The 115,343-nt window shown below is 39.1% G+C and carries 91 protein-coding genes (2 of these 91 cut by a window edge); 57 read left to right on the top strand and 34 right to left on the bottom strand.

Features of this window, described 5'->3' with window-relative positions; genetic code table 11:
• The 3 genes in view from ACTHN6_RS12475 to ACTHN6_RS12465 are tightly spaced (at most 23 nt apart) and all read right to left on the bottom strand, a layout consistent with a single transcriptional unit that may run on beyond the window.
• A protein-coding gene (locus tag ACTHN6_RS12475) for a sulfotransferase (RefSeq protein WP_440436096.1) crosses the window boundary here: on the bottom strand, window positions 1–487 show its 5' portion. Its footprint begins 428 nt before the window's first position; the window shows 487 of its 915 coding nt (coding positions 1–487); the start codon lies at window positions 485–487; its stop codon lies off the left edge, out of view.
• Complete coding sequence (locus tag ACTHN6_RS12470; RefSeq protein WP_440436095.1) at window positions 484–1,464, bottom strand: hypothetical protein; 981 nt, start codon at window positions 1,462–1,464, stop codon at window positions 484–486. The genes ACTHN6_RS12475 and ACTHN6_RS12470 overlap by 4 nt, the downstream gene beginning before the upstream one ends.
• 23 nt (window positions 1,465–1,487) lie before the next feature.
• The gene (locus ACTHN6_RS12465; RefSeq protein WP_440436094.1) at window positions 1,488–2,813 is read right to left on the bottom strand and encodes an MBOAT family O-acyltransferase; all 1,326 of its coding nucleotides are present in this window, start codon (window positions 2,811–2,813) and stop codon (window positions 1,488–1,490) included.
• Between the two features lie 318 nt (window positions 2,814–3,131).
• On the opposite strand from ACTHN6_RS12465, the gene ACTHN6_RS12460 reads away from it, so the two are divergent.
• Window positions 3,132–3,860 carry a sugar transferase gene (locus tag ACTHN6_RS12460; RefSeq protein ID WP_440436093.1) on the top strand — a complete coding sequence of 243 codons (729 nt, stop codon included), beginning with the start codon at window positions 3,132–3,134 and terminating at the stop codon, window positions 3,858–3,860.
• Between the two features lie 53 nt (window positions 3,861–3,913).
• Window positions 3,914–5,032, top strand: coding sequence for a UDP-galactopyranose mutase (locus ACTHN6_RS12455; protein WP_440436092.1), 1,119 nt, complete (start codon window positions 3,914–3,916; stop codon window positions 5,030–5,032).
• A 92-nt stretch (window positions 5,033–5,124) separates the two neighbouring features.
• Here the strand turns inward: ACTHN6_RS12455 and ACTHN6_RS12450 are convergent, their stop codons facing one another.
• Both ACTHN6_RS12450 and ACTHN6_RS12445 read right to left on the bottom strand, forming a co-directional pair.
• Window positions 5,125–6,162, bottom strand: a complete 1,038-nt coding sequence (locus ACTHN6_RS12450; protein ID WP_440436091.1) for an alpha/beta hydrolase — start codon at window positions 6,160–6,162, stop codon at window positions 5,125–5,127.
• A 39-nt stretch (window positions 6,163–6,201) separates the two neighbouring features.
• Window positions 6,202–7,011, bottom strand: a complete 810-nt coding sequence (locus tag ACTHN6_RS12445) for a glutaminyl-peptide cyclotransferase (protein WP_440436090.1) — start codon at window positions 7,009–7,011, stop codon at window positions 6,202–6,204.
• A 118-nt stretch (window positions 7,012–7,129) separates the two neighbouring features.
• Between ACTHN6_RS12445 and ACTHN6_RS12440 the strand changes: the two genes are divergently transcribed.
• Window positions 7,130–7,843, top strand: coding sequence for a DUF4197 domain-containing protein (locus ACTHN6_RS12440; protein ID WP_440436089.1), 714 nt, complete (start codon window positions 7,130–7,132; stop codon window positions 7,841–7,843).
• 164 nt (window positions 7,844–8,007) lie between these two features.
• On the opposite strand, the gene ACTHN6_RS12435 is transcribed toward ACTHN6_RS12440, so the two are convergent.
• Window positions 8,008–8,781 carry an SDR family oxidoreductase gene (locus ACTHN6_RS12435; RefSeq protein WP_440436088.1) on the bottom strand — a complete coding sequence of 258 codons (774 nt, stop codon included), beginning with the start codon at window positions 8,779–8,781 and terminating at the stop codon, window positions 8,008–8,010.
• 113 nt (window positions 8,782–8,894) lie between these two features.
• Here ACTHN6_RS12435 and ACTHN6_RS12430 point away from each other — a divergent pair, with 113 nt between their 5' ends.
• The 7 genes from ACTHN6_RS12430 to ACTHN6_RS12400 all read left to right on the top strand — a co-directional run bounded on the left by ACTHN6_RS12430 (window position 8,895) and on the right by ACTHN6_RS12400 (window position 14,072).
• The gene (locus ACTHN6_RS12430) at window positions 8,895–9,221 is read left to right on the top strand and encodes a winged helix-turn-helix transcriptional regulator (protein WP_440436087.1); all 327 of its coding nucleotides are present in this window, start codon (window positions 8,895–8,897) and stop codon (window positions 9,219–9,221) included.
• Between the two features lie 165 nt (window positions 9,222–9,386).
• The gene (locus ACTHN6_RS12425) at window positions 9,387–10,307 is read left to right on the top strand and encodes a helix-turn-helix transcriptional regulator (RefSeq protein ID WP_440436086.1); all 921 of its coding nucleotides are present in this window, start codon (window positions 9,387–9,389) and stop codon (window positions 10,305–10,307) included.
• Window positions 10,308–10,377: 70 nt separating this feature from the next.
• The gene (locus ACTHN6_RS12420; RefSeq protein WP_440436085.1) at window positions 10,378–11,895 is read left to right on the top strand and encodes a M28 family peptidase; all 1,518 of its coding nucleotides are present in this window, start codon (window positions 10,378–10,380) and stop codon (window positions 11,893–11,895) included.
• Between the two features lie 44 nt (window positions 11,896–11,939).
• Window positions 11,940–12,518, top strand: coding sequence for an NAD(P)H-dependent oxidoreductase (locus ACTHN6_RS12415; protein ID WP_440436084.1), 579 nt, complete (start codon window positions 11,940–11,942; stop codon window positions 12,516–12,518).
• A 53-nt stretch (window positions 12,519–12,571) separates the two neighbouring features.
• Window positions 12,572–13,480, top strand: coding sequence for a helix-turn-helix domain-containing protein (locus ACTHN6_RS12410; RefSeq protein WP_440436083.1), 909 nt, complete (start codon window positions 12,572–12,574; stop codon window positions 13,478–13,480).
• Between the two features lie 78 nt (window positions 13,481–13,558).
• On the top strand, window positions 13,559–13,750 hold the full coding sequence (locus ACTHN6_RS12405; RefSeq protein WP_440436082.1) for a hypothetical protein: 192 nt from the start codon (window positions 13,559–13,561) through the stop codon (window positions 13,748–13,750).
• Between the two features lie 19 nt (window positions 13,751–13,769).
• Window positions 13,770–14,072: a putative quinol monooxygenase gene (locus ACTHN6_RS12400; RefSeq protein WP_440436081.1), complete on the top strand. Its 303-nt coding sequence runs from the start codon at window positions 13,770–13,772 to the stop codon at window positions 14,070–14,072.
• A gap of 142 nt (window positions 14,073–14,214) precedes the next feature.
• On the opposite strand, the gene ACTHN6_RS12395 is transcribed toward ACTHN6_RS12400, so the two are convergent.
• Window positions 14,215–14,589, bottom strand: a complete 375-nt coding sequence (locus ACTHN6_RS12395; protein ID WP_440436080.1) for a winged helix-turn-helix transcriptional regulator — start codon at window positions 14,587–14,589, stop codon at window positions 14,215–14,217.
• Between the two features lie 105 nt (window positions 14,590–14,694).
• Between ACTHN6_RS12395 and ACTHN6_RS12390 the strand changes: the two genes are divergently transcribed.
• The 6 genes from ACTHN6_RS12390 (at window position 14,695) to cydB (ending at window position 21,004) form a co-directional block, all read left to right on the top strand.
• Window positions 14,695–15,525 carry an MBL fold metallo-hydrolase gene (locus ACTHN6_RS12390; protein ID WP_440436079.1) on the top strand — a complete coding sequence of 277 codons (831 nt, stop codon included), beginning with the start codon at window positions 14,695–14,697 and terminating at the stop codon, window positions 15,523–15,525.
• 99 nt (window positions 15,526–15,624) lie between these two features.
• A complete protein-coding gene (locus ACTHN6_RS12385; protein ID WP_440436078.1) occupies window positions 15,625–16,209 on the top strand; it encodes a TMEM175 family protein in 585 nt (194 codons plus the stop codon).
• Between the two features lie 49 nt (window positions 16,210–16,258).
• Entirely contained in the window at window positions 16,259–16,807 is a 549-nt protein-coding gene (locus tag ACTHN6_RS12380) for a GNAT family N-acetyltransferase (RefSeq protein WP_440436077.1), read from the top strand.
• Window positions 16,808–16,910: 103 nt separating this feature from the next.
• Window positions 16,911–18,245 (top strand): glycoside hydrolase, encoded by a 1,335-nt coding sequence (locus ACTHN6_RS12375; protein WP_440436076.1) that lies wholly within the window; start codon window positions 16,911–16,913, stop codon window positions 18,243–18,245.
• Window positions 18,246–18,579: 334 nt separating this feature from the next.
• Window positions 18,580–19,974 carry a cytochrome ubiquinol oxidase subunit I gene (locus ACTHN6_RS12370; RefSeq protein WP_440436075.1) on the top strand — a complete coding sequence of 465 codons (1,395 nt, stop codon included), beginning with the start codon at window positions 18,580–18,582 and terminating at the stop codon, window positions 19,972–19,974.
• 1 nt (window position 19,975) lies between these two features.
• The gene (cydB, locus tag ACTHN6_RS12365) at window positions 19,976–21,004 is read left to right on the top strand and encodes a cytochrome d ubiquinol oxidase subunit II (protein ID WP_440436074.1); all 1,029 of its coding nucleotides are present in this window, start codon (window positions 19,976–19,978) and stop codon (window positions 21,002–21,004) included.
• 27 nt (window positions 21,005–21,031) lie between these two features.
• On the opposite strand, the gene ACTHN6_RS12360 is transcribed toward cydB, so the two are convergent.
• The 6 genes from ACTHN6_RS12360 to uvrB form a co-directional block, all read right to left on the bottom strand.
• The gene (locus ACTHN6_RS12360) at window positions 21,032–21,730 is read right to left on the bottom strand and encodes a LolA family protein (protein WP_440436073.1); all 699 of its coding nucleotides are present in this window, start codon (window positions 21,728–21,730) and stop codon (window positions 21,032–21,034) included.
• A 26-nt stretch (window positions 21,731–21,756) separates the two neighbouring features.
• Window positions 21,757–22,629 (bottom strand): ABC transporter permease, encoded by an 873-nt coding sequence (locus ACTHN6_RS12355; protein ID WP_440436072.1) that lies wholly within the window; start codon window positions 22,627–22,629, stop codon window positions 21,757–21,759.
• Window positions 22,607–23,542, bottom strand: a complete 936-nt coding sequence (locus ACTHN6_RS12350; protein WP_440436071.1) for an ABC transporter ATP-binding protein — start codon at window positions 23,540–23,542, stop codon at window positions 22,607–22,609. Before ACTHN6_RS12350 ends, ACTHN6_RS12355 begins: the two co-directional genes overlap by 23 nt.
• Window positions 23,543–23,769: 227 nt before the next feature.
• Window positions 23,770–24,117, bottom strand: coding sequence for an MmcQ/YjbR family DNA-binding protein (locus ACTHN6_RS12345; protein ID WP_440436070.1), 348 nt, complete (start codon window positions 24,115–24,117; stop codon window positions 23,770–23,772).
• Window positions 24,118–24,125: 8 nt separating this feature from the next.
• Window positions 24,126–25,808, bottom strand: coding sequence for an N-acyl-D-amino-acid deacylase family protein (locus tag ACTHN6_RS12340; RefSeq protein ID WP_440436069.1), 1,683 nt, complete (start codon window positions 25,806–25,808; stop codon window positions 24,126–24,128).
• A 49-nt stretch (window positions 25,809–25,857) separates the two neighbouring features.
• Window positions 25,858–27,897, bottom strand: a complete 2,040-nt coding sequence (uvrB, locus tag ACTHN6_RS12335) for an excinuclease ABC subunit UvrB (RefSeq protein ID WP_440436068.1) — start codon at window positions 27,895–27,897, stop codon at window positions 25,858–25,860.
• Window positions 27,898–28,144: 247 nt separating this feature from the next.
• On the opposite strand from uvrB, the gene ACTHN6_RS12330 reads away from it, so the two are divergent.
• Both ACTHN6_RS12330 and ACTHN6_RS12325 read left to right on the top strand, forming a co-directional pair.
• The gene (locus ACTHN6_RS12330) at window positions 28,145–28,330 is read left to right on the top strand and encodes a hypothetical protein (RefSeq protein WP_143075735.1); all 186 of its coding nucleotides are present in this window, start codon (window positions 28,145–28,147) and stop codon (window positions 28,328–28,330) included.
• 288 nt (window positions 28,331–28,618) lie between these two features.
• Window positions 28,619–28,801: a hypothetical protein gene (locus ACTHN6_RS12325; RefSeq protein WP_440436067.1), complete on the top strand. Its 183-nt coding sequence runs from the start codon at window positions 28,619–28,621 to the stop codon at window positions 28,799–28,801.
• Between the two features lie 223 nt (window positions 28,802–29,024).
• On the opposite strand, the gene ACTHN6_RS12320 is transcribed toward ACTHN6_RS12325, so the two are convergent.
• The 5 genes from ACTHN6_RS12320 to ACTHN6_RS12300 all read right to left on the bottom strand — a co-directional run bounded on the left by ACTHN6_RS12320 (window position 29,025) and on the right by ACTHN6_RS12300 (window position 37,914).
• Window positions 29,025–31,544, bottom strand: a complete 2,520-nt coding sequence (locus ACTHN6_RS12320; protein WP_440436066.1) for an FtsX-like permease family protein — start codon at window positions 31,542–31,544, stop codon at window positions 29,025–29,027.
• Between the two features lie 52 nt (window positions 31,545–31,596).
• Window positions 31,597–34,023, bottom strand: a complete 2,427-nt coding sequence (locus ACTHN6_RS12315; protein WP_440436065.1) for an FtsX-like permease family protein — start codon at window positions 34,021–34,023, stop codon at window positions 31,597–31,599.
• Between the two features lie 189 nt (window positions 34,024–34,212).
• On the bottom strand, window positions 34,213–35,157 hold the full coding sequence (locus ACTHN6_RS12310) for an energy transducer TonB (RefSeq protein WP_440436064.1): 945 nt from the start codon (window positions 35,155–35,157) through the stop codon (window positions 34,213–34,215).
• Window positions 35,158–35,253: 96 nt separating this feature from the next.
• The gene (gene hemE / locus ACTHN6_RS12305; protein ID WP_440436063.1) at window positions 35,254–36,282 is read right to left on the bottom strand and encodes a uroporphyrinogen decarboxylase; all 1,029 of its coding nucleotides are present in this window, start codon (window positions 36,280–36,282) and stop codon (window positions 35,254–35,256) included.
• 177 nt (window positions 36,283–36,459) lie between these two features.
• Window positions 36,460–37,914, bottom strand: a complete 1,455-nt coding sequence (locus tag ACTHN6_RS12300) for an NADP-dependent isocitrate dehydrogenase (protein ID WP_440436062.1) — start codon at window positions 37,912–37,914, stop codon at window positions 36,460–36,462.
• Window positions 37,915–38,047: 133 nt separating this feature from the next.
• Here ACTHN6_RS12300 and ACTHN6_RS12295 point away from each other — a divergent pair, with 133 nt between their 5' ends.
• The gene (locus ACTHN6_RS12295) at window positions 38,048–38,686 is read left to right on the top strand and encodes a DNA-3-methyladenine glycosylase family protein (protein WP_440436061.1); all 639 of its coding nucleotides are present in this window, start codon (window positions 38,048–38,050) and stop codon (window positions 38,684–38,686) included.
• Between the two features lies 1 nt (window position 38,687).
• On the opposite strand, the gene ACTHN6_RS12290 is transcribed toward ACTHN6_RS12295, so the two are convergent.
• On the bottom strand, window positions 38,688–39,458 hold the full coding sequence (locus tag ACTHN6_RS12290; RefSeq protein WP_440436060.1) for a DUF5995 family protein: 771 nt from the start codon (window positions 39,456–39,458) through the stop codon (window positions 38,688–38,690).
• A gap of 138 nt (window positions 39,459–39,596) precedes the next feature.
• On the opposite strand from ACTHN6_RS12290, the gene ACTHN6_RS12285 reads away from it, so the two are divergent.
• Window positions 39,597–39,977 carry a BlaI/MecI/CopY family transcriptional regulator gene (locus tag ACTHN6_RS12285; RefSeq protein ID WP_440436059.1) on the top strand — a complete coding sequence of 127 codons (381 nt, stop codon included), beginning with the start codon at window positions 39,597–39,599 and terminating at the stop codon, window positions 39,975–39,977.
• A gap of 5 nt (window positions 39,978–39,982) precedes the next feature.
• Complete coding sequence (locus ACTHN6_RS12280) at window positions 39,983–41,500, top strand: M56 family metallopeptidase (protein WP_440436058.1); 1,518 nt, start codon at window positions 39,983–39,985, stop codon at window positions 41,498–41,500.
• Window positions 41,501–41,583: 83 nt separating this feature from the next.
• Here the strand turns inward: ACTHN6_RS12280 and queA are convergent, their stop codons facing one another.
• Window positions 41,584–42,633 carry a tRNA preQ1(34) S-adenosylmethionine ribosyltransferase-isomerase QueA gene (gene queA / locus ACTHN6_RS12275; protein ID WP_440436057.1) on the bottom strand — a complete coding sequence of 350 codons (1,050 nt, stop codon included), beginning with the start codon at window positions 42,631–42,633 and terminating at the stop codon, window positions 41,584–41,586.
• Window positions 42,634–42,903: 270 nt separating this feature from the next.
• Between queA and ACTHN6_RS12270 the strand changes: the two genes are divergently transcribed.
• From ACTHN6_RS12270 to ACTHN6_RS12235, 8 genes are all read left to right on the top strand, one after another.
• A complete protein-coding gene (locus tag ACTHN6_RS12270; RefSeq protein WP_440436056.1) occupies window positions 42,904–44,196 on the top strand; it encodes a M28 family metallopeptidase in 1,293 nt (430 codons plus the stop codon).
• 218 nt (window positions 44,197–44,414) lie between these two features.
• The gene (locus tag ACTHN6_RS12265; RefSeq protein WP_440436055.1) at window positions 44,415–45,095 is read left to right on the top strand and encodes a YceI family protein; all 681 of its coding nucleotides are present in this window, start codon (window positions 44,415–44,417) and stop codon (window positions 45,093–45,095) included.
• 138 nt (window positions 45,096–45,233) lie between these two features.
• Complete coding sequence (locus tag ACTHN6_RS12260; protein ID WP_440436054.1) at window positions 45,234–45,629, top strand: hypothetical protein; 396 nt, start codon at window positions 45,234–45,236, stop codon at window positions 45,627–45,629.
• Between the two features lie 411 nt (window positions 45,630–46,040).
• Window positions 46,041–47,195: a patatin-like phospholipase family protein gene (locus ACTHN6_RS12255; protein WP_440436053.1), complete on the top strand. Its 1,155-nt coding sequence runs from the start codon at window positions 46,041–46,043 to the stop codon at window positions 47,193–47,195.
• Window positions 47,196–47,338: 143 nt separating this feature from the next.
• Window positions 47,339–47,893, top strand: coding sequence for a hypothetical protein (locus ACTHN6_RS12250; protein ID WP_440436052.1), 555 nt, complete (start codon window positions 47,339–47,341; stop codon window positions 47,891–47,893).
• Between the two features lie 221 nt (window positions 47,894–48,114).
• Window positions 48,115–49,485 carry a TRAFs-binding domain-containing protein gene (locus ACTHN6_RS12245; protein WP_440436051.1) on the top strand — a complete coding sequence of 457 codons (1,371 nt, stop codon included), beginning with the start codon at window positions 48,115–48,117 and terminating at the stop codon, window positions 49,483–49,485.
• Between the two features lie 24 nt (window positions 49,486–49,509).
• Complete coding sequence (locus tag ACTHN6_RS12240) at window positions 49,510–50,229, top strand: hypothetical protein (protein ID WP_440436050.1); 720 nt, start codon at window positions 49,510–49,512, stop codon at window positions 50,227–50,229.
• Window positions 50,230–50,289: 60 nt separating this feature from the next.
• Window positions 50,290–55,608, top strand: a complete 5,319-nt coding sequence (locus ACTHN6_RS12235; protein ID WP_440436049.1) for a CHAT domain-containing protein — start codon at window positions 50,290–50,292, stop codon at window positions 55,606–55,608.
• Window positions 55,609–55,613: 5 nt separating this feature from the next.
• On the opposite strand, the gene ACTHN6_RS12230 is transcribed toward ACTHN6_RS12235, so the two are convergent.
• The 4 genes from ACTHN6_RS12230 to ACTHN6_RS12215 form a co-directional block, all read right to left on the bottom strand.
• Complete coding sequence (locus ACTHN6_RS12230; protein WP_440436048.1) at window positions 55,614–56,105, bottom strand: cytidine deaminase; 492 nt, start codon at window positions 56,103–56,105, stop codon at window positions 55,614–55,616.
• Entirely contained in the window at window positions 56,105–56,350 is a 246-nt protein-coding gene (locus ACTHN6_RS12225; protein ID WP_440436047.1) for a DUF6429 family protein, read from the bottom strand. The genes ACTHN6_RS12230 and ACTHN6_RS12225 overlap by 1 nt, the downstream gene beginning before the upstream one ends.
• A gap of 131 nt (window positions 56,351–56,481) precedes the next feature.
• On the bottom strand, window positions 56,482–56,997 hold the full coding sequence (locus ACTHN6_RS12220; RefSeq protein ID WP_440436046.1) for a hypothetical protein: 516 nt from the start codon (window positions 56,995–56,997) through the stop codon (window positions 56,482–56,484).
• Between the two features lie 11 nt (window positions 56,998–57,008).
• Entirely contained in the window at window positions 57,009–57,443 is a 435-nt protein-coding gene (locus ACTHN6_RS12215; protein ID WP_440436045.1) for a hypothetical protein, read from the bottom strand.
• Between the two features lie 340 nt (window positions 57,444–57,783).
• On the opposite strand from ACTHN6_RS12215, the gene ACTHN6_RS12210 reads away from it, so the two are divergent.
• The 9 genes from ACTHN6_RS12210 (at window position 57,784) to ACTHN6_RS12170 (ending at window position 70,481) form a co-directional block, all read left to right on the top strand.
• Window positions 57,784–61,401 (top strand): histidine kinase, encoded by a 3,618-nt coding sequence (locus tag ACTHN6_RS12210; RefSeq protein WP_440436044.1) that lies wholly within the window; start codon window positions 57,784–57,786, stop codon window positions 61,399–61,401.
• A gap of 17 nt (window positions 61,402–61,418) precedes the next feature.
• Window positions 61,419–62,168 carry a LytR/AlgR family response regulator transcription factor gene (locus tag ACTHN6_RS12205; RefSeq protein WP_440436043.1) on the top strand — a complete coding sequence of 250 codons (750 nt, stop codon included), beginning with the start codon at window positions 61,419–61,421 and terminating at the stop codon, window positions 62,166–62,168.
• Between the two features lie 105 nt (window positions 62,169–62,273).
• Window positions 62,274–63,518, top strand: coding sequence for an MFS transporter (locus ACTHN6_RS12200; protein ID WP_440436042.1), 1,245 nt, complete (start codon window positions 62,274–62,276; stop codon window positions 63,516–63,518).
• A 47-nt stretch (window positions 63,519–63,565) separates the two neighbouring features.
• The gene (locus ACTHN6_RS12195) at window positions 63,566–64,414 is read left to right on the top strand and encodes an ROK family protein (RefSeq protein WP_440436041.1); all 849 of its coding nucleotides are present in this window, start codon (window positions 63,566–63,568) and stop codon (window positions 64,412–64,414) included.
• A gap of 74 nt (window positions 64,415–64,488) precedes the next feature.
• Window positions 64,489–67,131 carry a glycosyl hydrolase 2 galactose-binding domain-containing protein gene (locus tag ACTHN6_RS12190; RefSeq protein WP_440436040.1) on the top strand — a complete coding sequence of 881 codons (2,643 nt, stop codon included), beginning with the start codon at window positions 64,489–64,491 and terminating at the stop codon, window positions 67,129–67,131.
• 98 nt (window positions 67,132–67,229) lie between these two features.
• Entirely contained in the window at window positions 67,230–68,684 is a 1,455-nt protein-coding gene (locus ACTHN6_RS12185) for a rhomboid family intramembrane serine protease (RefSeq protein ID WP_440436039.1), read from the top strand.
• A 213-nt stretch (window positions 68,685–68,897) separates the two neighbouring features.
• Window positions 68,898–69,092, top strand: coding sequence for a hypothetical protein (locus ACTHN6_RS12180; protein ID WP_440436038.1), 195 nt, complete (start codon window positions 68,898–68,900; stop codon window positions 69,090–69,092).
• Window positions 69,093–69,331: 239 nt separating this feature from the next.
• Window positions 69,332–69,673, top strand: coding sequence for a hypothetical protein (locus ACTHN6_RS12175; protein ID WP_440436037.1), 342 nt, complete (start codon window positions 69,332–69,334; stop codon window positions 69,671–69,673).
• An 85-nt stretch (window positions 69,674–69,758) separates the two neighbouring features.
• On the top strand, window positions 69,759–70,481 hold the full coding sequence (locus ACTHN6_RS12170; protein ID WP_440436036.1) for a hypothetical protein: 723 nt from the start codon (window positions 69,759–69,761) through the stop codon (window positions 70,479–70,481).
• A 49-nt stretch (window positions 70,482–70,530) separates the two neighbouring features.
• Here the strand turns inward: ACTHN6_RS12170 and ACTHN6_RS12165 are convergent, their stop codons facing one another.
• The 4 genes from ACTHN6_RS12165 to ACTHN6_RS12150 form a co-directional block, all read right to left on the bottom strand.
• Window positions 70,531–71,253, bottom strand: a complete 723-nt coding sequence (locus ACTHN6_RS12165) for a glucosamine-6-phosphate deaminase (RefSeq protein ID WP_440436035.1) — start codon at window positions 71,251–71,253, stop codon at window positions 70,531–70,533.
• Window positions 71,254–71,295: 42 nt separating this feature from the next.
• A complete protein-coding gene (locus ACTHN6_RS12160; RefSeq protein ID WP_440436034.1) occupies window positions 71,296–72,816 on the bottom strand; it encodes a Gfo/Idh/MocA family protein in 1,521 nt (506 codons plus the stop codon).
• A gap of 45 nt (window positions 72,817–72,861) precedes the next feature.
• A complete protein-coding gene (locus ACTHN6_RS12155; protein WP_440436033.1) occupies window positions 72,862–73,593 on the bottom strand; it encodes a 3-keto-disaccharide hydrolase in 732 nt (243 codons plus the stop codon).
• Between the two features lie 194 nt (window positions 73,594–73,787).
• Window positions 73,788–75,755 carry a beta-N-acetylhexosaminidase gene (locus ACTHN6_RS12150; protein ID WP_440436032.1) on the bottom strand — a complete coding sequence of 656 codons (1,968 nt, stop codon included), beginning with the start codon at window positions 75,753–75,755 and terminating at the stop codon, window positions 73,788–73,790.
• 230 nt (window positions 75,756–75,985) lie between these two features.
• Between ACTHN6_RS12150 and gcvH the strand changes: the two genes are divergently transcribed.
• The 9 genes from gcvH (at window position 75,986) to ACTHN6_RS12105 (ending at window position 84,978) form a co-directional block, all read left to right on the top strand.
• Window positions 75,986–76,366: a glycine cleavage system protein GcvH gene (gcvH, locus tag ACTHN6_RS12145; RefSeq protein ID WP_090654308.1), complete on the top strand. Its 381-nt coding sequence runs from the start codon at window positions 75,986–75,988 to the stop codon at window positions 76,364–76,366.
• A 92-nt stretch (window positions 76,367–76,458) separates the two neighbouring features.
• Complete coding sequence (locus ACTHN6_RS12140) at window positions 76,459–76,854, top strand: VanZ family protein (RefSeq protein WP_440436031.1); 396 nt, start codon at window positions 76,459–76,461, stop codon at window positions 76,852–76,854.
• A gap of 212 nt (window positions 76,855–77,066) precedes the next feature.
• On the top strand, window positions 77,067–78,668 hold the full coding sequence (locus ACTHN6_RS12135; protein WP_440436029.1) for an NAD(P)/FAD-dependent oxidoreductase: 1,602 nt from the start codon (window positions 77,067–77,069) through the stop codon (window positions 78,666–78,668).
• A gap of 118 nt (window positions 78,669–78,786) precedes the next feature.
• Window positions 78,787–79,725: an ABC transporter ATP-binding protein gene (locus ACTHN6_RS12130; protein WP_440436028.1), complete on the top strand. Its 939-nt coding sequence runs from the start codon at window positions 78,787–78,789 to the stop codon at window positions 79,723–79,725.
• A 107-nt stretch (window positions 79,726–79,832) separates the two neighbouring features.
• On the top strand, window positions 79,833–81,146 hold the full coding sequence (locus ACTHN6_RS12125) for an ABC transporter permease (RefSeq protein ID WP_440436027.1): 1,314 nt from the start codon (window positions 79,833–79,835) through the stop codon (window positions 81,144–81,146).
• Between the two features lie 167 nt (window positions 81,147–81,313).
• Complete coding sequence (locus tag ACTHN6_RS12120) at window positions 81,314–81,961, top strand: hypothetical protein (protein ID WP_440436026.1); 648 nt, start codon at window positions 81,314–81,316, stop codon at window positions 81,959–81,961.
• Window positions 81,962–82,033: 72 nt separating this feature from the next.
• Entirely contained in the window at window positions 82,034–82,456 is a 423-nt protein-coding gene (locus ACTHN6_RS12115) for an acyl-CoA thioesterase (RefSeq protein ID WP_440436025.1), read from the top strand.
• A 109-nt stretch (window positions 82,457–82,565) separates the two neighbouring features.
• Window positions 82,566–83,639 (top strand): methyltransferase, encoded by a 1,074-nt coding sequence (locus ACTHN6_RS12110; RefSeq protein WP_440436024.1) that lies wholly within the window; start codon window positions 82,566–82,568, stop codon window positions 83,637–83,639.
• 91 nt (window positions 83,640–83,730) lie between these two features.
• On the top strand, window positions 83,731–84,978 hold the full coding sequence (locus tag ACTHN6_RS12105) for an NAD(P)/FAD-dependent oxidoreductase (RefSeq protein WP_440436023.1): 1,248 nt from the start codon (window positions 83,731–83,733) through the stop codon (window positions 84,976–84,978).
• Window positions 84,979–85,063: 85 nt separating this feature from the next.
• On the opposite strand, the gene ACTHN6_RS12100 is transcribed toward ACTHN6_RS12105, so the two are convergent.
• The 3 genes from ACTHN6_RS12100 to ACTHN6_RS12090 all read right to left on the bottom strand — a co-directional run bounded on the left by ACTHN6_RS12100 (window position 85,064) and on the right by ACTHN6_RS12090 (window position 87,862).
• Window positions 85,064–85,636, bottom strand: a complete 573-nt coding sequence (locus ACTHN6_RS12100; protein WP_440436022.1) for a hypothetical protein — start codon at window positions 85,634–85,636, stop codon at window positions 85,064–85,066.
• A gap of 214 nt (window positions 85,637–85,850) precedes the next feature.
• A complete protein-coding gene (locus ACTHN6_RS12095; RefSeq protein ID WP_440436021.1) occupies window positions 85,851–87,155 on the bottom strand; it encodes a PQQ-dependent sugar dehydrogenase in 1,305 nt (434 codons plus the stop codon).
• Window positions 87,156–87,256: 101 nt separating this feature from the next.
• The gene (locus ACTHN6_RS12090) at window positions 87,257–87,862 is read right to left on the bottom strand and encodes a YhcH/YjgK/YiaL family protein (protein WP_440436020.1); all 606 of its coding nucleotides are present in this window, start codon (window positions 87,860–87,862) and stop codon (window positions 87,257–87,259) included.
• Window positions 87,863–88,045: 183 nt separating this feature from the next.
• Between ACTHN6_RS12090 and ACTHN6_RS12085 the strand changes: the two genes are divergently transcribed.
• From ACTHN6_RS12085 to ACTHN6_RS12070, 4 genes are all read left to right on the top strand, one after another.
• Window positions 88,046–90,463 carry an ABC transporter permease gene (locus ACTHN6_RS12085; RefSeq protein WP_440436019.1) on the top strand — a complete coding sequence of 806 codons (2,418 nt, stop codon included), beginning with the start codon at window positions 88,046–88,048 and terminating at the stop codon, window positions 90,461–90,463.
• Window positions 90,464–90,809: 346 nt separating this feature from the next.
• On the top strand, window positions 90,810–93,188 hold the full coding sequence (locus ACTHN6_RS12080; RefSeq protein WP_440436018.1) for an ABC transporter permease: 2,379 nt from the start codon (window positions 90,810–90,812) through the stop codon (window positions 93,186–93,188).
• Window positions 93,189–93,235: 47 nt separating this feature from the next.
• A complete protein-coding gene (locus ACTHN6_RS12075) occupies window positions 93,236–95,650 on the top strand; it encodes an ABC transporter permease (RefSeq protein WP_440436017.1) in 2,415 nt (804 codons plus the stop codon).
• Window positions 95,651–95,708: 58 nt separating this feature from the next.
• On the top strand, window positions 95,709–96,350 hold the full coding sequence (locus ACTHN6_RS12070) for a hypothetical protein (RefSeq protein ID WP_440436016.1): 642 nt from the start codon (window positions 95,709–95,711) through the stop codon (window positions 96,348–96,350).
• 39 nt (window positions 96,351–96,389) lie between these two features.
• Here the strand turns inward: ACTHN6_RS12070 and ACTHN6_RS12065 are convergent, their stop codons facing one another.
• The 3 genes from ACTHN6_RS12065 to ACTHN6_RS12055 all read right to left on the bottom strand — a co-directional run bounded on the left by ACTHN6_RS12065 (window position 96,390) and on the right by ACTHN6_RS12055 (window position 103,011).
• Window positions 96,390–100,259, bottom strand: coding sequence for an nSTAND1 domain-containing NTPase (locus tag ACTHN6_RS12065; protein ID WP_440436015.1), 3,870 nt, complete (start codon window positions 100,257–100,259; stop codon window positions 96,390–96,392).
• Window position 100,260: 1 nt separating this feature from the next.
• Window positions 100,261–101,730, bottom strand: coding sequence for a toll/interleukin-1 receptor domain-containing protein (locus tag ACTHN6_RS12060; protein WP_440436013.1), 1,470 nt, complete (start codon window positions 101,728–101,730; stop codon window positions 100,261–100,263).
• Window positions 101,731–102,018: 288 nt separating this feature from the next.
• Entirely contained in the window at window positions 102,019–103,011 is a 993-nt protein-coding gene (locus ACTHN6_RS12055; RefSeq protein WP_440436012.1) for a GlxA family transcriptional regulator, read from the bottom strand.
• A gap of 201 nt (window positions 103,012–103,212) precedes the next feature.
• Here ACTHN6_RS12055 and ACTHN6_RS12050 point away from each other — a divergent pair, with 201 nt between their 5' ends.
• The 6 genes from ACTHN6_RS12050 to ACTHN6_RS12025 all read left to right on the top strand — a co-directional run.
• On the top strand, window positions 103,213–104,148 hold the full coding sequence (locus ACTHN6_RS12050; RefSeq protein WP_440436011.1) for an SRPBCC family protein: 936 nt from the start codon (window positions 103,213–103,215) through the stop codon (window positions 104,146–104,148).
• A 327-nt stretch (window positions 104,149–104,475) separates the two neighbouring features.
• A complete protein-coding gene (locus tag ACTHN6_RS12045; protein WP_440436010.1) occupies window positions 104,476–106,863 on the top strand; it encodes an ABC transporter permease in 2,388 nt (795 codons plus the stop codon).
• A gap of 29 nt (window positions 106,864–106,892) precedes the next feature.
• Complete coding sequence (locus tag ACTHN6_RS12040; protein ID WP_440436009.1) at window positions 106,893–109,286, top strand: FtsX-like permease family protein; 2,394 nt, start codon at window positions 106,893–106,895, stop codon at window positions 109,284–109,286.
• A gap of 98 nt (window positions 109,287–109,384) precedes the next feature.
• Window positions 109,385–111,745 carry an ABC transporter permease gene (locus ACTHN6_RS12035; protein ID WP_440436008.1) on the top strand — a complete coding sequence of 787 codons (2,361 nt, stop codon included), beginning with the start codon at window positions 109,385–109,387 and terminating at the stop codon, window positions 111,743–111,745.
• 70 nt (window positions 111,746–111,815) lie between these two features.
• Window positions 111,816–114,188 carry an ABC transporter permease gene (locus tag ACTHN6_RS12030; RefSeq protein WP_440436007.1) on the top strand — a complete coding sequence of 791 codons (2,373 nt, stop codon included), beginning with the start codon at window positions 111,816–111,818 and terminating at the stop codon, window positions 114,186–114,188.
• Between the two features lie 121 nt (window positions 114,189–114,309).
• A protein-coding gene (locus tag ACTHN6_RS12025; RefSeq protein ID WP_440436006.1) for an ABC transporter permease crosses the window boundary here: on the top strand, window positions 114,310–115,343 show its start. Its footprint extends 1,375 nt past the window's final position; the window shows 1,034 of its 2,409 coding nt (coding positions 1–1,034); the start codon lies at window positions 114,310–114,312; its stop codon lies beyond the right edge, outside the window.

Below are 115,343 nucleotides of genomic sequence, written 5' to 3'. Positions count from 1 at the left end.
TTATAAACTGTGCATCGGGAAAAATGCTCATTAAATATTCCATCCGCGCCGGGCCTGTAATTTTTATAGCCAGCCTTTTACGTTTCTGGTATTTTACTATCCGTGCAAAAAACGTTCTTATATGTTCCTGTTCTTCAGGTGTTGCCTTTTCATTCAGCAAAAAGCTGCGGGAAAAATCTATGCGTTTACCTGTAACTGCTTCCCAAAAATCGTAACGTTCAATCGGCCTGAATAAAACATAATTGCGGAACGATTTATTGTTTTGTGTATTCATACCAATTATCCGCCAGTATTTATTATCAAATAAACGCCGCAGGTAATTGATGGGTGCAAACTTTGGAAAAAGTTCCTGCCAGTTAGAATGCCAGGCTAAATCTTCATGCTGAAAAATAATCTCGGAAATCACAGTTGTGCCCGAACGGCCTGTACCAAAAACGATAACAGGTTTTTCAAGAAGATGACTGTTTTGCTTTAGGAAATCGTTCATTGCCTGGCCGTTTGTGATTTATTTAAAACTGCAGGATCATTTTTTTCGAAGTCTTTCTTTAAATCTGATGCCAGCCTTGCAGAAAAGGCATGAGCACCCTTATCATTTAAATGTACATTATCATAAAAATAATCTTTCCTGAAAAATTCAGGATCGAAGGAGTAATCGAGGTACTCAACATTATATTTTTTAATGATGGGCATTAATGCAGCTAATGAAGGAGAGGTTGTAAATTTTTGTACGTAATACGGCGATTGTATGATGACCAGCTTTACATTTTTTTCCTGCAGCATGGTTACAAAATGTTCAAAATAATCTTTTGCCGTGGTATCATAACTTTCGCCTTTGTCCTGGAAAGCGGGTATTTCGCCTTCAATTTTGGTACCGTGAATGGGAAGGTAGCCGTTTTCTTCAAAACGGTTTTTTTTGGTGCCAAGCAAGAGTGGCAATACCTGGGAGTTATACCGCTGCAACATAGATACCCTGGCTGCAAATACTTCTTTTGGAAAAAGCTCTTTACCTATGCGTAAAAAAGAAGTGTCTGTACTGATATGCGGAATCATAAGGTTGGCAAGAATAAGCTTGCTGGCTTCCATATTGTGCGCCACGGTTTCTTTGGCTGTTATGTCAAGAATAACAAGTTTGGGAGAATGTTTGCGCAGCATTTCGCTCATAACAACATCTGCGTATAAAATATTGGTTTGTTCCCTGCCAGCATTAAAACAGGTTAAGCCAAGCGTATCGGCAAAAACATTGCTTACATAACCATGTGCTGCCTTTGAGCTGCCAAATATATAAACATCTTCCAGGGGCGTGTTCATTACGTGATTGAAAGCCTTTATATCAGGCGGCGGATCTTTCTCATATAAATACTGAAGAAATAATCCAATGCCACGGTCGAATACAAAAAGCAAGGCTGCAAGAATGGATAACTTTTTTAAAAACCTTGCAACATGATTTATTTCTTCTCTTGTCATTAACCTAACCTGTTTGTGTTTTCTTAGAATTGGAAGTAAATAAACTGCCCGCCATTAAATACGCCAATCATTAATATTATCAGTATAGCTAAAACATAGCTCGTATATCTTATTACAACTGAATTATTGCCGATGAATTTTATTTTGGGATAATATTCCTGAACGTATTCAACCATAAAAAGCATGCCCATTGCAATGAGGCAGTAATAAAAATTGATAGGAGGTGTTCCCTTAAAGAAGTGCCCGCTTTTGAATGTAACGATGGAACTTAATATGTGCATTGCATCGGTAAGGGACGGCGCCCGGAAGAATACCAGCATAATACAACCTATCGGAAATGGTATTAAAGTACCCCAGAAAGTCATCCATCTTTTACTTATATATTTATGTGGCCGCACTTTATCTTTATAAATACGCTCAATTACAATACTCAGGCCTGCGGACATGCCCCATAAAATAAAGGTCCAGTTGGCGCCGTGCCAGAAGCCACTTAATGTAAAGATGAGCACAACATAGCTTAGCAGTTTAAACCGGTTGCGCCTTGCTCTTTTTGCAAGAGGCTGATATACATAATCTCTAAACCAGGTGTAAAGCGAAATATGCCAGCGGTACCACTTGTCGGCAAAGCTCCGGCCAAAAAGTGGCCTTTTGAAGTTTTCCATCAGGTTGTAACCCATTACCTTGGCGCTGCCAATGGCAATATCTGAATAACCGGAAAAATCACAATATATCTGCACGTAAAAAAACATGCTGGCTGTAAATAAGGTTAAGCCGCTGTGATGATAAGGATTGGCAAAGACCGTGTTTACATAAATACCAAGCCTGTCGGCCACCACCAGCTTTTTAAAAAACCCCCATAATATAATTTTCAGGCCGGCCACCACGCGTTCATATTCGAATTTTTTGAGTTCATAAAACTGGTGAATAATATTTTGCGGCCGCTCAATGGGCCCTGCCACTAACTGCGGGTAAAACATTACATACAAAGCATATATTCCGAAATTGCGCTCAGACTTCTGGTTGCCACGATAAACTTCTATCGTATAACTCATTGCCTGGAAGGTGTGAAACGATAAGCCAATAGGAAGAATAAAGCTTAGGTCCTGAACCGGGTTTGTAAAGTTGAAAAGCTTTAGAAGGATTGTTATGTTATCATTAATAAAATTAAAATATTTAAAGAAGCCGAGTATGCCTACATTGGTGATTATACTCAGCCATAAGAAAAGCTTTCTTTTCCGCCCTTCGCTTTTCTCAATAAAAATGCCGGCGAAATAATCAATTACAATCGTAAAGCCTAATACCAATATATATATAGGCAGAAACGACATGTAGAAATAACAGCTGCTCATTAACAATAGCAGCCATCTGTATTTATGGGGCAGCAGAAAAAAGAGTGATGTAACAATTATAAAAAAACCAACGAAGGCTAAGGAATTAAATAGCATTTAAACGCAGCTGTTTTTGGCAATGATAGTAATAATTCTGCAAATAATGAATTCTGGTATCATGCTTGCAGGGGGAGGGCGCATATTTGTTACCCCGATAGATACGTTAACCAAGAAAAATACGTTTTTTTCGGAATAATTGACTACGGTCGTTGATTTCCATATAATCTTTTCCGAAAACTTATATCTTTGTTAAGTATCCTATTTAAACAACAAGTAACTATGAAACTAAATTTTACCAGCAATACTGCTGAAGATACCGAGTTTGTTCATGTATATGCTAATGAACCAGAAGAACAGGGTTCTTTTTATACAATCAGCCGGTCAATTCAGAAAAAGTCATTTCAATTTTTCCTTAAACGTGCTTTTGATATTTGGGTAGCATCTATACTTATTATACTTTTTGCTCCTATATTAATAACTGTGGCACTTTTAATAAAATTAACTTCAAAGGGCCCCATCCTGTACAGTAACGACAGGGTAGGTTACGGCGGCATAAATTTTAAATGCCATAAATTCCGGTCGATGGTTACAGACCACAGCGTAAAACATAATGATCATAAACGCCATATTGAAAGTGCTGAAAAGGGTGTTTTGCATAAAGATAAAAATGATTCACGCATCACCTGGATTGGAAAAATTATCCGTAAAACCAGTATTGACGAACTGCCCCAGCTTTTTAATGTGTTATTCGGTGATATGAGCATAGTAGGCCCTAGGCCCCTCGTACCATTTATGCTTGTACCTTATCCTGAATTTAAAGAAGTTCGCTGTCTTGTGCGCCCGGGTATTACCGGCTTATGGCAAATAAGGGACAGAGAAAATAATACAAGTGCAGAATTTATGATAGAGCATGATACAGAATATATTGAAGACTATACCTTTTTACTTGACATGAAAATTCTCATGCAAACACCCGTTGTTGTGTTATCTGGCAAGGGAGCATATTAATATGCATATTGTAACATGCCAAATAATTTTATACTAAAACTTACATTTGCTTAATGACTGAAAAAGACTTCGTAATTGTTGGCGCAGGGCTGACTGGCAGTACTATTGCACGCATACTTACAGATCATAACCAGAACGTAATTATCCTCGACCGGAAAAACCACCTTGCAGGGAATGTTTTTGATTACAGGCACGAGAGTGGGGCAATGATCCATAAATACGGCCCTCATTATTTCAGGTGCGGCTCTGAAAAAATCTGGAATTTTTTAAACCGGTTTACAGAATTTTATAATTGGTCTGCAACCATACGGTCAAAAGTTAACGGTGAATATCTCAACTGGCCGGTGAACCAGGATTACATTGAAAAGATCGCCGGTAAAGACTGGGGGGAAGAAACTTTTAAAGGCGAGCCTTCCAATTTTGAAGAAGCATGCCTTGCAAAAATGCCCCGCCAGCTATATGAATTATTCATAAAAGGATATACCGAAAAACAATGGGGTGTAAAGGCAACTGAACTGGATAAGGAATTGGCGGTACGTATTACAATTAATAAATCAAACGTAAATACGCTAACGCCCAATCACCGATGGAATGCTTTACCCCGTAACGGTTACACCGAAATGGTGCGTAATATGATTGATGGCATTCCTTTGGAACTTGAAACAGATTACCTGCTGCATAAAGACAAGGTGACGGCTAAGAAAATGCTCATCTTCACCGGGCCTATTGATGAGTTTTTTGGCTATAAATATGGCAAATTAAAATACCGCGGCCAGGAGCGGCGCGTAGAACATATTGAAGAAACGCAACATCAGCCCTGCATACAGGTTAATTATCCAAATGTGGAAGACCCACGCATAAGAACCATTGAATGGAAGCATTTAATGCACCCGGATGAAAAAGATAAAGTGAAAGGAACAATGCTTACGCATGAAACACCTTTTACGCCGGAAAATTCAGCCAGCTTTGAATATCCTTTTCCTGATAAGGCCAATAAGCAATTGTATGAACAATACAGGGCTGAAAGCGAAAAACTGGAAAATGTACTTATATGCGGAAGGCTGGGTGAATACAGGTATTACGATATGGACCAGGCAATTGGCCGCGCCATGAAACTTGCTTCGGGGATACTCGAAAAATTTGAAATCCCTTCGGAGGAGTATGCTGCTTAATGAGAGCTTTGGTTTTGCAGTTTATAGGTTCAATTGTTCAAGAGCTTATATCCAAATGCCTGATTTAACCAATCAACTCATTCCTCACCAAACTAATTGCCGCAACTGTTTTGAACGCCGGTAAGATAAACCTGTTTTACCAGGCCTTGTCTTACATCATTCAAAAAACAAAGAATATTCTTTATTCTGAAATCTTCCGTAAAAACACCATGTCCACCCTGGGGATCAACATGTGCAATGGCTGTTACGCCTAAATTTTTCAGGCGGGTGTATAAAGGACGCGTTCCATAAATGGGCGTTGCCACAGCGCAGGGTGCAAAGGGCCTTGTATTAAACGGCACCACATTATCTCTCTCTCCCTGGAAAAATATGGTTGGCAATGCTGTTTTAGCCGTAATTAGCCCGGGGTCTAAAAATGCACCCCACATACTTATTACACCCCGAATGGTAAAACCGTTCTTGGCTGCATTAAATGTTCCTGATTGTTCTGCAGCACTGGAGAAAAATCTTTGTGTACGATCGTTTTGAAAGTAAGCAGTTGACAATGCCGTAATAGCGCCTGCGCTTTGCCCGCCAATAAAAATCCAGTTCTTATCTACATTATAATCATCTGCACGCTGAACAACATAATTAATGGCTTCGTATGCATCTTCAACAGAACGGTAAAGAGCCTGTTTTAAAAGATTACTGTCGGCGCAGTTGGAGCGGGCGCCATTCTTTCCAAAACCAAGCCTGTAATTAAGTGAAACAACCACGTAGCCATTAGCCGCCAGTTTGGAGGAGGTTGATGTAAGCGAATTTTTATCGCCATTCACAAAACCGCCGCCATGAATAAGAAAGATCGCAGGGAATTTTTTTTCGGCTGCGTCAGCAGGCTTATAAACATCCAGTGCAAGTTTCTGATTAATGCCATTGGCATTAGCGGCTGTGCTAAATACAATATTTTTTAACGTGGTAACATTTGCTGTGGTAGTGGCTGAAGGCGCATTATTATTTTTATTGCCGGCAGTTTTATTGGTATTGCGTTTATTGTTTTTAGCGTTGCCGGTGCCCGGCCTTAATATGCGGGCGCAGGAGGATGCAAGAATAATAATAGCTATGAATAGAGTAACGGTAGAAAGTTTCGTCATAAAAGATTTATTGCTTTATTGTGCAAAAACAATTCCAGATCAGTTGTTCAGTTTTATTTCAAAAAGTGCCGGCCACATTTTACCGGTTACGAAAAAGCTGTTTTTAGCAGAATCATAGGCAATGCCGTTTAAAACATATCCTGTTGTTGACGTATAATTTTGAATATTTACCGGCATACCGCTTTTAGCCAGGATGCCACTCAAATCCAGCTTGCCCAGCACGCTACCCGTTTCGGGATCGATCTTTACAATATAATCGGTTTGATAAATATTCGCATATATAACACTATCTACGTATTCCAGTTCATTTAAATTACTTACCGGGCCATAATTATCGGTAACGCTAAACTGGTTAAGGATTTTAAAGTTTTCAGGGTCAACAAAATAAAGCACGCTGCTGCCGGTGCTTATAATTAAATCTTTCCCGTTATTCGTCATGCCCCAACCTTCATAAGGCCATTCCATCTCTTTTATTTTTTTAAATGTAGCTGCATCGTAAACAAATACCTTATGTTCCCGGTAAGTGAGCTGGTAAATTTTATTGTTCAGAATAGTAATGCCTTCGCCAAAAAATTCTTTTGGCAACGGGAGCGATTGCAGGGTTTTGCCTTCCAATGTGGTTTGATAAATTTTGCTGCTTCCATAGTTACCACCACTTTCATACAAACTGTTATTTCTCCATTCCAGGCCTTCGGTATAGGAAGATGTATCGTGCGGATAAACTTTTACGATTGAATAGTTTATCATTGGAGGAGCAGGGTTATTATTACCTGTTATTTTATCCGGCTGGTTATTATTATTACAGGCTAAAAAAAGTACAATGCAGGGAAGGAGGTGTGATAATTTCATGAAAAAGCTGTGTTGTTAATTGCAGCAAAAATATATTCGCAAATATTAATAATTTGTAATAAAGCGCGGATTCACTTAAACTGGCATTATTTTAAGCTTTTTCAAACTAAACAGTAAAATGAAAAAAATAGCGTTTCTTTTTTTTACAACCATTTTTCTCTGCTCCTGTACCGAGCTGCAGCAGGTAGCCGGTTCACTGCCTTCATCTTCTAATAATAATTTATCACAGTCTCAAATAATTGCCGGTTTAAAACAGGCGCTTATCATTGGCACACAAAACAGCGCCAATCAGTTAAGCGCCGTAGATGGTTTTTTTGCAGATGCCGCCATAAAAATTTTAATGCCGCCCGAAGCTCAGAATGTTGAGAAAACTTTGCGCCAGTTCGGGCTGGGAAGCCTGGTTGATAAAGCCATTCTTTCTTTAAACCGTGCTGCTGAAGATGCCGCCAAATCGGCTACCCCTATTTTTACGAGTGCCATTAAACAAATGACGATTACAGATGCACTGGGTATTTTGCAAGGTGGTGATTTTGCGGCTACCAATTATTTTAAAGATAAGACCACTGCGCAGCTTACGAAAGCTTTCAGCCCGGTTATTGCGAACTCTTTGAATAAAGTAGATGCGACCAAATACTGGAGCGACCTCTTTACAGCGTATAATAAATTTGCCACTAAAAAAGTTCCCACCGATATCACGGCTTATGTAACCCAAAAAGCGATTGATGGTATTTTTTATGAAGTGGGCCTCGAAGAACAAAAGATCAGGAAAGACCCGGCTGCCCGTGTTACGGAATTATTAAAACAGGTTTTTGGTTCAAGCCAGGCAAAATAGAAGTGCAGCTAAGCGGTGGTTTCATAATATAAAAGGCAGGCATCAATGCCTGCCTTTTATATTACACTAACCATTTTTAGTGCTGAAAATGTGCTTACCCTTGCTAATCAGAATGTAAAGCTTGTTACTTTCCCTTAAGCCAACTATTACAACTGCGAACTGCTTTAAACGACAGGTAGCGCACCACCGTCAACCGAATAATTGATGCCTGTGATATAGCTTGCTTCCGAAGAAACAAGGAATGCTACAAGATTTGCAATTTCTTCCGGTTCTGCCATCCTGCCCAAGGGCACGCCTATTTTCTCCATCACTGCTTTAAAACTGTCGTCAAAACTGGTGTTCGAAGCTTTTACCATATTCTCTATAAACTCCAGCATCAGGGGTGTTTTAACTACACCCGGAGACACTACATTTACCCTTATACCTTTACCAGCTACTTCATTTGCCAGGGCTTTACTGTACACATTTAAAGCCGCTTTAGCTGACGAGTAAGACATAGTCATTTCCCAGATAGGCAGTTTTGCAGCACCGGTAGAAACATTAATGATTACACCGGTTTTTTGTTCGATCATAGTTGGTAACAAAGCTTTATTAATGCGAACGACAGACATAAAATTGAGTTGCCAGTCATTATTCCAATGTTCGTCCGAAAGCGTGCTGAAACCGCCGCCGGGGCTTAAATTGGCACCTGCATTATTGATAATAATATCTATCCTGCCGAATCTGTCCAACACTTCTTTTGCTATTATCCCGGCACTTTCGGGCACGGAGAGGTCAGCAGCTATAAAATGATGTGCATTAATATTTTCTCCGGGTGCAGCTCTGGCTGTTACTATAATCCGGGCGCCCCGCATACTTAAGCTATCGGCAATGGCTTTACCAATGCCTTTTGTTCCACCTGTTACCAGGGCAACCTGCCCTTTCAATGTATTTTCCATATTGTTTATTAAAAAATGAGTTGCAAAGTAAATACAATACTTTACTTTTGAAAGTGGTTACACTTTTGTACAGTAATAACACGAAGTAAAGCCTAACAGATAATCAGCCGGTTATGAGCCAAAGAAAAATTAAAAAAAGTGATGAACGATGCACCCTCCAGGAAATTTTAGGTGTTATAGGCGGGAAATGGTCTATGTCAATCATCTATGCATTATTCCCCGGTAAAAAGCGTTTCAGTGAATTAGAGCGCCTTATTCCAAACATTAATACCCGCATGTTGGTCAAGGAATTGAAGAATATGGAAGCCAATGGAATTGTTGTCAGAGAGGTTTTTGCAACCGTTCCGCCAACAGTTGAATACACTTTAACGATAAAAGGAGAAAAGTTAGAGCCGATTATCAACGAGCTCTATAAATGGGGTGTTGAATATGTTGGCTAACATACCCTTTCTCTAATTTAACCATTACTTGCATACTTAATTTTGGTTTTATACTTTTGGCTGAATGGCGCGCAATATTCAAACTTACCCGTCAACTGTTTAAGCTTTCTATTAGTATGAATAAATTTGCAACCAAATGTTTTACTCATAATTCTGCCTATTATAATGTACATTAATGCCCTTCCTGATCATTCAAAACCAGGCTTTGACGAAAAAGCACATTTTGAATTATTTCATACACATAATGTAATTGTTAACGCTGTAACGAGGAAGAGTTATTGCAAAGAACATGTGGGCTGCCTTTCATTTAAAACTGTACTATCGGGCACTGAAAAATACATTGTTAATGGTAATCAAATTACCGTAAGGCCCGGCCAGTTTCTAATCCTCAACGACGACCAGTCTTATTCAAGTGAAATTGAAACAGGCATGGATGTACAATCTGTAGCAATCTTTTTCAGGCAAAAATTTGCTGTATCCGTTTTTAACGATTTTCAACAACCGGATGTAAAGCTGCCGGACGATTGCAATGATCACGAAGGGCAAATGCCCGGATTTTTTCAAACCTTGTATCAACTTCAGCCCGGTTTAATGAATTTGGTATCCGCAATGTTACGTTCGATTAATAAATATGGGTATCATAAAAACAGCGCCGACGAATTTATGATAAGGTTGCTGCACCGCCTGTTGCTTGAACATAAGTTAGTGATGCAGCAAACAAAAAAAATTACTGCTGTAAAAGCGAGTACCAGGAAAGAAATTTATAAAAGATTATGTGTTGCTAAAGATATACTGCATTCAAGTTTTGATAATATTAACCTTGAGCTTTTAAGCCGGAATGCCATTATATCCGTGCCCCACCTGGTACGATATTTCAGGCAGGTTTTCGGTGTTTCCCCACATCAATATTTAACTGCTGTGCGCATGCGTTACGCAGCAGAACTTTTGCTTAAAGACAGTATTAATCTGCAGGAATTAACCCTGCAATGCGGCTTTGAAGACACCAGTTCTTTTTGCAGGCTGTTCAAAAAATATTATGGGCACTCACCTTTAGTATATCACAAAATTCATCATTCCTGCACATGATTTACGCATAGCCCTTTCTTATTTTGGCTGTTTATAATACAGTAATATGAAACGGTTATTTATTTTTTTAATGGCTTGCATAATTAGCACCGGGCTGGCTTCGCAAACAAATAACAATGCACTTCTTTACGCCAAATTCATAAACGTAAACAATATAAGAAGGCATATAGCAGTGCTATCTTCTGATAGTGTGGAAGGCCGGAGAACTGGTGAACCGGGTGCAAAAAAGGCCGCCGGTTATATTGCAGCAGCATATGGTTGTGCAGGTTTGAAAGCGCCGGTTAACGGTTCTTGGTTCATGAATGTTCCGATAGTAAAAACTGAATTTTATGTAACCGGTTTTTCAGTTAACAATCATCATTTCAAATTCAATAAAAGTTTTTTTGTTAATGACAGCTATGCTAGTGGTGCCATTCGTTCCCGCAATGTGATATTTGTTGGCTATGGCACTAACAGTGAGATTGAAAATATAGACCTTAACCAGAAAGTGCTGCTTTGGATAAATGAAGACAAACCAATGGCTGGTGATGCGGGTAATACGAGCGGCCGGTTTTCAGACAACCGTAAACTTATTCTCCATAAGTTAGAAAGTAAACGTCCGGCAATGATACTTGCTATTAATGCCGATGTGCCAGGCGTTTTAATTCGGTATCGTAAGAGTGTTACAGGCCCCAGGTTATCAATTTCAACTGAGCTTGCAGGGAAAGTTCCCATATTTCTTGCAGACACGGTAATTGCCGGCGCAATTTCAAAAACCGGTGGTAAATATTATGCTGATCTTAAACAGGAAGCTTCGCATGATAATTTCAGGGCTTATTCAATCGGCGCCCGTTTTGAAGCATCATATAATACAAATATCACAAACATTGATGCGGCAAATGTGCTGGGGTTAATACCCGGGAGCGATCTTAAAGACGAGCTGCTGGTTTTGTCTGCGCACTATGATCATCTTGGATTAAACGATACAGGCGTTGACAGGATCAATAATGGTGCAGATGATAATGCCTCGGGCATAGCGGCTATTTTAGAAATTGCAGCGGCTTTTTCCGAAGCCCAAAAACATGGGCATGGCCCGCGGCGGAGTGTTTTATTTCTGGCAACGGTTGCTGAAGAAGAACAGTTATTAGGGTCAGCCTATTATTGTGATCATCCCTTAAAACCATTAATTAATACCGTTGCCGACCTGAATGTTGATATGATTGGCCGGACTGGTTCAGAATATTTGGGAAAACCAGACTCGGCAAATTATGTATATAGTATAGGTTCAGCCAGGCACGGCACGGAGTTACGTGCTATTAACGAAAACGTAAATAATTTATATACGAAACTGAAGATTGATTATACATATGATGCGCCGGACGATAGCAACAGGTTCTATTACCGGTCAGATCAATACAGTTTTGCTTCAAAGGGTGTTCCGGTTATCTTTTATTTTAATGGGCTTCATGCCGATTACCATCAGCCTTCAGATGAAGTAGATAAGATTAATTGTAATTTGCTTGTGAAGCGCGCTGAACTAATATTTTATACTGCCTGGGAGTTGGCTAACCGCGAAAAACGACCAACCGTTGATGCGCAGTTTAATTGATGCTTGGCCGCCGCTTTTTAATAAAATTGATTAATCTGGAAAGTATGAAGGCACAGATAATTGTATGTCATCCTAATACCGGGAGTTTTAATCATGCCATAGCAAGCAGGGTAGAAAAGGTTTTAAGCTCAAACGGATATCAAATCATTTTTCATGATCTGTATAAAGAAAATTTTAATCCTGTATTACCTTATGAGGAAATTATTGACAAGTCTTTTGACCCCATGGTGGAAGAATATATCCGGGATCTGAACGAATCGGATATACTCATCATTATTCATCCAAATTGGTGGGGAAAACCGCCGGCTTTATTGTGTGGCTGGATAGACAGGATATTAAGGCTGCAGGTGGCTTACACATTTCCAAAGGGCGGTGAAGGAGGTAAGCCGGTTGGATTATTACAATTGAAACGCGTTTATATTTTCAATACGGCAAATACAAGTATTGAAAGAGAACGTGAAGTTTTTGGTGATCCATTGAACCTGATCTGGAAGAATTGTGTATTTGATTTTTGTGGTGTGCCAGACGTAGTAAGGATGGTTTTTACAGTTGTTGTAGATAGCACGTTAGAGCAAAGAAATGCCTGGTTAGATGAAGTAGAGCAGATTCTTATTAAAAGTTAACGATAGACTTAAGCCGGACATTTAGGTTTCGTTTGAAAATATAATTTTAATGTATGAAAGTTGTTGAAAATGTGCAGGCATTCTATAACCGTCTGCCTTCTCTTAATTATTCAGGCAAAATACAGAACAGCCCCGGTTTTGGACATTTTAATGTTTTTGAGCGTGATGAATGTTCTGTAAATACACCATACAGCCGCAGGGATTTTTATAAGATATCTTTTATTATCGGAACGGGCAAACTGCACTATGCCAACAAATGGATTTATATTGATAAACCTGCATTACTTTTTTCCAACCCGCTGATCCCATATTCCTGGGAGGCGGAATCGAAAAATCAAAGTGGCTGGTTTTGTATTTTTACAGAGACATTTATTTTACCGCAGGACAGGAATGGCGTTTTACAGGAATCGTGTTTATTTCGTGTAGGCGGCAACCCGGTATATTTTATGAATAAATTACAGCAGGCAGATATTGCAGATATGTACCGGAAAATGATGAGAGAATTGCATGCTGATTATAAGTATAAATATGAAGTGCTGCGCAACTACCTGCACCTGGTTATACATGAAGCCATGAAAATGGAGCCGGGTGACAATTTTCAAAAGCATAAAAATGCTTCATCCCGAATATATACACTTTTTTTAGAACTGCTGGAGCGGCAGTTTCCTATCGATAGTCCTCAAATGCACCTCAAATTGAAGACAGCTACAGATTATGCCCGCCACCTCTCTGTTCATGTTAATCATCTTAATCGTTCGGTAAAAAATATTACCGGCAAAACTACCACGCAACATATTGCTGAGAGAATTGTTCAGGAGGCGGGTGTACTGCTCCAACATACTGACTGGACTATTTCGGAAATTGCGTATTCCCTCGGGTTCGAATATCTACCATACTTCACCAATTTTTTCAGAAAGATTACCGGAGAAGCTCCCAGTAAACTCCGCACGTCAATTGTTTGAATTTTATAAGGTTCTGTTTGAATCGCTTAAACAGCCGCCCTTATTGCACTGGTAACTTTGCTCTAAAATTCAAAGTATATGCAATACAGAAAATTAGGCAATTCAACCGAGAAATTATCTGCTATCGGACTGGGTTGTATAGGTATGCGCTATGCGTACGGCCCGGCAGACGAAAAAGAAAGCATTACAACTTTACATTCGGCATTAGACCTGGGTATTAATTCAAATGTTGGAGCACGTTACAATCAATGGAGCAATGAAATTAATTAATAAATAAATAAATAATGCTATGAAAAAAAGAGTTATAGCCAGGTTGCTTTTGAACGAGGCATCCCTTGCATCATTCAAATTCTGTGCGGATAAAATACTGGAGAAAAGCAGAAAGGAGGACGGTAATGTATCGTACAACCTCTACCAGAATTTTTCAAGAAAATCAGAATTTCTTTTTGTTGAAATTTATAAAGACCAGGAAGCTTTGGATACTCATTTTAATTCTGAACATTTAAAATTGTTTCTTTCTGAAATAAAATCTTATTTGTTGAAAGAACCAGTGATTGAGATAGATGCTGTTAAAGAATACCTGCAGATTTGAAAGCCTTTGAAAGATTCCATATCATAAATGGATGTATTGTTCCGTCTGAAGTTATAAAAAATAAAAAGCGAAAGAATAAGCTGTTGCGGGTTTGTACAGGTTTAGTTTGTTAGTGTATGGGATTATCAGGAAAAACACTTCTTCATTTAATATTTACCAGTTCCCCATCCTTTTCTCCAAGATTTCTTCCCCATTTGGCAATGGCATTAAGGGCGTCTGTCAGCGACCGGCCAAACGGAGTGAGGGAGTATTCAACACGGACGGGGGGCTTGGTACCATAAACTTTTCGTTTAATTAATCCATCGGCTTCTAAAGCGCGAAGCTGGATACTAAGCATCTTTTCAGTTATGTCAGGAATCGCTTTTTTTAATTCTGTAAACCGGTGCGTACCATGTTTTAAATACCATAGGACAACACTTTTCCATTTGCCTCCAATATAATCCATCGTAATGTCCATGGCGCAATGATAGATTTTTCCATTAAGCCTGTAAGCAACGTTTTCACCTTTAATGATCATGATCTTAAAACTTTAGGCTGTCAAACCTGACAGTTATTGCTGGCCAAATGTACTGTATTTAGTTTTGTTACTGAAAAAAGTATAGTTTAATTAAAATCAAAAAAAATGCAAACAAAAATTCATTGTTATACCTCAAGCGAGCCTATGTTAAAAGTAAATGCCTTTATTGTTGAAGCAGCAAACGAACTTGTTATTATAGATACAACGCTGACAATGAGCGATAGCAAAGCGCTGAAACAAAAAGCTTTGGAATTAAAGAAACCAATCGCCGGCATTATTCTAACACACGGGCATCCTGATCACGTAGCAGGAACGTACAATCTTGCCCCGGAAAATAATATTCCTGTTTACGCACTGCCGTCTGTAAAAAAGCTAATGGAAGATACTGAAGAAGCAAAGCACAAACAATGGTCTGCCTTGTTTGGAGCAGAGTGGATACCCAAATGGATTTATCCCAATGAGCTGGTTAATGGCGGCGACACTGTAAAAATTGGTTCAATTAACTTTACGGTGATCGATATTGGCTCGGGCGGTGATTGTGATGCTAATTCAATCTGGCTCATGGAAGATGAAAATAAAGCTGCCTTCATTGGAGATCTGGTGTACAATAATAATCACACCTACATGAATGACGGAAGCATTCTTCGATGGCTTGCTAATCTGGAATCGCTTTCACCGGTATTGAACTCTTTCAAAACACTTTTTCCTGGGCATGGTGAGTCATCCGGTTTTTCTGCCATAGCTGCACAGCGGGAATACTTTCTAACCTATTGTTCCAACGTCTTAATTGCAACAAAAGGAAGCGGAGTATTTAATGATGATACGAGAAAAAATTTCGAGCAGTTAATGTTCTCTGCCTATCCCGGCTATGGCTGTCAATTCATGGTAGCGCTTTCGGCAGACAAGGTTGGAAAAGAATTGTTGAGTTTATCATAATAATAAAAAGGTAAACAAATAAATAATGTGATCATTGGCGTGTGGTTAAAATAAGATCACACCGTTATACCAATTTCAAAATACAAGATCATATTTCAAATGATAAAAGCAAGGATAGAAGCGTTTAGCGATGGCGTATTTGCCATCATTATTACCATTATGATACTGGAGATGAAAGCTCCTCATGAGGCCAGTTTTACTGCGCTTATTAACCTCTTTCCTGTTTTTATAAGTTATATGTTCAGCTTTATTTTTATTGGCACTTACTGGGCAAATCATCACCACTTGCTTCATACGGTTCAACTGGTAAACACTAAAATAATATGGGCAAATTTGGCGTTGTTGTTTTTTGTTTCATTCATTCCATTTTCTACAGGCTGGATAGGCCAAACGCATTTTGGTGCTTTGCCAATTGCAACTTATGCAACCAATTTGTTGCTATCTGCTATTGCTTTTTATGTGTTGCAAAATGTTATAACGTTAAACCAGCGCCACACTACAAAGTTTTCTGAAGCATTGGTTGCACAAAAGAAGAAGGGATTGGTTTCTCTGCTAATGTATATTATAGCTATTCCTTTTGCTTTTTTGTCTCCGATTATTTCAGAGTTGCTGCTCATTTTTGTTGCCGTGTTATGGCTCTTACCTGATAAAAATATTGAACGTGCATTAACAGAAGATGTATAAAGAATGATGCGTTATTTAATGAGGGATATATACTATAATAAATTAACTAATGATACAGCAGGAAACTGAATTTAGATTGATGTCAATAGACGATGTAGAATTGCTGCACAAAATCTGTTGTGATGCATATACTCAAAATTTTTATAACCACTGGGAGCCGGGTGGTTTAGAAAATTATCTCAACAATTCGTTTGGACAGGATGTGTTAGCAGCAGAGTTAAACAACAATAGAATTCAATATTATGTTGCTTTTATTAATAATAACCCGGTTGCGTTTATGAAAATCAATTTATCGCCTGATATCGATGGCCAAAATAATAGCCAGGATATTGAGCTTGAAAAGATTTATGTTCTGCCACTGTTTAAGGGAATGAACATTGGTAAGAAGCTACTTAACATAGCTTTTAATATTGCAGAAAAGAATTGTAAAAAAATATTTTGGCTCTCGGTTATTGACACAAACGAAGAAGCAATTGCTTTTTATAAAAAAAGAGGCTTCCGGTTTTATGATAAAACCATAATAGATTATCCACACTTTAAAGAAGAACTTAAAGGAATGTGGAGGATGTATTTAAGGCTAAATGCTAATGATATTTAGAATGAAATTTTGCTTAATTCGCTTTTACTGTTCTGTTTAAATCTTACCAGGTAAGGCAAATAGCTTACCCTTAGCCAATGTTACTAACCAAACTTAAAATTGTATGAACATTCATCAAAACGTAAAAAGTGCTTTTGTTATTTACCTGATGATGTTTATTTCATTGCTTTTGGCAGCAGGTGTAATTATATACCTTTCCCATTCTGTAACTACTGAACAGGCATTGCTCTCCGATAAAAATATTATAACGCTTAATGGTCCGTGGAAATTTGCAATTGGTGATAATATACAATATGCCCAGTGCAACTATGATGATTTGGGGTGGGAAACCATAGATCTTACAGCACCGCCCGGCGCACATGATGGAGATGTGGGACTTTCAGGCTACATACCTGGCTGGTCTGCCACAGGGCATCCAAACTATGCAGGTTATGCCTGGTACCGGCTGAAAGTTCGATTAGATAATTTGCCGGCCAGCAATAATTTAGCTTTAGCAGCGCCGCCTGCTGTAGATGATGCTTATCAACTATTTATTAATGGGTCACTTGTAGGTAGTTCTGGTAATTTCTTTGGTAAAGTTCCAACGGTTTACAGTATTCAGCCACGTATGTTTGTGTTGCCTGAAAGTGTAAAAAAGGAAAAAATTATTACAATTGCTTTCAGGGTATGGATGAGTTCAGGCCATCAGGCGCCCGATGTAGGCGGAATACACATTGCTCCGGCTCTTGGCGAGAAAACCTACGTTGAAAAAAAATACAGGTTTCAATGGAATCAAACTATAAAAGGCTATATAGTAGAAGTGGTTTTACCAATCATGTTTGTTTTGTTGGCAATAACCATGTTTTTACTAAACAATAGCAGAAAACAAAAACAAACATGTAAATGGTTTATTGTGGCTTTGATTTTATTAGGATTGATACGGCTTAACCAGGCTGTTTACTTCTGGTTTCAAATAGAGAGCGGATATCAATCCACTATTTTGGGTTCAGTTATCCTCAGGCCTTTACTGCTTGGCAGTTGGCTAATGGCGTGGCGGGAATGGTTTGAGCTGCGTCAACCAAAGCGGATGCCTGAAATTATTGCAATACTTACTGTAACGTACATGGCATTTCAACTCTTTGAACTTTTACCGGTTTCCAAAACTTTATTCCAAACGCATCTTGCAATTACAGATTATATAAGACCGTTGTTTTTAATATTGCTGGTATTTATTACTTATCAGGGAATGCGTAAAAAGGGTATTAAAGATTTATTGGTTTTAATAGCAATAATATTGGTTGCAATAGGTTTGTTTCCGAAAGAAGTATCTGCATTACATATTATACCAGGCATTTGGTTTCCATACGGGGTAGGCGTATCGCGTGGTCAATTTTTTTATGCTGCTTTTGTTTTTGTGATGTATGGAATATTAATCCAAAAAACAAAAGAGCTAAATTAGAATAGACAACTGTTATTCTTATGTATAAATGATGATTGCAAATCATATATGTTCTGATAATTATTGCGATCATCCATTCTCTAAATGTAAAACTCCTAAAAAAATTTTGCATAGGTGTCCAACAATTTAATTAACGGCGGTGAAATCAATTAATTGTTCGCTTATGATATCTTAAGAATCCGTAAGTTCTGTCCCATTTTATTTTCGGAAAAACTATCAATTAAGATAGCCGGCCATAATAGTACGTAAGCTTACAATTAATACGTATTAGTGAGCAGTAGTTAATACTTTTGCATCACCTTAGTGCATTCTAATCTAAAGCTTATTACACATCATGAGCACCGAAATTCTTGCACGCATACAATTCGCTTTCACCATTTCATTTCATTATATCTATCCGCCGCTTAGCATTGGTTTGGGATTAATACTGGTGATAATGGAAGGGCTTTATGTGAAAACAAAGCGCCAGGAATATAAAGACATGACGCGTTTCTGGATAAAGATATTCGCGCTCATATTCGGGCTGGGTGTTGCAACCGGTATCATTATGGAATTTGAGTTTGGTACCAACTGGGCAACCTATTCCAAATATGTGGGCGATGTTTTTGGAAGCGCCCTGGCAGCGGAAGGCATTTTTGCTTTTGCCATTGAAAGTGGTTTTTTGGGCATATTGATTTTTGGCTGGAACCGGGTTAGTTCAACTGTGCATTTTATTTCAACCATTATGGTTTTTTTGGGTTCATTGTTCAGCGCTGTATGGATTGTGGTAGCCAACAGCTGGCAGCAAACACCGGCAGGTTTTCACATTGTAGGTGAGGGGTTGAATGCACGCGCAGAGATTACCGATTTCTGGGCTATGGTGTTTAATCCTTCCAGCGTTGAAAGATTAACGCACGTATGGTTTGGTGCATTTCTAGCCGGCGCATTCCTCGTACTGAGTGTAAATGCTTATTATATTTTAAAACAAAAGCATCTTGCCATAGCAAAGCCTGCGTTTAAAATTGCGTTGGCTGTGGCAGCTTTTTTTTCAATAGCGCAATTAATTGCAGGCAGCATTAGTGCCGACGGTGTTGCCAAAAACCAGCCCGCAAAACTGGCTGCTATGGAAGGGCATTTTGATAGCAGTGCCGTGGCGCCCATGTATTTATTTGGATGGGTTAATAAAGAAAAGCAAACAACTTCCGGCATAAGTATTCCCGGTGGATTAAGTTTTTTGGTGCATAGAGATTTTTCCAAACCGGTTACCGGCCTTAATGCCATCAAGCCGGCGGAACGGCCAACCCAGGTAAATGCCATATTCCAGTTTTACCATATCATGATCATAATCGGTATGACATCTATTTTTCTTACCGTATATGCCTGCTGGCAGTGGAAGAAAGGAAAGCTGTTTGATAAACGCTGGCTGATGACAGTTTTTGCCTGGAGTGTTTTACTGCCGCAAATTGCCAACCAGGTTGGCTGGTTTACAGCCGAAATGGGCCGGCAGCCCTGGGTAGTATATGGCTTATTAAAAACTTCGGATGCTTTATCGGCAGCAGTAAAGGCAAATGAAATATTGATATCACTCATTATGTTTACGGTGGTATATGCAACCTTATTTGTATTGTTTTTATACCTGCTGAACAGGAAGATAAAAAAGGGTCCCGAACCGCATGAAACAGAAGGAGAGGAGGAAGATGATCATTTTGGCATTCGTGAAAATCCAATGGTAACCGCAACAAACCAATAACATGTTTTTAGGCATTGATTATAACAGCTGGTGGTTTCTTGTTTTTGGCGCAATTATTACAGGATATGCTATCCTGGATGGCTTTGACCTGGGTGCCGGTGCATTGCATCTTTTTCTTAAAAAGGAAACGAGCCGGCGCATTGCCATGAATGCCATAGGCCCGGTTTGGGATGGCAATGAAGTATGGCTGGTAATTGGCGGCGGCGCTTTATTTGCCGGTTTCCCGGTTGCCTACGCGGCCGTATTTTCTGCTTTTTATTTGCCGGCATTTATATTTTTAATAGGATTGATTTGGCGGGCTGTAGCTATTGAATTCAGAAGTAAAGAACCTGGTTTAAAATGGCGGTTTACCTGGGATTTTATTTATTCTTTTGCCTGTATTGTGGTAACACTTTCACTGGGATTAATGCTGGGCAATGTCGCTTTTGGACTGCCTCTGAACGAAAGGCAGGAGTTCACCGGCAGCATGCTTACCTTCTTTAACCCTTTTTCTATACTGGTTGCTGTAACCACGCTTGGTTTATTTATGATGCATGGGGCTATTTTTCTAGCTATGAAAACAGAGAACCGCCTGTACACCAAGCTTACCATACTGGCTAAAAACTTTGCAATATTTTTTATCATCGCCTTTGCATTAACTACGCTTTACACACTATTATATGTACCGCACATGAGCGACAGGATAAGAAGTAACCCGGCTTATTTTATTTTTCCGCTGATTATGTTTTTAGCTATTGCCAATATTCCGCGGCAATTAAAGAAAGCAAAATACCGGTATGCATTCATCAGCTCATCGGTAACCATTGCCTGTTTATTAATTGCTGTGGCCATAGAAGTTTTTCCCAACCTGTTATATGCGAGCAATAATCCCGCTTACAGTATTACCATTAACAATGCCGCCTCATCACCCAAAACAATGGGCATACTGTTACTGATAGCTTTAATAGGAACACCGCTGGTACTTATTTACACCGGCTTTGTTTTCTGGACTTTTAAAGGAAAAGTAAAACTTGATGAAACGAGTTATTGATAGTGCAGCTGCTTGCAGAACTCCAGTTTATTGCAAAAACACGGCATCGTTAATACCTTTATTAATTATGTAGGAAGCATACGATATTTCAATACTTCCTTTTTTGTTTTTTAGTTTTTCTTTTTCGGACGATGGATTTTCATTGAAATTAAGCGTTACTCCTTTTGGCAGTTTATATTCTTTGGTATTGAAACTGAAATCAATCTTATCAGGCAGCGAATAATCTGCATATTTTCCATACTTCATTGAAAGTTCGTAGGTACCGTTTTCACGCGTGGTGGTAATTGCTTTTACTATTAAAAGTTTTGCTTCATCAATATACAAGGTAGAAAGTACGATGTTGCTGTTATCATCACCGGGCAACAGCTTTACTACTTTTGTTTTTATTGAATTGATGATGGCTTCACCTGCATCTAACGCTGTAAAATTATCCGTGCCGATAATGGTGCCCATATTTACGCTAACACCGCCTTTAGGTAATATAGAGATGCCGCCTTTTTTGATAAGCCTGAAACGATTTGGTTTTTTAAAATAAACAATCACATTACTTACCGGTGCTTTTATAAAGGCAACATCCGTTTTTAATACACCTTTTGCTGTATAATCATTTACCTTATCAATCTTTGCTTTTACTTTATTTATAAGCGCTGTAGCATCCTGCGCAAAACCAAAAGAGCCATAGTGAACAGCCAATAACAGCAGCAATATCTTTAAACCTGATTTCATTTTTATTAATTATACATTTTATTTCGTCAACTGAGAATATCTTTTCGCTTCATTATAAAAACAGTGGCACTTAATAAGGCAACAATATAAACAGCCAATACAATTAACGCGTTTATTATAGTTGTTAAATCATTAATACTGCCTGCAATGGCTTCATTATTGGAAGTAACTTTTTCGTCAAAAAATTCTTTCCATATTACCATGCGTGTTGTAAATAAATACGGGTTAATGGTTTCAAATACAGGCAGGTTTAAGGTGCCCAATACTGTAAATAAAATAATAATGCTCATGGTTGTAATAATGGGGCCTATAGAATTTTCTGCAAAAGCAGAAAAGAAAAAGCCGAGCGCTGCTACCGTAAGCAGTGCTATATAGGCAAAACCAAAAGCACAGCAATAGCGCCAGAATACATCGTTTTGCTTTATTAAAACAATGTAATCGCTTCTCATTAAAAACAGATCGCCTGTGCCGAATATGAATATGCTTACGAATAATGCCAGTATGGCTACCCAAATTAATAGTAATAAAGTATAAACAGATGTTGCCAGAAATTTTGCCATGATAACCGAAGTGCGGCTATACGGTTTTGAAAACTGCAACCTTAATGTGCCGCTGTTGGCCTCGCCGGATATAACATCGGCGGCGATTAATGTAACCAGCAATGGCACATGTACCAGCAACAACTGTAAAATAATATAACCAACCATATAGCCATTCAGGAGCTTGCCTTCAATTTCAAAATTGCCAAGGCTTTGCAGCATAAAGTCGGCGTATTCCTGCCCGTCTACTTTAAAGCCAAACTGCAATAAAATAATTAATGCAGCAATAGCGCCAAAGGCAATGTAGGTTCTTGGCCGGTGAAAAATTTTATATAGCTCAATTTGTAAAAGCTGCCACATGTTGTTGTCCGCTTGTTATCTGTAAAAAGTAATCTTCCAGTGAGTGTCTCGGCTGTAATGAAATCAATTGTATGTTTTGCTGCACCAGCCACACATGAAAAGCCGGAATTTTATCACGGTGCATTTTTATTAAAATATGGTTGTTGCGGCGGGGTTGCAAAGCAGTTTGCCATACACTGTTTTCAATAAATGAGCGCGCCGATTCGTTATCCAGCGTTTGTAATTCAATTAAAGTTTGCGCAGGGTCGAATAAGTCGGCGGCAGCGCCTTCAACCAGTTTTTTCCCTTTATCAATAATTAATAATCTGGTGGCCACCTGTTCCATTTCGCTCAGCAGGTGAGAAGAAATCAAGAGGGTTTTATGCAATTCATGACTCAGGTGCAGAATTAAATTTCTTATATCGGCAATGCCCTGCGGATCAAGCCCGTTGGTAGGCTCATCTAATATGATTAACTGCGGATTATGTACCAGGGCAATGGCGATGCCCAGCCGTTGTTTCATGCCCTGGCTGTAAGTGTGTACTTTGTCGTTTGCCCTGTCTTTAAGCCCAACCCTGTCTAATTGCGTCATTAATTCTTTTTCTGCCGGATGGATGCCGCTCATACGGGCAAACAGTTTCAGGTTATTATATGCGGATAGATATTTATAAACATCTGGTTTTTCTATAACGGCGCCAACATTGCGTAATATTTTATTACGGTGATCCTTTAAATTCAGGCCAAACATGCGTATATCGCCGCAGGTTGGTTGTATTAACGTCAGCAGCATGCGGATAGTGGTAGATTTGCCGGCGCCATTCTGCCCGAGAAAACCATATACATCACCGGCATGTACGGTAAATGAAAGTGCATCAACCGCTTTCAGATTTTTATAGGCCTTGGAAAGATTGGTTACCTCTATTACCGGTTGCATTATTGTCAAAGATAGACTAAGGCTTTTTAAATACAGTACATCCTGAAGAAAGTAAAACCAATATAGATTACTGCCTATCTTTAAAATACTAGTAGAAGGTGCAGTATTTGGCTTCCGCACTACCTCTCCATGCCTTGCCTGTAATGAAAGTTATTTTGAAGATAAACTACTTACCTGGGATCCTGAAAAAATGATGCTGAGGTAAAGAATGATCACAGTTATAAAATTTATAAGCTATCTTTTATTTTTTTTGGTAACGATTGAACGATGAGGTTATAAGAATCGTCAATCATTTCTTTTATGAGTTTTGATGAAATGCTGCCATCAATTAAAATGGTGTTCCAATGTTTTTTATTCATGTGATAGCCGGGCTGGATGGCTTCATATTCTTCTCGCAATTCTATGGCTTTTTCCGGATTGCATTTGGCATTAAATTGTAAAGGATCGGCATCCAGCGCTACCAATAAAAATATTTTTTCCTTTACCCTGAATACCAGCGTTGTTTCGCCAAAAGGAAAATCTTCTGTTACAGCTTTTTTTGAAAGGCAATATTCACGGAGTGTTTCTATATCCATAAAAATATTTATTGTTTATATCCCGGGCCTTTAATAAACCTGCCAGGTGTTGCACCGGTATGCTCGTTGTTTTTCAAAACCTGTACGCCATTTACCCAAACATCTGTTATGCCGGTTGCATATTGATGTGGTTTTTCGTAGGAAGCATGATCTGTAACGGTTGCCGCATCAAACACAACTACATCTGCATAATTGCCTACTTTTAATTCGCCGCGTTTCTTCAGTTTTAAATTGGTGGCCGGCAGTTTTGCAAGCTGGTAAACCGCCTGTTGCAGGCTTAACACTTTTTCATCCCTTGCATATTTGCCCAATACCCTTACAAAATTTCCATACGCTCTTGGATGCGCGTTTGATTCAAGAAAAACTCCTTCGTTTGTATAAGAACCTTCATCACTTCCAAAACTCACCCAGGGCAAAGCCATTTGTTTTTTTACATTGTCTTCACTCATTAAAAAATAAGCAACACCAATTCTTGTACTGTCTTCAACAATTAAATCCATTGCTGTTTCTTCGGGCGTTTTGCCGCGCAAAGCAGCCACTTCAGCTAAGGTTTTGCCGGTATATTTTTTAAGAGAATCCTGTTTAAACCCAAGCAATAAAACATTATCTGCACTGCCTGCGCCATAATATAAGTTCTCCCAATCCTTTGCATCGGTATTCATGGCTTTCGCCATTTGTTTTCTTATGGCAGGATCATGCAGGCGTTGCCAAAGTTTTCCAAAACCGCCATCCTGCAGCGAAGGCGGAAATGCCGCCGTCATACCCGTTGCACCAGCGAGATAAGTGTACATATCAGCCGTTATCTTTAAGCCGGAAGCACGGGCTGTTTCAACCTGTTTTATAACGCTATCCATTTTAGGCCAGTTATTTTTACCGGCTGCTTTAAGATGATATATTTCTGCCGGAATATTTGCTTCCCTTGCAATGGTTATTAATTCATCCACTGCCTCATTCAGTTTATTGCCTTCGCTGCGCATGTGCGAGATATACATGCCACCATATTTTGATGCTTCTTTGCATAAAGCAATCAGTTCATTGGTGCTGGCAAAAAAATCAGGCGGATAAATTAAGGAAGACCCAACGCCCATAGCGCCTTCCTGCATGGCCTGAGCTACCAGCATGCGCATGCTGTCTAATTCAGCGGGCGTTGCAGCGCGGTTATCTTCGCCCACAACATAAGTTCTTACTGTTCCGGCGCCGATAAATGAAGCCACATTGCAACTGATACCTTTCTTTTCAAGGTAATTCAAATATTCGCCCAGTGTATTCCATTCAACTTTATATTTTATATCACTTTGGCCTTCCTGCATTTGTTTTTTCATGGTGGCATTTAAAGGGCCCATGCTGCTTCCTTCACCCATCACTTCCAGCGTTACGCCCTGCCGTATATCACTTTGTGAACGGCCATCCTGTATCAAAGATTCTGTTGCCCAGCTAAGCATATTAATAAAACCGGGAGCAATGGCCTTACCATTTGCATCGATTTCATTTTTTGCAGAAGCATTTTTTAAATCGCCGATGAAGGCAATGGTATCAGCATTTATAGCCACATCAGCCTGGTAAGGTTCGCCGCCGTTGCCATCGTAAATAAGCCCGTTGCGGATGATGGTATCGTAAGTTGTTTTATTATTACAGGCTGTTATAACCAAGCATAACAAGCCTATAAAAACTACAAGTTTTGATGCGTGCATATGTATTGTTGATGGAAAGTATATCTGCGAATATATTAATTGTTGAAGGCTATTTCATTGCTTCAAGTTCTTTTTGCATGCGGAACATTTCATCACGCAGTTTTGCTGCTTCTATAAAATCCAGGTCGCGGGCCGCTTTCTCCATATCTTTTTTAATTTTATTGATGGCTTTTTCCATTTGCGGAATGGTTTTATAAATCACCTGTTCTTCAGCAGCTGATGTTGTAACAATATCTTCATCGCCCTGTATGGCATAAGGATTTTTTGCATCGAAACCTTTTATATCAAGCACTGATGTTTGTGCAAATACATTTTCCTTTGTTTTCTTAATAGTACGCGGCGTAATATTATGCTCCGTATTATACGCCGCCTGTTTTTCACGCCTGCGATTGGTTTCATCAATTGTTTTCTGCATGCTTTCTGTCATGGTATCTGCATAGAAAATCACGAGCCCGTCAACATTGCGGGCAGCACGGCCGGCCGTTTGCGTGAGCGATCTTTCATTACGTAAGAAACCTTCTTTATCGGCATCAAGAATAGCGACCAACGAAACTTCCGGAAGGTCGAGGCCTTCACGCAAAAGGTTTACGCCTACCAATACATCAATTTCGCCCAGCCGCAACTGCCTTAATATTTCAACACGTTCCAATGTATCAACATCGCTGTGTATATATTTTGATTTGATGTTGATGCGCTGCAGGTATTTATCCATTTCTTCCGCCATACGCTTGGTTAGGGTGGTTACCAGCACGCGGTCACCCTTTTTTACACGCTTATCAATTTCATCCAGTAGATCATCTATCTGGTTTACCGATGGGCGGATTTCAATAGGCGGTTCCAATAAGCCCGTTGGCCTTACCACCTGTTCAACAACAACACCGCCGCATTTCTCTAATTCATATTCGCCCGGCGTGGCGCTTACATAAACAGTCTGGCCCGTTAAGTTTTCAAATTCGTGAAAATTCAACGGCCGGTTATCCAGTGCCGATGGCAGGCGGAAACCATATTCCACCAATATTAATTTGCGGCTTCTGTCGCCGCCATACATACCGGCAATCTGCGGTACGGTTTGATGGCTTTCATCAATAATGGTAAGAAAATCTTTTGGGAAATAATCCAGCAAACAGAAAGGCCTTGTACCGGGCTGCCTTCTATCAAAGAACCTTGAATAATTTTCTATGCCATTGCAAAAGCCAAGCTCTCTAATCATTTCCAGGTCATATTCAACCCTTTCTTTTAAACGCTGCGCTTCTATTAATTTACCAATGCTTTTAAAGTATTCGGTCTGCAAACGCATTTCATCCTGTATCTCGTATAAAATGGTTTGCATCATGTCTTTTGGGGCAAGGTATAAGTTAGCGGGAAAGATGGCCGCATTCTCCACCTTCATCATTCTTTTGTTGGTGTTTACATCAATCGTTTCTATCTCTTCAATTTCATCTCCAAAAAAAGTAATGCGATAACCATAATCAACATACGGCAGGTTAATGTCGATCGTATCGCCTTTAACGCGAAAGGTGCCGCGTTTAAATTCTACCTGTGTTCTATTATATAAACTGTTAACAAGTGAATGTAAAAAGCCCTGCCGCGAAATGGTTTGTCCCTTGGCTATGCGCACAATACCATTTTCAAAATCGGTAGGATTGCCGATACCATAAATACAACTCACGCTGGCTACAACAATTATATCCCTGCGGCCAGTGAGCAGTTCGCTTGTTGCCTGCAGGCGAAGTTTATCCAGCTCTTCGTTAATGCTTAAATCTTTTTCAATGTAAACATCACTAACAGGCATGTAAGCTTCAGGCTGATAATAATCATAATAGCTAACAAAATATCCAACTGCATTATCAGGAAAGAATTGTTTGAACTCTCCATATAATTGCGCCACCAGTGTTTTATTATGCGTTAATATCAGCGTTGGCCGCTGAACGTTCTGAATAACATTGGCCATAGTAAAGGTTTTACCGCTGCCTGTTACCCCTAATAATGTCTGATATTGCTCTCCGCTATTAATTCCTTCGGTTAACTGGCGTATCGCTTCAGGCTGATCACCGCCGGGTGTATAAGGTGCTGCTAATTTAAAAGGCATAAACGCTAAGTTATAAAACGTAAAAAGAAATTTTATTTCATATTATTTTAATTATATCATGATAAAATGAATCATGTATTATTCAGCATATTTCAATCACTTATATATTCATATTAGTGAAAAAATTTTTGTGTATTTCTGCCCTCATTCTTTTAAAGGCCGCTAAAAAAATACGTTCATGTAAAACTGGCAAAGTACTTGTATTTACATGCCCGCTAAACTTTAATAACTAAAAAACATTTTTACTATGAAGAAGTTCCTTTTTTCAGCAGCAATCGTAATGAGCGCAATGGGAATAGCAGTGGCAAGTTCAAATCATAATGCTACGCGCCCAATTGATAACAAAGTGTATATCTTAAATGATACTACACCCAGCGACACTACACCGAGTGATACAACACAACCTGTGGACTCCAGCTTTTTATTGAAATAAGCCCATACAGGTTTCGGTAATTTAATTAATCATTTAAAATTTTAATGTTAAACTATGAAAAAGTTTCTTTTTTCAGCAGCAGTGGTAATGAGTGCAATGGGCATAGCTGTAGCAAGTTCAAATCATGCCACGCTTCCTGTTGACAACAAGGTGTATATCGCAAATGATACTACTCCGACAGATACAGTTCCGAGTGACACAACACAGCCCACAGACTCCAGTTTCTTATTGAAATAGGGCTGAGTCCAATTATTAATTCCATTTATTAATCTTAAAAAATCTATTAATATGAAAAAGTTTCTTTTTTCAGCAGCCGTTGTAATGAGTGCAATGGGTATAGCAGTAGCAAGTTCTAATCATACTACGCTTCCTGTGGATAATAAGGTGTATATCGCAAACGATACAACGCCTACTGATACAGTTCCAAGCGACACTACACAGCCCACAGATTCCAGTTTCTTATTGAAATAAACAGAAACTACATCTCACATAAGGATTAAATTTTTGGTTTAATCGTGCACGCAAAGCTTTTATAATTTATTATAAGGGCTTTGCTCTTTTATGTACGTGAATGTTATTATTGAGGATGCGATATGTTTTGCTTTAGGTTTAATTCTTAAATATTCACTACGCCATGCTTTATTTAATGCTTAACTTCTGCGAATTGAATTTTTCAGTTGAATACTCAATTATACTATTCCGATCTTAATGATTGCACCGGGTTTGCCATTGCTGCCTTTATTGTTTGAAAGCCGAGAGTAAGCAATGCTATTGCAATCATTATAACGCCGCCTGATAAAAATGTCCACCAGCTTATATCTGTACGAAATGCAAAATTCTGCAGCCATTTATTCATACCAATCCAGGCGAGCGGAACCGCAATTACAAACGCAAACAATACAAGCAGAATAAAATCTTTTGAGATGAGTGAAACAATTTGCGATACCGATGCACCCAACACTTTTCTTACACCAATTTCTTTTGTGCGTTGGGTGGTTGTATAAATAACCAAACCCAGCAAACCAAGACAACTAATAAAAATGGCAAGTGCAGTTGACCATTTTAGCAGGCTGTCAATATTTTGTTCAGCCGCATAATATTTTGCAATGTCTTCATCAAAAAAACTATAATCAAAATCATCTTCAGGATAAACTTCTTTAAAAGCTTTTTCTATTTTGCTCATAGTAGTTTTCCATGCCGTGCCATCTTCATTTTGGGGCTGCAGTGCAATGCTGAAATTCCGCTCAACATTATTCCAGCTTCCTATTATCAATGGCTTCACAGGCTCGTGCAAAGATTTCTGAATAAAGTCTGATACAACACCTGATATTGGTATTTGCTTGTTCCGTTCCCATTCAATATATTTTCCTATTGCCTGTTCCGGTTTTTGAAAACCAAGAATATGTGCGTACGTTTCATTTATAAGAAATGATGTTACCGTATCTGTTGCAGCAATATTTTTTCCTGCCAATAATTTTAACTGGTACAATTTTATGTAATTGCTGTCTCCAAACTTTTGCTGTACATCCGTTTCAACTTCCTTTTTACCATCTTTATATTTCATAGTGCCACTCCATGTGCTGCCTGATGATGGCGGATTGGTACACAAGCTAACCATTTCAAGTCCGGGTATGGCTTTAAGCTTATCCATTAATACATTCTTGTGATTGCGAACAGTGTCATAATAATTGGTATTGAAATAAAGAATGGCTTCTTTTTTAAAACCCATGTCTTTGTTTAATGAGTAATGAATTTGTTTGCTTACAAGAATGGTTGCCATAATAAAGACCTGTGCAATTACAAACTGCGATATAGTTAATGATTTACGCAGCCATGCATTACGTGTTTTACCTGTATTTGCATATGCCTGGTTTTTTAAAACGAGTACAGGCTTGTATCCTGAAAGAACAAGAGCAGGGTAAAAACCGGAGAGTAGTGTTACCACAATCATTAATAATACAAGAAATAGAATAATGTTTGGCTGCTCTGTTAAATTGAAATGCAGACCTTCAGGAATAAATCCTGAAAAAGCTTTTAATAAAAGAGGTGTGAGTGCTGCTGATAATACAGTTGCAAGAAATGTAAGCAAAAAAGTTTCTGAAAGAAATTGAACAATGAGTTGCTTTTTCGAACTGCCCATTGTTTTACGAATGCCTATTTCTTTTGCTCGTTGTGAAGCATGTGCAGTGGTAAGATTAATAAAATTAATGCAGCCCAGTATGAGTAAAAATGCTGCTACAGCAAGCAAGCCATAGAGTGTTGATTTATTTCCGGTTGGTAAATCATAAGCGCCGTAATCAGCATTAAAATGTAGATCACTCAAAGGTTGCAGCGTGTGCCATGTTTTACTGTGGTCGTCTGGACTTTGTTTAGCATATTTTTTATAGAGCCGTGCAATTTGCTTTTCAATTTGTACAGCGCTTGTGCCGGGAGAAAGTTTTACAAACAATTGCTGAGCGCCGTTTGTATTATCCCAACTTCCCCAGTTTTCAGGCTTTAAAGAAGTCTTTTCCATTGTGGCATAAGCCATAAAAGTTTTAAAAGTAAAGTCGATATTCTCTTTTATATCTTTTACAACTCCTGTAATGGTTGCTCTTATCGAATCATTAAAAAATATTTCTTTTCCCACAACCTGCGTTGGGCTAAGGTTTGGAAAATAAAGTTTTGCATTTGATTCTGTCAGTACTGTTTGATATGGATTGAGTAAGGAAGTTTTTGGTGAGCCTGCAATCCATATATAAGAAATTAAATTGAAATAATTACTGTCTGCAAAAATTATGTTTTGCTGATGTTTAAAAACCTTCGGTTCTTTTTTATCAAGCGGCACACTAATTTTTGCATCACCATTCCATGTACGAAAAGGCACAACTGCATCAATTCCTGTAACTTCTTTGCGTACTGCCGGAATCATTGGAACCGTAACACCTGAATTATGATACACTTCACCAGAAAAACTAAAATTGGATACAACCCTGTAAATACGGTCATTATCTTTTTCAAATTTGTCGAACGAGAAATGATAATTTACCAAAAGATAAATTACCAGCGATGCACTGATGCCTATTGCAAGACCAAGCACATTGATGACACTAAACACTTTGTTTTTCCAAAGTGTTCTGATAGCGATGGTGAAATAATTTTTGAGCATTGAAGCCTCTCCTAAATCCTCTCCAAAGAGAGGGCTTTTTAGACGATGATAATTATAGTTGTTCAATATTTTGTAAGGCTCTCACAAAGCCTTACCTCCGGGAAGATTTGGATGGGTTTTATTCCGTTCTCAAACTCTTCACCGGGTTTGCTGTCGCCGCTTTTATGGCTTGCATGCCAACGGTTATCAATGCAATTAATGCCGCAATAATTGCAGCAATAATGAATACCCACCATTGAATGTTTATACGGTAAGCAAAATCCTGCAGCCAGTTATGCATGGCATACCAGGCAATAGGAAATGCAATAACAGCAGCAATTAAAACAAGCTTTAAAAAATCTTTTGATAATAAACCTACGATGGTTGTTGTGCTTGCACCTAACACTTTTCGTACACCAATTTCTTTTACACGCTGCGAAATGGCAAATGCAGAAAGTCCGAATAGCCCAAGACATGCAATGAAAATAGCAATGAATGCAAACGTAGTGAATATGGTTTCCTGTTTATGTTCAGCATCGTATAGCTTCGCAAAATTTTCATCGAAGAATGAATATTGATAGGGGAGTTGAGGTAGAAATTTTTGCCAGGTATCTTTTATTGTTTCTAAAGATGATGCAATATTTTTTCCCGAAATTTTTATAGAAATGGTATTATAAAAACCCTGGCTTGGCGGCGGCAAAACAAAAACCAAAGGCGTTATAGCCTCATGTAATGATTCAAAATGGAAATCTTTTACCACGCCAATTATATGACCGCTAAATTGACCATACTTAAAATCTTTGCCAACTGCCAGGTCGTTCGATTTCCATCCTATTGCTTTCACTGCTGCTTCGTTAATGATAAAATTGGATGTATCAGTTCCATAACTGCGTGAAAAATTTCTGCCCGCTGCCAATGGAATTCTATATGCCGGTATAAAATCGTAATCTGTTGCGAGGAAACGAATGTCGGCTTTTACCGGAACCATAGAATCATTGCCCGGTACCTGTGCGCCCATTCCATCCAGCAATCTTCCCGTTGGAATTCTGGACGAACGTCCTACAGCTTTAATATTTGAATTTTGTAATAAAGTATTTCTGAATGCTTCGTATTGATCATTCAATTGATTATTATAAGCCATCGTTATTAAATGATCTTTATCATAACCCAGCGATGCGTTTTGCATGTACCGCAATTGCTGAAACACAACAACGGTTGTTATAATCAGAATGATTGAAATGGCAAACTGCGTTACCACAAGCACCTTGCGAAAGCTAATGCTGGTACCACTAACCTTAAACAATCCTTTTAAGGTTTTTACAGGCTGGAAAGATGACATAAATAGTGCAGGGTATATTCCTGAAATAATACCCACCACAAATGGCGCTAAAAACAATGGAACTAAAATTTGCCATTTAAATAAAATACTTACAGAAAGATTTTGTGACGATATTTTATTCAGCCAGGGCAGAAGTAAGTATAATAATACAAATGCAATAATAATAGCAGACCATGTTAATAAAACGGATTCGCCTAAAAACTGTATTATCAATTCTTTTTTTCGTGCACCAACAACTTTTCTTATACCAATTTCTTTTGCACGCAATGCAGAACGTGCAGTAGAAAGATTCATATAATTAATACATGCTATCAACAATATAAATAAGGCAATGGCTGAAAAAATATATACGCGGTTTATATCCCCATTTGGCTCTGCTTCAAAATCTGTATGGGAGTATAAATGAATGTCCGTTAATTTCTGAAGGTCAAGCTTTGTAAATTTTGAAGGTTGATTCGGTCCATACTGACCAGCCATGTGCTTGTCAAGAAATGCAGGGAATCTTTTCTTCATACCTTCTATATTATAATTTTTAGGAAGCAGGATATAAGTAAAGAATGAATTATTACCCCAATTGGTTCGTAAATTCTCTTCCCCGATAACAGCAGAATCTTTCAGCGTATTAAATGACACTAATATATTAGGATGAATGTGCGCATTAGAAGGGAAGTCTTTATAAACACCGGTTACCTTCACATCAAACTGATCATTGGCACGAATAACTTTATTAACCGGATCTTCATTACCAAAATATTTTTTTGCTGTTTCTTCCGTAAGCATTACAGAAAAAGGATCGTTCAATGCGGTCTTCGGATTCCCTTTTAAAACGTCAACCGTAAATACATCAAATAAATTTTCATCAGCAAAATAAACATTGGGTTCATTTAATAATTTGTCTTTATAGCGAAGCGGCGTTGTACCATTGTTCAGCAAACGGGTCATCTTTTCTATTTCAGCAAAATCTGTTGGAAGATAATATCCAAATGGTGGTGCAACTGTACTAAGGTTAAGCATTTCTTTATGATTGCCATCATAAAAAGTACGTGTTACACGATAAATCCTGTCAGCATTTTTATTATACTTATCATAACTTAATTCATTTAAAATATAAGTAAGAATAAGCAGGCAGCAGGTTAAGCCGATAGTGAGGCCAAAGAGGTTGATGAAGGAAATAAATTTATACTTCATCAAATTGCGCCAGGCTGTTTTAAAATGATTGCGGAACATATCAGGTGTTTTAACGTATGCTATTTTCGTTCAACACCTATGCCGCCATGTAAACTGTTTGATTACAATAATTTAGAAACCAGCTTATTGTAAAAACTGTCCGAAAACGAACAATATTGTGCGCACACGTGCATTTAATGGATTTGATAACCGGACGCTGTTCATTTATTTACCTGGCTAACAGGCAGGCTACTGCTGCGAAAAGTATACTGCCTGCTGAAAAAGATATTTCACATGCCTGTTGTGCTGTATGGCGGGAATCCATTTGGGTGATTTTTTTACAGCGTCAACGGCTATTTTATCAAATGGCGGGTATAAAGGCGTATTCACTTCAACCGCTGTCATATTACCTTTTTCATCAATAGTGCCTTCAATTACAACTACTGCTTTATCAGCATTTTCAAACTTATATTGTGATGGAAAATAAACATTCTTAAGTAAAAACTTTTGCCAGGCCTTTTTTCCACCGGGAAATTCAGCAGGCTTATCCATGTTAGTTGTATCAAGCACCGGATTACCATCTTCATCAAAATATTGTTTATCAATAAGAGCGCCTTTATCATATAATTCTATTGCGCTTAATTTTCCATTCTTATGAAAATATTGCCATTTCCCGTTTTGCTTATAACCAGCGCTGTACCGGCCTGCCGCAGATGGATTCCCGTTATCGAACCAGGATATTTCAATGCCGCTGCCATCTGCATTAAAAGCAGATGAATCCATTAAATAACCATTGGAATGCCATGACATATTTATGCCTATTGCGTTTCCATCCAGATAGGTATTGGAATCTTTCATTATTTGGTTAGGATAATAGGTTAACCAAACACTGTCTTTCTTTCCGTTTTTATAAACGCCAATAGATTCCAGATTTTTGTTTGGATAATAATATTCAAAATGTCCCACAGGTATTTTGCAGGATGTATCTGTATAACTGCCTATCATTTGAAGGCTTCTTTCATGAATGAAATAATCTTTTCTTTCCCATACATCATCTTTCTTATTCAGTTCTGAATAAAATCTGGCTTCTGCAGATGAACAGGGATTCCACCTGAAATCATAATATCGTTCATAATGCTGGGCGCAAATAAGCAAAGGAATGCAGCAATAAAAAAGCAATAAAAGGGATTTCATAATTAAGGGTATATGTTTCCAATAAATTTATAGTGGAAATTTAAGGCAGAAAAATAGTATGGCCTTATTTCTATTTAAAATTTTTAAAGCAGAATATCAGGCATATTCCTTTACTGCTTCCACGAATGCCTTTGCATGAGCAACCGGAACGTTTGGCGTAATACCATGGCCAAGGTTAGCGATGTATTGCTGAGCGCCAAAAGCATCTATCATTTCTTTCACCCATTGTTTTATCTGCGGAACCGGCGCCAGCAATTTAGCCGGATCGAAATTGCCCTGTAAAGTGATATTGTTATTAGTGAGTATTCTTGCCTGTTTCGGCGAAACTGTCCAGTCCAAACCAATAGCTGATGCGGAAGATTTACTTAAATCTTCCAAAGCATACCAGGTGCCTTTTGGAAATAAAATAACCGGTGCATCGTCTTTTACGGCATCTGCAATTTGTAAAAGATAGGGCTGTGCAAAGTTTTTAAAATCTTCCGGCGATAAACTGCCTGCCCAGCTATCAAACACCTGTACACAATCAGCGCCGGCTTTTGTTTGCGCCTTTAAATAGTCAATGGTAATGGTTGTAATTTTTTGCAGTAGCTGATGCGCGAGTTCAGGTTCAGTGTATGCAAACTGTTTGGCCTTATCCCAGGTTTTGCTGCCCTTGCCTTCAATCATATAACAAAAGATTGTCCATGGCGCACCGGCAAAGCCTATGAGGGGTACCGAACCATTCAATTCTTTTTTAGTAAGCGTTAATGCGTCCAATACATATTTCAAATGCTCTGCTGCATTTTCAATATTGAGTGCATCAATATCTTTTTTTGTTTTGATAGTTTTTGGCAATGATGGCCCTTTGCCTTCTTCCATCAATACTTCTACGCCCATTGCCTGCGGAATAACAAGAATATCTGAAAAGATGATGGCAGCATCAACACCAATCTGGTAAACGGGCTGTAACGTTATTGCTGCCGCCAGTTCCGGTGTTTGCACCCGCGTAAAGAAATCGTATTTGTTACGAAGTTTTATATAATCAGGAAGGTAACGGCCAGCCTGCCGCATCATCCATACGGGTGGGCGGGAAACAGGTTCTTTTTTTAATGCTTTTAATAATAGATCGTTTTTTAAACCACTCATAATATTTGAATAAATCTATTCTGCTAATTCATTTATTTGATATCCCTGCTTTGTTCTCTGCGGCATTGCTTCATATTGTTGTCATGGAATACTACAATACAAGCGGGCAGAATTCACAGGCATTGCTACAAAAAATATGCACGGCTGTTGACGGTAAACTGTTAGCTGTTGACTTTTCTACTGTCCCTGCGCCAAACTATAAGCCCGTTTGTCACCCAGCATCAATAATAATTCTGATGAACATATTTTAAAATCACCGCTGAGGCTTACGTATAAACCCAATATATCCTGCTGCTTTAACAGTGTATCATCAATACTTTCAAAGCGCACATTGTATTGGTTTACAAGATTGGTATAAACCGATCCTGTTGGCCAAACCTGCGTGCCTCGGTTACTGATATTGATAAGTTTGAATTTTACGCCGCCGTGGCGAAGACATTTATTTGCAATAAAAACAGGTTGTTCATCGCTTTCAATGAAAAAGTCAACACCAATAATATTTTCCGCAGGCGCATTGGCCGATTCAAGCATCACATTTTCATTCAGCTTAAACATGGTTGCTGTAACCGGCGCATCTTTTAACAGCGGTTTGGCGCCCTGTTCCGGCTGCTTGCCAAAATTGCTGATAATGGCTTCTGCAAATTGTGTTGTATTTACTGAAGGAATTGATTTATTACCAAAGTCGCCGGTATGAACGCCCTGTTCCAGGGTATAAAGCAAGGCATTTTCAATCATGGTGGCGCTTTGCATTAAACCAAGATGGCGCAGCATGCCGATACCGCTTAACAATAATGCTGTGGGGTTGGCAATATTCTTTCCGGCAATATCCGGCGCTGTGCCATGCACGGCTTCAAATATGCAGATATGATCGCCTATATTGGCCGACGGTGCAAAACCTAAACCGCCAATTAACCCGGCGCAGAGATCGCTTACTATATCGCCCTGTAAATTGGTAAGCACAATTACATCAAACGTATCAGGTTTTGTAACCAGCTTCATGCAAAGGTCATCCACTATTACATCATCGGCTTTAAGATCAGGATAATCTTTGGCTACTTCCTGGAAAACTTCAAGAAATAAACCATCGGTTATCTTCATGATATTGGCCTTATGAGCACAGGTTATGCGGCGTGCTTTTTTCTTGCGCGCCATTTCAAAAGCATATTTAATAACCTGCATGCTGCCCGGGCGCGTAATGATTCTGCGGCTGATGGCTACATCGTTGGTGATCATGTGTTCAATACCGCCGTACGTGTCTTCAATATTTTCCCGCACAACGGTTATATCAATCGGGATACCCGCTTTACTGAAAACCGTGTCAACGCCATGCAGGGTTTGAAAAGTTCTTGTATTGGCATATGTGTTCCAGGTTTTACGCGCTGTAACGTTGATGCTTTTTACGCCCTTTCCTTTCGGCGTTTCCATCGGGCCTTTGAATAAAATGCCAAGCGTTTCTATGGTTTGTCTGGCTTCGGGCGTCATACCGGTATTAAAACCTTTATCAAATACCCATTTGCCCATATCAACGGTTACATATTCAAGCGGAACCTTTGCCTCGTAAAATATTTTTAATGTAGCATCCATTATTTCCGGGCCGATGCCATCGCCTTTTGCAACTGCTATTCTTCGCATAAAGCAAAAGTAATGTGCTGGTGTGATAATAACGCTGCTGTACTGATTGCCTGGCGCCGGATTATGATTTTATTGAGAAAATGAATGATGAAGGTTAAGCTATTTTTGCTGCCGTTTTAAACATCCACCTTTCATGCTTCACACATATAATAAAGAAGATTTTCATTCAATATGCCATGCACTGGCTGCAAAAGATGCCGACCTGAAAGGTATTGTAGAAAGATGGGGGTTGCCGCCCATGTGGACAAGACCTGCTATATTTCAGTCGCTGGTGCTTACCATTCTTGAACAGCAGGTTTCGCTGGCTTCGGCCTATGCGGCTTTCAGCAAACTAAAAGCTAAGATTGGTTTTGTAACACCCAAGAAAATAATGGCATTATCTGATGAAGATTTGAAAACCTGTTATTTCAGCCGGCAAAAAATAATATATGTGCGGGCTTTGGCAGAGGCGGTTATTTCAAAAAAGATCAATCTTAAAAAAATAAACCTTGCAACAGACGATGACATTCGCACAACCTTAAAACAAATAAAAGGTATAGGCGACTGGACGGTTGATGTTTACCTCATGCATGCTTTGCAACGCGCCGATCTTTTTCCTTTAGGCGATATTGCTTTGGTAAACAGCTTAAAGCATATAAAACAATTGCATGCCGCCATTACCAGGGAAGAAATGCTGGCCATTGCGGAAAGCTGGCGGCCCTACAGAACGGTTGCCTCCATGCTGCTGTGGCATGATTATATTAAACGGAAAAACATTAAAGTGTTGGGATAAATTATGCCGTTGTTACTTCTTTATTCAGCTTGTTAATTTTAGAAGCTGTTGTTCCCGTTTCAAATAACCGCAATGCATACATAACAGTGGAAGACCATGCGCCGGGATTTAAAATGCGGTTGCCAAAAGCATTTACCTTTTTATCACGCCCGGTTATATAGGCCTGCTGCGCATTTTCGGTTAGCAATGGTGCATACGCTAGTGCAACCTGCCAGGCCGCTTCCCTCGCTACGATCATGGAAAACCCTGCCATAGAATTTTCAAGATCGCCGGTATTCAATTTCGCAATTAATTTACTGAGTGGCCACATGGAAAACAGCTTAAGTTTTACATCATTTATCATGGCAATGAGCAACGCATTTATCTTCAGGAAGTCATTATGAATATCATTGATTTTATCACCGGGCGAAATGGTAGCCGTTGCAATGCCAAGGTCAAGGCTGATATGCGCATTCATGCCGAGCAATAAATGATGCATTACCATCGGCTTCCATTGTTTGGTTGCGTCAAAAGCAAGCTGCCACGAAGTAGTGCAAGCATTTCCGGCGGCATAAGTATTATAGGCATCAAGGTAGCGGTTAGCGAATAACACATCCAGCTTTTCCATGCGCGGGCCATCATCAAAATATCCCTCATTAATTTTTTGTGCAACAGATTCTGTTACACATCTATACAATACAGCAAAATAGCCCATCCTGCTACCGGTGGCAATGGAATGATCAACAATTTCATTAAGCTGCTCTATTATTTCTTTTATAGTGGATGCTGCCATAGCGTTAGTTTATGTTGCGTTTTTCCCGAATTAAAACTAAATTAAGCCTGACGATGTTTGGCCTTTCATCAAAAAAATTTCTTCTTAACGTTCATTTTACGAATATAATCGTACATTGCCGCTGTTAAAATAATAATAATGAATACTACGAAAGCTTTAAAACCCACCGATAGTGAGCTGGAGATACTGCGGGTGTTGTGGGATAAAGGTGAGGCCACTGTGCGGGAAGTACATGAAGAACTGGCGGCAACAAAGGATTGCGGTTACACCACCACGCTTAAACTGATGCAGATTATGTTTGAAAAGGGCCTGGTTATTCGCGATGACAGTAGCCGCACACATATTTACCAGGCCAATGTAAGCCGGGAAAAAACGCAGCAGCAACTGGTAAATAAAATGGTGGATACATTGTTTAGTGGCTCAAGATCTCAATTGGTAATGCAGGCGCTTGGCACGCATACACCAAGCAAAGAAGAGTTGAACGAAATACAGCAGCTATTGGATAGTCTTAAAAAATAACTAACGTGCAGTTATTCTCTCAATCGTCTTTTTTACAGGCATTAGCTTACAGCCTTATTGCTAGCGTGTGGCAGATGGGGGTTTTGTGGCTTGCGGTGATTGTGGTTTTGAGAAATTTTAAACTTTCTGCTGCACAAAAATTCAATCTTGCCTATGGCGCTCAGTTAAGCGGTTTTGCTTTATTTATTTATACATGCATCAACGCCTATAAAACCGGCACCGGTAAAATAATCATCAATGCCCGCAATGCTGATTTTGTAACGAATGCAGGTTCTTTTATTAACGCAGTAATGCCTTATGCCGCGGCTTTATATTTAGGTATATTACTGTATAAACTTGTAAAACTTTCGTTTGTATTTGGAAATACACAGCAAATTAAAAAACAGGGCCTCAGAAAAATTGCTGCTGAGCAAAGAATATTTGTTCAGGAATGTGCACAGTTATTTTCCATACATAGAAAAGTAAAAATTTATTTATCCGATAAAGTTATCTGCCCGCTTACAACAGGTTTTCTCAAACCCATTATATTAATTCCGGTTGCGGCCGTTAATCATCTTTCAACACAGCAGCTCGAGGCCGTTATACTGCATGAGCTTGCGCATATAAAACGCGCCGATTATCTTTTGTATATGCTGCAAAGCCTCGTTGAAAAAATATTCTTTTTTAATATTTTTTCAATCATGCTGGGGGAGATTATTGAAAGGGAAAGAGAGAATGCCTGTGATGACTGGGTGTTACAGTTCAGGTATAATTCAATGCACTATGCTGAAGCTTTGTTTAAACTCGGCAGGTTAAAAACTATGCCTGCCATAGCTATGCCGCTGCAGGGCAGAAAAGAAAACCTGCTGCTGCTGAGAATAAAAAGGTTGTTGCATAATGACAAAGCTCATCATCAAACAATTGGTTTCAGGCCAGTATTATTCGGATTATTCAGTTTAGTTATAGCTGTTGGCATGCTTATTTCCCCGTCTGACAACAGACAACCAATACATGCATTTCAACCTGTAAATGTTGCTAAAATTAATACTGCATCTGCCACGCATATTGCGAATGTAGCTATGAATAAAGTAGAAGAAGAGCCCGTTGCACAATTGACGGAAAGCGAAGCCAGGCAGGAAGATAATGAGATTAAGCAACAACAAAAGGCAGAGAAGGAAACAGCTTCCAAAGCAAAAATAAATACCAGGGAGACGGAGCTGAAACAAGCCGGGTATGAATTGGCGATTAAGCAGAATTATCTTTATAATGTAAGCCAGCAATTAGATTCTTTGCGGTTAGTCATGCCTGAAGTTAAACAGGCTGTGGCAGCGAATGTGCAGCTTAATACAGAGCAATTGCAGAAGGCCATTTCTTACCAAAACTTTAAACAGCTTGAAGCAATGATTGCCGCAACCGGTGATTCTATTTCTGTAAAAGAAAGCAAGGACACAAAAAGCAGCTATAAAAAAATGATTACTATAGAATCGTTTGATAAGAATGGCAATAAGCATGTATATTCTGTGATTGTGGAGCTGTATCAATAAAATTGTTACCCATAGTAATTACATAAAAAAACCGGCTGATATGTTATCAACCGGTTTTTTGTTATTCAGCTTTAAACCTTCTCTTAAATAATCAGCATGGCGTCACCATAACTAAAGAAACGGTATTTATCTTTTATTGCTTTTTTATAAGCTTCCATTACAAGATCATAGCCGGCAAATGCACAAGCCATAATCAATAAACTTGTTTTGGGCAAATGGAAATTGGTAACCAGGCTGTCTGCAACATTAAAGTTATAAGGCGGATGAATAAAAATGTTTGTCCAGCCTTCGCTTGGCTTTAAAAGTTTTTGTGCAGTAAAACTTGTTTCCATGGCGCGCATAGTAGTAGTGCCGATGGAACAGATGCGGTGGCTGGTTTCTTTTGCTTTATTTACAATCTGGCAACATTCTTCATCAATGCTGTAATATTCAGCATCCATTTTATGCTTGCTGAGATCTTCCACTTCTATCGGGCGAAAAGTGCCAAGACCTGTGTGCAACGTAAGTTCGGCAAAGCGAATACCTTTTATTTCGCAGCGTTTTATCAGCTCCCGGCTAAAATGGAAACCGGCTGTTGGTGCAGCCACAGCGCCTTCATTTTTTGCATACACGGTTTGATAACGCTCTTTATCTTCTTCGTCAGGCTTGCGTTTAATGTATTTAGGCAGTGGTGTTTCACCTAAAAATTCAAGCATATTGCGAAAGCTTGCATCGTCGCCTTCCCATAAAAAACGAATGGTTCTGCCACGGCTTGTTGTATTGTCAATTACTTCAGCAACCAGTTCATCATTTTCACCAAAATATAATTTATTGCCTACGCGTATTTTTCTTGCCGGATCAACAATTACATCCCAAAGGCGGTTGGGCTTATTCAGTTCACGCAGTAAAAACACTTCAATGCGGGCGCCGGTTTTTTCCTTGCGGCCATACATGCGCGCCGGAAAAACCTTTGTGTTATTTACTACAAAAACATCTTTGTCATCGAAATAATCAAGAATGTCTTTAAAATGCTTGTTCTCAAGTTGCCCTGTCTGGCGGTGTACAACCATCATGCGGCTGTCTTCACGACGCTTTGTAGGGTTTTGTGCAATAAGGTTAAGAGGAAGGTCAAAACGGAATTGGGAAAGTTTCATCTGAATGTTTGTTTTTTTCTATTGCAGATGAAATGCCAGATATATTAAATGCGGCATTTCAAGTGTTGTATTCTAAATTATGTGCCACATTCAAACCGCTTCCGCCTTACGGGGCGGTTAAAACGTATGCCTTTCAAAAATAAAGGCTGCAAAGGTAATTCAAAAAGATATATAAGGGAGGGTTTAACAAGAAAATAGAATTTGAACTTATCAATCTTTTGGTTCAAAAATAAAACCTGCCTTTATCTTTATCTTTTTAAACCTATTTATATGCGGAAGGAATTTTTATTGTTATTGCTGTTAGTTGGATTCAGTATTGCTTTATCGGCACAGGATGTTAATAAAATAATTACAACATCAGAGGTGGAGCGCATTGAAAAAGTCCTGTCTTCCGATGCCATGCAGGGCCGCAAAACTTTTTCACCGGGTATAGCCGCTGCATCTGCTTTTATTGAAAATGAATTTAAACAAACAGGATTACAATTCCTTCCGGGCTTAAACAGTTACCGCCAGGTTTTTTACATGACCGAAACAAAAAATAATACCGCCAATGTTTCAATTGATGGTGTTACCATTGCTGATTCAAACCTCGCCGTTATTTCGTTTGCACCCCATGTTAGCCTCACGCAGAATGATGCTGTTGAAATTGTGCATATTGACTCTGTAGCCGAGCTGCGCAGTAAAATAGGGCAGATATTTGGCAGCGCAAAAAACCAGCTGGTGCTGGCAGATAATTCTTTAAAACGGTTTGCAGGCAGGTTAGTAAGTATGGGAAGCTCTTCCATGGATTCTACGGCAAAATCAATTGTTATTGTATTTGGTGTTAAAGAAGCAAATTCATTTGCCATCAACCTGGATAATACCATCAGCAAAAAGGAACTGAATAATGTGGCAGGCGTATTACCCGGTAAAACAAAGCCAGATGAATACGTTGTTTTCTCTGGCCATTATGATCATCTCGGTATTGGCGAGCCAGATTCTACAGGAGATTCCATTTACAACGGCGCCAACGATGATGCCGCCGGAACTACGGCTGTATTATTACTGGCGAAGTATTTCAAGGCATTAAATAATAATGCACGCACATTAATATTTGTAACATTTACGGCAGAAGAAATAGGCGGGTTTGGCTCCGAATATTTTTCCAACCAACTCGATCCCTCGAAAGTAATGGCCATGTTTAATATTGAAATGATTGGTACGGAGAGTAAATGGGGCATCAATTCTGCCTATATAACCGGTTATGAAAAAACCGATATGGGCAAAATTCTTGAAAAAAATCTTGAAGGCAGCAAGTTTAAATTTTATCCTGATCCATATCCCGAACAACAGTTGTTTTACCGGTCTGATAATGCCACGCTGGCAAGGAAAGGCGTTCCGGCGCATACTATTTCCACATCAAAAATGGATTCTGAAAAATATTATCATACCCAGAAAGATGAAATTGGAACACTTGACCTGAATAACATGGCAGAAATAATCAAAGCAATTGCTGCCAGCTCTGTTTCCATCGTGTTAGGAAAAGATACGCCTGCCCGTGTAAATACAAGCGAGCTGAGATAATTTAACGCTTTCAAAGTTTAACGGCTTTCCGGTTTAATCAATAAGCCGGTTCTGTCGCATGTATAAACATCTTACATGCCATTCAACTTCTATTAGCTAAAACACAACTAATTAATATCTATTATCTTATTTCTTTAAAATAAAAATATATGTATAAACATGCAAAATACATGTATAAACACTTAATTTTGCAGTATCAATTAAAAAAACACATCCCAATGAGTAAGATTAAACAACTGATTTTCATTTTTTCAGCAGCAGTAATTACGCTAACCGCATGTACGAGTTCATCAGATAAAGCTGCAACAACTTCCGAACAGGAAGCTGCGGCAGCAACAGGCAAAGAATATCTGGCCGATATTAATAACAGCCTTGTTAACTGGAGGGCAACCCATAAAGGAGGGTTTGCGCCCAGGTATGGAACGCTTAAAATTGCCGACGGCAGTATTGCCGTTGAAAACGGTGCTGTAACAGGTGGAAGCTTTACGGTTGATGTAAACAGTTTATGGGTTGATTCAGCTTCTGTTACAGAAAAAGATAAAAAAGCAATTAACCTGCAGAACCATTTAAAAAGCCCTGATTTCTTTGATGCTGCAAAATATGCAACTGCAAAATTTGTTGTAACAGGTGTGGCACCTTATGATTCTTCAAAGGCCAAAAGCCTCACAGATGGCGCCACCCATCTGGTAAGCGGGAACCTTACTATAAAAGACAGCACAATCAATATAACTTTTCCCGCAAAAATTATGGTTAGCGATTCAAATGTTGATATCGCCGCAAAATTTTTAGTTGACAGAACTTCATGGGGACTTAGCTATGGCGCAGAAGGAAACCCGGCAGACTGGATGGTTAGCAAGGATTTTGAACTTGGACTGGATGTAAAAGCAACAGCTAAATAAGCAAGGGTTTTTTGTGATAGGAACTGGCCTGGAAGCACATTTCCGGGCCTTTTTGTTTTATAGAATTTTATATTTTAGTGCATAACACTTTTCTTGCAAGAAATCTAAGGATGGTGTCAATAACCAACATACGTTTCAATGAGATATTGCCTTTGGCTGATTCTTGTGTTTGCCTGTAAAGAAGAACAAGTTTATATTAAACATATTGATTCGCTGACCGAAATAGATACGGTGCAGGCAGGAAGTAAGTTGCAATACAATAGAAGCGATTATTTTATAGTCTTCAATTATGCAAAAAATGATCAGTCACATACAGCAATAGAGAAATATGTGTTAGAGTATAGCAATGATTTTTCGAAGAAATTTGATAACTACCATATCTATTTTTATAAAAAATCAAGTGCGACTGATACTAATTATATCAGGAACTTTCCGGGAGGAAAATCGTATAAAGCATTATTAGATGAAACTTTTTTATTTGAATATCAATGGTATGAAGGTAAATTACTTACATCTCCTACAATAAAGCAATAATCTATTTTGAAAAATGCACTTATAATTATAGTTATATGCCTGTTTTTACAAAATTATCTCAAGCGCCATCCATAAAATTTTGAGATTTGCATTTTCCCCGTATTAGGCTGAGTAAAAATTATGTTTAATCTGTTTGATATTATTAACACCATTTCAATACACGCGCAGTCCAAAGTAAGCCGCACTCGCACCCGTCGCAAGAACTTCTTGTTTACTTATGGCCTTAGTTAGAAAAATTTTTTTAGCGGGCTCACAGCTTTCAGCAAAACATATATTATTTTTTTCTCCATCCAATAAATCAATATATTAGCATAGCTAACATTGCTAATCTCCATTATCCTCATGTTTTCAGTGTATAGAAAAATTACGTCTATGCCATTGAACTGATTAATAAATTTTAAATTAATAACCATGTCAATCTGGGGGCCATTACAACAACGTTATGAAACAACGCAACCAAGAAAAATGCTTGCACTGGACGGCGGCGGCATACGCGGTGTGCTTACACTTGAAATTTTACTGGAACTTGAAACGCAGTTAAGGGCTGCATTAAATGCAGATGAGAAATTTGTGCTGGCCGATTATTTCGATTACATCGGTGGCACCAGCACGGGTGCCATTATAGCAGCAGGTTTATCATTAGGCAAATCGGCGCAGGAAATGCTTGACTTTTACCAGCAGAAAGGAGAAGCAATGTTTGATAAAGCTTTCCTGCTGAAAAGGGTAAAATATTTTTATAATGACGGGCCGCTGTTGCAGGAGTTGAAGAATACATTCGGTTCTGGTAATATTGACCTGCAATCCGGCGCTTTTAAAACATTGTTGCTGGTGGTAACCATGAACCGTTCAACAGATTCTCCGTGGCCCATCAGCAATAATCCGTTGGCAAAATTTAATGATCCTTCTCTTCCCGATTGCAATTTGCAGATTCCGTTATACCAGTTAGTGCGTGCCAGTACAGCAGCGCCTGCGTATTTCAGGCCGGAAACTTTACAGTGGGACCCGAAAGACCCGGATAAAACGTTTGTGTTTGTTGATGGTGGCGTTACGCCTTATAATAATCCGGCATTTTTAATGTACCGTATGGCTACGCAGGCGCCGTATAATCTTAACTGGAAAACAGGCGAAAAGGAATTGCTCATCGTTTCTGTTGGCACCGGTTCTGCCCCAAGCCCCGGCGTATATGATAACCTGCTGGAGACTTTAAAAGAGCTGCCCAACAATTTAATGTATGCCATGCAGGTTGACCAGGATATAAATTGCCGTACGGTTGGCCGTTGTGTTTTTGGCGCCCCAATAGACCTCGAATTAGGCGATATGACACCGCTTGGCGCAGATGGTAAAATATTACCACTTACCAGCGATGCCAGCCGCCATTTTACCTATGCAAGATATAATGCGAACCTTAGCGTGGAAGGTTTAAAAAATGCGGGCCTTGGCCATATTGATAGTGATAACGTAAGGGAGATGGACTCAACAAAATATATGCCCCAGTTACGTGAGGTGGGCCGCACTGTGGGCAAACAGCAGGTAAAAGTGAAAGAACATTTTGCCAATTTTCTCTGACGGATAATTGACTTTTTGGTATAACGGCTAAACTGCGGTTTGGCTTATGGTGCTACGTGGTTCTAATTGTCAATAGTTGTATATAACGGTTGCGCTTTCAATGCTCTTTCAAACTAGCTTAAAAATTATAGTAAATAATACGCATGAAGCATTTTATTTTATTCACCGGCCACATGATAGATGCAAAAGACAGGCAGGCACCAAGATTTCCTGCACATAAAGAAGAAAAAGCCAGGCGGGAAATAAAACTGCGTTTATTCCATAAGAAATTAATAATAGAATCACCATTGCAGGGCATTGCAAGCGGCGCATGCGGCGGCGATATATTGTTTCATGAAATCTGTGTGCAGCTTGGCATTCCTTCAGAAATTTATCTGCCAGTGCCACCCGAAGAATTTAAAAAAGGGTCTGTATCGTTTGCCGGTAAACAATGGGATGAACGTTTTGACAAGCTGCTTAAACAATTGCCTTATTATGTATTGCCAGAAAATGAAGGCGATGCTGCTAGCATGAATATCTATGAACGCACCAATGAATGGATGCTTGAAAAAGCCCTTGTCAACGGTGGCAAAAACATGAGCTTGATTGCTTTATGGGATGGTGGCGGTGGCGATGGAAAAGGCGGCACTAAAGGCATGATTAATATGACAAGAGAAAAAGGTGCTGCTGTTGGAATTATCGATATAAAGAAAATATAACTGCAGTTTATTTTCCTGTAACCAATCGGGGAAAACCACTGTATGATTTGCGCTGAGATTAAGGATGTTTACACCTGCAAATTCAGTTTAATTTCTAATGATCAGTTTATGAAACCGGGCAGGATAATTTTTTCTACACAAGAAAATGTACATAGCGAGGTTCCCTGCCCGACTGTGCCGTTCAGGCGGGCATGAGATTATCAAAAAATAAACTTGCACAAATGAAAACATGTTTTGTTGTTATGGGGTTTGGGAAGAAAACAGACTTTGAAACAGGCCGCGTTCTGGACCTTGACAAATCGTATAGGAATATGATAAAACCTGCTGTGGAAGCTGCCGGCCTTTCCTGCATCCGCGCCGATGAAATTGTGCATTCCGGCGTAATAGACGTGCCCATGTACGACCAGCTTTTAAACGCCGATGTAGTGGTTGCTGATCTTTCAACTTCCAACAAAAATGCTATTTACGAATTAGGCGTGCGCCATGCCCTGCGGCCGTATACAACCATTATTATTTGCGAAGATGGGTTTAAAGTTTTTCCGTTCGATATTAATCATATTACCATCCGTCAATACCATCACCTGGGAGAAGATATTGGCTTTGACGAAGTGATGCGTTTCAGGGAGCAGTTAACAAAAGCGGTAAAAGAAATTGCTGAAAAAAATTCTCCTGATAAAGACAGTCCTGTTTATACTTTTCTGCCGGCATTAATGCCACCGGAAATAGAAGCCATAAGCGTAGCGGCGGTTGCGGCAATTGCATTGCCACAGGCTCCTCAACCTCCGGCTGCGCCAGATCAAACACACAGCGCTTTAATGCAGCAGGTAGATGATGCACAAGCAAAAGGCGATTGGATTACGGCAAAAGCATTGCTTTCTACTATACGAAATATGATGAAAGACGAAGTGAAAAGAAAGCAGGCCGAGGCAACCGTTGAAGTGATCGATCAGCCGGAAGACCCATACTTATTGCAAAGGCTGGCACTGGTAACTTATAAAAGCAAATTCCCCACAGAAAAAGAAGCGCTGACCGAAGCACATCATTTACTTAATTTAATGAAGCCTGAAACATCCAATGATACAGAAACGCTTGGCTTGTGGGGCTCTGTGCACAAACGGCTTTGGGAAATAACTAAACAGCTTGACTATTTAAACGAAGCTATCCGCGCTTATAAAAGAGGATTTTATTTAAGGAATGATTATTACAACGGTATTAATTACGCTTTTCTTTTAAATGCCCGTGCCGCACAGCTTACAGATCACGCAGAAGCCATTACAGACTTTATTAATGCCCGCCGCACAAGAATAGAAGTTGTAACAATATGTGAGGAATGGTTTGAGAAAAATCCAATGCCTGATGAGCATCAAGTAACACCCGATATTTTAAAAGATTATTTTAAAACATGGTATTGGGTAAAGGCTTCGCAGGCAGAAGCATTTGTTGGCTTGAATGAAGATGATAAAGCGCAGGCTGCATTGAATGCTGCTTATGCAAAAGCGCCGGAAACCTGGATGAAGAGTACCACGGAAGAACAAATTACCAAACTGAAAACATTGCTTGAAGATTCTCCTTTAAAGTTTATAACACAATAATAAAAACACCTAAAATTTCATACTATGATCGACTTTCAGCAAAACCTCTATGTAGAGGAATATAATTTTAAAGAAACAGAGGAGCTGCGTTCTGCTGTTCGCGGTGATATTCCTACTTCCGAACAAATAAGCGGTATCGAAGTACGGCTTTCAAAAGCCAGCATCATTGATAACAAAACAAGAAAGTTCGGCCCTTTTCCCGGCCTTGCTACCATTTATTTTATGAACATTGTTTTATCTGATCTTTCCACCTCTGAAATTGATTTAAATCTTAACGGATTTGAAAAGGTGGATGATAAACAAACACTGGCGGTTGACCGTACTTTATTTTACTGGAAGAAAGCAGATGATACGCCAAAGCCTCCTTCGCAGATTCACATCATGTCATCGCTTTTAAAAAGCAAGAAAGGATTACGCGATACAGCCGCGGTTGTGGCATCCGCCAAAGACGATAACAATTTTAAAGACCTTACATCGCAATTAGGCTCCTTGTTAAAAACAGCTTCCAGCTTTACAACCATCAGCGGTATTATTTTCCAGGTGGCAGGCATTGTGGGCAATTTGCTTAAAGATGTGGAAGATAAACCTTTACTCACCCGCTTTCAAAGTTTTACAGATCTGGGCGGCAACTTTAACCAGTTGGGCAGAACAGATAATCCTTTTACCAACCGTTATGCAGAACTGGATTATTCTATTTACATAAGGGATGTGGAAAGGCAAAAAGAGGCCGATTCCAAGCAATAATCTTAACTAAAAACTTCCGGTTTTATAAATAAAGTATCTCTTCTTCTTAACTGACAAATCATGAAAACACTGAAACTTTCTGTAAACGGGGAAAAACAAGATGTAACAAAAATTAAAAATGAAACACCGGGCATTGTATTAAAAGACAGCATTCTTGTATCTGCCGTGCAAAGAGGAGGGGATGCTGAAAAGCCATCGCTCGAAATTGCGCCGGACAACCTGGTTGAACTGGTGTTTGATGATAATACGAGATGGTTATGCCCGTCCGACACACTCGAAGAATTATACCCCGGCAGCGTTGTTCAGAAAAGAGATGGTGAAGCCGTGCTGGAATTACCATCTGAATTGGAACATCCTGATGCGAGCCGCTCTCTGTTTGGAAAAATTGCACTGAAAGTGCTGAATCTTTTTGTAAAGGAAAAAGGTGCAGGCGCCATAATGGGCGAGCTTGCAAAAGACCTCGAAAAAAAGCAATTGGACAGCCTGCGCGGCCTGGTAAGGATTACAAAAGATTTTGATCTTGTGAAACCAGATGGTATTGATGCATCAAGGCCATTCGTTTTATTCATACACGGTACCAACTCTTCCACAACAGGTTCTTTTGCTGAATTGAAAGGCACCAGCCTGTGGGATTATATTGTAAGCAGCTATGGCAATAATATACTTGCATTGCAGCATGAAACATTAACCAAAAGCCCGCTCGAAAATGCAGTGGATTTAATAAACCAGTTGCCTAAGAATGCCATCCTTCATATTATAACGCATTCGCGTGGCGGTTTGGTTGGCGAAATTTTATGCCGTTTCAGTAATGGTGTTGTTATGGGTTTTTCTGAACAGGAAAAGAGTTTGCTGAATAAAGAAGACAGAAGTAATGATATTAAACAGATAGGATTGCTGCAACAGTTAAGTCCGCAAAAAAAGTTTGTTGTCAATAAATTTGTACGCGTTGCCTGCCCGGCCGGCGGAACAACTATAATTTCAAAACGGCTCGATCATTTTTTCAATATCAGTTTAAACCTGCTTGGCCTCATCCCGGGCTTTGCCGTAAGCCCCGTGTACACGGCTATGAAGAGCCTGCTGGTAGCTTTGATAGATCAAAAGAATGATATAAATGTTTTGCCCGGTCTCGAAGCCATGAAACCGGATTCACCGTTTATTACGGTGCTTAATAATCAAAACAATCAAAGCGGCAGTATTTTGTTAAGCAATCCTGTTATAGCCATAGCGGGCAATTGTAAAACAAAGCTTAACCTTAAGGCGCTCGTTATAATTGCCAGCAAGCTTTTTTATCTTGAAGAAAACGACCTGGTTGTAAATACCAAATCCATGTATTGCGGCTCCAAGCGTTTAAACAAGCTGGAGTATTTTTTTGATGAAGGCGCAGACGTAGATCATTTCAGTTATTTTAAAAACAAGAAAACCAATGAAGCCATTTTGCTCGCGCTTAAAACAGTAGCAGGGCCTGTAACCGGCTTTTCTGAATTTTCAAGAGGCACCATTGGCGAAGCCGAAAGGAATGCGGCGCTTGGCCTTGACGGCGGTGAATATTCAACCGGAGAACCTTCCGGTAAAAAGCCCGTTGTGATTTTATTGCCTGGTATAATGGGATCTTCTTTAGCAAACAACAACGGTCTTTTATGGATCAATTATTTTAAGTTTCTTACCGGCGGCTTAAGCAACCTTTCTTTAGACAATAATGATATATCCACTTCTTCCATTATTAAAACATCGTATAAAAAATTGGGCGATGCTTTGGCGGATAAATATGACGTGGTAACGTTTGCGTTCGACTGGCGTTTATCACTGAAAGAATCTGCAGCAAAATTTAATGAGAAGATTATAGCCTTATTAAAACTTAACCAACCTATTAAAGTTGTAGGCCATTCCATGGGCGGTGTGCTGGTGCGGGATTTCATGGTTTTTCATCCCGATACATGGGAGAAGCTAAATACATCTAAAGATTTTAAATTATTATTCCTCGGTTCTCCGCTGCGCGGTTCATTCCGCATTAATACGGTGCTTTTTGGCGAAGATGATATCATTAATAAATTAAGCAAGATTGATATTGCTCATTCCAAAAAAGAGCTGATAAAAATGTTTGCCACCTTCCCTGGCATACTCAGCCTTTTGCCATTTACTATTGATAAGGAAAATGATTTTGCTGATATTGGAATATGGGAAAAAATGTGCGATGCATTTGGCGATACCGGCTGGCCTGTTGCAGGTAAAGAGAACAAAGCATTATTATCAGGCTTTCAACAATATCGCGATGCCGTTCTAAAAGCATCAAAGGATATTGATTACAGCAACGCTGTTTATATAGCCGGGCATGACAAACAAACGCCCTGCGGTTATAGTATTGAAGAAACCATTCGCGGGAAAGAGCTTGTGTTTTACTGCACAGGCGAAGGTGATCAAAGCGTAACATGGGAGTCTGGCATTCCGAAACCTATGATTGACGCCGGCACGGTTTATTACGTAAATTATTCGCATGGTGCCTTATCCAATACACCTGCAATTTTTAATGCGATAAAAGAGATACTGGAAAAGGGCGAAACCAATCTCATCAGTAAGAACAGGCCGGTTATAAGAGGCGATAAAAAAGTATTCCGGAAACCGGAAACCACTGACTTTGATCTTTCACCTGAAGGCCTTGCCAATACATTATTAAGCCTGCCGTCATCAGATGAAAGCATCAGCATAAGCGACCTGCCCATAAAAGTAACGGTATCGCACGGTGATCTTAAATATGCATCCTATCCTGTTTTAGCCGGTCATTTTAAAAATGATGGTGTGTTATATGCGGAAGCCCGTATTGACGGTTTGTTGAATGGCATTTTATCACAACAACATAAGCTGGGTTTATATCCCGGCGAAATAGGAACGCATGATATACACCTTACTTACAGCAACGGTGGTTTTCCCGGCGCTATTATTATTGGGTTAGACGAACCGGGCAGCCTTACAGGTTTTGAACTGGCAAAATCGGTAGAATTAAGCATTGAAAAATATCTTATAAACATCATCAATAAACAAAATCTTAATTCGGGTTACCAGGTAAAACAGCCGCTTGGCGTTACATCATTAATTATTGCCTGTGGGTATGGCGGCCTCTCCGTTGAAAATTCAGTTGATGCAATTTTACAGGGCATCATCAATGCCAATACAAAAATCAGCAGCCTCTTTAAAGAAAAAGCAAAACATATAGAATGTGTTGAATTTGCGGAACTGTATGAAGACACAGCTTTGCGGTGCATGTATGCCATACGCAGGCTGGGTAAAGAAGCCGGCGGCACTTTAAATATCACCATCACAAATAACACTTTAAATAAAATACCGGGCGCTAAAAAACAAATGCTGCTTGATGAAACCAACGACTGGTGGAATCGTATAACTATAACAAAGCAGGAGAATAAAAAGGCTGAAATAACAGGCATGCGTTTTTCCATATCAACCAGTGCGGCAAGAGAAGACCTGCGAACTGTTTATACCTGTACCGGCATTGTAGATGGTTTAATGAAAGAAATATCAACTGATAACAACTGGACCGGTGAAAAAGCACGAGCCATTTTTGAACTGCTTATACCAAACGATTTTAAAAGCCGGTTAAAAAAACATGGCAATATAATATGGGTACTGGATGAATATACGGCAGGCTTTCCCTGGGAACTACTGCAGGATAAAAGCCAGGATGCAACCCCGCTTTGTATAAATGCAGGTATGATACGCCAGTTGGTTACTACAAACAGCAGGCTTGTAATAGACTCGGTTCCGGGAAGTACAGCGCTGGTTGTTGGCGATCCTGATCTTAAAGGGTTCTTTCCTCAATTACCGGGCGCTTATAAAGAAGCCGATGAAGTATCGAAGTTGTTAACCGGCCAGGGTTATAATGCAAGAACACTGCTTAATGAATCTGCAGGAACAATAGTGCCTGCACTGGTAAGTGCTGACTACAAGATCATTCACCTGGCGGGCCACGGGGTTTTTAATGAAGACCCGGATAAGCCGTCAGGCATGGTGATTGGCCAGAACAGTTTTCTTACTACTGCAGAAATAGCGCAAATGAGCACTACGCCTGAACTGGTATTTGTAAATTGTTGTTTTCTTGGTAAAACAAACGGCGTAGCTGAATCGCTTTTCCAGGAGCGGTTTAAACTGGCTGCTAATATTGGTACGCAATTAATTAATAATGGTGTAAAGGCCGTTATTGTTGCAGGCTGGGCGGTTGACGATGAAGCTGCTTTAACATTCGCCATGAAGTTTTATGAATGCATGTTCCAGGGAAAAACTTTTGGTGAAGCCGTAAAAGCTGCAAGGGAAAATATATATGATAATTACAGGAACAAAAACACCTGGGGCGCTTATCAAACTTATGGCGATCCTTTTTACAAATTGAATGAGCGGGGCGGTAGCAGCACGGAAAAAAATTATATCATATCAGAACAGGCAGAAACCGATCTTAATAATTTGCTGAGCGACTTAGACACGCCTGATGTAAATAAGGAAGCCATTAAAAACAAGCTTGCACAGATTATAAAAGAAGTGGAAAAGCAAGAGCTGAGAACGCCGCGCATCACAGAAATGGAAGCTTTTATTTATAAAGCTTTAAACGATTATGAAGCGGCTATAAAAAAATTTGAAGCATTGTTATACTCAGAAAATGCATCTTACTCATTTGCTGCAGCAGAGCAATATTGCAACATAAGGATTAAGCATTTAATAACCGGTATTGACAGCGGCTTGCCAACAGGCCCGATGCAAAAAGAATTTGACAGAGCTATAGCAGACCTGCAGGCATTAATCCATTTGAATCCATCGGCAGAGCGGTATATATTGTTAGGCAGCGCTTTTAAAAGAAAAATATATTTCTATAAAAACAATAAAGCAAAAGCGCAGCAGGCAGTAGCATCTGCTTATAAGAATTACCTGCTGGCATTTGAAGCGTCGAAAGAAAAAAATATTAATGCTTATATAAATTGGGCTTCACTTAAGAACATACTTGTGCTGGCGGGTTTGGAAACATGGGATGCAAAAGAACCGGCAGCTATAATAAAACTGTTGAAAGAAACGAAAAGCAGCCTGCCTGAAACTGTAATTATTCATAATGATTACTGGGACAGCATCATTACTTCAAACATAGAATTGTGTTTATGGATGTTAAAAGCTTCAGCAGAAAAAAGTAAAATGCCTGATACAAAAAAAGTGATAGAAAGCTACCGCCAGGTTTGGGATATGATAGGCAGCCCTGATCAGAAAAAGATAGAGGTGCAACATGTGAATGCTTTGATACAGGCCATTGAAATTTTAAAACCGGATCATTTTATATTCCCTGATTTAACAGCCCTGCGGGATGGTTTCAATATGATGATAGAAGGGTAAAATAATTACAACATATCATCACCATTAAAATTAAGTGGCAATAAAAAAGAGGCATCATCAATTATTATAGCCTTTCCTTTCATACCGGCGAGTATTAACCGTATAGGATGTTTTACACGTTGCTGATATTCCATTAAGCTTTGCCTGCATATACCGCAGGGCGAAATGGGATGATCGCTTTTATTGTTTTTATGATTGATATAGCTGATGGCTATTGTATCAATGGCAACTTCACCGTAAACAGCGGTGATGGCTGAAAGCAAAACCCTTTCTGCGCAAATGCCTGCCGGAAAACTTGCATTCTCCTGGTTGGTAGCCGTAATAATTTTTTTGTTGGATAACAAGGCTGCGGCGCCTACAAAGAAATCTGAATAAGGCGCATAAGCTTTTGCAGTAATTTCCCTGGCTTTTGATAAGAGTAATTTGTCTTCGTCATTCAGCAGGCTGTCGTTTTCAAATTCGTGATACGAAAAAGTATATTTTTTTGTATTTGCCATTATTCCATTTTTAAATTATTAAGCAGGATCTCCAGTCTTTTTGCAACTTCAATGCCCTTTTCAGTTAAAAACAATGATTTTGCTGTTTTGCTTTGTGTAATAAACCCTTCTTCCTCCAGTTTGTTTAATGTATCAAAATTGTGTCCCTTCCACGCCCGGCGTACGGGTTCAAAATATCCTTTCTCTTCCCAACTATTTAAATAGAGTAATAATAGTGTAAGCATGTTTATTTTATCCTTCTGCATATTGAAATTTTTTAAACGTGCAAATTTGCTTTTTACAAATAGTAACGCCTAAAGATATCACGGAATATAAACAAAAAACCCCTTTGGAAAAAGGGGTCGCTTACACTGCTATGCATTATGACATTGCATAGTTATTTTGATTTGGTAAACTGCTGTGTTTGTTCCAGTTCCCCGTTTTCAATCCTTGCAGTTATTACCTCGTCATTGTTTTTTAATTGTACCACCCAGATGTGGCGGCCTTGTTGCATAACTTCAAAAACTGTAGTGATATCATGACATTGATATTCACTTTGCACAAACGCTTTTAAGTCTGCCGGCAGCAGGGTTTCTGTTCCATAAATTATTGTATAAATAAGGCGGCCGTTTTTACTGAACAAAGCATTGGCCCGCCTGCCATCTATATAAAAATGATTCAAGAAATTATTTCCGGCCACACTCCAGGTGCCGGTCGTTGCTTCTCCAAATTCCTTTATAAATGCTTTTTTAATTTTCGTATTTACAATGGTTTTAGTTGAAGCTTTATAACTTTCTTCTGCTGCATTTGAAAACAATACCGCTTTATTTGCCGCAGTTTGTGCGCCTGTGTTGCCGGCGCAAATGCCTGTTGTAAAACAGGCAATCAATGCATATAATATTGGCGCTTTCATATAGTAATTATTTAATTAACCTGTGTATTAAATTTTTGTTGCCTGGCAATGGTACCATCGCTCAGAATATCCAGGTTATACAGTTTTTCACCTTTTGACAGCTTAACATTGTAGAGAATATTTTCACCTGCTGTATATTCTGTAACGCCAAGTATTTTGGAGCCTTCAAATTTTTTATTCAGTTTAATGATGATGTTTACCGGAAGGTCATTTCCATCTGTATATTTCCATGAGCAAACAAAATCGCCGTCTTTATTATAAAGCGCTTTTTTAAAGTTGCCGTTTTGTGTAAAGCTTACAAAGAAGCCATCTTTATCATCGGTCCATTTTACATTCTTTGCATTGGGAAATGTTTCATTAAACTTTTGCTGCAAAGAAGACCCTGGCGCTGCTATTGCTGAAGCCATTATTAAAAGGCTGAGCGCATATACAATTACTGTTTTCATAACATCACTTTTTTGGTTATTGAATGCATGAAATTATGCCTGCCGGCAGGCTAAAGTCAAGCGCTTATACAGCACTGGTTTGTTAAAGCGGATTGATGATTTTACCCACCACTGTACGAAATTGGACGAAGGGAAAAATCTAATTCCCGAAGCGGGATTTTATAACCTGAAGCAGGAGCCCGGCCCGGAGGTTTAAGGGCCTGGCTTATATGTTAACTTGTGTTAAATGGATGATAAGCGGCTTGCAGTATATTGCTTGTTGCAGGTGCTTATATAATTTTCATCAGCTTTTATTTATGCACGGTTTATAAACGGATAGCATGATAAAAAAAATTGCTGTTTGCACAATGAATGCTTTGTAATCATTCCTTCTTATTATATTAGTGGTATTGTGTTCACTTGTTTTAAAAGCATCATAAACCGGTATCGTTTTTTTTCGCACAGTATAATCCTGGCAGGCATGTTTGTGTTTGTGCAGCATTGTTACTGCCAGTTGCCCGATTACCACGTGCAGCAGTTTGATTATTCATGGGGTATAAGGCCTGGTAATATTATAGCGCTTAATAAGGATAGTAAAGGTTTTTTATGGATATTATATGACCGCAGCGTGCAGCGGTTTGACGGCAGCCGGATAGTTAACTTTAAGCCTGGTAACGACTTGGCTAATATCGTATGCGATAATAACGGAAGGCTTTGGCTCAACTCACGCAAGAAGGTGTTTTATTTTAATGAGAACCGGCAGGTTTTTGAAGAAGTGCCGGTAGCATCAAAAGATGATCCTAATCATTTAGGAAGCCTTTTTATTTTGCCCGGCAAACCGGTAATGGTTTCATCGCGTAATGCAATTTATGTTTACAACGAAACGGTAAACCGCTTTATATATGCTGACATAAACAAACATATTTCCCCGCCTTATTATGAATTTAATTTCACCAGTTTTCGTAACAGTATTTTTTATCAGCGGGGCGATTATGTTTACAGGTACAATACGTACAGCAACCGGATAGATAGCATTAAAAATGTTAACCCCCAATTTATTTATCCCTTTAGTGAAGACAGTGCTATTGTAAGTGCCTGGAACAATACAAGCTATTGGAATAATTTTATAAAACATACAATCACTCCCATAAAAACCCCGGCTGTTGCGGAGCCGGACGCTTTCAAATATCTTAATGTAAGAGATGTAAAACAAACAGCAGCCAACAGGTACCTTATTGCTTCTTCGTCTGGCTTATTTCAATATAATAACCTTAATGATACATTTGTTCCGCTGAATATTTATGAAAACGGTGAACAAAAACATACCGCTGACTATACAAGCGGTTTGTATGTAGACCCGGATAATTTTGTATGGATGATAACCGGCAGCGGCATCAGCCGGTTTTCTTTAAACGGCCAATCATTTGGCCTTCTGCGCATCAACAAGCAAAGGCTTAACCTGCCTGCTACCATCGACAATATAAGAGGAATAACCGGGGATGGACAGTACAACTTCTGGCTGGCAAGCGCTAATGGATTTATACATTGGAATAGGAAAGATAACAACTGGACCGCATACCTTCCCCAGGAGGGAAGCCATGATCAGCTATCCTATTCTGCCGTAAGAGGCATTGCATGGGACGGACAATATGTAATATTGGGCCCGGGCGACCTGGGTATCTGGTTATTTAACCCCGTAACAAAAAAATATAAGCGGCCTCAATATGAAAGCGACAGTACAAAACAATTAAGTGAACAGGACTATATTGATGCCATTACCACCCTGCAAAACGGTAACCACGTTATAACAGGAAAGGATGCAATTTATATACTGGATGGAAAGACATATACCCTGAAACGCCTGAAAACGCCGGCTTCCCGCGAAAACGCGAATTTTTGTTTCCAAACACCTGATGGATATGTTTGGCTTACCACGCAGTTGGCGCTGCACCTGTTTGACAGCAATATGACTTATGTGGGGCCTGTAACCCTTCCCGGTAAGCAAACACGGATAAGGGCCGGTTTCGCTACTGCGGATAACCGCTTTCTATTTACGCTGGATAACGGTTTATACATTGCTTCACGCACGGGCAAAAAAGCGGAGGTAACAAAGTATTCAGAGGTGTTTGATAATATTTTTATAGCCTCATTATACCAGGATGAAAAGGGTACTATATGGGCAAGCTCGGATAATGGCATTTATAGTTATGATACCTTACATAAGCGATTGCACCTGTATGATTATACAGATAATGTACAAGGATATGGCTTTAGCCCTAACTGCTGGTACCGCAGCCATGACGGAACTTTATTTTTTGGCGGTACCAATGGCCTCAATTACCTAAACCCGGAAAAAATGCGACGGCAAAGTGATCACCTGAAAGTTTATATTGCTTATATCAGGCTGTTCAATGATTCTGTAGTTTACAATATCAGCAACGTTTATAATATTCCTTATAATGAAAGGTCATTTGAAGTGGGGTTTGCAGCACCGTATTATAACAATGCAGGCAAAGTTCAGTACCGTTACAGGCTGGCCGGTTTTGATGATGTATGGACGAATCTTGGCAACAACAACCAGCTTCGTTTTACAGGTCTTGGCCCCGGTAAATATGTGCTGGAAGTACAGGCCAGCATTAATAATGTAGACTGGATAAGTGCGCCATCTGCATTTCCATTTATTATTAAAGTCCCGTTTTGGTTAAGCGGATGGTTTTTGCTGTGCTGCCTGGTATGCCTTTCAGCGCTGATATTTATTTCAATAAAAAGCCGCAACAGGCGGCTTCATCTTAAACAGGAAGAACTGGAAGTGGAACAAGCGGTTAACCACTTTGCTTCCAGTATGTACCAGCAGCAATCCATAAGGGAGGTATTGTGGGATGTTGCCAGGAATTGTATCGGCCGCCTTCACTTTGAAGATTGTGTAATATATGAACTCGATAAAGAGCGGCAGGTTTTATGCCAGGTGGCAGCTTATGGCGCTAAAAGCCCTAAAGCATTCACTATTATTACGCCCATTGAAATCCCGGTTGGAAAAGGTATTACAGGTTATGTGGCTCAAACGGGCCAACCGGTTATTGTAAAAAATACGCTGGAAGATAAGCGTTATATTGTGGATGATAAAAGAAGGCTATCGGAGATAACAGTGCCCATTATAATAGAAGATGCAGTTTTTGGCATAATTGATTGCGAACACTCAAAAAAATCGTTCTTTACTCAAAAGCACCTGCATATACTTCAAACAATTGCTTCCTTGTGTGCAGGTAAAATAATGAATATAAAAGCAGAAGCCGAAAAGGCAGCAGCAGAAAAATCATTGATGGAAACAAAGCAAAAAATGGCAGAAGTTGAAATGCAGGCATTACGGGCGCAAATGAACCCTCACTTTATTTTTAATTGTCTTAATTCTATTAACCGGTATATAGTAAAAAGCGACCAGGCCACCGCATCGCTTTACCTTACAAGGTTTGCAAAGCTTATAAGACTTATACTGGATAACAGCAATAATCAAACCGTTACCCTTTCCAGTGAGCTCGAAGCGCTGAAGCTATATATTGAAATGGAAAGCATTCGTTTTGAAAAACAATTTACATATACCATTACAACGGATGAAGATGTTTGTGCTGACAGCTTATTTGTTCCGCCGCTTATTATTCAGCCTTACGTGGAAAATTCAATATGGCATGGATTGCTACATAAAGAAGAAGCCGGGCATCTTTCGGTTCATCTTTCCATCAGTAATAATGTATTGCAATGCATGATAGAAGATAACGGCGTTGGCCGGCAGCGTGCCATGGAATTGAAGAGCAAATCAGTTTCATCAAAAAAATCTTTGGGCATGAAGCTTACGGAAGACAGGCTGGCCCTGCTTAATATGCACGTGCAGTTTGATGCTTCTGTAGAAATAAGTGATCTTAAATATAATGATGGCAGCGCTGCCGGCACAAGGGTTATTATTATGATCCCTGTTGATCAGTAAACGGAAAAAGTATTGCTATGATAAAAGCGATTTTAATAGATGATGAGAAAAATGCACTTGAAATGATGGAGTGGCTATTAAAAACATATTGCCCCCAGGTAAGCATTGCCGCTATGTGCAATAATGCAAAAGCGGGCATTGAAGCCATTAACCGCCATAAGCCACAGGTGGTTTTTCTTGATATTGAAATGCCGAAAATGAATGGGTTTTATATGCTTGAACAATTTGATAAATTGTTTTTTGATGTTGTGTTCTGTACCGCATACGACCAGTTTGCCATTAAAGCTTTCCGGTACAGTGCAATCAATTATTTATTAAAACCTGTGGATCCGGAAGATCTGATCAAGACTATTCAGCGCATAGAAGAAAAAACGTCTGTGCCCACAAAAGAACAATTTCAATTACTGCTGCAGCAAATAAAACAGCCTGTAAAAACAGCGCCGCAGCGCATTGCGCTTACAACAGGCGAAGGGCTAACGTTTGTGCCCACATCTGAAATAATATATTGCGAGGCAGAAAGCAATTATACCAATGTAGTGCTTGCAGGCGGAAAAAAAATACTGGTTTCCAAAACGCTGCGTGATATAGATGATGCTTTAAGCGGCGACGATTTTTATCGTGTGCATAGTTCTTATCTCATCAATTTAAATCACATTAAAAAATTTGTGCGTGTTGATGGCGGTTATCTTATTATGGATAATGATGCCACTATCAATATTTCCCGGAGCCGGAAGCAGGAGTTTATGGAAATGTTTTCCAGGTTTTAGCCCGGCTGTTAGCTTTGGTGCCTTACATTATTTTCATCTTCCCATTCATCACAGCAATCACTTTATCCTTAACTTGTTGCCTCTTTCATTGCTTATAGTTCAAACATGAAACGCAACTACTACATCGTGGCATTAATAATGCTTACGTTTTTTGTTATATCTTTTCTTACCAATATTATCGGGCCGCTTTCGCCGGAGTTTATCAAAGATTTTAAGCTGAGTGATTTACTTGCGGGGCTTTTGCCTTTTGCATTTTTTATTGCTTATGGCGTTATGTCAATACCATCAAGCATGCTGGTGCAACAGTATAATGAGAAAGTTATTATGGTCGTTGCATTCGTTGTAGCTTTTATCGGTTCGCTCATGTTAGCGCTATGGCCAAATTATCTTACGGCCGTTTTATCATTGTTTCTTATTGGCTGCGGCATGGCTATGCTCCAGGTGGTTATTAATCCATTGCTAAGAACAGCAGGCGGCGAAGAGAATTATGCATTCACTTCTGTGCTAGCTCAATTAATTTTTGGCGCTGCATCATTCATCAGCCCGCTGGTATATTCTTACATGGTTACAAATATTAACACCACAAGCCATGGGCTGTTTGATCTTTTAAGATCACATATACCAGCGGCTATGCCATGGATATCTCTGTACTGGTTATTCGCTGTCATTTGTTTATTCATGTTTTTGATCATCCTTGCATCAAGATTCCCAAAAGTTGAATTAAAGAGTGATGAAAAATCGGGCCCGCTAAAAACACATTTATTATTATTGAAAAAGCCAGTGGTAATTGCTTATTTCATTGCATTGTTTTGTTATGTTGGAACAGAACAGGGCGTTTCATACTGGATGTCGCAGTTTTTATTTGAATATCATCAGTTCGATCCGCAAACAACGGGAGCACATGCCGTGGCTTATTTCTGGGGTTTAATGACAGCCGGTGGCATATTAGGATTGCTTTTGCTGAAGCTGATGGACAGCCGTAAACTGCTCATCATCTTTACCATTGCGGCATTAATATTTTTAACGCTTGGCCTTTTTGGAAGCGCCAATGTTTCATTGTATTCATTTCCCATTGTTGGGTTCTTTATGTCTGTAATGTACCCGGTTATTTTTTCGCTGGCATTAAGTTCCGTTTCAGAAGACCATGGTTCATTCGCCGGTATTTTGGTTACGGGAATTATTGGCGGTGCAATAGTGCAACTGCTTATAGGCGGGCTCGGGAATTTATTCGGGTTAAAAGCTGCTATGTGTGTTATTTATATAACGATGAGTTATATGTTAAGCATTGGTTTTTGGGCAAAGCCGCTTATTACCAATAAAACGATTTTTGATAAAAAAGAAATTTCCTAAATGCGGTTTAATGCTTTAAAAACTCCAAACCGGTATTATTTATATTTATGAAAGAAAAAATTATAGGGATTGATTTGGGCGCTACCAATATTCGCGGTGCAGTTGTTCAGGAGAACGATTTATCGCAGATAACATCCCAACGTATTCGCAGCAATGGTTCGGAAGAAGATGTTTTACATGATGTGTTTGCATTAACCGATGCATTGATGCATGATGATATAACGGCAATAGGTATTGGCGTTCCCAGCGTTGTAGATGTGCAGGAAGGTATTGTTTATGATGTGCAATATATTCCTTCGTGGAAAGAAGTGCACCTTAAAGAAATTATGGAACATCGCTATCATGTGCCGGTATTTGTAAACAACGATGCCAACTGTTTTGCATTGGGCGAATATTATTTTGGCAAAGGCAAGGGGTATGATTCGATGATTGGATTGACTGTTGGAACGGGTGTGGGCGCAGGTATTATCATTCATAAAAAATTATATGCCGGGCCTAATTGCGGCGCCGGTGAGTTTGGTATGGTGGATTACCTGGATAAGGTTTATGAATATTATTGCAGCGGTTCTTTTTTTGAAAACGTCCATAAATTAAGTGGCGAGTTTGTTTATACGCAAGCCCAGCAGGAAGATGTGCAGGCTTTGAAGTTATATGAGGAGCTCGGTACACACCTCGGCAATTGTATCAAGATGATCATGTACACGTATGATCCGCAAATAATTATTCTCGGCGGCTCCGTAAGGCACGCTTATAAGTATTTTGAAGAAGCCATGTGGAAGCGTATTAAAACTTTTGCTTTCTCAAAATCTGCAGAACGCTTAAGTATTGAAGTGTCATCGCTGCAAAACAGCGGTATTCTTGGCGCTGCTGCTTTATATTTTGATGCAGGTGTTTGAACCGTGATTATTGAATTAAATGATTTGAAGATTAATGATTACATCTTGAAAATCTAAACTTGTTAGTAATGTGTATGAAAAAAATATGTGCAGTCGCTTTGCTCTCTGTTTCATTACATGCTGCTTTTAGTCAAACACGTAAAGAAAGCTTCAGTATGATATTGCATGATGACTGGCGCATGCAGTCGGCTGTAACGGATGATACAAAAGGCGGCAAGATTTCCATGCCCGGTTTTACACCAGCGGGCTGGTATCCTGTTACTGTTCCTTCAACCATTATCGCCGGGTTACTTGCCAACCATGTGTATGATTTTGATCCTTTCTTCGGAAAGAATTTTGAAAAACTTGCCGATAAAAAACTTGATGCCACATGGTGGTTCAGGAACACATTCGAATTGCCTTCATCAGAAAAAAATAAAAACGTTGTACTCAGGTTACATGGTATTAATTACAAAGCAAATATTTGGCTGAACGGAAAACTAATTGCAGACAGCTCACAAATTAAAGGGCCTTTCCGCATCATTAATATAGATGTTACAAACGATATTCAGTATGCAGGAACGAACGTATTGGCAGTTGAAATTCTCAGGCCTTTTAACCCAAATAAACGTGATGGCGATCTTGCCATTGATTATGCAGACTGGATACATTACCCGCCTGATTACAACGGCGGCATCGTAAACAATGTTGAAATAAAAACCTTTAATAAAGTGGGCATTGATCATCCCTTCGTGTCAACGCATTTTGATCTGCCTTCCTTGAATGTTGCGCATCTAACAGTATATGCATTGGCAACAAACTATACCGATCAGCCGCAGGATGCCATTATAAAAGGAAAGATAAATGACGATGTAAATTTTGAGCAAACCATACACCTGCAACCGCATGAGAAAAGGGAGATAAGTTTTAACCCCGATGGATTGAAGCAACTCAATATTGCACATCCAAAAATCTGGTGGCCCTGGCAGTATGGAAAGCCCGATTTGAACCGGGTAGAAGTTACCTGTATTGTAAATAATGAAACAAGTAATTCAATTGCGGAGAATTTTGGTATTCGTGAAATCACATCAGAATTTATTAATGACCAGTCGAGGGTTTTTATGGTGAATGGAAAACGCATTATGCTGCGTGGCGCTGCGTGGTCACCCGATATTTTTCAGCGGCATTCGTTATTGCGTGATGAACAGGAGTTGAAATTAGTGCGTGATATGAATATGAATATTGTGCGCAGTGAAGGTAAATTTGAGGATGATAATTTTTATGATGTATGTGATAAACTGGGTTTGCTTGTTATGACTGGCTGGATGTGTTGCGGCGCCTGGCAATACCCTGAAAACTGGGATGCTGCAGAACGTGCAGTTGCCATGTCATCAGACAGCAGCATGATGTATTGGCTGCGCAACAAAGCATGCATAATGGTGTGGCTGAACGGCAGCGATATGCCGCCGCGTGATACCACTGTTGAAAGAGATTATTTAGCGATAGAAGATAATTTGAATTGGCCTAATCCAACCATAGGTACTGCTGATGCAAGCAAATCAAAAGTATCAGGCTTTAGCGGTGTAAAAATGAATGGCCCTTACGATTGGGTGCCTCCCATTTATTGGGAAACCGATACCGCCAAATATGGCGGCGCCTGGAGCTTTGCAACAGAAATTTCTCCCGGACCATCTATACCGCCGTATGAAAGCCTGGTAAAATTTCTTCCAAAAGATTCGCTTTGGTTTACCAATTCTGACTGGCTGTACCATTGCGGAACAATGACTTTCGGCACTACCAATATATTTGATACGGCTTTGTTTAATCGCTATGGAAATGTAACAGACATACATGATTATTTAAGGAAAGCACAGTTGCAGAATTATGAAGGACACCGTGCCATGATGGAGGCGTACGGATTAAAAAAATATCATACAGCAACCGGCGTAGTGCAATGGATGCTTGCCAATTCATGGCCGGGTTTAATATGGCATACGTATGATTATTATCTCTATCCCGCAGGCACTTATTTCGGTATGAAGAAATCAATGGAGCCTTTGCATGTGATGTATTCTTACAAAACAAATGAAGTGGCTATTATCAATTCTTATTTAAAAAAATATGAAGGTTTAACAGTAAAGGCCGATATATTTAATTTAGACGGAACGAATAAATATTCTAATACAATCTCAACAAATATTGGTGAAGACGGAACGCAGCATTGTTTTGTCATTCCATCAATAAATAATTTATCGGATGTATATTTTTTAAGATTGGAATTGAAAGATAAAGACCAGCAAACAAAGAGCATTAACTGGTACTGGCTTTCAAAAAAAGCAGATGCACTAAACTGGCAAAAATTGAAATGGTATTATACGCCGCAATCATCTTTTGCTGATTTTACAGCATTGCGGAAAATGCCGTTAACAACGCTTGATGTATCATCTTCATCCATCAAAAAAGAAAGGGAAACGATACATACCATCACTATTAAGAATGCTGGAAAAGCGGTTGCTTTTTTTATTCATGTAAGATGCCTGCAACATAAAAATGGCGATGATATATTGCCGGTAATCTTTTCCGATAATTATATTTCACTGGCGCCCGGCGAGAGCAGAATAATTGAATGCAGTTATGAAAATGAAGATGCCCAAAATGCAACACCATACATTTTAGCAAGCGGATGGAATATTGATGCTGCCAACAGTAAAGCCGGGAAAGATATAAAGCTTGAATAGCAACCTGCAATAATTATAAGCAGTAATAAAATTGTTTTGTATTTATTTATATTTTTGGTCACCAAAATTTATTAACTGTATATACCTAAACTAATATTATGTCATTTGGCTTAAACCCTAAGTACACAAGCAATATTGAGCTGGAAAATGTTTCGGGCCAGAATTTCCTCATAGTAGCGCTCGAAGCAGCAAAAAAATTAAATTGGAATATTGCTCATATAAATGAAACCGGTTTTACTGCATACGGCAAGCTTTCAGCAAGGTCTTCAGGAGAAGAAATCATTGTTACTATTGAAAATGATAATGCACATATTGAAAGCCGGTGCATTGGCAGCCAGATGTTTGACTGGAATGTGAACAAAAAAAATGTTGAAAGATTTATTACATCTTTTAATGAAATCCTGCCTGCCGTTACGGATGAAGAAGTAACCCTGAAATGGGAAGCGCTGCAGCCTGCATTTGAAGCAAACAAAGAAAAAATATTTCAAAATACAGAAGCTACAAAGGGAGGTTTTTTCAATTTATTTATACCGGTGAAGGGATACTTTGTTACCCCCATTTTAATTGATATCAACATATTGATCTTTATTTTAATGGTGATATCCGGGGCAAATATTTTGCTTCCCGGCAATCAAGTTTTGATTAGCTGGGGTGCTAATTTCCGGCCCTTAACCTTAAGTGGCCAATGGTGGCGCGTTATAACAAACTGTTTTTTACACATTGGCATTTTGCATCTTTTATTAAACATGTATGCGTTGTTATACATAGGTTTATTATTAGAACCGCGGTTAGGCAGCCTTCGTTTTTTTACAGCTTATTTGCTCGCAGGCATTGCGGGCAGCGTAAACAGTTTATACTGGCATGAACTCACTATAAGTGCCGGCGCATCGGGCGCCATTTTCGGATTATACGGCGTATTTCTTGCCATGCTTACTACTAACCTTATTGAAAAAACTGCACGCAAAGCATTACTGGCAAGCATCAGCGTATTTGTGTTCTACAACCTTGCCAATGGAATGAAGGGCGGAGTTGATAATGCAGCGCATATTGGCGGGTTGATATGCGGATTGCTAATCGGGTATGCTTATTATCCTGGCTTGAAAAAAACTGTTTCCTGCGTTTTTAAATACACAACATTAATTGCGCTTGCCGCTTTTGTATTAACAACTTCTTTTATTGTTTGTTTTAATATCCCGAATGATATTGGCCGGTATGATGCCGGCATGAAAATATTCGCCGATAATGAGAAGAAAGCCCTGATGCTTTATAACAATGCGAATGCAAACACACCTGCGGATACGGTGAAAGCAATGGTTGCAAGTGGCATACATTATTGGAATGAAAATATAAAAATCATAAAAGACCTGGATAAATTTCAGTTGCCTGATGCCTTACACGAGCGCAATAAAATAATCCTTGATTATTGTAATCTCAGGTTGAGGTCTTATGAGTTAACAGGCAAAGCTATTTCAGAGAATACCCGTAATTACGATTCAATACTCCGCACTTATGAAGATAGCCTGATGATAGACATCAATAAGCTTAAACAATAAATCAGCAACCCGTGCAAAGCCGGTGAAGCTGCAGAACTCTCCTAACGTTAGCCATTAGTACAACTGTCGGCCAGCGATAGTGCTCTGACGGGAAAATGAAACTTTTTTAGATGGAGGTGGAACCCGGTTTAAAATCCCTTAAAAAAAATTATAAGAATCCGGATTTTTTATTATTACTTTGTAATTCAAAGTACTTTTTAATATTTGAATATTATGAAAAAGCGGATCAGCCAAAAGCTAAAATGGGACAAATTACTTCCGGTCTTAAGTATATCCTTAGGAATTATACTGCTGATTTATATGATTAAGGTTGAAGATGAACCAGGCGCTTTGCCATTGCTTTTAATAATTATCGGGGTAATATGGCTGATCATAAATCAATATCAAGCTAAAAAGCAAACACAATAAAAGCTGTTTGATGCTTTATCGGTTCATTACAAAATGAACTTGTTTGGATTTTGAAACAAGCCACGCAGATACATATTTTCTTAGCATAGGCAAGGGCAAACAGTGGCACAAGATTTTCATCGAAATAAAATACCAGGATTCACTTTGTACTTTACACTAAATACATTTTCCTAAGTAATCGTCATGTTTCTATGCGGTTAAAATAAGTACAAACAACTTCATTGTTAAAACAAAAAAGTATGAAGGTTTCAAAAACAAAGTTTGTTACGGTCTTCCTCATTTTGGCATTTGCCTTTCAGTTTATCTCTAATTCAATTTTAGGCCGCGAAGTCCGGCTGTTTCCCGCAAACGGTGAGTGGTTCCCGGGCGCCGGATCGCCATTAGGCTGGAAAAGTGCCCTGGCCTCAATTATATATCCTTTAAAATTTGTTTTGATAGGGCCTTTATCGTTTTTGGCTAAAGACCCGGATCCGGCACCCCCGGTTTTGATTTTAGCCTTTGCCGTTTACTGGACAGCGATGGCATTAGTTGTACATTATCTTATCAGTAAAATATTTATTCGAGAAAAAAAGAATCAATAGTAGCAGCATATTCCTTTATCAGTTGTTTCGATGAATGGAGCGCTTCACCAAATACATTTAGCCTTATATCATCTAACCAGTTGCCATGAGCAGAATTAAAGAAATATACTATGAAGCGAAGTCTGACAAATGGTTTCAGGGATTTGCTGTTTTTTGCCGCATCGCGCTGGCAGCAAGCTTTCTTCCTGCCGGCTTCGTTAAAATCATGGGTGAACGGTTTGCCGCAGGCTTGCCATCCAACAATCCTTTGGGGCATTATTTCGATGCCTTATATCTTACGGGATATTATTATACATTCATTGGGGTTGTTCAAATTATAACAGCTATATTATTACTCATTCCACGCACTTCTCTTCTTGGCGCACTGATGTATTTTCCCATCATTATCAATATTTGTGTGCTCACTTATGCTACCCGTTTTGATGGTACCCGGCTCAACACAATGATGGCATTAGCAAGTTTGTTTTTATTAATTTGGGATTATGACCGCTTAAAACACATTTTGCCATTTAAGCAACCCAAAGCAAATCCTCCTGTATTGAAAAACCCCTTGGGTAAGCGACTCCGGATTATATTTTTTGGAAGCTGCTTTGCAGTGTTAGCCTTTATCATTATCGGTACTTTTTATTTATATGAAATAGTGCCGGGCAATTCTGAAGAAGCGTGCAGAAATCAATGTATTTCCAGCAAAAACCCCGCAGCTTGCGAGGAGTTTTGTGATTGCATTTATAGCGAAGGCCAGCCTTTAGATAGTTGCCTGGCAAATTTTAATAAGGCGAAAAATGTTCGCAGGCATGATGTGAAATAACCGCCTTCAATCTTTCTCCTCATCTTCTTTTCTCTATCAGGTTTTTAGACTAAAGCAATTTTGCTGCAGCTTTATCTGCATATACCGCGAAGCCCGGATGCTCTCTTATTAGAGTGGCAGGAATGCTTTCTGTTGGCGCATGCTGCAACGCATCCTTTAAAATGGCTGCTTTCTTGTCGCCACTCACTATTAAGAATAAATGTTTTGCCTCCATTAAAGTGGCAAGCCCAAGTGTAATGCCTTTTGTAAGCGTTTGTGGTTTGGAGAAATATTTTTGCCCAACTGTTTTTGTTGTTGCTGCAATATCAGAAACGTGTGAACGAAGTAATGGTGATGTGCCTGGTTCATTTAAGCCAATATGTCCATTCATGCCAAGGCCAAGAATGGCCACATCAATTCCATTATGTTGCTCAATAAAATTTTCAATGCGGCTACATTCTCTTAATGCATCATTTGTTTTGCCATCGAAGCAGCAAATCATTTCTTCTTTCACATGCAATGGATGAAATAAATCTTTGTTCAGCATATACCGGCAACTGCCTTCATCATTGGCATCAAGGCCTATCCATTCATCCAAACCCAAAAAATACCAGTTTGAAATATTAATGAATGAAGCATTGCTTTTATCTGCTAATTCTTTATACAAGCCTTTCGGTGAATCTCCCGAAGCTGCAACAAATAATGGCTGCGATAATGGTCGCATAACATTTATAACATCATCTGCAGCACGTTTTGACATGGCTTCATAAGTATCATCTATAAAAATTTTCATAAGCTTTTTATATTGTTCCTAAAAATCAGCGCAAAAAATGGATCACAACTTTAACTCGCCCCAGCCTTTTCTGTATTCTCTTTTTACAAATTGATTGGCTGCTTCAAAATTAGTGATGCGCATGTTTTCGCCATCCCATTTATAGGTGATGTAACGGCCGGGGGTTATAAAATCAGTTACTTCGCCATACACAGAATCTTTTCTTTTTATTTGCTGGCGAAGGTTAAAACTGCGTAGCAGTAAATTCCCCATCAGCACGGTTTCCGTTAATGGGCCTGCATAACCTTCAAAAGGCGAGTCAACCTCCATGTTGCCATAGCCTGCAATGCAGGCATCAACCCATTGCCACCAATGGCCATCCATGTCACCTTCAATACGCGGATATTTTTTGGGAATATTTATCTCTTTGTTCAATGATAACGGTAATAAACGCGGATGGCTGCCGCCCCAGCCGCAGGATACTTTTCCTTTTGTACCAATGAATAAGCTGCCGCCTTCAAAATCATTTTCCTGCGGTATATCAGCCAGTGCTTCGTTCATATTTACATCCGGATCCAGTTCGTCCGGGCGGTCGGGCACAATGCCGCCATCCATCCAATACAGCAATAATTCTTTGCCGTTTTTCATGGTAAATTTATAGCGCAAAGAACTTGATGGCGGAATGCTCTCTGCAAAATCTGCTTCTTTAAAAATGCCGGAATAAACGGTGGTGGCACTGCCGGTAATTTCTGTGGGATAACCAAGCTCTAATAATTTAAATGCAGGGCCAATAATATGACAAGCCATATCGCCCAAAGCGCCGGTGCCGAAACGCCACCAGCCCCGCCAGTTAAACGGAACAAGGTTGTCGATATAATTTGTCGTTTGCGCAGTGCCCAGCCATAAATCCCAATCCAGTTCTTTTGGAATTACGGCAGCTTGTTTTGGCCAGGGTATACCCTGCGGCCACACAGGCCTGTTTGTCCAGTTATATACTTTTTCAATATCGCCGATTACGCCGGCTTCAAACCATTCACGCATGGTTCTAATGCCTTCGCAGCTTGCACCCTGGTCGCCCATTTGTGTAACCACTTTATATTTTGCTGCGGCCTGTGTAAGAATGCGGGCTTCATAAATATCATGCGTTAAAGGTTTCTGCAAATACAAATGCTTGTTCAATTGCATGGCGCTTAAACCAACGATGGCATGATTATGATCGGGAATGGCAACCGTAACGGCATCAAAATTTTTACTCTCTTTATGAAACATTTCGCGCCAGTCTTTATAAAAGCCGGCCTTTGGATATTGCTTGCGGCGCGGCGCTGCCTGCCTGTCATCCACATCACATAAAAAAGCGATCTCTGCATTTTTATGTGGTGATGTGGCAAAATGTGTGATATCACTTTCCGCTTCGCCGCCACAACCCACAGCGGCAATGTATAATTTATCGCTTGGCGGCACATAACCTTTGCCCAATACATGACGTGGCACGATATAAAAACTGGTGGCGGCCAATGCAGAATTCTTTATAAAACTTTTGCGGCTGAGTTTCTTATTGAAAGATGTTTCATTATTGTTTTCCATGATAACAATTTTTAGCTAATAGCTATTAGCCATTAGCTGTTAGCTTTATAGTTGTTTGATCTTAATATTCCGGAACCATATCTTTCCATTCTCTGTTCCCTGGAATGCAATGCGGCCTTTGCGGAATGTGCCAAAGCCAGGCATATCTTTAAACTTAACGGCTGCAATCAATTCTTTCCAATGATCATCCCACATTGTGGCATCTACCACTTTATGCCCTTCTTCAAAAAGCTGCAGGTGGCCGTTATTGGCTATTATTTCGTATTGATACCATTTGCCGGATGCGCCCACATATTCGGAATCTACAGGATATAAATCGTACAATGTGCCCATCCTGTTCATTTTTGATAAATGATCGGGGCCGCAAACCACATCATCAATCTGCATTTCCGGCCCGGTCTCCCAGGTGTTTTGATATGTTGGATCTTCATGCACATAAAACAATACGCCGCTGTTGGCGCAGGTATCTGTTTTAAATTCAAGCTTCAGGTCGAAGTTTTCAAATTCTTCATCAGAGGTGAGGTCGGCATAATCTTCATAAACGCTGTTGGAATCTTTATGCAGGTAAATAGCGCCGTCTTCCACCTGCCATGATTTGCCGGGTTGTTTTTGCAGGTAAGAATGCCAGCCCGTTAAATCTTTTCCATTAAATAATGATTTCCAGCCGTCTTTTTGTTCCTGTTCTGTAAGTATATTTTGATCCTGGTCTTTTGCGCCGTTGCATGCGATGTAAAGAATAATTACGAGAATACCTGCAGCAATTGTTTTAATATTCATAACAAGCAATTAAGAGAAGTGAAGTTATTGTGATAAACGAATGTAAAGAATTTTGAATTGGGCTTCCGCATGCATTAGAAACATAAGTTTACTTAGAGTGGGTGTATAAATTTAAATCCCGGCCACAGGCCGGGATTATGAAGTTGTACGGGCAGGCTTTTGCCCATGTTATTCTTTATAAAAGAATTGATGCACTATTTTATCCAGTAAGGTTTTTTCACGTTGGCTCTTTCCACCAGTTCGCTTACCGGCATTGAAATCATTCTGCCAATTGGTTGCATGCCTCTGTAAGTAATAACTTTTATTTGTGTTGCTTCTTTTGGGATGGTTAATGGCTGTGTGTATTTAGGATAAAACCTGTCGGGATAGGAATTATCAAAGCTGTAATAAATATCCAGGCCATTTACTTCATTTTTTAATGCTACCGTAAAGGAAGTATCACTGGTTTTATTTACAATAAATTCAGGATCGTACATGCTGGGCGCATATTTCACTTCCGCCACGTTAAAGCGTTTAAACTGCGCTTCCACACGGCGCACAAAATCATCCCAGTTCTTGCTTTCATTTGGTGACCAGGTATCTTCGGCAACAGCAAATGCACGCGGCCATGTCATGTATTCAACCTGGCGGTAATTATAAATTTGCTCAGTCCATAAATTTCCCTGTGCGCCCAGCACATATTTTTGTTCGCTGGCAGTTAAACCGGCCGGCATAGGATTAAAGCTATACACTTTATTTAAACGCAATGAGGCATATACATGCGGCTCCATAATGCGGTCGCTTTGCATGTAATCCAGATAAACAAATTCCGTTGGGCTCATCACAACATTATGGCCCATTTTTGCAGCGGCCACACCGCCATTGGGCACAGGCTGACCGTTTGCTGGCGCATTGCCGTCATGTGCACCTCGCCAGCTCATTACAGCAGCGTTGGGTGCAAGACCACCCTCCAGTATCTCATCCCAGCCCATGAACCTTTTGCCTTTTGATTCAACAATTTTTTCAAGCCTCTTGCTGAAGTAGCTCTGCACTTCTTCCATTGTTTTTAAATTCTCTTTCTGCATTAAAGTTTTAATGGCATCGCTGCTTTCCCAGAAAGTTTTAAAGGTTTCATCGCCGCCCATGTGAATATATTCGAATGGAAATAATTGCGCTATTTCGCCTACCACTTTATCAAGAAATTCATAAACGTTTTCATTGGCGGGGCAAAGGTTATCATCATAAATAGCCGTGTGCGTGTCCCAGTCTTTTATAGATTCGCCGGATGTAACGCCAATATTCTTAACACCACCGGAACAGGAAAGCTCGGGATAAGCTGCAATAGCCGCCATGCTGTGGCCGGGCACATCCACTTCCGGCAAAATATTTACAAATCTTTCTTTAGCATATTGCACCACTTCCTTAATATCATCCTGCGTATAAAAGCCGCCATTATTTCTTGGCTCATCCGGCGTTGGCGCTGCGAATGTGCCAAACTGGCCAACACGGTAAACGCTCCAGGCGCCTACTTCCGTTAGCTTGGGCAGGCTTTTAATTTCAATGCGCCAGCCTTCATCATCGGTTAAATGCCAGTGCAGTAAATTGAGTTTGTACTTAGCCATCTGGTCTATATAGGCCTTCACTTCATCTTTGGTAAAGAAGTGGCGCGAAACATCGAGCATTAAACCTCTCCATCCAAAACGCGGGTAATCTGTTATTTCAACGCAGGGCGCTTTCCATTCAACCTTGCTCACCAGCACACTGTCTTCAATTTCCGGCGGAAATAGCTGCAGTAATGTTTGCACACCATAAAATAATCCTGCGGGTTTATTGGCTTTAATAAGAATGGTTTTAGGTGTAACAGAAAGATGATAGCCTTCGCTGTCGAGTTTTTTATCTTCTGTTTTATTCAGTTCAAGTTTTATAACGGCTGTTGCTGCATTTTCCGTTAGCGAAACTTTATAGCCTGTGGGGATGGAAAGCCTTTGCTGCAGTTGCACAGCCGCCTGTTTAAGCGCTGTTGTTTTTGCAATATTGATGGTTACATTTTGAGGCAACACAAAATAGCCTGATGTTTTTGTAACTTTTACCGGTTGAGGCACAATAGCAATGTCAGCATCAGTTTGGGCAAAAACAATAAAGCAGGCAAAAATGGAAGTGATGAATAAAACTATTTTTTTCATTTTGGAAGAAATTGTATGCGTTAAAAATAGGGCTTAACAATTATTTGGCCCTGAGAATTTTTTTTGGTTATGGATAATGTTTTTTTTGTAACGTAACTGACGAAGGCTATACCGATCATCCTCTATTCCCGGTTTACGCCGGATAAATTTATTTAATAGATAGTAATTTGATTAATTAAAGTTGGCTGCTAAAACTTTTCAATTAATATTTGTAGTCAAAATATTCTACTATGAATTTTCCGGCAGAATTGAAATATACCAAAGACCATGAATGGATTAAAATAATTGACGATAAAACTGCATTAATTGGCATTACAAATTATGCGCAAGGCGAACTGGGGGATATTGTTTTTGTAGATGTGCCCACTGTGGGTAAAACCCTTAATGCCGAAGATGTTTTTGGCACCGTTGAAGCAGTGAAAACTGTAAGTGATTTATTCCTTCCCGTTGAAGGTAAGATACTTGAAGTAAACAGCGCGCTGGGCAATAATCCCGAGCTTGTAAATTCAGATCCTTATGGCGAAGGTTGGATGGTGAAAATAGAAATGAATAACGCTGCGGATCTGGATAATTTATTAAGCGCCGAAGCTTATGAACAATTGGTTAGCTAATTTTTGATTTGAACTTATAATTAAAACAACAAATAAGAATATGTAAAAGGGCCGTAGTAATGCGGCCCTTTTTATTATATTTTTGCGCGCAAATGAGGCTAAAACGAATCTTATTTATACCGGCCATTGGCTGGTTTATCATTGCAAGCATTTTATTCTTTCTTCCCGGAGAAGATATTCCTGAAGTAAGTTTTTTAGATTTAATATATTTTGATAAATGGGTGCATATAGGCCTTTTTGCGGGTCTTGTTTTTTTATCGGCCCTGCCATTTATAAAAGCGGGGAAATGCACAACAGGATTGTTGATTAAAATCAGCATTCTTTTTATCCTGTATGGAGTGGGGGTTGAATTTATTCAAAAATTTCTTAATGAAGGAAGATCTTTTGATTATACAGATATGATTGCAGATGCTGCGGGATGTATTATCGGGAGTGTATTTTCTAAGTGGATAGGAAGGAAAATTGCGGAAAAAAATAAGCCCCTGTAGAAACAGGGGCCGCAACCAAAACTAACTGCTTATGAGAAAATTGACTACTTACGTTTTAATAAGTAAATATCTTCAAACTCAATGCCAAAAAATTTTTCCTGAATGTTAAAAGAACTACTTAGCGGCATCTTCGTTGTCATTTCAATTTGATAGAACAAATATCACTATAAATTTGAAACACAAGTGTTAAGATACTGAAAACTTAAAGATGGATGCAAAAAAAAATCTCATTAAACCTGTTGCCTTCTGAAGCCGCAAAGCCTTACATTATAAAGGATTATATAGCAAAAGCGCTGGCAATTAATGATGCATCTGTAACTGGTTATAATATAGTTAAACAAAGTATTGATGCCCGGAGCAAACAACCCTTAATTAATCTTACACTTAATATATTTATTGACGAGCCTTATAGAAGCTTTGAAATAAGCAACGTAGTTTTTCAAGATGTTGTAAAAGCAAAAAATAAAGTATTGATTATTGGCGCAGGGCCTGCGGGTTTGTTTGCAGCGCTTAAATTAATTGAAAATGGTATTAAGCCTGTTATTCTTGAGCGGGGCAAAGATGTAAGGGCAAGGCGAAGGGGTCTTGCCCTGCTGAATAAAGAAGGACTAATCAATGAAGAAAGCAATTATTGTTTTGGCGAAGGCGGCGCAGGCACTTACAGTGATGGCAAGCTATACACACGCAGCAATAAACGCGGCAGCATACAACGCATATTGAATCTCTTTGTTCAGTTTGGCGCTGAAGAAAAGATACTATATCAGTCGCATCCGCATATTGGAACCAATAAACTTCCGCATATTATAACCGCCATGCGAAAACAGATTCTTGACAGCGGTGGTGAATTTCTATTTCAAAAAAAATTAATAGATTTTAAAATTGAAGGCAACCGTGTTTATTCTGCCACAACTGCAGATGGCGATGCGTTTAAAGCCGAACACATAATATTGGCAACAGGCCATTCGGCAAGGGATATATTTTTATTACTTCATCATAAAAATATACAGATCGAATCAAAACCTTTTGCATTGGGCGTAAGAGTAGAGCATCCGCAAACAATCATCGATTCAATACAATATCACTGCACGCACCGCGGAGAATATTTGCCGCCCGCATCATACAGCATTGTACAGCAGGTAAATGGCAGAGGGGTATTTAGTTTTTGCATGTGTCCCGGTGGCATTATTGCGCCTGCGTCTACAAATGAAGGCGAGTTGGTTGTGAATGGGTGGAGCCCGAGCAAACGTAATAACCCTTATGCCAACAGTGGTATTGTAGTTCAGGTAGAAGAAAAAGATTTGCTGAATTATAAAGAGTATCATCGGCCTTTAAAAACAATCCCGCCATCATTGCTTGCTATGTATTTTCAGCAGTCTGTTGAGCAAAAAGCATATATAGCCGGCGGCGGAAAATTTGTTGCGCCGGCACAACGGATGGTGGATTTTTCCAATAATAAAATATCTGGCGATTTGCCGGGCTGCAGTTATTTACCGGGCATTGCAAGTGCCTCTTTAAAAGAACTGCTGCCGTCTTTCATACATAAATCATTGCAACAGGCATTTAAAGAGTTTGATAAAAAAATGCGCGGTTATTTTACGAATGAAGCAGTGGTGGTAGCTACAGAAAGCCGCACATCTTCGCCTGTGCGCATTCCGCGTAATGAAAAAACATTAAACCATCCGCAGTTGGAGAATTTATATCCATGCGGCGAAGGTGCCGGTTATGCGGGCGGCATTGTAAGTGCCGCAATGGATGGGGAACGGGTGGCCGAAGCCATCATTCAAAAGATAAATTCAGCCGTTCAACACAAATAAATGCTGTAAAGGATAAAACCTGTTTTGTTTTGCGCTAAAATGAGATAGGAAAGAAACGGGACTATTGGCTGCCTCAATTAATTTACAGTTACATTTGAAAACGAAAATTCAATCTTGCATGAACATTCTCGAACTCCATCATTTAAAAAAATATTTTGCCACGCAAAAGGCAGTTGACGATATAAGCCTGGAAATAGAACAGGGCAGCATTTTTGGTTTGCTTGGCCCGAACGGAGCAGGCAAAACAACACTGCTGCGTATGATAACCGGCATCTTTTATCCCGATGAAGGCGAAGTTATTTTAGATGGAAAGAAATTTAATCCGCTTACAGATATTATTAAAATAGGATACATGCCTGAAGAGCGGGGACTTTACAAAAAAATGAAGATAGGCGACCAGGCGCTGTATCTCGCCCAGTTAAAAGGGTTAAGCAGAAGCGATGCTGTTCAGAAAATAAAATACTGGTTTGAGAAACTTGAAATGCAAAGCTGGTGGAATAAAAAAGTGGAAGATTTGAGTAAAGGCATGAGCCAGAAACTGCAGTTTGTTACCACCGTTTTGCATGAGCCCAAACTCATTATCCTCGATGAGCCTTTCAGCGGGCTTGACCCCTTAAATGCCAATCTTATTAAAGATGAAATTTATGGGCTTGCACAAAAAGGAAGCACCATTATTTTCAGCACGCACAGAATGGAACAGGTGGAAGAAATATGCGATCATATTGTGCTTGTAAATCTTGGCAGAAAAGTACTGGATGGATCGGTGCAGGAAATAAAACACAGGTTTAAAGAACATAAGTTTAATGTGCAGTTAAGCAGCGTGCCTTCCATTATATTGGAAAACCCCGCTTTTCACGTTGCTGAAGAAAAGGCCAATAGATATGTTGTGCGTATAAATGATGGATATAAAAGCAATGATGTGCTGAAATATTTTATAGAGAAAGATTTAAATGTTGAAGGCTTTAATGAAATATTGCCTTCGCTCAACGATATATTTATAAAACTTGTTGAGGATACCAAAGCAACTACCCGTTCTTTTCAAAAAATGGAAGCATAAACTAATAATGAATTGATTGTATGAAACGCCCATGTAAAATTTTTCACGCCAAGGGAAATGTACACCAGGTTGTTTCGTGATACCATTGAAAAAACAAATATGTACGAATGAACAAGATAGCCTTAATTGCACGCCGTGAATTTTTAACCCGCGTTCAAAAGAAAACATTTTTACTTACCACTATTTTATTGCCTTTATTGTTTTTCGGCTTTTATGCCATGATTATTTATTTTTCAGTAAACAGCGATGAAAAATATAACATAGCCGTAGCCGATGAAGCCAATGTTTTTAATAATAAACTGGAAGGCGATGAAAATATCAGCTTCAGTTTTGTAAAGGGTGAAGATGAGCAATCTTTAAAGCAGGACATAGAAAAAGGCAAGTATGAAGGTTATGCCATCATTCCGGCCAATGCAAATATTCTTGATAAGATAAACATATCAATTGTTACGCAAAAATCTGTGGGTTTAATGTCGCGTGGAAAAATTGAAGACAAGCTGAATGGTGCGCTGGAACAGCAACGTTTGCTTGCATTGAATATTTCCCCTGCACAATTGGACAGCGCTAAAAAAGAAGGCAACATACAGTTTTCAACCGTTGAAGGTAAAAACGATTCGGGTGAAGAAGTTGGAATGAGCTATGCCATTGGGTATGTTTCCGGCTTCCTTATTTATATAGTATTATTTATTTACGGCGCCATGGTTATGCGTGGCGTAATGGAAGAAAAGGTAAATCGCATTGCAGAAGTAATTGTAAGCAGTGTAAAGCCTTTCCAGTTAATGATGGGCAAAATATTAGGCATCGGCGCCGTGGGCCTTGTGCAGTTTATCATCTGGATTATTTTAATGACAAGCCTTAACTTCCTTTTGCCATTAATATTTCCGCAACTGGCAGCGCAAATGCATAATTCAAATATGCAAAACGGTGCTATGCAGGCGGCCGACACGTTAAAAAATTCGGGGTTGATAGGTAACGTAAATATCAATATACCTTTAATATTGGGCTGTTTTATATTTTATTTCATTGGTGGTTACCTGTTATATTCATCGCTGTTTGCCTGCGTGGGAAGCGCGGTGAACGAAGACCCGCAGGATGCGCAGAGCCTTATGCTGCCCATCACCATGCCTATCATTTTTGGTATTGTTATTATGACAAAAGCCGTGAATGAGCCAACCAGCAGCCTTGCTGTATTTGGCAGTTTGTTCCCATTATTTTCACCCATTGTAATGATGGCAAGAATAGCACATGGCGTGGGCGATGTGGTGCCTCTGTGGCAATTGCTTACCAGCATGGGCCTGCTTATATTCGGGTTTATTTTTACAACATGGTTTGCCGGCAAAGTTTACCGTACAGGCATTTTAATGTATGGAAAAAAACCATCCTGGAAAGAAATGTGGAAATGGGCTTTCAGACGATATTAAGATTATAAAATAAATGCCGTGCACGGTTGTCTTCTAAGGCAATTATCATCTTGCAATATGATCTCTAAAATTCTTTGCAACAAAAGATATATAACCTTTATTTGCAGGCCATAATATTTCTATCCGCTTGAAATATAACTAACCATAGTAAAATAAATTTACTGAATATGAAACACAGAATCAATGCGCTTATTATTGCTTTACTGCTTTGCCTTAATGGGGCTTTTGCGCAAACATTAAAAGATGTTTTTACAAACAGTGAAACACCTGTTTTTTATCTTGGTATCGATTTTACACAAACCAAATTAATAGATGATGCTACCGCAAACGAAATGGATATCCGCGACCGCCAGTATGATGCCATAAACGATGTGATTGTAGCCGAGCCCAAAAAATATGATCTTGCCGGCGCTTTCCATAAAAGCGAGGTAGATCACGATTTAGGTTATGTTGCTAAAAAGAATGAAAAGGCAAATGCTGAAGCCATCAAATCAACCAATACCTCCGATTTTCACAGGTTCAAAGAAGATGATGTGGCACAAATTGTAAGCAGTTACGATTTTGGGGATAAAGGGGGTATAGGCCTGCTATTTGTTACTGAAGCTTTAAGCAAATCAAAAAAAGCAGCGGCTGTGTGGGTTACGTTGCTGGATATGAAAACAAAAAAAGTATTGATGACAGAACGCATGGAAGGCTCTGTGGGAAGGTTTGGCGGCTTTGGATTCCGTAATTATTGGGCTTCTCCTTTTAAAGATATAATTGATGCAATTGAAAAGAAGAAGTACAGCGAATGGAAATCAAAATATGGGAATTAGTTTTTTGCTGTAAACATTTAAAAACTGTTACCCCGGCTTAAATGCAACACAGTATAAAACCGGGAAAAGATCATGAGTAATTTACTTTTAGAAAAGATAGAAGTGAACGTGCGTTTTAATGAAGCAGATCCGTTGGGTATGGTTTGGCACGGTCATTATATACGCTATTTTGAAGATGGGAGAGAAGCTTTTGGAAGTAAGTATGGCATAGGGTATCTGGATTTTTATAATCATGGCTACATTGTTCCCGTAGTGAATGTGCAATGTGATTATAAGCGTTCGCTGCGTTATGGAGAAAAGGTGCTTATTGAAACGGAATATGAACCTTGTGAAGCGGCCAAACTTTTATTTCATTATCGTTTGTATAATGCCAAAACAAATCATATCGTGGCTGTGGGCAGCTCTGTGCAGGTTTTCCTTGACAGGGATAAACATGCGCTGCAACTAACCAACCCGGTTTTTTTTGAAGAATGGAAAAAGAAATGGCATCAATAGAACCTCTTTCTTTGCACATAATATTTTTTCGAGGCAAACTTTTTTTCAATTAAAAAAGATACGTATTCTTACACCTTACTTGCCAGGATATAAATAACAGAATTTATAAATGCAATTTTTTTCAACTGACACCAAAACGGCCTTAGAGTCAAAACATTTAGCACAGTTTATTGCTTTTGGTCCTGTGGTCTTCCAGGTGGCAAAAGCGTTGCGGGATTTTGATATATTAAAAGAAATTGAAGACAGCGGCGCTGCGGGTTTATCGCTCGAAGCCATTGTTGAAAAAGTAAGGTTGCCACATTACGGCGTTCGCGTTTTACTTGAATCTGGTTTAGGCATAGGGTTGGTTATTTTTAATAACGGTACTTATAAAATAACCAAAACAGGCTATTTTATTTTGCACGATCCGCTTACCAATGTGAACATGAATTTTATTCATGATGTTAATTACAAAGGCCTTTTTCACCTGGAAGAAAGCGTTAAAACCGGCAAGCCCGAAGGGCTTAAAGAATTAGGCGGCTGGCCAACCATTTACGAAGGCTTGTCACAACTTCCGCCGCATGTACAAAAGAGCTGGTTCGGCTTCGATCATTTCTTTTCAGATACAGCTTTTCCAAAAGTATTGCCGCATGTATACGATAATAATCCTATAAAAAACATGCTTGAAATTGGCGGCAACACCGGCAAATGGGCCATAGCGAGTACAACCTATAATAAAGATGTGCATATTACAATTATGGATTTGCCGCAGCAGTTGAGCATGGCCAAAAGCAGGTTGGAATCGTTGGGTTTAACTGGCAGGGTTTCTTTTCATCCTGTAAATATCCTGGATGAAACCCAGGCTTTTCCAAAAGGTTTTGATGCCATCTGGATGAGCCAGTTTCTCGATTGTTTTTCCGAGGATGAAATTGTATCCATACTTAAAAGATGTTATGCGGCTTTAGACGGGAATGGCTTTGTATATATTCTTGAAGCATTTTGGGATGTACAACGTTTTGAAACGGCCGCATTCTGCCTGCAGCAAACATCTATTTATTTTACGGCGCTTGCAAATGGCAACAGCCAGATGTATCATTCGGAAGTATTTAAGAACTGCATTTACAAAGCAGGATTTGAGATTGTGCAGGAAACAAATAATATAGGCCTGAGCCATACATTATTAAAGTGCAGGAAAGTTGCCTGAACCAATTGCAAGATTATAAGATTTTTTGAATACAATAAATGAGCTTAACCACACAAATTGTTTTACTCCCATCGGAACTTAATATAATATTATGAACACAGAACAGGTAGATGTATTGGTAATTGGCGCCGGCCCCGCCGGAACGGTAGCCGCTTCTATAATAAACAAAGCAGGTTATAAAGTAAAGATTGTTGAGAAAATGAAATTCCCGCGTTTTGTAATTGGCGAAAGCTTATTGCCGCGTTGTATGGAAGCCCTGGAAGAAGCAGGTTTTCTTGAAGCCGTAAAAGCAAAAGGTTTTCAGGATAAAGGGGGCGCCAAATTCGTGAAGAATGGCAAAATCTGCGATTATTCTTTTGATGATCAATATACCAAAGGCTGGGCATGGACCTGGCAGGCGCCGCGTGCCGACTTTGATAAAGCACTGGCTGATGAAGTAGAGAAAATGGGTGTGCCCGTTTCGTATGAAACCACCGTTACAGCCATAGAATTTGATGGCGCTGATTCCACTACAACTGTTGAATATGCCAACGGTGAAAAGGCGCAGATTAAAGCCAGGTTTATTGTTGATGGCAGCGGTTATGGCAGGGTAATCCCGCGGTTATTCAAACTAGATAAGCCATCGAACCTTGAAACCCGCAAAGCAATGTTTGCACACGTTACAGATGAAAAGCGTGCTATGGCCGATGAACCTAACCGCATTACCATTATCGTGCATGAGTTTGGCGTATGGATTTGGGTAATACCTTTTTCAAATGGCAATACTTCTATAGGTTTTGTTGGCAGCCCTGAATTTTTTAAAAAGTTTCAGGGCTGCAACGAAGAGCAATTTCGGGCACACATTGCCTCCCAGCCATATTTGAGTGAGCGCTTTAAAGATGCAGAACTGATTTTTGAACCAAGGGTTTTGGAAGCCTGGTCAAGCACCACGGAAAAGTTTTATGGCGAAGGCTTTGTGCTTACCGGTAATGTAACGGAGTTCCTGGATCCTGTTTTTTCATCAGGCGTTACACTGGCTACGGTTTCGAGCCAGAAAGCGGCAAAGCTTGTTATAAAGAAACTAAAGGGTGAAGATGCGGATTGGGAAGAAGATTATACCAAACCCATGATGCAGGGCGTAAATACATTCCGCAGTTATGTAATGCGCTGGTATGACGGCACTCTGGATACCATTTTCTTTGCCGATAACCAGGACCCGCTTATTAAAAGCATGATCTGTTCAGTGCTGGCAGGTTATGTTTGGGACCTTGATAATCCCTATGTAAAAGATCATGATACAGCATTAAAGAAATTGGCGAACACCATCACGGTGAGGGATATGTTTAAGAATAAAGAATAGTGCCTGAGGGCTTTGATTTATTGGCATAGCAATCATTACCGTTTGCTATGCCAATAAAAAACCCGGAGGAAAAATAAGGTCTCAGCTAGGCAATCATCACAGTATAATTAGCAAGAGAAAAATCTTTCAGGTCAATATAGCATTGCTCGCGCTCTACAAACATTTCTACGAGCATGACATCTTTGCCAAATCCTAAAATTATAATAAGCGTTTTGGCTACCCCATACCATGAATCGCCAAAAGTGAAATTATCTGCTTTAAAAGATAAAGTATTAAATGGGCTTATGAGGGTTTTAATTTTATAGGTTACATCATTGGGCCCGTATGTAGCGCCAAGAACAGATAATCTTTGCTCATGCACAGGCGTTTGCCTGGGCGCTAAATTTGATTTTTCAAACTCTTTAATACCAACAGTTAAGACTTCGCTTTCCCTTGCGGCCGCTATGAACAGCGGGCCATCATCATAACTGTAAACCACCGTTATGGATTTCTTTTGACCCGGCCATCCGTCTTCACCTATTTCTTTATTATTAACAATGAAATTTAATGTTTGCGGATTACCATCACGAATTAACGCGGCTATCTTGTTTGTAACTACTTTAAGCCCATACACGGCAATGCGGATATGCAGTTTGCCCTTGTTGTTTTGTGTTTGCATGGTAATATATTTATTATTAATGAATGAATTGCTTTCAGAAGATGTATCGGGTTATAACTATAATACTATATGTATTTATTATGCAGGCTGCAACATCGCACTGTATGCATAAAAAAATCCATTTTGATTGGATAATTCATGATGCAAGATTAGCAATAATTTTAATTCCTACCAAATTAGTAGGAGTTGATTTATAAACTTTTTGTGAAGAATATTATTTGCCTGCAGTATAGGTTATGCGCCAGATGCGGTTGCTTGTATCATCTGTAAGCAGCATTGAACCGTCTTTCAAAAACACAATTCCTACCGGCCGGCCATGTACTTTTTCTTTATTTAAATCAACAATAAATCCTGTAAGAAAATCTTCCGGCGGCCCTGCCGGTTTTCCGTTTTTAAAAGGAACAAATAATACTTTATAACCGGATAATTGCGAACGGTTCCAGGAACCATGCTGCGCTATAAAAGCACCTGTTTTATATTTTTCGGGAAAGTTACTTTTATTGCCAAATGCCAAACCCAACGAGGCCGTATGCGAACCCAGTGAAACGTCGGGTACAATTACCTGCTTAACCAATATTTTAGCCGCTTCATCTTTCAGCCGCGGATCTATATGTGTGCCATAATAAAAATAAGGCCAGCCATAAAACCCGTCTTCCTTCACGCTTGTAAGATAATCGGGCACGAGATCATCCCCTAATTCGTCCCGCTCGTTTACGGCAGTCCATAAAATGCCTGTTGCAGGTTCCCATGCCATACCAACAGGGTTGCGCAGGCCAGATGCATACACCCGCATGTCACTGCCATCTGTATTAATTTCCAAAATGTCTGCACGGTTTATTTCTTTATCCATGCCATTTTCTGCCACATTGCTTGATGAGCCCACGGCAATATAAATTTTAGTGCTGTCGGCATTTGTTATAATATTTCTGGTCCAGTGCCGGCCTTCGCCCGGCAGGTCAATGAGTTTTTCCGGCTTTGCTGTTATACGGGTTTCACCGGGGGTATAAGGAAAGCGGACCAACGCATCGGTATTGGCGACATACAGCCATTTGCCAAGCACGAGCATTCCGAAAGGCTTGTTTAAATTATCAATAAAAGTTTGCTTTAATTCTGGGATGCCATCTCCATCCGCATCCCGCAAAATGGTAATGCGGTTAGCGCTTTTGCCCAGGTTATCTGCTTTATTAGCGCCAATAATAACAGCGCCGATCTTCTTGAAAAAACCAACTTCGGTGTTGGCTTCCGTAACCAGCACATCGCCGTTTGGCGTTACATACATCCATCTGGGATTATAAAAACCCTCAGCATATAAACGCACCTTAAATCCTTCCGGCGCAATGGGCTTTTCATTTTCTTTCCAGCCAACCACATTACTGAAATTCATTTTTGATTTGGTAGCATAAGGTTCAGGCAAATCTTTTGCATAGCTCACAGGTCCTGCCGTTTTTTTGTTTGAGGCACAGGAAGCCAATAAAATCAGCAAAATGTATAGTGGTGTCTTTATAAGTTTTATTGCCATGATCAATCTCTTACTGAAAGAAGATTAAAAATCATGCCGTGATTAAATGCAACGCTGCATTAATCTTTTAAAATTTAAAAGACAATAAACTTAAAAAGGGATTATTCTGCGTACCTGATTTTTATAACAAGCTTCTTATCGGGCTTGTTGCCGTTTGTAGTAATGCCCGGCCGGTGTGCTTCTCCGGGAAAAAAAAGAAAAAAGGTGCCGGGGAAAGCATCATAGAGTTTTCCGTCGCCGGAATAATTGGCTAAATCTTTTGAAGCATCATACGGCATTGTTACGGTGAGTTTTGAAACAGGTGTCATGCCGATTTTTTCTTCTCCGCTGATTACTGCCTGTAAATCTATATAGTTATGATGCGATTCCCATTTTGCATCGTCTAAATTTTTGGTAGGCGCTTCAGTTATCATAGCATAAACATTGTCGCCATCAATGGCGTACCTGCCTGCGCCTAATTTTTCGAGATCATTATTTTTCAAAAAGGCAAAAGCCTTGTCCCAATAAGATTGATTAAGCTGATATTGCCTTGCCAGTTCAGCCTTGTTTATTGTTTTATGTGGTTGAAGCGGGGCGCCGCCAAGCCAGTCTTTTTTGGCAAACCATGCATTTATTTGTTTGTCGGTTAATGCAGTTTGCTGAGCGTTTATATGCGAGCTTGTAAACATTAATGCAGTTGTTATAATTACTAAAAATGCTTTTTTCATGTGGCGAATCTTTTAAAATAAATTGAAGATACAAACTGCAGGGTAAAGTAACCAAATTGAGCAACCTCTTTATAAAATGACTCTTGTTATTATAATATAGGTGTAAAAATTTTCAACGAAGTGGTAACATATAGCGGAATAAAACGTAATACCTGCGTACTGCTTAACTTTTAATTTATATCAATGCTTAAAAATTATCTGAAAGTTGCATTGCGCAACCTATGGAAAAATAAGGGCTTTTCGGCCATTAACATTATCGGGCTGGCATCGGGGCTGGCCGTTTGCTTATTGATCGTGTTATATGTGGTGGATGAATTAAGTTACGATAAATATTACCCCAATGCAGAGCGTATATACCGCATAGATGCCGATATATTTTTTAATAATACTTCAGCCATTTTTGCGGTATCGCCCGACCCGCTTGGCCCCGCTTTAAAAAGAGATTTTCCCGAAGTGGAAGAAATAACGAGGGTTGAGAACCAGGGCGGCATTCTTGTGAAAAAAGATAACCGCAACGTACAGGATGATCACGCGGCCTTTGCAGACTCTACTTTTTTTAAAGTGTTCGCTTTGCCTATGGTTGCAGGCAACCCGTTAACTGCCTTACGCGATCCTAATTCAATTGTGATTGACGAAACCACGGCTAAAAAGTATTTCAATACAACAGATGTGCTGGGCAAAACTTTAATTGTTGACAACGATAATTATTGCAAAATAACCGGTGTAATAAAAGATATACCCAAGCAGTCACATTTTCATTTTCATTTTATCCGCCCACGCGGAAAAGACAATCCAAGTTGGCTAAGCAATAATAGGTATAACTATGTGCTGGTAAGGCCTGGCGTAACAAAACAGCAATTGCAAAAAGATGTAGATGCTACCATCAATAATTATTTGGGTAAAGAACTGCAGAACCAGTTGCATGCCTCATTAAACGATCTTAAAAAAACCGGCGGCCATTTTAATTATTATGTAATGCCCGTGACCGATATTCATTTGCATTCAGATAAACAATATGAAATAGAGGCTAACGGCAACATTACTTATGTTTATATTTTTTCTGTTATCGCCATTTTTATTTTATTGATTGCCTGCGTAAACTTCATGAACCTTTCAACAGCGCGTTCTGCCAACCGTGCCAAAGAAGTAGGTATAAGAAAAGTGGCAGGTTCGCTGCGCACACATCTTATCATACAGTTTTTAACGGAATCAATTTTAATATGCCTGTTTTCGCTGGTGCTTGCTATTACAATAGCTATGCTGTTAATGCCGCTGTTTAACCAGCTTGCCGGTAAGGAGATGAGCATCGGTACACTCTTCTCAACATGGTTGTTCCCGGTAATGCTGGCGCTGGTTATTGCAGTGGGTTTTGTTGCCGGCAGCTATCCTGCATTTTATTTATCATCATTCCAGCCTATAGATGTATTAAAAGGAAAAATAGCAAAGGGGTTTAAGAGCAGTTGGTTGCGCAGCAGCCTCGTGGTTTTTCAATTCAGCATTTCCATTATACTTATCATTGGAACGATTGTAATTTATAACCAGCTTGATTTTATCCGCAGCCGCAAAATTGGTTATAACCGCGACCAGGTTTTAGTATTGCATAACGCCTGGTATCTTGATAAACAAATTCATTCATTCAGGAATGAGCTGTTGAATATTACAGGAATTGAAAATGCAAGCATTTCCGGTGACCTGCCCACAGGCAACAGCTTCAATACCGAAGGCTGGTTTCGTGATGCTGCAATGAATGCAAACAAGGCAGTAGTGTTAACCAATTTCTATATAGACGAAAATTACATACCAACACTTGGAATGGAGATAGCAAACGGCAGGAATTTTTCAAAAAATTTTCCTTCAGATTCCTCCGGTATTATTTTGAATGAAGCGGCTGTAAAAGTGCTTGGCCTGAAAGAACCGCTCAAGGAAACATTATACCGCCCGGATTTCAGCAATGATGTTATAGGCGCCGCCATCCCTTATCATATAGTGGGCGTTGTAAAAGATTTTAATTTCAGTTCCATGCACGATAATGTTGGCCCGCTTGTAATTCAGTTACGCGAAAATTGGGGCAGCATTGCCGTTCGTATTAAAACAAAGAATATCGCTTCGGTTATAAATACCATTGAGACGCGTTGGAACGCCGCCACAGCAGGCCAGCCTTTCAGCTATACTTTTATGGACGATGATTTTAATAAAGTTTATACAGCAGAACAGCAAACAGGTAAACTCTTTATAACGTTTGCTGTGTTTGCCATCTTCATCGGTTGCCTTGGCTTGTTTGGATTAGTTACATATGCGGCCGAACAACGTACCAGGGAAATTGGCGTGCGCAAGGTTTTGGGTGCAAGTGTAGGCGGCATAGTTACTATGCTATCGAAAGATTTTGCCAAACTTGTATTGATAGCCGCTGTTATTGCTTTTCCCCTGGCATGGTGGGCCATGCATACCTGGCTGCAAAGTTTTGCTTACAGAACAACGCTGAGCTGGTGGATATTTGTTGTTGCCGGCATGGCAGCTATTTTAATTGCATTAATAACGGTGAGTATACAGGCAATTAAAGCCGCGGTTGCTAACCCGGTTACAGCATTGCGAAGTGAATGAATAGCTTGAATGGTGAATCGTTAAACGTGAAAGGTTTAAATGGTTGCTATGAATGGAAACGGCCTGATAAGTTGCATGTAGCATATCAATACCCGTCTTCATTATAACGAACTGCATTCACGTTTGACAATTCAAGAAATAAGCTCCATCGTCAAAGCGCTTAATCGTTCGCTTATAAAATCACAACTGTCCGATTCCGGACAATTTTAAATATAAATAACTCTTTAATGCATTGAGTATAAACTCATTTGCAACAATGGCACCGGGATTGATTGATAAAAGCTGAAATAATTAATATTGTCCCGCCTTAACCGATAACAATATTTATTTATTCAACAATTCCGGTATGTTCAGTAATTATTTGAAAACAGCCTGGCGAAATATCATTCGCAGTAAAGGCTTTTCTGTTATTAATATCATGGGTTTGGCATTGGGTTTAGCTTGCAGCTTAATGATAATGCTTTGGGTAAATGATGAGAAAAATGTAGATGCATTTCATAAAAACGGTAAATATTTATACCAGGTTTATGAACGCAGTTATTTTGATGGAAAAGTAGATGCCGGTTATCCCACACAAGGCCTCCTGGCCGAAGAGTTGAAACGAACGGTTCCTGAAGTTCAGTATGCAAGCGGGTTTGAATATGTAGCGGCGCCGGGCAGCAGCAGCACGTTTGAAGCGGGAGAAAAAATAAAAAAATCAACCGGCATGTTTGCCGGTGAAGATTTTTTTAAAATGTTCAGCTATACTTTATTACAGGGCAATGCCACAACAGCTTTAACGGAGCCTAACAGTATTGCCGTATCAAAAAATATGGCCGAATATTTTTTTGGCAATGCATCAAATGCCATCAATAAAATAATCCGCTTTGATAATAAGGAAGATTTAAAAATAACGGCGGTGTTTGATGATGTGCCTGCAAGGTCATCACAACAATTTGATTTCTTAAGAACATGGGGCGATTTTGTAAAACAAAATGATTGGGTACACAACTGGGGCAATACAAGCCCGCAAACTTTTATTCAGTTAAAACCCGGCGCTGATGCAGCTAAGGTGCAGGTTAAGATCAAAGATTTTATTTATAACTACAGGGAAAAAGATAAAAGCTTTATAATGGAGCTGGCGTTGCAACCCTTCACTGAAAAATACCTGCATTCTAATTTTAAGGATGGTTACTTAGATGGTGGAAGAATTGAGTATGTAAACCTGTTCAGCCTGATTGCTGTTTTTGTTTTGCTCATCGCCTGCATTAATTTTATGAATCTTGCTACGGCGCGTTCTGCAAAGCGGGCAAAAGAAGTGGGCGTAAGAAAAGTTGTTGGTGCATTGCGTTCCACATTAATTGCGCAGTTTGTTGGCGAAGCCATCATGCTTACTTTTATTTCCGTCATTATTGCCCTTATATTAACGGCATTGAGTTTGCCTGCGTTTAACCAGCTTACAGGGAAGCAATTATCGCTGCCTTTTTATCAATCTTCTTTCTGGTTTATTATACTGTGTTTAATGGTGATTACAGGTTTTGTTGCCGGAAGTTACCCTGCACTGTTCCTGTCATCGTTAAAGCCAGTGCGTGTTTTAAAGGGCAGTTTGAAATTTAACTGGAGCGCCACTTTCTTTAGAAAAGCGCTGGTGGTTTTTCAGTTTGCCATGAGTGTGTTTTTGGTGATCGCAATGATCATTGTATATAAGCAGCTCAACTATATTCAAACAAAAAATCTTGGTTATGACCGCGATAATCTTGTGTACATTCCTATTGAAGGCGACCTTATAAAAAACTATGATCTCTTCAAACAAAATGCTTTATCCAACACTGCTATTGTGAATGTTTCCAAGATGCGCAATTCGCCCACCGCTATATCCCATCATATTACCGGAATGAGCTGGCCGGGCAAAGACCCGAACTTAACCGTATCGTTTGCTGATGGTGTTGTGGGGTATGATTTTGTAAAAACGATGAACCTGCAAATGCAGGCTGGCCGCGACTTTTCAAAAGATTATGGCACCGATTCTGTTGCTTATTTATTGAATGAAACCGCTGTTCATAAAATTGGCTTGAAAGATATTGTGGGCAAAACTATCAGTTGGGGTAATCATGAAGGCAAGGTAATTGGTGTGATGAAAGATTTTCATTTCAATTCCCTGCACGAAAATATCGAGCCTTTAATTATGCGCCTGGATGAGAACTGGAGTTGGGGAACAATTTTAGTGCGCATCAAAGCAGGCAAAACAAAGGAAGCCATTGCGCAGCTTCAGCAATTATATAAACAACTTAATCCCGCATTTCCTTTCACTTATCAATTCTCCGATCTCGAATATGCCAAATTATATGAAAGTGAAGCTGTGGTAAGCAAGCTTGCCAACATTTTTGCCTTTCTTGTCATATTCATATCTTGTCTTGGTTTGTTTGGCCTGGCAACATTTACAGCAGAACAACGCACCAAAGAAATTGGTGTGCGTAAAGTACTCGGCGCTTCTTCATCCAGCATTGTAAAATTATTATCGCTTAACTTTTTAAAACCGGTGGTGCTGGCATTCCTGCTTGCATTTCCCGCAGCCTGGTGGGCCATGAGCAGGTGGCTGCAGGATTATGCTTATAAGATCAATATTAACTGGTGGATGTTTGCTGTTGCAGGGTTGCTTACAATAAGCATTGCGTTAATAACCGTAAGTTATCAAAGCATAAAAGCCGCGTTGATAAATCCTGTGAAAAGTTTAAGAACGGAATAAAATAGCTAACAGCTAATGGTGAAAGCAATTAGCAAAAATGAAAACTTATGTTTAAAAATTACATCAAGACCGCGTGGCGGAATATGAGGAAGAATAAATTATTCTCCTTTATTAATATTCTTGGTTTATCAATAGGTATTGCAACCTGCTTTATTATTATGTTGTACGTGCAGGATGAATTGAGTTATGATAAGTTTAATGCCAATGCCAACAACATTGTAAGGGTTGTTTTTAAAGCCGATATTAATGGCGGCAAAATAAATGAAAGCGTTACCATGCCGCCCGTGGCCGCTACCATGAAAAAAGACTTTCCGGAAGTACAGGATGCTGTAAGACTACTTCCCTGGGGCAATCCCAAAATTTTGTACAAAGACAAAGTTTTTAAAGATGATTTTTTGGCATTTGCCGATGCAAACGTGTTCAGCATTTTTACTTTGCCAATGATAAAGGGCAATGCCAAAACGGCTTTGCTGCATCCGCATAGCGTAGTAATGACGCAATCCGCGGCAAAGAAATATTTTGGAAATGAAGACGCAATAGGCAAAGTTATTACACTCACTATTGATAATAACCAGCCCTATACCGTTACCGGCATTATTAAAGATATTCCTGCCAATGCACATTTTCATTTTGATATGTTTACCGCTTTAACGGGTTTTGGCGATTACAATTCCGATACCTGGATGGGCGGCGGCTACCATACCTATCTTTTATTAAAACCCGGTACAGATTTAAAAAAGATGGAAGCCCGGTTTCCTGCCATGGTTAAACAATATATGGGCCCGCAAATACAGCAACAAATGGGTGTAAGCCTTGAGCAATTTACCAGTAAAGGAAATTCGCTTGGTTTTTCGGTGCAGCCTTTAACTGCTATTCATTTGTATGGCGATACCAATAACGAATTTGAACCCGGTGGCAATGCTTCCTATGTTTACATTTTTGGCGGAGTAGCTATTTTTATGTTAGTGGTTGCCTGTATTAATTTCATCAATCTTTCAACGGCCAGTGCTTCAAAAAGAGCGAAAGAAGTGGGCGTGAGAAAAGTGGCGGGCTCCGGCAGGTTTCAGCTAATTAAACAGTTCTTATCTGAATCCATACTGATAACCTTCTTTGCATTGATTATTGCATTTGTAATAGTAGAACTGGCTTTGCCTGCATTCAATAATTTTTCAGGTAAACAATTAAACTTTGATGCAAAACCTGCACTTGCTTTTATTGGTTTAGGATTGATTGTGGGCATTGTTGCAGGGTTATATCCTGCATTTTATTTATCATCTTTTAAACCAATTGCTGTATTAAAAGGTAAGCTTACAATCAGCCATAAAGATTTTGGTTTGAGAAGCGGCCTGGTAGTGTTTCAGTTCTTTATTTCTGTTGCATTAATAATAGGAACGATGGTGGTGTACCAGCAAATGAAATATATACAAACCAAAGACCTTGGTTTTAATAAAGAACAACTTATTACTATTCCTAACTCTTATGTATTGGGTAATAATGAACAAGTTTTTAAACAGCAAATGCTGCAAGACCCACGCATTGTAAATGCAACCGTTAGCTGGTACAAGCCTGCCGGCCCAAGTAATTACAATAACGCATTGGCATATCCGCGGGGAAATGATAAACTCATTGTTAATGGCGTAGATTACCATATTGATGAAAACTATATACCAACATTAGGAATGAAGATGATTAACGGGAGAAATTTTTCCAGTGAATTTGCAACTGATTCTTTTGCTATTATATTGAATGAAACAGCTGCAAAGGCATTTGGGTGGAACAATGCAACCGCTATTGGTAAAACAATAATACGGCAGAATAGTGACAGGGGTAACAATGTTCCTTTTCACGTAATTGGTATTGTAAAGAATTTCAATTTTAAATCACTGCATGAAGCCGTAAGCCCTTTATATATGACATTGAAACCTGAAGGCGGATTGATATTTAAAATTAAAACAACTGACGTTTCCGGTTTGTTGGCAACTATGAAAAAAGCATGGGATAATTATAAAACCGAAGAACCGTTTGAATATAATTTTATGGATGATCTTTTTAATAAAACATATTCAACAGAGCAAAAAACAAGTAATATACTTACGCTCTTCTCTATGCTTACCATTTTTGTTGCCTGCCTTGGTTTGTTTGGATTGGCAACCTACACTGCAGAGCAACGCACGAAAGAAATTGGTATCAGGAAAGTGTTGGGTGCAAGTGTTAGCCAGGTAACGCAAATGCTTTCCAAAGAATTTTTAAAACTTGTTTTAGTGGCATCGTTAATTGCATTTCCGGTGGCATGGTGGGCCATGCATAAATGGTTACAAAGTTTTGCTTACCGCATTCATATTGAGTGGTGGATTTTTGCTGTTGCCGGGTTAGCTGCTTTATGTATTGCGCTGGTAACTGTAAGTTTTCAGGCAATAAAAGCTGCACTGGCAAATCCTGTAAAGGCATTGCGAAATGAGTAAGGCCTTTTGGAAAGTTTAAACTTTTCAAAAGATTTTGTTATCAATAAATTCAATTGTTATGTATAAATCAATTGCAATTATTGTTGTTGCCTTTGTGTCTTGTGCAAATCTTGTACAAGCACAGTCTGTTGATATTTCTTCTGCAGACAACTTTGAAGTAATTAATCGCCATGTTATTGTGCATGATTCAGCGAATAAAAAAATTGTGCATCTTGATGCGGCAGAAGGAGATGGCGTGGCGTGGCTAAAAACCATTAATTTTTCAACTGGCATTATTGAATTGGATGTTATGGGAAAAGATGTAATGCAGCAAAGCTTTGTGGGTATTGCATTTCACGGCATTGATGACAGCAGTTTCGATGCCGTGTATTTCCGGCCATTTAACTTTCTGGCTGCAGATGCAATAAGAAAAAGCCATTCAGTTCAATACATCTGCCTGCCTAAATATGAATGGTCTTACCTGCGCGAAAATTTCCCCGGAAAATATGAAAATGCATTAACCCAATCTATTGAACCCTCAAGCTGGTTTCATGTAAGGGTTGTGGTTGAAGTTGATAAAATATCAGCGTATGTAAATAATGATAACACGCCATCTCTTGTTGTAAAACCGCTGGCAAATTATACAACAGGAAAGATTGGTTTTTGGGTGGGCAACGGCTCAGATGGCGATTTCTCGAACTTAACTGTTCTGCAGCATTAAATCTTAGAATGCTAAAAATATGCAGCTACTGAATTTTTTTTATTTGGATGAAGGTTTACAATCTAGTACGCTTATTTCATTTTTTAAGAACTGCCGTATTCGTTGCACATGATCATAAATTTCTTTCTTTTCTTTTGTTATGATGCCTGCATCCTCAAGATCATTTAAATCCTGCTGGAAAGATTCGGTAAATTTTCTTGCATCAGATAAATATGACTGGCCTTTGAATTTACGGTAAACAGAATCTGCTTTTTCACACTGCCCGGTAAGCAAATAGGCAAGTGCAAGATTTGTATTGATACCTGTATTTTTGTCATACAGTTGTAAACCTCTGAGCACCGCATGCATAACAGCAGCAGAATCTAAATTTTTTTCAAAGAGCAGGTACCATGATAAATTCCAGTAGTCTGATGAAAGCATTTGCTTGAGTGAATCTTCCGGATTTGATTCTAATAAAACCTCTTCAGCAGCAGTAATCTTTTTTAAATCTTTTAGTCGTTCGGTGGTATCCCGGTAATATGTGTAGTAATTGAGGCTCAGCCGGCGGTAATCGTAAAGATAATTTACTGTATCCAGTGCGGCAAGCCTGCCAAATACTTTTTTAGCATTATAGAGTGTTTGTTTTTGAAGATACCTTGCATCTTTTTGCAGTGCGAACGTTGCAGCCCTTATCAATTCATCCTTATTTGTGATGGTATCAATATCTATTGTACTGTTCTCAAGCTTTTCAGTTGTATTCGTTAGAGTTGCTATTTCCCCGATAAATGAACTTAACTGCGAGCTGTTAATGTCACCAGGCTTTTTCCATACCTTGATTGAGTCGTCGTAATAGTCAGAATTTAAACTTAGTATGTTATTGTTGTTGAGAAAAATGTTAGCACTATTTAAATAATTCAGTTTGATCAGCTTGCCGTTTGCGGTGTCTTTAACTTTTCTGTTGAAATAAAAAATAGAGTCTTTATCATTTCTTTGAAAATAGTAAGTATTATAAGTGTATATAAAATTTTTATAGATATTGGTTTTGATAATCATCTTCCTCCAGTCGGGAGAAAGTGCAGCCAGGGCAATGGTGGAATTCTTAAATGTATCAATGTTAATTTCAGGAAAGTTGACAGAGCTGATTTTGCGATCGGTATTTGCATCGTATAGGTCGAGAAATCCTTCTCTTTCCTGTACTATGATATATTTATTATCCGGTGTAAAATTGGCATAGAGATACGTTTTATTAAGGTTACTGTTAACCGAATCACTTAAAGTGAAGATTTTATATTTATCTCTCTGCTTTATGATCATTCTTTTATTATCGGCAGAAAAGTTTATGTTATAAACAAGACCATCGGCCTGATCAAGTTTAATCATCATTGTATCGGCTGGGTTATCAATGTCCCGGATCTTTACATTATAATCTTTATAATCTGTTGCCAGTTTTTTTGCATTCGGGGATATTGAACTTACATAATATTTTTCTGCACTGGTCTTATTAAGATCGGGAATAACTACAGGCTGCACGCCTGCATTTTTAATATTTATATGATAGATGATATTATTAATCAATGCTGCTAAGCTATCTTCTTTTATAAAGGTCAGCGTGTTTATTCCATTTAATATGCCGGTGTAATTTTTGCTGAAATTGGTACTCGTTTCCTGGGTTGTATTTATGTAAATGTTTTTCGATAATGCCAACCCGTTGTCGTTAATATTGAAGATTTTTATTGTATCATCAAGCTTAATGGCAAATAATTTTCCCTCGTTTGATACGGCTGATGCAGAACGGGTGTTGTAATCAAGACCGGTTTTTAGTAAGGTGGTGTCTTGTGTGTAAAAGAAAAAGTTTTTTGCAATATAGTTAAGCACTAATTTACTTACATCGGTTTTTGATGTGCTGTCAAACTGCATGGCTTTTAATAATCCTTCATTGGGGCTTTTTTGCGCCACTTCATAAATATTTGTTGCGGTATTTAAATCCTGGAGCAGGGTTTCATATTCCTTTATTTTTTGATCTTTATATTTCAGTTTAACCAAACTGTCTGTAAACATATTCCTATGGGTGGAATCCATTAAGCCAGATTTATAAAATGGTTCATCAACCAGTTGTAAAATTTCTGAAACGTGTTTATATAAATAATCATTTTGCTGTTTTTCAAATTCCCGCAACGCATTTGCCGAATCTAATTTTCGTTTAGCATCAGCCAAATCTAATTTTCGCTGTGTTTCGGCTTTGAACTGGATGTTCACCGAATCTAATTTTCTTTTGGCTTCTGTTGAATCCAGTATTCTTTGTGACTGCACGTTCACCAAATCTATTTTTCGCTGCAACTCGGCCTGCGCATTGGCTGAATCTAACCGTCGCTGAATTTCAGATTGTGTTGCCGCTTTCTCTCTTTTAATCCTGCTTTGCGCCGTTAAACCCAGGGTAACAAGAACGGCAATAACTCCAAGTAAAACAGACCCGCCTTTTAAGGTTTTTCTATTGCGGCTTCGGGCAGCACTTTTCTTTATATAATCATCCACCTTTTTAAAGCCATCAGCATATCTCGAAGCCCATTCCTCATTAATATTTTTTTTATTCCTCCAGTTAGTTGTATTATGTAAATCAATCCCTGTTAATAATTCTCCGTTTTCATTAAAATAATCATTTGCATCAGCTTCCAATCTTTTAAACAAGGTGGCATCATCATATTCTTTTGTTATCCATTCTTTCATTTTATCCCATTGGCGTAAAAGGCTTTCATGAGAAATATCAAGAAATGATTGGGGCGTTAAATCAATTTCCGGAGGCGGCATTAAAAAACTGTTTTCCGCTTTCCTGAATATATCGGCAACCTTTATTACTTCATCTGCATCAACGCCGGCAACTTTTGCAATATCTTCTACTGTTGCTATGCGGCGGTTATCTTTTTGTTCAGCGTTTCTTTCTGATAACCTTTTAAATAGCGCTTCTGCGATTCTTCTTTGCGATTTATTAAGATCAATATCAAAAATCTCATTGGCATGCTGCGACAATGCTTCATTTAACCTGCCGATTTTGTTATAATAATCCAGCGTTAAAACAAATTCATCATTTGTTTCAACGGGATTGTTATTTGAATGCTCTTCTTCTTTTTTAGCAAGGTTCCACATGCGCATTAAAGCATGCTGCAGCAGCGGTAATTGATCGTGGTCAATACCTATATCATTTAAAAGATTGGTAACAAGTTTAGGCTCCAGCCTCCCGCCGCAAACCATTGCCGGCCCTTCAATAGCATCTTTTGTTTGCTCCCGTGTTAAGCGTGGTGTTAAGAACTGGTTGTCGTTTAATATTTCAGGTAATCCTAAAAACAGCGAGCAGTTACCCAAAAAATCAGACCGCATGGTGAGAATGATGTGTATTGGAATTTCATGCTGGTTAGCTGAAGCAATTAAAAGTGCTATAAAGCTGGTTACTTCATCAATATTGTTATTTTGTTTATACCTGAATAATTCTTCAAATTGATCTACAACCAATAAAAAATTTCCTTTATTAACCTGCATTTCAGATTTAATAACTTCCAATAATCCCTGGGGGCTTCTTTTTAATTCAGCCTTCATGCACTCTAAAGAAATATTGCTATTGCCAAATGCCTTTGCTATGGAAGAGGATAAATTTTTATAGGGATCATTGCCCGGGCGCATTTCTGCGATGCGCCACTTTGTTCCTGCGTTAAGAAAGAAGCCTGTTCTCAAAGCTGGAATTAACCCGGCTTTTACCAATGAAGATTTTCCGCAACCGGAAGGGCCAACAACCGCTACAAAATGCGACTGGTCTAACTTTTCCAACAGTTTATCTATTTGCTCTTCTCTTCCAAAGAATAAATGCGATTCTTCCGGCGTGAAAGCTCTTAAACCCGGATATGGGTCAACGTCTGTTTTTTGTAAAGCTTCACTTAGCATATTAAAGTATATTTAAAAATTTTTCGGTAAAATCTTTTAAATTTTCCCGGCAGTTTAAATAGGTAAACCGCAGGCTTGCCATACGTAAAGGAATCTGGTTTTTTGCTGTTGGCGGCCCGTCGTAAAGCGCAACTATATCGAAAGGCTCTTTCCGGCGGATGTTTATTTTGCGGCAATAATTTATTTGATTTAATACGGTACTCGGATCGGAATTACAATAAACAAACAGTGCCGCATCGCTTATTAAAAAACTATCATCATTATATTTTCTTGAATCCGGCGAGCTGGCATTTTCGAGGGGAAAGAAACAATCAATTTTATTCTTTTGAATGTTATTGGTTTCTATTTCCTGGTTTCTTTCGTCTATAATTTTTAAGATGGTGTTCTCGCAATAGTCTTTATCAATTTCATCGGTACAGATATACAGGAATTTTGAATTGCCGGGCGCCGGCGGTAGTGGCGCTGGTGCAGGTTGAAGTGCGGTTGTAATAGCTGCCTTAAACTCTTCAAAAATGCCTGTTCTTACATATTCGCTCTCTAATATTTTTTTATGTTCCGGCGAAGTAACATCTTCTGTATTAAAATTTGAAGGCCGCCAAATAAGCATTTTTTTTCCGGATGTTTGGGCCATCTCAAACTGAAATTTTACGAGGGTATTTTCAGTGTTTAATATTTTTTTGCCCGGCAAATTGCTTAAGAGCTGCACATACAACGAACTCTGGTTTAAGTTTTGTTTTATGTCTTCACTCAACTCATTAAAACTTTCCTTTGCATACCAGTTATCTTCAGGCAATATTTTATATCCGCTGTCTTTTAAATATCTTTTTATTTCTTCTCTTTTTTCATCCAAATCATCTGTAACCTGTGCCAGGAAAATAGTGCTTTTATAAGTTGGTTGCGTTTGCAATGTATTTGCTGAATCTTTTATGCGGCTTAATTCTTTTGCAAGGTCATTTCTTATATCAATCAGCCGCGTATAATATTCTTCATTATCGCGTTTGGGGATGCCTAATGTTTTGGCTTTTGAACCTTTTTCTTTCGTCCAAAACCTATAGGTTAACAGGTTTTTATCTATTTCAGTGGGATATTCATTCCTGTTCAGTTCATCTATTTCAACAATAAATATTCTGCCTGATGCATTTTTGTCTTGTGCAATTTCCAAAAACTGTTTCAGCTCTTTTCCGCACCAGTCTGATTTTAAATAGGAAGGCGACATAATGATTAAAAAAACCGCCGTTTTTTTTAATTCATTGACCAATGCATCGGTAAGCAATTTGTTGCGTTCCAGTTCTTCATCTTTCCATATAAAAGGTGTTTCGTTTTCTTTCTTGCCCAGTTTCATTGCCAAAGACTTTTCCAGGTCATCAACGAAATTTAAAACCCATCCTTTATCAGAACCTAAAATGCCGGCATCATCAGCATGAGCGTAACTTATGAATACATCATTAGTATAAAAGTTGGTATAAGACATAATGTATAGTTGAATAAAAAATACTTTCAATATTTTTCAGCAGAAATTTAAGCGGAGAACTATCAGGTTAGCAAGTCTTAATAAACAATATATTTATCCCAGGTACGATCGTTCAAATTAACCCATAACTTAATTGCAGGCCTTGTTGCAAATCTACTCAATTTTTCAGGCAAAATCCCCGTATTTTCCCCAAACGGGCCGGAATACGGCCCGGTTATTATATCGTTTTTTAGGCTGGGCATGCAACATTTAAGGGAATAAATTTTTAAGCTTCAGTGGTTTGCTGCACTACATGTGCACCATATCTTTATTATACTTATCCTTGTATTCCAGCGGCGACATGCCGGTTATTTTTCTAAACACTTCCCTGAATGCTTTTACATCAGCATACCCCACTTCATACATTACTTCATTAATGGTTTTGCGGCTGGTTTCAAATGCTTTTTTTGCCGATTCAACTTTCACCCTTTGTAAATATTCAACAGGCGTATTGCCTGTGGCTTTTATAAAACGCCGGTCGAAATTCCTTCTTCCAACAGCAAATTTTTTTGAGAGATTTTCCATAGAAATCTTTTCATAAAAATTGCTTTCAATATATGCCTGCGCTTTTTTCACTACTTCGTCCCCATGCGTTTTTTGCCCGGTAAATATTACAAAATCAGATTGTGTTTGCCTGTCTATATCTATCTGGAATATTTTGGAACAATAAATGGCCGTTTGCCTGTCATAATATTTTTCAACCAGGTAAATCAAAAGGTTTAAAAAAGAGTAACCGCCGCCATTAGTGTAAATGCCTTGTTCATCGGTTATTAATTTTTCTGCTTTTAAAATTACTCTGGGAAATAAATTCCTGAAATTATCCACTGCATTCCAGTGAATAGAGCAGCTTCTGTTATCCAGCAATCCCGTTGAAGCCAGCAGGTAAGCGCCCGTGCACATACAGGCAAGTTCAGCGCCTTTTTTATACCGCTCCCGCATCCAGTTTACCAATATTATATTCTCTTTATGGAGTTGTTTGAACGCCCCTTGTATGGCAGGAATAATAACCAGGTCTGTTTTTTGAATGGATGAAATATTTGCCTGCGGCATAACGGTCAATAAACCGTTTACAAAATCTGATTGTTCGGAAACACCGGCCAGCCTGATAGTAAAAACCTGCTGCTTTCCCTTGTTTTTCCAATACTCATTGGCGCTTGTAAAAACGTGCCATGCGCCAATAATGCATGATAAGGTATTAGGCCCTGTTTGTGCATTTGGTACTAATATGGTGAGGTGTTTCATATAATTGGTTTAAATAAGATCATCTTAAAAAGATATGCAACGAAGCCTCTTAATTTCTTACAAAGTTAAAAACCTTGTTTGTCTAAATCAACCCATTATAAAGTCTGTTTTACACCCCTGCCAGGTGATTAACTGCCAATAATTTTGAATCTCAAAAATTACTGAAAATGCAAAACGATTTTTAATATAAAAAGCAGGATTATGAAAAACGAAGATTTTACAACAACCATTTTGATTGACGCATCACCACAGCAGGTTTTTGATGCCGTTAATAATGTACGCGGCTGGTGGTCTGAAAATATTGAGGGCGATACAATCAAACTTAATAGTGAATTTTTATATCATTACCAGGATGTGCATCGGTGTAAAATAAAAATCACTGAGCTTATTCCCGGTAAAAAAGTGGTTTGGCATGTATTGGATAATTATTTTTCTTTTACGGAAGATAAAAACGAATGGAAAGGAACAGATATAATTTTTGAGATCAGTGAAAAAGAAGGTAAAACGCAATTGGCCTTCACACATAAAGGGCTGGTGCCTTCGTATGAATGTTTTAAAGTTTGCCACGATGCATGGACGCATTATATACAAGATAGTTTGAAAGCGCTTATTCTGACAGGTAAAGGCAAAGCCACGCCAAAGGATAGTGAAGAAACAGGTTCAGGTGAAACTTTATCCGCAACGTTTAATGCATTAAACCAGGCAAACACAAAAAGCATTTTTCACAGGCTGCTTATTGAAACACCTGCAGAAAAATTGTATGAAGCTATAACCACGCAGGAAGGGTTGGCTGGTTGGTGGACAACCGAAACGACAGCAAAACCGGAAGTGGGTAATGTTATGCGGTTTGCTTTTGGCCCTGACTATTTTAAGGAAATAAGGATAGAAGAACTTAAGCCATACAGTAAGGTACAATGGCGTTGCCTTAAAGGTTTTGAAGACTGGGTAGGAACAACGCTTACATTTGAATTGATACCGCATGCCAAAGGCACGGTGTTGCTGTTTCATCACGATGGATGGGCTGCCTACACACCGGAATTTGCATCCTGCAGTTTTGATTGGGCGCTTTTTTTCAGGAGCCTGAAATTGCTTTGTGAAACCGGGAAAGGCCTCCCTTACCCTGATTTTAGAAAATGATTTAGAAGACATAGTAAACAACTTGCCACCAAAGCACAAATTGCGAAGCATATCCTCCAGGTCATGCCTTCGTTCCCTGGTGCTTTCGTGGCACTTTTTTTTAACCTGTCTCTCTCTTTATACTGTCCGCAAACAAATAATCAATTGTACGATTTCGTACAGTTTTCCTGCAGTTGTTTTTGTAATCAATTGAAAATAAACCGTTTTCGCCATGGCATTGCACTTGCCTTTATTTTCCGTCCTTGCTTAAGTTCTGCCAGGCTGTTAAGCCTGAAGGGCTAAAAATCAGCGAAAATTATTTAAATCAAATAAATCCCGGTTCAAACAATGCTTAAAAACTATTTTAAAATCGCCTGGCGAAACCTTGTTAAAAACAAAGTATATTCTGCCATCAATATTGTTGGGCTGGCAGCAGGCATGGCTGTAGCCATGTTAATTGGTTTATGGATATCGGATGAGGTTACGTTCGATAACTATCACGCCAATCATAAGCAGCTTGCGCAACTCATGACGACTTTTGTGGATAACGACAGCACTAAAGAAACAGGGCCTGCGGTATCTATGCCGGTTGGTGAAGAACTGCGCAGTAAATACGGCAGCGATTTTAAGAATATATCAATGGCCTCCTGGAATTTTGGCCATGTGCTGGGTGTAGGCGATAAAAAAATAACCGGCCGGGGTATGTGGGTAGAAGGCAATTTTCCTTCTATGCTCTCCCTTAAAATGATAAAGGGAAACATCAATGCCCTGAATGACCCGTCTTCTGTTTTAATCAGCGCTTCTATTGCAAAATCTTTGTTTGGCGATGAAGATGCCATTAATAAAACCATTCGCTTTGATAACAAAAATGATTTTAAGGTGGCCGGTGTATTTGAAGATCTTCCACATAACACTACCTTATACGACGCCAAACTTTTCCTGCCCTGGAAAAAATATATCACTACCGAAGACTGGCTGAAGCGGGCGGCAACACAATGGAACAACCATTCATGGCAATGTTTTGTGCAATTGAATGATAATATAGATGCTGCAAAGCTTACAGCTAAGATTAAAAATGTGGTGATGGCGCATAAAAATGCAGCTACTGATGGTGTGGAAGAAGCGTTTATTCATCCCATGGATAAATGGCGTTTGTACAGCGAATTTAAAAATGGAAAAGCAGAAACGGGCCGGATACAATTTGTGTGGCTGTTTGCCGTAATTGGCGTGTTTGTATTACTGCTGGCCTGTATCAACTTTATGAATTTATCTACCGCACGCAGCGAAAAAAGGGCGAAAGAAGTAGGCATACGCAAAACAGTTGGCTCAGTAAGAAGTCAGTTGGTAGGCCAGTTTTTAAGCGAGTCTGTATTGGTTGCCTTTCTCTCTTTTGTGCTGTCGATATTGCTGGTTGTATTGCTGTTGCCTATGTTTAATAAACTGGCAGATAAAAATATCAGCCTCCCCTGGAACAATGGCCTTTTCTGGCTGCTTGCCACTGCATTTACATTAATAACAGGCTTGATCTCGGGCAGTTACCCGGCATTGTATTTATCTAAATTCGAGCCCATAAAAGTTTTAAAAGGCACATTCCGTGTGGGTAAGTATGCATCGCTGCCACGCAAGATATTGGTGATTGTGCAGTTTACTTTTTCCATCGCCTTAATTATAGGAACTATCATCGTGTATAAGCAAATTCAGTTTGCACAAAACAGGCCTGTGAATTATGATAAAGCAGGATTGATAACCATCCCTATGACTACCCCCGATTTATATGGCCATTACGATGCCATTCGCAGTGATTTAATTGCGACCGGCGTGGTTGAAAACATGGCCGAATCTTCAAGCCCCACAACAGCGGTGTATTCTAACCAGATTGGTTTTAACTGGCAGGGAAAAGATCCTAATTCCCTGCCCTCATTTGGAACAATTGCCGTAACGGTTGATTTTGGCAAAACCATTGGCTGGCAAATAAAAGAAGGCCGTGATTTCTCCAAAGATTTTGCAACAGACAGCCTGGGAATGATATTGAATGAAGCTGCTGTTAAGCTTATTAATATGAAACGCGATATCGTTGGTCAAAACATCCAGTTTAATGACCAGAATTATACGGTGGTGGGTGTGATAAAAGATATGGTAATGGAGTCGCCTTACCAGCCTGTTACACCAACTGTTTTCCTGTATGATCCCAACTGGGCAAATGTGATCTCCGTGAAAATAAAACCCGGAGTTGGCGTAAAAGATGCGCTTGGCAAAATTGAAGCGGTGTTTAAAAAATACAACCCGTCTTCTCCTTTCGATTACACATTCAATGATGAAGAATATGCCAAGAAGTTTGCCGATGAACAGCGCGTTGGCAGGCTGGCTACTTTCTTTACCATTCTTGCCATATTCATTTCCTGTCTTGGATTATTTGGGCTGGCCTCTTTTGTGGCAGAACAACGCAAGAAAGAAATTGGCGTGCGCAAAGTGCTGGGTGCTTCCGTGTTTAATTTATGGCAGATGCTTTCCAAAGAATTTGCATTGCTGGTGGGCATTTCATGTTTAATTGCCATTCCGCTTGCCTGGTATTATTTGGCCGGCTGGTTAGAGCATTACAATTATAAAACCGATATAAGCTGGTGGATATTTATTGTGTCCTGTGTTGGTGCGTTGATGGTAACATTAATAACCGTAAGCTTCCAGGCAATAAAAGCAGCAATCGCAAACCCGGTAAAGAGTTTGAGAACGGAATAACAAATAGCTATTGGCTCAAACAAACAGACATGATAAAAATTTATTTTAAAACCGCGTGGCGAAATTTAAAAGCCAGTAAATTTTACAGTGTCATAAACGTATGCGGGCTGGCTGTGGGATTGGCAACGGGAATTATGCTGCTGCTCTGGGTGCAAAATGAATTTAGTTATGATAAGTTTAATAAACAGTATAAAAATATCTACCAGTTAAATTCGCACATTACTTTAGAAAGTAAATCACTTGCCTGGCAGGGAGCGCCCGGACCATTAGCTGTCATGTCACAAAAAATTCCCGGTGTAATTGCAGCTTTAAGATTGGTAAGTGAGAATGAAAATCCAACACTATCTGATAAAGTGTTATCCAATATTGATCAGACAAAAGTATTTGACAATAACAATATTGTTTATGCGGAAAGTAATTTTTTAAACTTCTTCAACTACAAATTATTGCATGGTAACCGTAATGGTTTTTTACCGAATGCGTATTCTGTTGCACTCACACAATCAACAGCTAAAAAATTATTTGGTACAGATGATGCCATTGGCAAAATGGTGCGGTTTGATAAAAACAATTTTATAGTAACCGCAGTTTTGCAAGACTTCCCGCACAACTCTTCCCTGCAATACGATGCTATCTTCCCGGTAGATTATTATGCGCAGCAGTTCACAGCTCATGGCGGCAATCATGGTTGGAAAACAATAGATGAAGATGTAAACGATTATAGTTTCAGAACATTTCTTCTGCTAAATCCGGACGCAAATAAGTCAACTATTGAAACAAAACTTACGCATTCATTTAATGCAATGAATAAAGGCCAGGCTCAAACAACTTTTCAATTGCAAAACTTAGGCGACCTGCATCTTACAGGAATTGACGGCGATAATTCCGCATTGCAAATGGTAAGAATAATGGCGCTTGTTGCCATATTAATATTGATTATTGCAAGCATTAATTATGTAAACCTTTCTACTGCCCGTGCGCTTACGAGAATTAAAGAGATCAGTATAAAAAAGATCGTTGGCGCAAAGAGAAGGCAGTTGTTTTTGCAATTCATCACTGAAACCGTATTGACATTCATGTTGGCTATTTTCATCGCAATTGCCTTAATTGTTTTATTGAAGCCATTGTATGACAGCATTACAGGCGAACAATTAATGCTTTCGCTGTCTAACTTTTCCATGTTGGAAATTTGGTTTTTCGTACTGTTAGGAACGATACTTATTTCCGGCATTTATCCTGCTATGTTATTATCATCGTTCAATCCATTAGGCGCGGTGCGTGATAAAAGTTTTTTGGGTATTAAAACTTCTTCATTCAGAAAATCATTGGTCGTTCTTCAATTTGTAATCTCGTTCATATTGTTAGTCGGCACCATTGTGATGGGAAAGCAAATGAAATATATAAGCAATAAAGATTTGGGGTATGATAAGAACTATGTTTTTACTGTTTCATTTCCCGACGAAGCAACGAAAAATGCTGATGCAATAGAGAATGAATTGCTATTGCAAAAAGGCATATTAAATGTTTCATTTAGCAGCGCAAGCGACATTACCAATGTAACAGAGGTTTCAGGAGATATTATGTGGGATGGAAAAAAAGATGATGTTCCGTTTCTGCTGTGGCGCGTACAGGCGGATAAAAACTTCATACCTACGATGAAGTACCGGTTTATTGCAGGAACAAATTTTACGGGAACGCCTTCTGACGATAACAAATATATTTTGAATGAAACTGCTGTGAAAGCTATGGGTTTAAAACCTCCCTACGTCGGAACAAAAATTGGCTACGGCACTGCTGATGGAGAAATAGTAGGTGTAGTAAAAGATTTTAATTTCAAATCGCTGAAAGACCCTGTTGGCCCTTTGGTAATAAGAACGTCTGGATTGAAAAACATTTTATATGTACGCACAACAGGTGCCGGTGCACAGGCAGCTATCAAAGCAGTAGCATCACAGTATAAAAAATATGCAAGCAATGCACCCTTCTCTTACGATTTTCTTGATAAGACTTTCGAATCGCATTATCAGTCGCAACAGCGTACCGGCACGCTGTTTACCACTTTTGCAGCGATAGCTATTTTTATTTCATGTCTTGGTTTGTTTGGATTAGCCACTTATACGACGCAGGTAAAGACCAAAGAAATCGGCATCAGGAAAGTGCTTGGTGCAGGTGTTGGCAGCGTTGTACAATTGATCAGTAAAGATTTTTTGAAGTTAGTAATTATAGCAACTATACTTGCCACGCCGCTGGCTTATTGGGCAATGAGTAAATGGCTTCAGGATTTCGCTTATAGAATAAATATGTCATGGTGGATGTTCGCTGTAGCAGTTATAGTAATTATGTTGATTGCATTAATAACCGTAAGCTTCCAGGCAATAAAGGCAGCAATCGCAAATCCTGTGAAGAGTTTGAGAATGGAATAATCTGAACCGAAGATTTAGACGGATTAATAGATTAATGGATTGAATAAAATAAAATAAAATGAGACATCAACAAATCGTTACATCAGAAATCAACTTCTATGTTTAAAACAAATCTCAAAATCGCATGGCGAAATCTTTTAAAAGATAAACAATTTACATTTTTAAATGTACTTGGGCTATCTGCCGGACTTGCCTGTGCTTTGCTTATTTTTCTATGGGTGAATGATGAATTAAGTTATGATAAATTCTTTGCAAATAACGATCGCATCTATAAACTGTTTGAGCAAAGAAGTAATGATAATGGTGATGTTGCTTATTCAGAGGAATCTTCGGGCAGATTAAGTGATGCAGTAAAAATATCAACACCTGAAGTTGAATATGCTGCTGCGGTTGCGCCGCCAGGTTGGTTTCCTCAAATTACGCTTTCTGCTAACGATAAAAACATTAAGGCAAATGGTGAGTATGCAGGAAAAGATTACTTCAATATTTTTTCTTTTTCATTGCTTGATGGCAACAGGAATAATGTGCTGGCAAATAATAATTCAATTGTACTGAGTGATGAGCTTGCAATGAAATTATTTGGAACTACTAACAATCTTATTGGCAAGTCTGTAAGTTTTAATCATGATACAACATTTTTTGTATCAGGAGTATTTAAAAAAATGCCCGCTAATTCTTCGCAGCAATTTGATTTTGTGTTGTCGTTTGATTATTTGGGAACAGTAAGTGCCTGGGTAAAGGATTGGCATAGCACCGGGCCGTTAAATTATGTATTGTTAAAGCCAAAAGCAAATACTGAGCTCTTCAAAAAAAATGTTTCAAATGTAATCACGAAGAATACTGATTATACAGGCACAAAAGTTTTTCCTATGAAATTTTCTGATGTGTACCTGCACAATAATTATAATGGAAATGTACAGAGTGGCGGAAGAATTGAATACGTAAAATTATTTTCACTACTGGCTGTGTTTGTGCTGGTGATTGCATGTATCAACTTCATGAATCTTTCTACTGCTAAAGCTGCACGCAGGTTTAAAGAAGTGGGAATAAAAAAAGTGGTCGGTGCAGAAAGAAAACAATTAATATTTCAGTTTCTAACTGAGTCGCTTTTACTTACTGTTCTTGCAATGTTATTAGCAATTGTAATTGCAATGTTATTGTTGCCAGCATTTAATGAGATAACGGCGAAAAATATTTCATTGCATTTTAACTGGCAGATGATTGCCGGTATTATTTGCATTGCTTTAATCACCGGCTTTGCTGCGGGAAGTTATCCTGCGTTATATATTTCTAAATTCAATCCACTCGCAATTTTAAAAGGAAAGTTGAATACATCTGCAGCAGAATTATTATCAAGAAAAGGTTTGGTTGTTTTTCAATTTACATTATCAACTGTTTTAATTGTTGCAGTATTTATCATCTATCAGCAAATACAATTTATTCAAAATGCAGACACGGGTTACAATAAAAATAATTTGCTGCGAATAGCTGCAGAAGGCAATCTTGGCACAAAACAAGATGCATTTATTGCAGAGCTAAAAAAGATTCCCGGTGTTAGGAATGCAAGCGCAACAGACCATCGTATGGTTGGTCACAACTATGCATCTGATGGTTTGCAGTGGCCCGGAGAAAACGAAAATGATGATGTTGTATTTGAAATTTTTGGTTCCGGATATGATTTTATTGAAACAATGGGCATGCATATAAAAGAAGGAAGAAGCTTTTCAAAAAATTACGGTTCAGATTCATCAGCGCTAATTGTGAACGAAGCAGCCGTTAAAGCAATGCGTATGAAAAACCCTGTTGGTAAAACAGTAAGGTTCTTTGGAAAGAATATGCAGATTATTGGCGTTGTAAAAGACTTTCATTTTGAGTCAATGCACGAAGCAATAAAACCATCTGTTTTGCATATTGTTCCAAAGGCCGGAACTATTACTGCAAGCATAAACAGTGCGCATCAACAAGCAACAATCAATGCTATTCAACGTTTGTATAAAAGCTTTAACCCCGGCTTCCCTTTTACATTTAATTTTTTAGATGAAGCTTATCAGCAACAATATGAAAGCGAAACAAGAGTATCAGCATTATCAAAATACTTCGCAGCATTAGCAATTATTATTTCATGCCTTGGCTTGTTTGGATTAGCTGCATTTACGGCGCAAAAAAGAAGAAAAGAAATTGGTATCAGAAAAGTGGTTGGCGCATCTGTAAGCAACATCACAACAATGCTTTCAATAGATTTTTTAAAACTCGTTTTAGTCTCGTTGCTTATTGCATTTCCTGTATCGTGGTGGATGATGAATAAATGGCTGCAAAGTTTTGCATACCGTATTCATATTAGCGCTTCTGTGTTTTTGATTGCAGGCTTTTCAGTAATTATCATCACATTATTAACGATCAGTTTTCAATCAATAAAGGCAGCAATCGCCAATCCTGTAAAGAGTTTGAGAACGGAATAATGAGTAAAATAATGATAAATTAAACAGCATAATGCTACAGGCTCACAGCTCACAGCTAAAAATACTTTCTATGTTTAAAAACTATTTAAAAACTGCATGGCGGAACCTGATGAAAAATAAAGGTTTTTCCATAGTGAATATTCTTGGCTTAGGTATTGGATTAACGAGTTGCGTTTTATTGTTGCTGTATGCCAACTATCATTTTGGCTGGAATAAGCAGTTTGATGATATTGAAAACATCTATGTTACAGAAAGCAACCAGTTTGCCGAAAACAATGTGTTTACTTACCAGGTATCGCCCGGCCCGCTGGCCGGCGCCATTAAAGAAGAAATACCAGGCGTAAAAAGAGCGGTGCGTTCTGTTTCCTATTTTGCCGGCGGCTTAATGCGCTATAAAGACAATATTTTTCGTGGCAATGGCCTTCATGCCGACAGCGCTTTTTTTGAAATGTTCCGTTTCGCTTTTTTGTATGGTAATGCAAAGACAGCCTTAAGCAAACCCGACAATATTGTTATTACGGAAAGCTTTGCGCAAAAACTTTTTGGCAAGGATAATCCTATGGGTAAAATAGTAACACGCAACGATTCTATGCCGCTCGTTGTATCTGCTGTAGTAGCCGATCCTTATGCCAATTCCGATTTTCAGTTTGAATATGTGATGCCCTGGCACGTGCTGGAAAACGAACAACCCTGGATAAAAAACAGCGGCTGGGGTTCCAACTTTACTGATACGTATGTACAGCTAAACACAGAGAAAGATTTTAAACGGGCTGATGGCCTTGTGCGGAAAATGATAATGGCCCATCAGGACGGTTATAAGGCAGAAGCATTTCTTTTCCCGCTTTCCAAAAATCATTTATACCGTGAGTTTGAAAACGGTAAGCCTACTGGTTCCGGCGCTATCAGCCAGGTGCGGTTATTTATAGGGCTTGCAATAGCTATTCTGTTAATAGCCTGTATTAACTTTATGAACCTTAGCACTGCAAGGTCTCAAAAGAGGGCAAGGGAAGTTGGTATTCTTAAAGCCATAGGTTCTGAAAGAGGCTCGCTTATACTGCGTTTCCTTGCGGAATCGTACCTGGTTACTTTTCTTGCGCTGCTGCTCTCACTGCTGTTGCTTTCTCTAAGCCTTCCTTATTTTAATACACTTTTAAAAATAAATATTGCATCACCTTTTTCCGATAGCCGGTTTTGGGCGGGTATTATCATCATAGGAATATTTACAGGCCTGGTTGCCGGCTCTTATCCCGCATTTTATCTTTCTTCATTTAAACCTGTTAAGGTATTAAAGGGGATAGTTTCAAACGGAAGATCTGCTGTAACCGTAAGAAAGGCTACAGTGGTGTTGCAGTTCTCTACGGCCATGTTTCTCATGGTGGCTACTTTTTGTATTTATAAACAGGTTAATTATATCCGTAATAAACCGCTTGGTTACGATAAAAATAACCTGGTGGAGATAAAGATGGAAGGCGAACTTGGCAAGCATAAGGATGTATTACTGAACAACCTGTACAGGCAAAATATAATTACGGCGGCTACCGGTACCAGCATGAGCATAACGCAGGGCGGTAATAACGGGTGGGGTTTTAATTGGCCGGGCAAACGGGAAAATGAAAAAGTATTAATTGATTTTCTGAGCGCAGGATACGATTTTCAGAAAACTTTTGGTACAGCATTTATACAGGGCCGCGACTTTTCCAGGGGGTATCCTTCAGATACAACGGGCACCAATGTCCTCATCAGCGAAACGGCTATGCAGGTGATGAAATTAAAGTCGCCGGTTGGCACTGTGCTTACCGATGGTGATGGAACAAAATACACTGTTGTTGGCGTATTTAAAGATATTACAAAAGGCTCGCTTTATTATAAAGTAAACCCGATGATTGTATTCTATTCAACGTCTCCCCAATATCTTTCGTTAAGGCTGAACCCCGCAAATAATATTACTGCTGCTTTGGAAAAAATGCGGACTGAATTGAAACAATTAAATCCTGCTTTTCCACCAGACATTGCTTTTGTAGCAGATAATGTGGCCAAAAAATATGAGAATGAACAGGTGCTGGGTGCTATAGCTAATATTTTTGGCGGGTTGGCTATTTTTCTTTCCTGCCTTGGTTTATTAGGTTTATCTGCATTTGCTGCCGAACAGCGTACAAAAGAAATAGGTGTTAGAAAAGTGTTGGGGGCAAGGGTGTGGGGACTTACCGCTTTGTTGTCAAAAGAATTTTTATTGCTGGTATTGATCTCATTCCTCGTTGCAACGCCCGTATCCTGGTGGGCCATGAATAACTGGCTGAATAAGTTTGATTATCATACTTCGCTTTCATTCTGGGTATTTATATTGGCTGGATTATCTGTTTTATTTATATCAATAATAACCGTTGGCGTGCAGGGCGTGCGGGCCGCTTCTGCCAATCCGGTTAAAGCATTGCGAAGCGAATAAGTAAGTGGTGAATGATCAGTAATGAATAATAAGTAAAACAATGATAAATTGAATAACGTGTTGTTACAGGCTTGAAGTTCGCGGCTTAAAGCTCACAGCCTGTAGCTAAAAAACACCTTTTATGTTTAAAAATTATCTCAAAACCGCTTTGCGGAATTTTACCCGTAACAAAGCTTTTTCATTCATTAATATTTTTGGGTTGGCCATTGGCTTAACCTGCTTTGTGCTCATAACAGTATTTGTGTATGATGAATTGAGTTATGACAGGTATGCTGCAGATGCAAACAATATTTATCGTGTTAATTTAAATGTTACAGGCAATGGCGATGTTGCTGTTTATCCCAATGTTGATTTTGCTGTGGGTGAAGGGATGAGAAATGCTTTTCCTGAAATAAAATCTTTTGCAAGAATGGCGCCGGCAAAAGATTTTGTAAAGTACGATGATAAGCAATTTAAAGAAGATAAACTTGCTTTTGCAGACAGTAATTTCCTGCAGCTGTTTTCTATCCCTTTAACGGAAGGAAGTGATAAAGAAGCGCTGGTTCAGCCAAACAGTGTTGTTATTTCAAAAGCATTCGCAAAGAAATATTTTGGCAATGCAGATGCGCTGGGCAAATCAATTGTAATTGGTTTGCATGATGCGGTGTATAAAGTAACCGGCGTATTCGATAAAATGCCATCTAATTCACATTTTCATTTTGATGCGCTGATAAGCATTTCTACATGGCATGTAACAAACCCCACCTGGAGCAACCTTGGCATGTTCACTTATTTATTGCTCAATAAAAATGCCGACCCAAAAAAGCTGGAAGCAAAATTTCAGCAGCTTGTTGCTAAATACATTGTACCAGAAGTGCAGCGGGATATGGGCATTAGCCTGGCCGAAGCGCAAAAATCTGTGAACACTTTTGTTTTTACACTACAACCTGTTACTGATATACATTTATATTCCCATACCAAATATGAACTGGAACCGAATGGCGACATTCAATATGTTTATATTTTTTCTGCACTGGCGCTCTTCATCTTATTACTTGCCTGCGTAAACTTTACCAATCTTTCTATAGCGCGTTCTGTAAAAAGAGCAAAAGAAGTTGGCATAAGAAAAGTAATGGGTTCAGGAAAAATGCAGTTGATAAAACAGTTTTTGTCCGA

It is taken from the genome of Parafilimonas sp. (assembly GCF_051953455.1).
Classification (GTDB): Bacteria; Bacteroidota; Bacteroidia; order Chitinophagales; family Chitinophagaceae; genus Parafilimonas.
This window is presented reverse-complemented; position numbering and strand designations above follow the sequence as displayed.

Excerpts from the sequence above, each read along its gene's own strand:
- ACTHN6_RS12470 (WP_440436095.1), bottom strand. The coding sequence starts at position 1,464 with ATGACAAGAGAAGAAATAAATCATGTTGCAAGGTTTTTAAAAAAGTTA.
- ACTHN6_RS12465 (WP_440436094.1), bottom strand. The coding sequence starts at position 2,813 with ATGAGCAGCTGTTATTTCTACATGTCGTTTCTGCCTATATATATATTG.
- ACTHN6_RS12460 (WP_440436093.1), top strand. The coding sequence starts at position 3,132 with ATGAAACTAAATTTTACCAGCAATACTGCTGAAGATACCGAGTTTGTT.
- ACTHN6_RS12455 (WP_440436092.1), top strand. The coding sequence starts at position 3,914 with ATGACTGAAAAAGACTTCGTAATTGTTGGCGCAGGGCTGACTGGCAGT.
- ACTHN6_RS12450 (WP_440436091.1), bottom strand. The coding sequence starts at position 6,162 with ATGACGAAACTTTCTACCGTTACTCTATTCATAGCTATTATTATTCTT.
- ACTHN6_RS12445 (WP_440436090.1), bottom strand. The coding sequence starts at position 7,011 with ATGAAATTATCACACCTCCTTCCCTGCATTGTACTTTTTTTAGCCTGT.
- ACTHN6_RS12440 (WP_440436089.1), top strand. The coding sequence starts at position 7,130 with ATGAAAAAAATAGCGTTTCTTTTTTTTACAACCATTTTTCTCTGCTCC.
- ACTHN6_RS12435 (WP_440436088.1), bottom strand. The coding sequence starts at position 8,781 with ATGGAAAATACATTGAAAGGGCAGGTTGCCCTGGTAACAGGTGGAACA.
- ACTHN6_RS12430 (WP_440436087.1), top strand. The coding sequence starts at position 8,895 with ATGAGCCAAAGAAAAATTAAAAAAAGTGATGAACGATGCACCCTCCAG.
- ACTHN6_RS12425 (WP_440436086.1), top strand. The coding sequence starts at position 9,387 with ATGTACATTAATGCCCTTCCTGATCATTCAAAACCAGGCTTTGACGAA.
- ACTHN6_RS12420 (WP_440436085.1), top strand. The coding sequence starts at position 10,378 with ATGGCTTGCATAATTAGCACCGGGCTGGCTTCGCAAACAAATAACAAT.
- ACTHN6_RS12415 (WP_440436084.1), top strand. The coding sequence starts at position 11,940 with ATGAAGGCACAGATAATTGTATGTCATCCTAATACCGGGAGTTTTAAT.
- ACTHN6_RS12410 (WP_440436083.1), top strand. The coding sequence starts at position 12,572 with ATGAAAGTTGTTGAAAATGTGCAGGCATTCTATAACCGTCTGCCTTCT.
- ACTHN6_RS12405 (WP_440436082.1), top strand. The coding sequence starts at position 13,559 with ATGCAATACAGAAAATTAGGCAATTCAACCGAGAAATTATCTGCTATC.
- ACTHN6_RS12400 (WP_440436081.1), top strand. The coding sequence starts at position 13,770 with ATGAAAAAAAGAGTTATAGCCAGGTTGCTTTTGAACGAGGCATCCCTT.
- ACTHN6_RS12395 (WP_440436080.1), bottom strand. The coding sequence starts at position 14,589 with ATGATCATTAAAGGTGAAAACGTTGCTTACAGGCTTAATGGAAAAATC.
- ACTHN6_RS12390 (WP_440436079.1), top strand. The coding sequence starts at position 14,695 with ATGCAAACAAAAATTCATTGTTATACCTCAAGCGAGCCTATGTTAAAA.
- ACTHN6_RS12385 (WP_440436078.1), top strand. The coding sequence starts at position 15,625 with ATGATAAAAGCAAGGATAGAAGCGTTTAGCGATGGCGTATTTGCCATC.
- ACTHN6_RS12380 (WP_440436077.1), top strand. The coding sequence starts at position 16,259 with ATGATACAGCAGGAAACTGAATTTAGATTGATGTCAATAGACGATGTA.
- ACTHN6_RS12375 (WP_440436076.1), top strand. The coding sequence starts at position 16,911 with ATGAACATTCATCAAAACGTAAAAAGTGCTTTTGTTATTTACCTGATG.
- ACTHN6_RS12370 (WP_440436075.1), top strand. The coding sequence starts at position 18,580 with ATGAGCACCGAAATTCTTGCACGCATACAATTCGCTTTCACCATTTCA.
- cydB (WP_440436074.1), top strand. The coding sequence starts at position 19,976 with ATGTTTTTAGGCATTGATTATAACAGCTGGTGGTTTCTTGTTTTTGGC.
- ACTHN6_RS12360 (WP_440436073.1), bottom strand. The coding sequence starts at position 21,730 with ATGAAATCAGGTTTAAAGATATTGCTGCTGTTATTGGCTGTTCACTAT.
- ACTHN6_RS12355 (WP_440436072.1), bottom strand. The coding sequence starts at position 22,629 with ATGTGGCAGCTTTTACAAATTGAGCTATATAAAATTTTTCACCGGCCA.
- ACTHN6_RS12350 (WP_440436071.1), bottom strand. The coding sequence starts at position 23,542 with ATGCAACCGGTAATAGAGGTAACCAATCTTTCCAAGGCCTATAAAAAT.
- ACTHN6_RS12345 (WP_440436070.1), bottom strand. The coding sequence starts at position 24,117 with ATGGATATAGAAACACTCCGTGAATATTGCCTTTCAAAAAAAGCTGTA.
- ACTHN6_RS12340 (WP_440436069.1), bottom strand. The coding sequence starts at position 25,808 with ATGCACGCATCAAAACTTGTAGTTTTTATAGGCTTGTTATGCTTGGTT.
- uvrB (WP_440436068.1), bottom strand. The coding sequence starts at position 27,897 with ATGCCTTTTAAATTAGCAGCACCTTATACACCCGGCGGTGATCAGCCT.
- ACTHN6_RS12330 (WP_143075735.1), top strand. The coding sequence starts at position 28,145 with ATGAAGAAGTTCCTTTTTTCAGCAGCAATCGTAATGAGCGCAATGGGA.
- ACTHN6_RS12325 (WP_440436067.1), top strand. The coding sequence starts at position 28,619 with ATGAAAAAGTTTCTTTTTTCAGCAGCCGTTGTAATGAGTGCAATGGGT.
- ACTHN6_RS12315 (WP_440436065.1), bottom strand. The coding sequence starts at position 34,023 with ATGTTCCGCAATCATTTTAAAACAGCCTGGCGCAATTTGATGAAGTAT.
- ACTHN6_RS12310 (WP_440436064.1), bottom strand. The coding sequence starts at position 35,157 with ATGAAATCCCTTTTATTGCTTTTTTATTGCTGCATTCCTTTGCTTATT.
- hemE (WP_440436063.1), bottom strand. The coding sequence starts at position 36,282 with ATGAGTGGTTTAAAAAACGATCTATTATTAAAAGCATTAAAAAAAGAA.
- ACTHN6_RS12300 (WP_440436062.1), bottom strand. The coding sequence starts at position 37,914 with ATGCGAAGAATAGCAGTTGCAAAAGGCGATGGCATCGGCCCGGAAATA.
- ACTHN6_RS12295 (WP_440436061.1), top strand. The coding sequence starts at position 38,048 with ATGCTTCACACATATAATAAAGAAGATTTTCATTCAATATGCCATGCA.
- ACTHN6_RS12290 (WP_440436060.1), bottom strand. The coding sequence starts at position 39,458 with ATGGCAGCATCCACTATAAAAGAAATAATAGAGCAGCTTAATGAAATT.
- ACTHN6_RS12285 (WP_440436059.1), top strand. The coding sequence starts at position 39,597 with ATGAATACTACGAAAGCTTTAAAACCCACCGATAGTGAGCTGGAGATA.
- queA (WP_440436057.1), bottom strand. The coding sequence starts at position 42,633 with ATGAAACTTTCCCAATTCCGTTTTGACCTTCCTCTTAACCTTATTGCA.
- ACTHN6_RS12270 (WP_440436056.1), top strand. The coding sequence starts at position 42,904 with ATGCGGAAGGAATTTTTATTGTTATTGCTGTTAGTTGGATTCAGTATT.
- ACTHN6_RS12265 (WP_440436055.1), top strand. The coding sequence starts at position 44,415 with ATGAGTAAGATTAAACAACTGATTTTCATTTTTTCAGCAGCAGTAATT.
- ACTHN6_RS12260 (WP_440436054.1), top strand. The coding sequence starts at position 45,234 with ATGAGATATTGCCTTTGGCTGATTCTTGTGTTTGCCTGTAAAGAAGAA.
- ACTHN6_RS12255 (WP_440436053.1), top strand. The coding sequence starts at position 46,041 with ATGTCAATCTGGGGGCCATTACAACAACGTTATGAAACAACGCAACCA.
- ACTHN6_RS12250 (WP_440436052.1), top strand. The coding sequence starts at position 47,339 with ATGAAGCATTTTATTTTATTCACCGGCCACATGATAGATGCAAAAGAC.
- ACTHN6_RS12245 (WP_440436051.1), top strand. The coding sequence starts at position 48,115 with ATGAAAACATGTTTTGTTGTTATGGGGTTTGGGAAGAAAACAGACTTT.
- ACTHN6_RS12240 (WP_440436050.1), top strand. The coding sequence starts at position 49,510 with ATGATCGACTTTCAGCAAAACCTCTATGTAGAGGAATATAATTTTAAA.
- ACTHN6_RS12235 (WP_440436049.1), top strand. The coding sequence starts at position 50,290 with ATGAAAACACTGAAACTTTCTGTAAACGGGGAAAAACAAGATGTAACA.
- ACTHN6_RS12230 (WP_440436048.1), bottom strand. The coding sequence starts at position 56,105 with ATGGCAAATACAAAAAAATATACTTTTTCGTATCACGAATTTGAAAAC.
- ACTHN6_RS12225 (WP_440436047.1), bottom strand. The coding sequence starts at position 56,350 with ATGCAGAAGGATAAAATAAACATGCTTACACTATTATTACTCTATTTA.
- ACTHN6_RS12220 (WP_440436046.1), bottom strand. The coding sequence starts at position 56,997 with ATGAAAGCGCCAATATTATATGCATTGATTGCCTGTTTTACAACAGGC.
- ACTHN6_RS12215 (WP_440436045.1), bottom strand. The coding sequence starts at position 57,443 with ATGAAAACAGTAATTGTATATGCGCTCAGCCTTTTAATAATGGCTTCA.
- ACTHN6_RS12205 (WP_440436043.1), top strand. The coding sequence starts at position 61,419 with ATGATAAAAGCGATTTTAATAGATGATGAGAAAAATGCACTTGAAATG.
- ACTHN6_RS12200 (WP_440436042.1), top strand. The coding sequence starts at position 62,274 with ATGAAACGCAACTACTACATCGTGGCATTAATAATGCTTACGTTTTTT.
- ACTHN6_RS12195 (WP_440436041.1), top strand. The coding sequence starts at position 63,566 with ATGAAAGAAAAAATTATAGGGATTGATTTGGGCGCTACCAATATTCGC.
- ACTHN6_RS12190 (WP_440436040.1), top strand. The coding sequence starts at position 64,489 with ATGAAAAAAATATGTGCAGTCGCTTTGCTCTCTGTTTCATTACATGCT.
- ACTHN6_RS12185 (WP_440436039.1), top strand. The coding sequence starts at position 67,230 with ATGTCATTTGGCTTAAACCCTAAGTACACAAGCAATATTGAGCTGGAA.
- ACTHN6_RS12180 (WP_440436038.1), top strand. The coding sequence starts at position 68,898 with ATGAAAAAGCGGATCAGCCAAAAGCTAAAATGGGACAAATTACTTCCG.
- ACTHN6_RS12175 (WP_440436037.1), top strand. The coding sequence starts at position 69,332 with ATGAAGGTTTCAAAAACAAAGTTTGTTACGGTCTTCCTCATTTTGGCA.
- ACTHN6_RS12170 (WP_440436036.1), top strand. The coding sequence starts at position 69,759 with ATGAGCAGAATTAAAGAAATATACTATGAAGCGAAGTCTGACAAATGG.
- ACTHN6_RS12165 (WP_440436035.1), bottom strand. The coding sequence starts at position 71,253 with ATGAAAATTTTTATAGATGATACTTATGAAGCCATGTCAAAACGTGCT.
- ACTHN6_RS12160 (WP_440436034.1), bottom strand. The coding sequence starts at position 72,816 with ATGGAAAACAATAATGAAACATCTTTCAATAAGAAACTCAGCCGCAAA.
- ACTHN6_RS12155 (WP_440436033.1), bottom strand. The coding sequence starts at position 73,593 with ATGAATATTAAAACAATTGCTGCAGGTATTCTCGTAATTATTCTTTAC.
- ACTHN6_RS12150 (WP_440436032.1), bottom strand. The coding sequence starts at position 75,755 with ATGAAAAAAATAGTTTTATTCATCACTTCCATTTTTGCCTGCTTTATT.
- gcvH (WP_090654308.1), top strand. The coding sequence starts at position 75,986 with ATGAATTTTCCGGCAGAATTGAAATATACCAAAGACCATGAATGGATT.
- ACTHN6_RS12140 (WP_440436031.1), top strand. The coding sequence starts at position 76,459 with ATGAGGCTAAAACGAATCTTATTTATACCGGCCATTGGCTGGTTTATC.
- ACTHN6_RS12135 (WP_440436029.1), top strand. The coding sequence starts at position 77,067 with ATGCAAAAAAAAATCTCATTAAACCTGTTGCCTTCTGAAGCCGCAAAG.
- ACTHN6_RS12130 (WP_440436028.1), top strand. The coding sequence starts at position 78,787 with ATGAACATTCTCGAACTCCATCATTTAAAAAAATATTTTGCCACGCAA.
- ACTHN6_RS12125 (WP_440436027.1), top strand. The coding sequence starts at position 79,833 with ATGAACAAGATAGCCTTAATTGCACGCCGTGAATTTTTAACCCGCGTT.
- ACTHN6_RS12120 (WP_440436026.1), top strand. The coding sequence starts at position 81,314 with ATGAAACACAGAATCAATGCGCTTATTATTGCTTTACTGCTTTGCCTT.
- ACTHN6_RS12115 (WP_440436025.1), top strand. The coding sequence starts at position 82,034 with ATGAGTAATTTACTTTTAGAAAAGATAGAAGTGAACGTGCGTTTTAAT.
- ACTHN6_RS12110 (WP_440436024.1), top strand. The coding sequence starts at position 82,566 with ATGCAATTTTTTTCAACTGACACCAAAACGGCCTTAGAGTCAAAACAT.
- ACTHN6_RS12105 (WP_440436023.1), top strand. The coding sequence starts at position 83,731 with ATGAACACAGAACAGGTAGATGTATTGGTAATTGGCGCCGGCCCCGCC.
- ACTHN6_RS12100 (WP_440436022.1), bottom strand. The coding sequence starts at position 85,636 with ATGCAAACACAAAACAACAAGGGCAAACTGCATATCCGCATTGCCGTG.
- ACTHN6_RS12095 (WP_440436021.1), bottom strand. The coding sequence starts at position 87,155 with ATGGCAATAAAACTTATAAAGACACCACTATACATTTTGCTGATTTTA.
- ACTHN6_RS12090 (WP_440436020.1), bottom strand. The coding sequence starts at position 87,862 with ATGAAAAAAGCATTTTTAGTAATTATAACAACTGCATTAATGTTTACA.
- ACTHN6_RS12085 (WP_440436019.1), top strand. The coding sequence starts at position 88,046 with ATGCTTAAAAATTATCTGAAAGTTGCATTGCGCAACCTATGGAAAAAT.
- ACTHN6_RS12080 (WP_440436018.1), top strand. The coding sequence starts at position 90,810 with ATGTTCAGTAATTATTTGAAAACAGCCTGGCGAAATATCATTCGCAGT.
- ACTHN6_RS12075 (WP_440436017.1), top strand. The coding sequence starts at position 93,236 with ATGTTTAAAAATTACATCAAGACCGCGTGGCGGAATATGAGGAAGAAT.
- ACTHN6_RS12070 (WP_440436016.1), top strand. The coding sequence starts at position 95,709 with ATGTATAAATCAATTGCAATTATTGTTGTTGCCTTTGTGTCTTGTGCA.
- ACTHN6_RS12065 (WP_440436015.1), bottom strand. The coding sequence starts at position 100,259 with ATGCTAAGTGAAGCTTTACAAAAAACAGACGTTGACCCATATCCGGGT.
- ACTHN6_RS12060 (WP_440436013.1), bottom strand. The coding sequence starts at position 101,730 with ATGTCTTATACCAACTTTTATACTAATGATGTATTCATAAGTTACGCT.
- ACTHN6_RS12055 (WP_440436012.1), bottom strand. The coding sequence starts at position 103,011 with ATGAAACACCTCACCATATTAGTACCAAATGCACAAACAGGGCCTAAT.
- ACTHN6_RS12050 (WP_440436011.1), top strand. The coding sequence starts at position 103,213 with ATGAAAAACGAAGATTTTACAACAACCATTTTGATTGACGCATCACCA.
- ACTHN6_RS12045 (WP_440436010.1), top strand. The coding sequence starts at position 104,476 with ATGCTTAAAAACTATTTTAAAATCGCCTGGCGAAACCTTGTTAAAAAC.
- ACTHN6_RS12040 (WP_440436009.1), top strand. The coding sequence starts at position 106,893 with ATGATAAAAATTTATTTTAAAACCGCGTGGCGAAATTTAAAAGCCAGT.
- ACTHN6_RS12035 (WP_440436008.1), top strand. The coding sequence starts at position 109,385 with ATGTTTAAAACAAATCTCAAAATCGCATGGCGAAATCTTTTAAAAGAT.
- ACTHN6_RS12030 (WP_440436007.1), top strand. The coding sequence starts at position 111,816 with ATGTTTAAAAACTATTTAAAAACTGCATGGCGGAACCTGATGAAAAAT.